The organism is Pseudomonas agarici (assembly GCF_001543125.1).
Classification (GTDB): Bacteria; Pseudomonadota; Gammaproteobacteria; order Pseudomonadales; family Pseudomonadaceae; genus Aquipseudomonas; species Aquipseudomonas agarici.
Genome location: NZ_CP014135.1, coordinates 4,651,788 through 4,767,130, shown reverse-complemented (window position 1 = coordinate 4,767,130; position 115,343 = coordinate 4,651,788). Strand labels below are relative to the sequence as shown.

Here is a 115,343-nt window from a genome sequence, read left to right as displayed (position 1 = left end):
ATCAGGTATGAAGTCAATCACATAGGGTACGGTGGTGCCGCAATCGAAGAACACCGTGTCGCCGCTCTTGATGAACGCGGCTGCGAGCTTGCCGATGCGACGTTTTTCTTCAACGTGCCGACTGCCTTGTTCAGTGACCTTGTAGTCGTGCCCGTCGGCAGGGTCGAACGCCAGGGTGATATGCCCGCCCAACAAATGGAATTTGTCCGGGTAGCGATTCAGGTCGCGGCGCAGGGTCATTTCAGAGACGTCGAGCAATGCGGCCATCTCGCGAAGATGAATCGCCTTTTGGTCCTGCAGGGCTTGCTGGATCAGTTTGATGCGTTCTGATTGTTTGCTTTCCACAGACGTTCCATCGACTAATTATGTTGTGATTTAAACATTTATTGATGTTATATTAACATATGTAGTGTGTGGTTTCTTAAGTGTCACCCCCCCAGGCTTCTTCATCAGGACCGAACCTCATGAGCTCGATCACACCCCAAGCACTTGCCCGGTTTATCGATCATACCTTGCTGGCGGCTGACGCCACGCGTCAACAGATCGCGGTGTTGTGCGCAGAGGCGCGGCACCATGGTTTTTATTCCGTGTGTGTGAACTCAGGCCAGGTACCCTATGCCGCGCAATTACTCGCCGGGCAGCGAGTCAAAGTCTGCGCGGTGGTCGGGTTTCCGCTGGGCGCCGGACTGAGCGAGAGTAAAGCCTTTGAAGCCCGACAAGCAATTGCGGCGGGTGCTGGCGAGATCGACATGGTGCTCAACATCGGCGCGCTGCGAGAGGGACTGTTCGATACGGTGCACGACGACATCGCAGCGGTGCAGCAGGCTTGCGGCCCGGTGCCGTTGAAAGTGATTCTCGAAACCTGCTTGTTGGACGATGCGCAAAAGACCCGCGCCAGTGAAATTTGTCGCGAGTTGGGCGTGGCTTTCGTGAAAACCTCGACCGGTTTCAGTCGCGGCGGCGCAACCCTGGAAGACATTGCCTTGATGCGCCGCGTCGTCGGGCCGCACATGGGGGTCAAGGCGTCGGGCGGGGTGCGTGACTACGTGACGGCAATGGCCATGATCGAGGCGGGTGCCACGCGCTTGGGCACCAGTTCGGGCGTGAGTATCGTCGGTGGCCAGGCTGCGGGCGCGTCGGATTACTGACCTGGCAAGAGGGCAGCTCGCCAGGGCAGCGGGGCTTACGTTGGTCGAGGCCATCATCGATCCTGCCAGGGTGACCCCGAGGTCAGTCTCTGGAAGGTGTATGCCAACGCCGCCGCGTTCAATCAGCTATCAGTACTTCGCGCATGGTCTGCATTTTCAGGTCACTTTCGCGATACTCGCTTTCCGGGTCCGAACCTTCGACCAGGCCGCATCCCGCAAACAGCGTAGCGCGACCGCCCTCCAGCAGGGCCGAACGCAGGGCCACGGCAAACTCTCCGTCGCCCCTGTCGTTTAGCCAGCCTACCGGGCCGGCGTACCAGCCACGGTCCAACTGCTCCGCGTGGCGGATATAGTCCAGCGCGGCCTGGCGTGGAAGACCGCCCACGGCTGGCGTTGGGTGCAGGCATTCGGCGACACTCAACAGATTGTTGTCTGCCCTGAGCAGGCCCGTCATTGGGGTCAACAGATGCTGGATATGTGCCAGCTTATGCAGGTGCGGTCGTGGGGCAACCTGCAGCTCGGTGCAATGGCGTTGCAGGCACTCGCTGAGGCTGGCGACCACCATGGCATGCTCGGCATTGTCTTTCTCGCTGGCCAGCAGTTGCGCGCCCAAGTGCTCGTCGCTGGCGGCGTCCTGGCCACGGGGTGCGCTGCCTGCCAGGGCCATGGTGTGCAGGTATTGGTCGCGCACGCTCAGCAGGCATTCCGGCGAGGCCCCGACAAAACAACTGCGGTCGCGGGCAAAGGCGAACAGATAGGCATGAGGCTGTTTATCCAGCAGACGTTGCATGACCACGTGCAAGGGTTCTGAGGCCGGGACCTTCTGCGAGCGCGCCAACACGACTTTTTTCAAGCTGCCGCGCTGAATCAGGTTGACGGCATTGCTCACATCCTGCTTCCACAAATGGGGCATCGACCGACGGACATGAGCGCCCTGATCGGCATTGGCCGTAGGCAACGAGCGCGCGCCAATAGCCGCCCACTCGCCGAACAAGGCCCGGGCCAGGCGTCGACAATCGGTGCGTGGTCCCACCAGCACATTGACCACCAGGCGGGTCTGGCCCTGACTTTCATGCCATTCGAAGCGGGGCAGGGTCAGGGCCGAGTCGGGAAAGTCACGCCATAAGCGCGTGCGCGGTTTGCCCTTGTCGAAAGCGAAGCCGCCGAACAGCGCCGGACGATGACGCCCATGCACCGTGGCTTGCGCAACCATGTGCTGCCAGCGCTGCCCCAGGGCCTGCCAGCTTTCGTCGTGATGGCCCTTGAACTCATGAGCCTGGCCCAGGCCGAGGCGAAATACGCCCTGAGCCTGGACGTGCCACAAACACGCCAACATGTGCCGGTGGTTGGCACTGAACAACGCCAGTTGATCGACCTTGGGTGACAGCGTGGAAAAGGAGGCCAGCACCTGTGTCTTTGTGATGTTGGTTTGCGCCCGGGCGGCACTCAGGCATTTGAGCAGGCCGGTGAACGAAGGCGTGCGCGTCATGGTTGTGCCTCTTGCAGGTGCAGGGTATGCCAATGATTGATTTGCAGGTTGATGAACCAGTGAATCAGGTCACCAAAGAATTCCTCGGTTTCATCCACCGGTAATCCAGCGTCGGCGGCCCAGAGCCTGCGCTCTTCAAGCATGGCGCTGACGCGTTCTGGAGCGGGAATGGCCTGCAGGTTCGCCTTGAAACGTGTGGCGGCCTGCACATAAGTCAGGCGTGCGGCCAACAGCTCGACCAACTGGCGGTCAAGGTGGTCGATACCCTGGCGTATGTCTTGGAGGTTTGCGCATTGCAGCGCGGGCTTGATGGCATTCATGGGAGGCTCCTGCGGTTACTGGGCCAGAACGGCCAGTTGCTGTTTGTCGATCTTGCCCACGGCCGTCAGCGGCCAGGCCATCAGCCATTCGAACTGGTCGGGCAATTTGTCGTCACCCAGTCCGCCCTGGCGCAATTGCTCACGTAACACCTGCGCGGTGGCGGCGGGTTCGCCGAGGATGAACGCGCAGATGCGCTCCCCCAGCAGACTGTCGGGCACCGCGACCACCACGCAGGCTTCGACCTGAGGCAGGGCGTTGAGATGTGACTCGATCAGCGCAGCGGAGATTTTTTCGCCGCCCCGCTGGATCTGTTCCTTGATTCGACCCTCGACCACCAGATTGCCCTCGGGCGTCCAGCGTGCCAGGTCGCCGCTGCGGTAGAAGCCATCGACGGTGAAGGCCAGGGCGTTATGCTCGGCGGCGCGGTAATAGCCGTTGATGGTGTAGGGGCCACGGGTCAGCAGCTCGCCGACCTGACCGGGGGCAACCTCGCACAGGTCGGTATCTACCAGGCGCACTTGGTCTTCCGGCGACAGCGGGCGGCCCTGGGTATTGAGCACTACCTCCAGCGAATCGTCAGGACGTGTGAAGCAGAGCAGCCCTTCCGCCATGCCGAACACTTGTTGCAGGCGGCAGCCCAGGACATCCACCAGTTGCCGGGCCAGTCCAGGGTCGAGTCGCGAACCGCCCACTTGCAGCAGCTTGAGGCTCGATAGGTCGCTGTCTTCCCATTCACGGCCCAGTGCCCACAGTTGTGCCAACGGCGGCACCAACGCCACGTGGGTGACCCGTTCGCGCGCGATCAGCGGCATTGCCACGTCGCAACCGGCGCTCTCGGCGAGCACCACGCAGGCCCCGGCGGCCAACGTGCCTAGGATACCGGGGCAGGCCAGGGTGAAGTTGTGGGCGATGGGCAGCACCGCCAGGTACACGCTGTCCCGGTCGATTTCACATAGCTGCGCCGAATGCGTGAAGTTGTAGGCATAGTCCGCATGGCTGCGCGGGATCAGTTTCGGCGTGCCGGTGGTGCCACCCGACAGCAACAGCAGAGCGGTGTCTTGCGCGGCTACCGTCGGCAGCGGTGGGCACGCTGCATCCAGGCTGGACAATGCGGTAAAAGGCCCGGGCTCGCCGTCGACGATTACTTGGCGCAACGAGGGCTGATGCTGGGCAATCTCGCCGGCCATGGAGCGAAAGTCAAAGTCGCGAATGCGCTCGGGAATCAAGTAAGCCACCGGCTCGGCCAGTCTGCACAACGCTTCGATGTCCTGCGCGCGCTGGCTGGGCATGGCCAGCACCGGCAGGGCGCCCAGGCGCATCACGGCAAACAGCGCGCTGACTAACCCGACGCTATTGGGCAATTGCAGCATGACCCGGTCGCCAGCCTGGATACCCAGTGCGGCCAGGCCGCCGGCCAGGCGCGAGACACGCTGGTCGAGTTGTGTGTAGCTGATGCGCGATTCGCCAGCCACTAGCGCGACGCGGCTGCCATGGGCCTGTGCCCATCGTTCAAGGCGCTGGGGCAGCGTCAGGGAGAGAAAGGGCAATAAGGGTGAAGTCGGCATGGTCGATTCCCGTCAATAATGGAAAGGGCTGATGCTGTGTTCGATAAAACTCAGGACACGGGCGGCAAACGCGCGCGGGCGCTGGGTGAGGTAGAAGTGATCGCCGGCGACCTCGTGCTGCTGATAGTCGCCGTCCAGCCAATGCGACCAAGCCGCCACTTCCGTGGCGTCGGCCTCGGGGTCATGGCTGCCGTTGAGTAGCAGGGTGGGCGTGCGCAGGCGTGGACGCTGTGGTTCCAGCGGACGGTGGTAGCTCTCGGTGGCCTGGAAATCGGCGCGCAGCAATGGCATGAACAGTTGCAGCAGGGCACGGTCATCCAGCAGCGCCTGGCTGCAACCGCCAATCGCCACGAGTTGCTCGATAAAACCCGAGTCATCCAGGTGGCTGAGCAGGCGCCGCCCGCTTTGGTGCGGGGCATGACAGGCCGACAGCACCAGGCCGGCAGGCGGTGTGCCTGCCTGCTCCAGCAACAGGCAGGTTTCGAACGCCACTTGGGCGCCCATGCTGTGCCCACAGAGGATGAGCGGGTTGCGTTGCGACGCGCCCTGGACTTGAGCGGCGGCGGCCAGGCTTCTGGCCAGCGGGTCGACCTGTCGCAGGCAGGGTTCGTGCATGCGCTGATCACGGCCCGGATAGACCACCAGGGAGAGGTCCAGGCCCAGTCCCTCAAGACCACGCCAACCATGAAAGGCGCCGCCGCTGGCCCCGGCGAACGGACACAACAATAAATGGCCGGCAGCACCGTCGCCGCTCAAGTAGGGACGCAACATGCTCATGCCGCCTGGCTCCCGACGCGTAGTTGTGCGGCATCGATCAGTTGCGGCGGGGTGGCCGGACGCAGCTCGGCTGGGCCGGCACAACGCAGTACGTCCTGCCACAGACGAGCGAGAGCCAATTGATAGTGGTCGCTGAGCCCGGCCTCGACCGGCTCGCCTGTCAAATGACCGCGCACGCGTTGCAACAAGTGGCCCACCCCCGCCGGGCCTTCGATTTCCTGAGCGCTGCGCCAGTTGGCCGCGGCCGGATGCAAGGGTAGGGCCGTTGGCCGCTCCAGGTAAGCCGCCGCGCTGGCGTAGGCGGTTTGCCGGTTATCGGCATGAGAGTCGCTGTGCAACGTCGGCGTCCAGTTGACCGGCCCGTAGCTGGCATCCAGCGACAGGTAGCCGCTGGGCCAAGCCAGGCTCATCTGGTGCATGACGAGGCTGTGCAAGTCGGGATCGTCGGGGTTCATCCAGTTTTGCAGGCGCAACAGCACACGGCAGTCCGGCAGGTCCAGGGCCAGGGTGTGGAAGTGAGTATCACGGTCTACCAGGCTGACCTTGGCCTGTGCCGTCAACTCGCAACCCAAGGCTTGCAGCATCAGGTCCAGGCTCGAATACAGCAGTTGGCGGCTTGTGGTCAGTTGTGCAAGGCTGGGTGACTGGCCCGTGAGCAATTGCCGAACCCGGCGAGCGGTGTCGATCCAGCAACGCCCGGCCTCGGTATGCGGATAGAAGCTGTTGACCCGATACTGGCGCCCGAGGGAGATCGCCAATTGTTGATGTCGAGCGATCTCGTCCGGGTGCACCGGATGTTCCTGAATCACATGTAGTCCACGCTGTAGCAGGTTTTCGGTCAGTTGAGCACCGGCTCCGCCCACTACGCCGGAACGCACCACCACGCAAGCGAGGTCGAGGTCGGCGGGCAGTTGCGCCAGGTCGGTGTACAGCGGGACGCCGAATGCATTGGCCAGGGCGCGGGCCCGTGGGCTGCCGTTGGCCAGCAGGCCGGCCAGTTGCAGTCCGGGTTGTGTCACCAGGAAACTGTTGAGGTACCACTCGCCGAACTTGGCCCCGACCACCAGGACTTTCAATGGATGGGTCATGCTTGAGGCTCCTTATGAGGTGCGGCCAGCCAGGCCGTGATGCGGGCAACCGTGTGTGGCAGGTGATCGGGGTCCAGCAGCAACTGCCAGTGATCGCCGGTGAGGGTTTCGCGTTGGGCTTGCGAGGCCCAGTCTTGCCAGTCGTGTTCGGCGGGCAACCAGTGCGCCGGGCGTGTGGCCGCGCTTAGCCACAGGCAAGGCAGCTCCAGGGCGTGGGGCCGGGTATGTTGGCCGAGCAGGCGCATCAAATGTTCGATGCGCTGCAACCACTGATGCGCTTCGGCGGGCGATGGCTGGTTTTTCAGCACGGTGGCTTGAGTCGCGAGGGTCATGAATACCTCCAGTTGCCGCGCCTCGCTCAATTGCTCGAGGTCGGCGGGAAGCTCGATCTTTTTCGCGCCCTGGGCCATCAGCCGCAACAGGCTGCTGCGGTTGTCGACACGGAAATCCTCGCGGCAGACGGGGTCCAGCAGCACCAGGCGCACCCGTTCGCCCCTGGCATGCAGTTGCCGGGCTGCCGCTTCGGCGACAAAGCTGCCGTAGGACCAACCCAGCAGCACATAAGGCCCAGCGGGTTGTTGCCGGACAATGGCCTCGGCATAACGCGTCGCCAGTTCATTGAGTGAGTGTGCCTGCAGCGCGTTGGCGGCGTGCAGCCCGAACACCTGGCAATCCAATGCCTGAGCCAGGGACAGGTACGCACCGATCTCACCGTCGGAGGCGTGAAAGGCAAACACCTTGAGGTCATGCCGTCCACGGGCCAGGGCCAGCGGGTTATCGTCGACTGCGCCGGAGCTTGCCTCAAGCGTGGCGCAGAAGTCCTCCAGACGCGGGTTGTCGAACAGGTTGCGCAGGCTGCTGGCGGTGTAACCCAGGCGGTTGAGGCGGGCAATCATGCGCGTGGCGATCAGGCTGTCACCGCCTGTGTGGAAGAAGTCGCTGCTGACGTGTACCGGTTGACCGAGCAGTTCCTGCCACAGTGCCGCGACTGCCTCAAACAAGGCGGGAGCGGCTTGTACGGGCTGGCGAGGCGTGGCCGGTACTGCCGTTGTCGCGGGCCTGGCATCGTCGCCGAATTCCACGCGATTGAGCGCTAGCGGCCAGGGCGCGGACCAGCTCCGCACCTGTTCGTGCAAGGCTGGCAGGTCCAGCGGCGCGGGGTTTTCGGCCTGCGCCACGATCAAGTGTTGACGCATGTTGTCATCGGCCCGTTGCGGCCAATTCATCCGCCAGGTGAAACCCGCTGCCTGCAGCGCTTCCCGCCAGCGCCGCAAGTCGAGCATGGCTTTGTCGTCGTCAGCGCGAGCATCCTCGAAATGGCTGAGGTTTTCGATAAAGCCGATGCTTGCCAGTTGCAGCGCACTGTCACGCTCGGTGGCTTCCACCAGCAGCAGATGACCAGCAGGGCGCAGCAGGCTATGCAGACGCTTGAGGCTGCGGGGCACATGCACCACGTCGTGCAGCACGTTGACCGCGACGATCAGGTCATAGCCTGTTGGCGGGTGCTGGTTGAAGTCCACCGGTTGATTGAGGTCCAGCAGCGAGCAGCGCAGCTGCGGCCAGTTGGCAAAACGCTCCCGTGCCTGTTCCAGGAACAGGCTGGAGATGTCGGTAAAGCGATACTCCCGTAGATGAGTTTCCAGGGCCGGCAGCAGGTGCGCGGTGCTGGCGCCGGTTCCCGCGCCGACTTCCAGCACCCGCAGGTCGTTACGTTTGCCGGCGAGTTTTTTGGCCGTGAGCGCCAGGCTGCGATTGAGGCATTGCAACACTGGATTGTCGCTGTAAAAGGCGTTCACCACTGCATCGTTGTCGCCGAACAACAGGCCTAGGGCCGAGCGTTCGCCGCGTAGCAGCTCACCGTGCAACTCGATGCATGTGTCGAGGTAGCCCGCCAGAGTCTGGCTCCACGGTGCATCCGGTAGCGGCAGCGCTGCTGCGTCGGGCAACGGCTGTAGCGTGACGTAGCTCGTCCCCTCCAAGGCAACCCAGCCCTGCTGACAGAGCATCGTCAGCCACTGACCCAGCAATCCGCTGAATTGCGGTCGGGCGGCCAGGCGTGTCATTACCTGAAGCAGATCGTGGCGCTGCCCGGTCTGGGTGAACAGGCCGTGCTTGCGCAAAGTGAAGACGATGCCTTGGCGAGCGCGCTGTTCCAGAGCGTGCCAAGTCAGTTCGACCTCCGTGCGTTGTGGGTCATTCAGATCGGGCAGGGCGTCGACCACCAGTGCCGAGCCACCGTCCACCGGTTGCGGCGCGTGTGCCACGACCTGGGCAATCAGCTTGCGCTGCTGGTGGTCCACACTCACGTTGGCGCTATACACCCCGGGTGTCTGGCGCAAATGGGTTTCGAGTGCCTGCAAATCGACCGGCTCGCTGTCCAATTGCACCGACCAGTCCATACGGGGCAGCGCGGGCGGTTGGTCAAAGCCGGCGGGGTCATCCGCCAGTTGTTGCAGCCACTGACTGTAAGTGTGGAACAGGCGGTCGATCAGGCCGTCGGCCAGGACCTCCTCCATGCAGTACCAACTGAACACCAGTTCACCGTCGATCTCCATGACCTGGTGGTCAAGCCACACCTGTGGCGTCTGGGTGAAGACATGCACTGGATCGCCGAGGGTGGCGGTCATCGCCTGATCGATGGCCTGGCCGTCCAGTGACATGCCGAGCAGGCTGGTGAACACCACCGGCATGGCCGGTTGACGACCTTGGCCCTGACGCCTGCCGAGTTCGCGCAGCACCTCCACGCCGTTGACGGCGGTGTGGGCCAGGCGCTGCCAGAGGCGTGACTGGGTGGTCTGCATCACCTCACGCAAGCTGGCACCCCGGCCGAGCTGGAAGTCCATCAATAACACCGAGGTGAAGTCACCAATCAACTGTTGCACCTGTGGATGCACCGGGCGACGGTTGAAGTAGGTCAGGTTGAGGCTGAAGTCCGGGCGGCGGCTGACGCTCTCCAGGGTCTGGGCGAACAGCGCCAGTAGCGCCGCCGAAGCGGTCAGGCCCAGTTGTTGGCAGTGGCCCTTCAGGCGGCTCCAGCGCGGGGCTTGGAGGCTCGCCTGCAAGGTGCGAAAGCGCGGCGGGCCGCCCGCGGTGCCGGTCGCCATGGGCAATTGCGGGGCTGCCGGCAGGCGCTCCAGCGTGTCCATCCAGAAACGCCAGGATTGGCGCCAGGCCAGGGTGTCACGCTGGGCTTGCTCGGCCATCACGTAATCGCGGAACGTCAGTTGCAAGGGCGCCAGGTCTTGGCCGGCATAGGCTTTTGCCAGGTCATCCATCATCACCTTGAAGCTCTGGACATCGAACAGCAGCAAGTCGAGGTTCATGTGCAAGCGGCAATGCTCGCTGTCCAACTCACTGAGGCTGACTTCGAACAGGGGCCAGCGGTCGGCGGGCAGCACGCGATAGGACATGTCTTCACGAATCGCCAGCAGACGCTGTTGTCGGGCATCCGGGCTTAGTGCCCGCAAGTCGTGGCGTGGCAAGCGATACCATGGCGTCTGTTCGAGGATGCGTTGCCGACCGTCGCTGTCGACCACCATGCGCAGCATGTCGTGGCGCCGGATCAGCGCGTTCCATGCCTGCTCGAAGCGACCTGGATCGAAGCTGGCGTAGGCTTTGTCCCATTCAAACAACACATGGCAGGCGACGCCGCCGTATTCGATCAGGTCGGTACGGCCCAGCCAGTAGGCATGCTGAATCGGCGTCAGCGCGAAGGGCTCGAAACGCGCCCGTCGATCGAGGACGATCGTCGCTGGGCTCGCTATCGGTGCTGCGCCGGGCGCCTGGGTTAACAGCAGCGTGGTCAGCCCGTCGATGCTCAGATCCCGGTAGGCCTGCTCGGCATCCAGGCGAACGCCCAACTGGCGCTGGATGTCGCTGCTCAGTTCGAGAAACAGCAGCGAATCCAGGCCCAATTGCATCAGGTCCTGATTCAGCGCCAGGCCAGTCTCGGCACTCAGGCGCAGTTGCCGACGAATCGAAGTCTCGAGCCAGTGCTGCAGCACCGGACGGTCGGTGTCGTGGTCGCCGCTGAGCACCGGTGCTGACGGAACCTCGCGTGTAGGCGGCGTTTTAACTGAATCTGTGTGCGCCGACTCGTGCGTTTCGCGGGGGAACAGGCGTCGATGCGGATCGATGCGCGCAGGGTCGACGCGCATGGCCAGGTACCCCGGCGTGCCGCGCATGATCGCCTGTTCCAGGTGCCATAGACCTTCGTGGGTACTCAGCGTGAGCATGCCGGCCTGGGCCAGTTTGGCGTGCATGCCGTGCTCGGCGGCACGCCCGACTTCGCCCCAGGCGCCCCACGCCAGGCTGAGGGTGCGCAGGGGTTGGTCGACAGTGGCTTCGGCCAGACCATCCAAGTAAGCGCTGGCCAGGGCATGGGCGCCTTGACCGGGTGCGCCGAGGCTGGCGGCCGCCGAGGAATACAGCAGTAGGTAGCGACCCTGTTCGGCCAACGCTTCTTGCAACTGCGCCGCCGCCTGGCATTTGACCTGTAACAGCGGGCTCAAACGTGCGGACGACAGATTGACCAGCGGGGTATCGTCCAGCAGGCCAGCGCAATGAATCGCACCGCTGAGGGGCCTTTTCGCTCGCAAGGCTTCCAAGCTCCGCGCCAGGGCTTGCGAATCGCTGACATCGCAGGCAAACCAGCGCACCTCGCCGCTATGGGTGTGTTGCAACTGTTCGATCCAGGCGGCGCTGTCGGCCGAACAGCGCGGGGCGAGCAGGGCTATGTGTCGGGCTCCCTGGGCCGCCAGCCAGGCCGCGCTCAGGCGTCCCAACCCGCCGAACCCGCCGGTGACCAGATGCCAGCCGCCGTCGCTGAAGCTGTTTGCCGGCAATGCCGGCGCACTGTGGGTTTGTGGCACCAGGGTTTGTACCCAAGCCTGGCCGTCGCGTACCGCAATCCAGCGTTCGCCGCTACCGGCGGCGGCCATGCCGAGCGACAGCGTGGCCTGGTCATCGCCATCCAGGTCCATCACCGCCAGCGGGCGTTGCGGCTGCTCTGCGTTCGCCACCCGCAACAAGCCCCAAAGGGCGCGTTGCTCGGGTACCACGGGCGGGTCGCCGGGCAGCGCCCAGGCGTTACGGGTCACTACCAGCAAGGGTCGATCGTCGGGATCGGCCAGGGCCCGGATGATTTCATCGGCCATGCTCGTCAGCGTGCCGGGGGCAAGTTTCAGCACGCGGGTGCCGTCGGGTGAGGGGGCTGCGGCTCGGCTGAGTTCCAGCGGTTGCCAGTGCCAGGTGTAGTGCGTGTGGGGACAGGCCTGGCAAGCGGGCGTCGGGCCGCTGCTGTGTAACGGGTGCCATTGGCCCTCGGGGCCGCGTTGACGGAGGATTACCTGGGCGTCGCCGAGGACTGCGCCTCGCCATTCGATGCCGATGCTGTCCAGTGCCTCGGGCAGTGCCAGCGGATGGCTGAACCGTGGCGCCCGACGCGGCTCGCCATGCCGCGCCGCGAGAGTTGCGCAGACGGCATCCAGGCGTTGCTGCCAGCGTTGAGGGTTGCCTGCGCAATCGGACCAGTTCGCCTGATACAGGTGCGGACCCAGTTGCCGGCCAAGGATCGGCTCGCCGCTGTCGTGCCCGATGGCTTGCAGGGGGGCCTGGAGCGCAGCGCCAGTGCGGGCCAGCAGGATATGTTCGCTGATCCGCGCGGTGGCGCTGCCATCGTCGGGCAGCCAGTGCAGACGTTCGAAACCGCTGGCCTGGCATTGTTGGCGCCACTGCTCGGTGGACAGGAACAGCTCGCCGCCACGCGCCTGTTCATCGTACAGAGGCAGTACCAGCGGTCCGAATACGAAGTCGAACAGGCGCATGGGGCGGGTGATTTCCCGCATCAGCAAAGCGCCGCCGGGCTTGAGCAGCGGACGTAGGTTGCGCAGCGTCTGGCCGACATGCTGGGTGGCGTGGATCACGTTGGCGGCGACGATCAGGTCATAGTGCCCGGCCTGGAAGCCCTGATCGGTGGCCGGCTTTTGCAAGTCGAACTGGCGGTATTCGACGAAGGGAAACTCGGCGAATTTTTCTTCGGCGCGGCGGCTGAAAATCGCCGAAATGTCAGTGAAGCAATAATTCACCTGGGCCACGTCCTTGAGCACGGGCAGCAGCCAGGCGGTGGTGCCGCCGGTACCGCCGCCGACTTCCAGGATGCGCAACGGGCGAGCCTCGGCCTGTTGATGTTCACGCACCAGTCCCGCGACCACACCGGCGGCTATCTGATTGAAATAGCGCCCAAAGCTGAACTGCTGGTACAACACCTCGACGCCGCTGGACGCGCTTTGCGGGAAGATCACCGCCACCGGTTCAACCGTGCCGTTCATCATCGCGCACAACTGCTCGCCCGCCCGCTCCACGGTGTCGGCGATCACGTCCAGGCCTTCGCAGCAGGCCCGCAGGGTGTGCAGCAATGCCGTGCGCTCGGCCACCGGTACCGCGCGGGCGCTGTGATAGAGGCCGTGGTGGTGACGGTAGTAGCCGTCCTCCACGCAGGCGTTGAGCAAGCGCACCAACAGTTGTCGATAGCGCGGTAACAGGCGCCCGCCGCGCAGGATGTCGAGGGCGGTGACGCCGCGGTCGATGCCATCGCCAACACACTGGCGCACCATTTGGTCCACATACAACCCATGCAGTTGGGTCACGCAGGTGTACAAGCGCTCCAGGCGCGGCAAGTCGAGGTTGGCACCTTCGCGGACCGCCACTTCGCGCCCGCCCTGCAGCAGCCGATCCTCTTGGCTCGGTGAGGCAGAGCAGGGTGTGTCGCACCAGTAGCGTTGTTGATCGAACGTATACAGAGGGGCCTGGATGCGTTGCCCGTGGCTGGGTAGCAACTCACGCCATGGCAGGGTGACACCGGCGGCGAACAGCCGCAGCAGGCTGTCTTGCAGCACCCCTGGCGCCGGTTTATGGCGACGGGCGCTGGCTACCCAGCGCACCTGTGTTTTGGAGAGATGGCTGGCGATAGCTGTCAACGAGGCATCGGCGCCCAACTCCAATCCCAGGCTGATGTCGCTGCGCAGTGCCTGTTCCAGGGCCTGGTGGAATCGTACCGGTTCGCGCAGGTGGCGGCGCCAATAGAGACCGCTGTCCAGCTCGGCGTGGGTCAGCGCTTGGCCGCTGAGAGTGGAGATCAGCGGGATGTTGCCTGGGCGTGCGCGCAAGGCCGAGCTGGCCTGTTGGAACTCATCGAGAATCGGATCAAGCAGCCGCGAATGCGCGGCGCCGGCGATATTCAGGCGGTGGCAACGAATCCGTAGCGTTTGCAGTACCAGGGCCAGCGCATCGATGCCCGAGCGCGTGCCACACGCCACCAGTTGCCGCTGACCGTTGTACACCGCGATTTCCACGCCATGCTGGTCGGCCAGGGGGGCCAGTTGCGCTGCATCGCAGAACACCGCGAGCATCGCGCCTTCTGCGGCGCACTGGTGCATCAGGCGGCCACGGCTGATGACCAGCGGCAGCACGTCTTCCAGGCGGTAAATACCGGCGATCACGGCGGCGGCATATTCTCCTACCGAGTGCCCGATCAACCAGTCCGGCGTCAGCCCGAGTGCGCGCCAATGGGCGGCCATGGCTACCGCGTGGGCGACAATGGCGGGTTGCGCGTAGTCCATGCGATCGATCAGGCCGGCGTGCTCGCCGAACATCACCGCTTTGAGCGGGAGCTGCAAATGCGCGGCGCACACGGCGAAGCTGCGGTCCAGGCTTTGGGTGAAGGCCTCGGATTGGCCATACAGGCTCTGACCCATGCCGGCCCACTGGCTGCCCTGGCCGCTGCAGAGCCACAATTGGCCGCCTGGGCCGGCCTGGCCGTCATACAGCAAGGCGTCATGGTTGCCCTGGGCAAATGCCTGCAACGCCTGCGCGGTTTCTTCATGCAGGGCTACCGCCAGGCGGTGGGGTAAGTCCAACTGGCGGGCGTGCAGCGCGGTATGCACGAGGTTGGCCGGCGCTTCGCTGTTGGCAAGTGCTTGTGCATAGTGTCCGGCCAGTTGCTGCAGCGAAGTGCGGCTGGCGGCACTGAGCAGCAACGCGTTGGCCTGCGCCTCGGCTGTTTCGGCACGCAAGGTATCAGGCAGGGCTTCGACGATCACGTGGCAGTTGGTGCCGCCAATGCCGAACGAGGACACACCGGCCCGGCGCGGGCCGTGTGGCCAGTCCTGCACCTGCACCGGTACATAAAACGGACTGTGTTCAAGTTTCAGCGCCGGGTTGGCCCGCTCAAAGTGCAAGCTGGGCGGAATACGCCCGTGGCTGACCGCCAACACCGTTTTGATCAGGCTGGCAATGCCGGCGGCAGTGTCCAAGTGGCCGAGATTGCCCTTGACCGAGCCCAGTGCGCAACCGGCAATATCGGCGCGGGTGGCGAACACCTCCCGCAGCGCCTGCACTTCAATGGGATCGCCCAACGGCGTCGCGGTACCGTGGGCTTCGAGCATGCCGATACTGGCGCAGTCGATATCCGCCAGCTGCAGGGCATCGCTGATCACCTCGCGCTGGCCGATGATCGACGGTGCGCTGTAACCGACCTTGTGCTGCCCGTCATTGTTGATCGCACTGGCACGCAGCACCGCCAACACCGGGTCACCGTCACGCAGGGCGTCTTCCAGGCGGCGCAGGGTCACCGCGCCGACGCCATTGCCGGCGAAGGTGCCTTGAGCGCCGGCATCGAACGGGCGGCAGCGACCGTCGGGAGAAAAAATCATGCCCGGCTGATACCGGTAGCCGGCCTGTTGCGGGAACGATACCGCCACCCCGCCGGCCACGGCCATGCCGCACTCACCACTGCGCAGGCTTTCGCAGGCCATATGCACCGCCACCAGGGAGCTGGAGCAGGCGGTCTGCACCGTGATGGCCGGGCCGCGCAGGTTGAGCTTGTAAGCGGCACGGGTGGCCAGGTAATCCTTGTCGTTACCCATCAGCGCTTGCAGGCCCCTGACCTGGGCCACCTCGGTGACGCGGATCTGCTCACGCGCCGGGTAGGTACTCATGCGGGCAGAGGCGAACACGCCGGTCTTGTGGGGCACCTCACGGGGCGCGAAGCCTGCGTGCTCCAGAGCGTGCCAGACGGTTTGCAGGAACAGCCGTTGTTGGGGGTCGATGGACTCGGCCTCCTGGCGCGAATAGCCGAACAGGGTGGCGTCGAACTGGTCGGCGGCGTCGATCACCGCCGCCACGTTGACGAAGTCCGGATGGTCGATCAATGCCGGTTCCAGGCCGGCGGCCAACAGTTCCTCACGGCTGAAACGGCGGTTGCACTCGCGGCCGGCCAGCAGGTTCTGCCAGTATTCGTTACTGTCGCGGGCGCCGGGAAAACGGCAGGCCAGGCCGATCACCGCGATGGGTTCGCTGGCGCCATAGAGCGCTTCAAGGCTGTGCATGCATGACCTCATGGGTAGATGGGGAAGACGGAGTCGCGGGCAGGTTGCGCTGCAGGCGCAGACGCAAACGCCAGGCGGGCCAGAGGCAGACACAGGCGATCAGCGCCAGGCCGCCGAGCAAGATGGGATAGCCCAGGCGATAGGCAACCTGTAGCGCCGCCATCGAAGCGAGCATCGCCACGGCGGCGTCCACCGATTGCAGCAGGGCATAGTCCGAGGCAGGCTGATGAGGACGAACCACGCCCATCAGCAGGTTGTAGAGCGTGACGAAACTGATCGCGGCGGCCACGTTGACCACAGCGAACAAGGCCAACCAGATAGGTAAGTCATACACCCGCGCGCCCAAGGCAGCGGCCACGGCGATCAGTGCGTGCAGGACCATGGCCGGTAGCAGGCAGCGCCAGGCGCCGAAGCGCTTGGCCATCCAGCCCCCGAGCACTACGCCGAGGGCACTGGCCAGGGTGTTGTACAGCGTGGAGGCCAGCCCCAGGTCAGCCAGGCTCAGTCCCTGGTCCAGCAGCAGCACGGTTTGCACCGCCATCAGGCCGCGCATGGCCAGGTAGTAAATCGCGGTGAGGCACAATGCCGGCCACAGCGCGGTAATACTGCCGTAATCCAGGCGCGGTTGTTCGACAGCAGCGGAGTTGGTTTGCTGAACCGGTAACCACGCCACTGGCAATAGCAACAACACCGACACCCAGGCCATGCCGATAAAGCCGGCTCGCCAGCCCCAGTGTTCGGCCAGGAACAGGAACACGAAGGAGCCGAAGACAATCCCCAGGTAACTGCCGCCGACCTGGGCGGTATTGGCGAACGGGCGACTTTCGGCGTCACAGGTGGTGATGGTGATGCCATCGGCGTAGATATCGTGGCTGGCGGACAGCAACGCCAGCAGCATCAGCCCTGCCAGGATCGGATAGATCGAATGCTCGGGGGCCAAGGCACTGAGCAGCAACAGCAGCGCGGCCATGCTCAGTTGCAAGATAACCAGGCTGCCCAGGTAGCGATTGCCGCGCAGGGCAATGCTGTGACGTTCGCACCAGGGCGCCCATAGGAACTTGCCGATCCATGGCAAAAATGTCAGCGACAACAAGCTCAGGCTGGCCAGATCCAGGCCCTGGTGGCGGAAATAACCCACCACCCCTTGCAGCATGAGAGCGGTGAGCATGCCTTGATGCAGGTAGTAGCACCAATAAGGCAGATAGCGCATCATCAAACACCTCCGATGCGACGCAAGCGTCGACTGTTGCGTTGTTCAAGCCGGCTTTGCCGATCCGTTAGTGGCCTGTTCACGGGCGCGGCGCCAGGGCGCAAGTGCACGGCCAGCGCGTGGGCGTTGGGGTAGCCGAACACATCGGTGACCAGCAGATGGGGGAATCCCGACTGCGTCAGGCGAATATGCAGTTGCACCAGCTTCAGCGAGCTGGCGCCCGCCTCGAAAAAGTTTTGCCGGCTATCGCCTAGCTTCAGTCCGACGACCTCGCTAAACGCCCGGCGGATCAGCTCCACGGTCTGCTCGCAGGCCTGGGCGGCAGGCGCGCATGGCGTAGGCTGCGGCGTGACGAGCCGCAGAGGCGCTGGCGCGCTGGCGTTAAGCGGCACCAGTTGCGCCAGGGGCATGGCCCAGGCGTGGGGCTGGTCGGCCAACTGGCGCAACAGCGCGACGTACTGGTCGAACATGCCGTGCAGGGTCTGTGGATCGAACAGTGCCTCGACGGCGTCCCAGTTCAGGCACAGGTCGCCTTCTGATTCGTAGACCTGATGGTCGAGCCAGATCTGCGGGGTCTGGGAAATCCCCCAGACCGGCTTGAGCCACGACGATTGCGCCATGAAGCGGCCATTGTCGAACCCCAGTGCGCTGGTAAACACCACCGGCATCTGAGCCGCGGCCAAGCCCTGGCGGCTGGCCAGTTCGCGCATGACACGAATAGCCGAGTGGTCACGGTGCGCCAAGTCACGCCACAGCCGTTGTTGCAGGCGTTGAGCGCTGTCCAGCCAGGTTCCAACGGGTTGCCAGGCCAGCAACAGCAACGAGGTGAAGTCGCCCAGCACCCGATCGATATGTGGGTGCAGGGGTTGGCGGTCGAACAGTGTCAGGTTGAGGGTGAGTTCGCGCTCGCGGCTCCAGGCGGACAACACTGCACAGAACGCGCTGAGCAACAGGCCGGACGGGGTTAACTGATGTTGGTGGGCGTTGGTTTGCAACGCTTCCCACTGGCGGGCGGGAAGGCGTTCGGCCAGCCGCACGAAACGAGGCACGCCGATGTCGGCAGGGTCCCGACGCAACGGCAGTTGGGGGGCTGGCGGTAGCGTGTCGAGGCGACGCTGCCAATAGGCCTGGGCGTTGGCGCTCGGTGGCTGGCTGGCGCGCAGGCACTGGTAGTCGCGAAAGCCAATGGCGATTTCTTCCAGCGCGCGCTCGGGCTGTTCATAGAGCAATTCCAGTTCCGCCAGGAGGATTTGCATGCTCATGCCGTCGAGCAGCAGGTTGTCGAGGCTGATGAACACCCGGCTGTGCTGGCTCGCATCTTCGGCAATCTGTACATCGAACAGTGGCCAACGCGCAGGGTCGAGTACTTGATGCGACAGGCGCTCGCGTAGCGCCAGGGTTTCGCTGGCGTCCAGTGCGCTGACCCGATGGCGATAGGGGCTAAACGCCGGCACCTTTTCCAGTACCTGCAGGCAACCGTCGCGGACTACCGCGCGCAGCATGTCGTGACGTTCGATCAAGCGCCGCCAGGCCGCTTCCAGGCGCGCTAGGTCGAGGTCTTCGACGTTAAACTCGACAAAGAAATGCGCGCCCACGCCACCCAACACAAAACCTGGACGACGACCTACCCAATATGCCTGCTGCACATCGCTGAGGGCGAACGGCTGGTAGCGGGCTGCCGGGTCGTGGTGCAACTCCAGGCCCGGCGCCTGGTCGTCGGCAACCAGGGTAGCGGCGAAGGCGCTCAGGGTGGGGAAATTGAACAGATCGTCGAGACGTGCGCGATAGCCTTGTTTGGCCAGCTCGCCGATCATGCGTGTGGCCAGCAGGCTGTCGCCGCCCAGTTGGAAAAACTGGCTGTGGCGGTGTATTGGCGAGGTTTGCAGCAACTGTTGCCAGAGGCTGGCGAGCCGTTGTTCGGTAGCGCCTTGGGCGGCCTGCTCTGCGTGGCTGAGCACAGCAGGTTTGGACAGGCGCGAGAGGGCTTGATGGTCCACCTTGCCATTGGCGGTGAGGGGCAGAGCGTCGAGGAAGTACAGACGCTGGGGCACCATGTAGCCGGGCAGTTGGTTGGCCAGGGCCTGGTCAAGCTTGGCAGGGTCGGGACGCTGGGGCTGTTCGGCTGCGCGTAGGACCAGGCGTTGCACATCGCCCAGCACACTGGCCTGGCACGGACGCAGACCGGCGTCGCTCAGCAGCTGCCGCCAATGCTCGAGGCTTCGCAGTTGTTGCGCGGCCTCCTGGCGTTCATCCAACAAATCGCTGCTGACCAACGCCAGAGCGCCGGCTTGCGCCAGTTCCAACACGCACACCGCCGCGCCCGGCGCGCACAACGCCAGCCAGTTTGACAGCGCGGCCTGGGGTTGCTGCAGACGATGCAGCGCATTGTTGATCAGCAACACATCGGCGCTATACAGCAAGGCCGAGTGATCGTCGTAGTGATCGCGCAGCGCTGTGCCATGGGCGAAGCCGGACAGGCGCTCGCGGGCCTTGAGCACCATGGCCAGGGAAGCATCGAGAGCGGTGTACTGCAGCTGCGAGGGATCCAACCGTTGCAGCCATTGCGCGCCGACCAAGGCACTGCGTGCGCCGACCTCGATCAGGCGCACGGGGCGTTGCAACTGTTGACTCAGGCAGGCGAGATGGCGGCCCAGTTGTTCCAGGGTTTCACGGTTGCCCGGGCTTTGCAGCAACAGGTGCTCCGGCGACCAGTAGGGGTGATCGAGCAAGGTGAGCGCATCACGCTGGCCGCAAAGGATGTCGCGCAAGCCGTCATGGTGTGCGCTCAGCGCCTCGCTCAGAGCATAGTGCTGCGTGTCGATTGGGGCCCTGTCGATTGTCGAGACCCGTTGCCATTGGCCCGCTTCGTTGCTGTGCAGGACACCTTGCGCACCCAGCCAGGCCAGCCAACGGCCCAATAGCGGGCGCCAATCGGCGGCACAACCGTAGTGCTGCATGAGCGTGTCGAGATCGGTGGGAGTGCTCAGCGTGACATGGTTGAGCGCCAGGTGTTGCAGCAGGAAATCCACCAACGGCGTGTTGTCCGCCGGGGCCGGACTGACGCCGTTCGATGCCAGCCAGTCGGGGTAATCGGCGGGCGTGCGCGGATCCATCGGTACCGGGCCGTAGAGGCTGGCACCCTGGGGCACCACGAACGCCACCAGGCTTTTTTCGCGCTCTCCCAGGGCCAGGCTGATAGCGCTCTTGACCCCCTCGATGCGATTGAGCGCGGCGTCGATCTCGCCCAACTCAATGCGGTAGCCGCCGATCTTGACCTGCTTGTCGCGTCTGCCCAGAAATTCCAGCGTGCCATCGGGCCAGTAACAGCCCAGATCGCCGGTGCGATACCAGCGTTGCGCCTGCACCTCGACAAACTGGCGGGCACTGCGTTCGCTGTCGTTGAAATAGCCCTTGGCTACGCCGGCACCGCCAATCCACAGTTCGCCCGCCACCCAGTCGGGGCAGTCGCGACCCAGCTCGTCCATGACCCGATAGCACTGGTTGGCCAGCGGCTGGCCATAGGGAATGGAGCGCCAATGGGGTTCGACCCGCGTCACCGTGTAGGTGTTGGACCAGATAGCCGCCTCCGTTGCCCCGCCCATGGCGATGAACTGCCCGTCGGCACGGTAGGCGTGATAACGGCCAGGCAAGTCGAGGCCGATCCAATCGCCGGACAGTATTACCACTCGCAGTGACGCCGGTGCCGGCAGCTCGAAGCCTTCGCTGTAGGTGAGCAGCATGTCGAACAGAGCGGGCACGCTGTTCCACAGGCTGATGCGATGGCGCACGATCAATTCGCACCACACCGATGGGTCGCGCCGTTGTGGTTCCTCGATCAGGACCACCGAAGCGCCTGCGCCGAGCACGCCGAAAATGTCATACACCGACAGGTCGAAGTGCAGCGCCGACAAAGCCAGCACCCGGTCCCGTGGCGTGACATGGTGGCGCCGGCTGATGTCCACGCAGGTGTTGAGCGCGCTCTGGTGGCTGATCACCACGCCCTTGGGCTCACCGGTGGAACCGGAGGTGTAGATGATGTACGCCGGTTGCTGGGGATCGACCGATACCGGTGAGAGCAGCGGATCGGCGAGTATCGCCTGTTGCCAGTCCAGACGCGGCTGCACCTCGGCTTCGACAGGTTCATCGGCGCTGGTGATGACGCATTTGACCTCGGCACCGCGGTAGATCCCCAGGCGTCGCGCCAGCGGCTGATCCGGTGGCACGGGTACGTAGATCGCGCCGGCCTGGAGGGTGCCCAGTACGGCAATGACTTGGCCGATGCCCTTGAGCAGGCTGACCGCAACGGTGTCACCGGGGCCGACGCCCAAGCCCTGCAATGCGCCCGCGAGGCGGTTGGCCTGGTCGGCGAGACGAGCGAAGCTCAATTGCCGTGGGCCCTGGATCAGCGCGATGGCGTCGGGTGAGCGTTGGGCCTGGGCGAATATGCCCTCATGGAGCAGGCCGCCTGGCTGCGGTTGTGCGGTGGCGTTGACCTGTCGGCGCACCTCGCGCTGGGCCAACGGCATCAGCTCTGGCAGCGGGCGCGCCCAGCACCGTGGATCGTCGACCAGTGCCAGTACCTGTTCCAGGTAAACCTCGAATAGGGTGTCAGTGAGGCCGGCGGGAAACAGTTGGGCGTTGCTGTCCCATTGCAGGATGATCTGATCGTGATGCTCGAACGCCAGGTGGTCGATCCACACCTGGGGCGTCTGGGAAATGCCCCAGGCCGGTTCACCCAGAGTGTCGGCGGTGGCCTCGCCATACAAGGGGCGCCCCAGGTTACTGGTGAACACGATCGGCGCGCCGTGGGGGTGGCGCTGGTGTTTTTTCAGTTCGCGCAACACGTGCACGCCGGACCAGGCGCTGTGTTCGTAGACCTCGGCGAAGCTGCGCTGATTGGCCAGGGCCAACTCCGCGAAGGTTGGCCCGCTGCAATGCACGGGCAACGGCAGGATATTGGTGAAGTCGGCAATCATCCCGGCCACCGCCGGATGCAGGGGCTGGCGATCAAACAGGGTGAGGTTGAGCAACAGCCGCTGTTGCCCGCTCCAGCGGCCAAGTACGGCGCTGAACAACGTGGCCAGGGCCATGGTCGGCGTCACCCCGTGTTGGCCGGCATGCTCTTTGAACCGTTGCCACTGGCGGGCATTCAGTTGCCCGCGTCGACGGCTGATGCGCACCTGTTCGATGCGTTCGGGCTCCTGGGCCAGGGGCAGTTGCGGAGCCAGGGGCAACGACTCCAGGCGCGCCAGCCACCAGGCTTGGGCCTGTTCGATACGGGGTTGCTCGTGACCCTGCAACTGGGCCAGGTAAGCGCAAAAGTCATAATCGCCGGGCGTCGGTGGTAGCGGTTGGCGAGCGATCAGGGCGATCAGTTCTTCAAACAGTTGGTTGAAGCTGGCCGCATCGGCCACCAGCAGGTCGATGTTGACCAGCAAGCGATGGCGGCCTTCAGGCAGCAGGCACAATTGGAAGTCGAAGGTTTCACCGTCTTCGACCCGCAGGCGACGGTGCCCCAGTTGCTCGCGCAGGTGCAGCAGGCATTGTTCGCGAGCGGTCTCTTCGTACCGGCGCAGGTCGTGAACCTTGAGGCCCGGCCAACTGGATTGCGCCTGCCATTGCTGGCTGCCGTTGGCCAAGAAGCGTGTCTTGAGCATGGGGTGGCGCTCGATCAGTTGCTCGATGGCCGGCTCCAGGGCCTGAGGCGTCAGGCCCTGGCCGTCGAACTCCTGATAGAGGTGGCAGCCCACGCCGCCCAAGGGCTGTTCACTGGAACGCCCGACAAAATAGGCGTGTTGTACCGCCGTCAGCGGAAAGGGCTGGCCGTCGCTCATGCGTGGCAGCGGTTGCGCCGCGAGAGGGGCTTGGGGCGCGGGCGCAGGCTCCTGCAACAGGGCGCACCAACCTTGCAGCGTCGATTGCTCGTAGAGTTGGCTCAGGGTCACGTTGCACCCTTGGCGGCGCAAACGGTTGAGCCAGGCCATCAGGTGCATCGAGTCCAGGCCCAGGCGCAACAGGTTGGCGTCGAGGGGAAGCTGTTCGACAGTCAGGCCCAGTTGTCGGGCCACGGCTTCGACCAATGCTGTCGGGGTGAGCTTCGTGGTGGCAGTGGGGTTTGCCGTCGAGGCTGTTCTGGTCGATGTGTACATGGTGAGACTCCATCCAGACAAGTACTCGTGCCGCGCCAGGGCGGCATGCGGGGTTCAGGTGTTCAAGTGCCAGTGGCGTGCCAGGCTTTGTTGCCGCCACAGGTGGCTATAGAGACCGCCCAGAGCCAGTAGCTCGGTGTGGCGTCCACGCTCGACAATGCGTCCACAGTCCATCACCAGGATCTGGTCGGCGTGCTGGATGCTGTGTAGACGGTGCGCGATTACCAGCACCGTGCGTTCCCGTACCAGTACATCGAGGCCCTGTTGGATAGCGGCTGCCGAGGACGGGTCGACGCTGGAGGTGGCTTCATCAAGGAGCAGGATCGGGCTGTTCTTGAGCAGGGCGCGGGCTATCGACAGGCGCTGGCGTTCGCCGCCGGACAGCCAGCCACCGCCTTCGCCGATGCGCGTGGCGTAGCCTTCGGGCAACGCCTGGATAAAATCGTGGGCTTGCGCCAGGCGCGCGGCCTCGATCACCTCGGCTTCGCTGGCGTCGAGGTTGCCCACCCGCAGGTTGTCCAGGACGCTGCCACAGAACAGTGTGACGTCCTGGAACACCATGGAAATATGTTCCTGCACCCGTGCGCTGCCGATCTCGCGCACGTCGATGCCGCCGATACGCAGTTGGCCGCTGTCGACCTCCCAGAGGCGCGCTACCAGGTGGGCCAGGGTGCTTTTACCGGCGCCGCTGGGACCGACCAGCGCAGTGAGCGATCCGGCGGGCAGGTGGCAAGACAGGCTGTCGAGCACGCGATTTTCGCGTGTCGGGTAACGGAAGCTGACATTTTGCAATTGAATGTCGAAAGCTTTAGGCCGACGCGGGATGGCCGGTTCAGGCAGGGGCGCCTGGCTCAACAACTGTGCGGTACGAGACAACGCCAAGTGGCCGAAACGCAGCAGCAGGGTGGCGAAACCCAGGTCAAGGGCTTGGCGATACAGCGGTAGGGCCAGTACGTAAAACAGCAACAGGTCCGCCAGCCCCTGGCGCCCCGGCTCGATCAGTAGGCAACCGAGCAATACCGTGAAGATATAACCGGCCTCGATCACCAGCCCGAACAGTGCAATCCAGGGCGCCGGCTTGAGTTCGATGGCGATCATTGTCCGATGCTGGGCGTCCAGCACTTTGTTCAAACGCTGCAGGGCGCTGCCAAAACGGCCAAAACTGCGAATCACCGCGATGCCCTGCAGGTAATCCTGCAGCGCGGCCTGGGTCCGGTTGTTGCTCGCCAGCATGCGCTCGGCGTGGCGCATGGCCTTGCGGATTGCAACCCACATTGCCAGCCCCGCGAGGGGCAGGGTCAGCAACACCCATGCGGCCAGCAGCGGTTGCAACCAGAACAGAAAAACCATCAGGCCAGCCAGTTGCGCCAGGGACAATGCAAACACCCCAAGAAAGTGCGACCAGAGGTTTTCCACCAGTTCCAAGTCACTGGTGACCTGTGCGCTGATTTCACCGCTGTTGGCCTGGCCGAACCAGCCCAACGGCAGGCGCTGCAAATGGTCGATCAGGCGCAGGCGGGCAGTGGCCATCATGGCGTAGGCACCGGTAAAGACCAGCGGAGTGCCGAGTGCGCCGACCACAATTCGTGCCGCCAGGCAGGCGATCATCGCCAGGGCCAACACCAGGATGCCGTGATAGTCGGCGCGACCGTGGAACAACTTGTCCAGCAACATATACAGCAACGGGTAGAGCGCCGCGCTCAGCAGTCCTTCGAGGGCGGTCAGGCGCAGGCCTTGGCTCAGGCGAACGTCACGTTCGCCAGCCAGACGCTCGCCGGCACGCATCAATGGACCGATCATGCGGGTACTCCCGAGACGTTGAGATGCCAGTGGCGAATGCGCGTGTGGTCCTGCCAGAGCTGTTGGTAAAGCGGGCAGGTGTCGAGCAGTTGCGCATGACGGCCAATACCGCGTACTTGCCCTTGATCGAGCACCACGATGCTGTCTGCCGCAGTCACGGTATGCAGGCGGTGGGCAATCATTAACACGGTGCGGCCCCGGCAGAGGTTGGCCAGGGCTTGCTGGATCAGGACTTCGCTATCGCTGTCGGCATAGGCGGTGGCTTCGTCGAGAATCAGCACCGGTGCGTCCTTGAGCAGGGCACGGGCAATTGACAGGCGTTGGCGTTCCCCCCCGGACAACTGCGCGCCACGCTCACCGATGGGTGTTAGGTAGCCTTGGGGCAAGCGTTGGATAAAATCATGGGCACACGCGGCGTGTGCGGCGGCGTGGACCGTGGCCAGGTTGGCTTCGGGGCGTGCCAGGCGCAGATTGTCGAGTACGCTGCCATCGAATAGATGGACGTGCTGAAAGACCGTCGCCACCTGTTCCAGCAAGGCGTCCAGCGGCCAGTCCCGCAGGTCGGTGCCGCCCAGTGTGAGATGGCCGCTATCGGCGTCGAACAAGCGGCAGACCAATTGGGCCACGGTGCTTTTGCCTGAGCCACTGGGGCCAACCAGCGCGGTCAACTGGCCGGATTGGGCGGTGAAGCTGACACCGTCCAGCGCCTGGCGCTCGCCATAGGCATGGCGAACATCTTGCACACACAGATGCAACGGCGCTTCGGGGACGTGCGCGGTGGGGCTGTTTTCCAAGGCAGGGCATTGCAACACCCGGTTGATGCGGGCCAGGGCGGCGTTGCGTTGGATCAATTCGCCCTGAATGTAGGTCAGGCGCAGCAGGGGCATCAATACGGCGGGAGCCAGCAATAAAAACAGCAGGAGGGTGTCCAGGCTGATCTGCCCCTTGAGCAGCAGCAGGGTACCCAAGGGCGCGACGACGATCAGGTTAGCGCTCAGCAGGCCGGAAAACACCACCCAGAACAGTGAGCTTTTACGTGCGAAGCCGGCTACCCAGGCAGCTGCCTCATGGATGTCGCGGCTCAGGGTGCCAAAGCGCAGACTGGTCAGGCCGAAGCTCTTGACCACCTGGATGCCCCGCAGGTACTCGCTGAAACTGCGGGAAATGCGCTGTTGCAGAAGGTGCCATTGCGCCATGCGTGCCGTGGCGCCTTTGATCATGAGTGTCTGCGCCAACAGGGCCAGCGGCAGCGGGGCGATACAGGCCAGCGCCAAGCGCCAGTCGATGGCCGCGAGCACGATCAACGTCAGTGGCGGGGTGACGAGCGCGGACACCGCATCGGGCAGCAAATGCGCAAAAAAGCTTTCCAGTGCACCCACGTCATCGTTAGCGATACGGCGCAGGTCGGTGCTGTTGTGCCGAGCGAAAAAGCTCAAGGGTACCTCGCCCAAATGTCGGGCGATGCGCCGGCGTAACTGACGCAGCAACTCGAACGCGGCCAAGTGGGCGCACACATGACTGGCACTTATCAACAGCCAGCGCAGCATTACCGCGCCCAGAGCCGCCAGGCCCCAGTGGAGGACAACCGTTGAGTCCGGCTGCGCCGCCAGCAGTTGTCGAGCGATCTGGTAGACGCACCACAACGGCACAATACCGAACAACGTAGAAACCACGGCGCTAGTGATTGCCAGGCCGAACAATCCGCGAGCGAGTGCCAGCAACTTCATGACTGTCAGCGGTTGCCCTGTTGGCACTCTGGCGGCTTTGGTTGGTTTCTTCATCCGGCACTCCGTTGGCTGGTGGCTTGCGTGACGGGCTCGGCACACATCGGTGGCGCAGAATAAAGCGGCGTGATAGCGATTAGGATCACAAAGGGTTTACGATGAGCACAATTAGGTTAATAGTTATTGTTCTCATTAATACTTGGATGTTTCCCCGCGCTACAGTTCTTCTCGTGGCGCGCAGATCCCTCCGACCATTGCCCGTATGATGCGCCCGGCAGCGGGTCTATCTGGAGAAACGTGGATGAATTCAGCAGTGCAACCTCAGCGACTGGTACCCGGTCTTTCCGGCGTTCCGGAGACCATGCTGATGACGGTATGGAACCGTGCCGCATTTGCCCAAGGGGCTGATCCATTGTTGGATGACCCGGTGTTGCTGCAACTGATCGAACGCATCGACTACGACTTTCAGGGCCGCTTCGGCAAGGCCCAGGCGGCCCATGGCATTCGATCGCGGTATGCCGATGACCGCGTGCGGGATTTCCTGTTGCGTTACCCCGACGGCACAGTGGTTGCCCTCGGCGAAGGCCTGGAAACCCAGCTGTGGCGTGTCGATAACGGTCGGGTGAAGTGGTATTCGGTGGATCTGCCTGAAGCGATCGAGACGCGTCGTGCGTTTCTCCCGGCCCATCCGCGCAATACGTTGTTGGCGTGTTCGGCTCTGGATCGGCAATGGCTGGAGGTGGTCAGCCAGCAGACGCGGGGGCCGGTGTTTGTCACCGCCGCCGGGCTGCTGATGTATTTTCAGGCAGCCCAGGTACTGGATTTGTTGCAACGATTGGTGCGACGTCTGGGGCAGGGCGAATTGTTTTTCGACTGTATTCCGCCCTGGTACTCGCGCAAGACCTTGAAGGGACTGGCCATGACGCCGCGCTACCAGGTTCCGCCGATGCCGTTTGGCATCGCCTTGGGCGAGCTCGAATCCTTCGTGCACCAAGTGCCGGGGCTACAGGTGGTGCAAGCCTTGACCTACGGCGAGCCCTGGCCTCGCTATATACGCGCCCTGGCATTACTGTCGCGCATTTGGCCGCTGCGCCAGCGTTTGGCCCCCGCGCTGGTGCATTGCCGTTTCACCCACCATGACTGAGGGACAACCCTATGTCGATTGTTACCACCTTGCGTCCCAGTGCCCCTACGCTGGAGCAGCATAATCAGTACATGCCGGGCATCGTCTGGAGCGAAGTTCACGACGGTGTACGCATTGGGCTGGTGGACGGTTTTCCTGCTCGGGATGTGTGTCGCCAGGTCAATGTGGATCGGCATTTATCTCTGGCGATGATGATCAAGGGCAACGGCCATTTCCTGATGGAAGGCGTGCCTGAGCTGTGTACCTACGATTCGGGTTATTGCTACCTCAGTTGTGCCTGTGAACCGTTCACCGGTATGGACTTTTTTCCGGCCTATCACGACCTGAAACTGGCGATTGTGCATTTCAGCCTGGAGTGGCTGGAGGTCTTCGCACCGTTGATGGCCAGTGGCAAGGGCAGCGGACACTGGTTCTCCCATCCTCAGCGCCAGGCTGGCGTGCTGCGCCTGCGCATGACCGCCGAGGAGCAACGGATTGCCGGGTGTTTTATGGCCGACGGCGTGCCGGACAACCCGCTGCAAGGTCTCAAGGCTCATGCTCGGACCATGGAGTTGCTCTGGGGACTGGCGCGCCGCCTGACGGCTGAAGGTATTGAACTTGAACCAGCGCCGTTGTCCCTCGATACGCCAGCGCCGCCGCGCATCAACCGGCGCGAGCGGCGCCTGTTGCTGGCGGCGCGTACCTACATTCAAGAGCATTGTCTGGAGCCGCTGACAGTCCCCGAAATCAGTCGCATGGTAGGCATTGGGCACGGTGTGCTCAAGCGCCAGTTCAACGAACTGTTCGGCACCAGCGTCTACAGCTACGTGCTTGATTGTCGGTTGGAGCAGGCCGGCAAACTATTGAGAAGTTCGGATTTGCCGATCAAGGAAGTGGCCTGGCGTTGCGGGTTTTCCCATAGTAGTCACCTCTCGCGCCTGTTTCGCCAGCGTCATGAGATGTCGCCCAAGGAATACCGCCAGGCATAAAAGAAAGGGCTGGTTGGCCCCTTCATGCAGGGCGGCTTCAGAAGGCGATTTTACTGCTGACACCCAGTTCACGCCCTTGACCTGGCTGACTGAACAGGTTACCGGTGGAGAGGTAGGAGTAAGTGCGGTAATCCTTGTTTCCCAGGTTGTTGCCATACAGCGCCAGTTCCACGTCGGGCGTGGGTAGCCAGGAAAGCCGTGCATCCACGAGGCTGTAACCCCCCTGGGCAACCTGGTTATCGACATCGAAGTCGTGTTTGCCGGTGTAGCTCAGGCCGACGCTCGGACGCAACTCGCCCAACTGATTGCCGAAGAAGAAACTGCGTTCGGCCGACACGCGCAAAGTGCGGTTGGGCGTGTAAGTCAAATGGTTACCCTGGCGCTCGGAGTCGAGCATGCGGTTGCGGTTGACGGTGCCGGCGAGACGAATCGAGGTGGCGTCGTCGACGCGCCAGTCCAGCGACATCTGTGCGCCTTCGCTGCGGGCTTTGCCAATGTTGGCCAGCGATTGCGTACCGGTGCCGGCGGCCCCGATAAACTGCTGCACGTCATCAATATCGATGCGATACACCGCGGCGTTGAGCCATACGCGTTTGTCCAGCAGGCTCGACTTGACGCCTATTTCGCTGCTCAGGGATTTTTCCGGTGAATAAGCCACGGCACCCGGGGTCATGGCGCCGATCCGATTGTAGCCGCCGGTCTTGAAACCCTGGGTGAGAGAAGCGTAGAGGCGTGTATCAGGCGTGGCCTGAAAGCCCAGGGCGATTTTCGGCGTGGTGCTGGTGAAGGTGTCGTGACCTTTATAGGTGAAGCCTGGGGTGTAGGTGGCGTTGGTTTGTACGTATCGGGTATCGGCCTTTTCCTCACTGTGACGAACGCCCAGGGTCAGGTCCCAACGCGGCGCGAGGTGCCAGGTGAATTCGCCGAACACGGCTTTCTCGGTGTTGTCGATACGACTGTCGGCGGCGCCGTACAGGCCGAACAACGGCGCGCTAGTGTCCGGTTCACGCTGGGAATGGCTGCGACTGTTCTGCCAGTAGAGACCGCCGACAGCATCCCAGGTGCGATCGGCCCCCTGAGTGGCGAGGCGTAGTTCCTGGCTGATGGTGCGCTGGGTTTCCGGCCAGAGGAAACCCAGGTCGCCGAACAGCCGCTCGTGGCGGTAGCTTTGCAGGGCCGTGATAGCGGTCAGCTTTAGCGCGTCGCTCAAGCTCCAGTCCATGGTGGCACTGCTGGTTTCTACCCGCCGTGTGTACTGCGACTCCAATAACGGGACGCTAGCCCGGCGTCTTTCATAGGTGGCATCGGCCAAGTATTGCTCGTTGTAGGAGGTCAGCCGATCACGGGCATAGGCCAGTTTCAGGTTGAAATCCGCGTTCGGGCGATAGGTCAGCGCCAGGTTGCCGCCGCCGTTGTCGCTGTCGCCGTGGTGAGGGCTGCGGGTCAGCTCGCCGTCGACGTCGTCGTGATAGAGCGCGCCCTGGAGAAACAGAGTGTCGTCCACCAGCGGCGTCGAGGCCGTCACGGCGACCTGGCGGTGCAAGTTGCTGATGCGGCTTTGGACCGTTGCGGTCGGGGTGTGGTCGGGTGGGCGTGTGATGATGTTCAGCGCGCCGGCTTGGGCATTGCGGCCATACAGCGTGCCCTGGGGGCCGTTGAGTAATTCGATGTGCTCGATGTTCAGCAGTTGCTGCTGGAACGTGCCCAGGTATTGCGGGACGCCATCGACATAGACACCCACCGGTGCATTGTAGGGATCGGACGAGGAGACACCGCGCAAACTCAGGCTGGGGAACAGCCCTGCGCCGGTATTGCGTACCAGCAACTCGGGAAACACTCGCTCCAGCTCACCGCTGTTGTAGACATTGGCCCGCTGCAAATCGGTCTCGGTGGCAACCGACAAGGCGAGATCGGTCTGGTCCTGCGCCTGTAGCCGTTTGTTGGCGGTCACTTGCAGCTCGGGCAAGGTCAAGGCGTTGTCCGCCAACGCGTAGCGGGTAAGGGCGAACAGGATCGCCAGGCTGGATAGAGCGCGCAGCATGAGAAGGCCTTGGGATAGATGAAGTGACGCTATCTTCTGGAGATGGCCCTTGCAGTGCGCGTGTGATCGGGGTCATTGTCCGCGTGATCGGAACTATAATTGATAAGTGTTATCATTTGTACTATGTTCCCAAAGAGCAGCTTCTCCATGAGCCTTAATCATTACTGCGCTGACTATGAACTGCCCAAAGTGTTGACCGAGGAAGTGGGGGACGAGCTCGACATCCGCCTGATCGAGTGGCAGGTGGATGAAGACCGCCACCTCGACTCCTCTTGCGAGGCTTCGTTGACGGTGTCCTATCACGCCAACTGTGCTGGCTGGCGGCAGTTTGCCGATACCCCGGCGTTGAGTTGGCGCAAGGACCATTGCTCGCTGTTTCATTCCACCCGTGGGGTCAAGGGCGTGGGCTTCGTGCCTGCCGGCACGCGTTGGCGCGGGGTCAATATCAGTTTCGCCGCCCACCGTCCGGGGCTACTCGAACTGGCTACACAGCTATTCGAATTCACCGGCAATTGGGAAAAGACCAGCACCTCGGATAACGCCGCACGCCTGGCCCAATTCCCGGCGCCCCAGGTGGTACGGCGCATCGGCCAGGAAATGCTCGGTTGCCGACTCCAAGGCGTAGCCCGGGACCTGCTCCTGCGGGGCAAGGCCTATGAAATGCTCGGCCAGCTCACCGCGCATATCCAGGATCTGGAGCACTTTAACGGCGTGAACAGAGGCGGGCGCGATCTGGCACGGGTCGAGCGGGCGCGCGCATTGCTTCAAGCACACCCCGAGCACGACTGGACCATCGAAAGCCTGGCTCAGCGCGTCGAACTCAACACTCGCAAACTCAAACAAGGCTTTCGCCAGCTCTACGACAGCGGCGTTTATGGCTGCCTGCAAAAAATGCGCATCGAACGCGCGGCGCAACTGTTGCGCGAACAAGGTCGCGTGAGCGACGTGGCGGCAGCGGTGGGTTATACCAATGCCAGCCATTTCGCCAAAGTGTTCCGTCGGTACTATGGGGTCAATCCGTTGCATTTCAGTACATCGAATGCTGAGTGTACCGACCTGCCACCGCGACTCACCGCCGGCTGAACCCTGGCGCACAGGGTTGTCCGCCCAGCCAATACTTCGCCCTCCGTTCCTGCGAGCTGTCGCTAGTGGCCTGTGTGGTGAGTTCTATGAGTCCATTTCGGCGCCATAAATCCCTGACTTGCGTTGCTGTTCCTCGCCATAGCCCGGCTATGACTCGTCACAGCGCCTTGGCCATGGACTTATGGCATCCGAGGCCTTTGGCGACGCCACCTCCAACGACCGAGTAGCGGCGGTACGCGGCATGGGCGTTGATTGCCGCTACCGAGATAACCGCCATAGCGGTGAGTCCCTAAACGACTACGAGGACCAGCCGATTATTCACTATTTCGAGTCTTGTTCGTTCGATAGCATCCCTTGCAGGCACCGTGTCATCGACCCAGGCGAGACTTCTGAATCATTCGCCCTCATGCTGCCCCGGCCCTGACTCATCCAAGCACAATAAATTCAAGAAATTGGGGTGAACAATGAATGACTCCAGAATGCGGGTGGGCCGCTTTCGCTGGCTGGTAGCGACTCTGTATTGCCTGGCATACATGGTGGCGGGGGCTGATCGAGCGAATATCGGCGTGGTCCTGCCCTTTATCAAACAAGAATATGTACTGAGCAATACCGACATCGGCGCCATGGCCAGTCTGTTTTATATCACCTACGCCGTTGTCCAGATCCCAGCCGGTTATTACTTCGGTAAAGTCGGCATTCGCACATTGCTCACCGGCTCGCTGATCCTGACATCGCTGGCGACGTTGTTGATCGGTTTCACCCAGAGCGTCCTGCAACTGAAGATGGCCCGAGCGCTGCTGGGCGCGGCCGAAGGTCCGATCGGTATCGGTATTATCGCCATCATCAATCGTTGGTTTCCGGAGCGGGAGAAAGGCTTTGCGACCGGCCTCTATATGTCCGCGATCAAGACAGCCCCGGCGTTCGTGCCACCGCTCTGCGCACTGTTGATCCAGCTATATGGCTGGCGCGAAGTGTTCTACCTCTTCGCCGTTCCGGGATTTTTCATTGCCGCGCTGTGGTACTGGCTGGTCAAGGACGAACCTTCGCAAAGCAAATACTGCTCGCAACGCGAGGTCGAATATATCCAGGAGACCGGCGCAATCCACAGACCTGATGCATCGAGGCCGCGCGATGATAAGGACAGGCGCTGGCTGGACCGCTTCATTCGTTCGCGCGATGTGCCGCTACTGGATAACAATCGCGATATCCTGCTGTCGTGGAACAACTGGGCGTGTACATTTGGCTACTTCCTGATGGTCGGTATCGCCTATTCGATCATGACGTGGGTGCCCACCTACCTGTTGAACGTCAAACACTATTCGATCATGAGCATGGGGTTTGTCGCCTCGGCGCCGTGGGTGGGCGCGATCATCGGTAATTTGCTCGGCGGTTGGCTGTCGGATCGGCTTTTCGACAAGCGGCGCAAACCGGTGATGTTGATGACGGCGGCATCGACGGTGGTGATGATGTACGCCTTGATTCACTCGCCAGCCGACCCCATGCTGCTGGCCTCACTGTTCATGTTGGCGGGTGTTTTGCTGAACCTCGGGTATTCGACTTTTCTGGTCTACCCGATGGGCCTGGCCTCTAAGGAGAAGGTGCCGTTTGCCGCCGCGGTGGTCAATACCGGCGGCTCGCTGGGGGGCGCGTTTGTACCCTTCGTTATCGGGGTCATCCTGGACAGCTACAACTGGGACTATGTGTTCGGCTTCCTCAGCATCTGCTCGCTGACCACATTGGCGCTGGTACTGACCATGATCGAGCCTCGGCGTTTTGCCACGGTTGTCAGGACTGTCGAGCATGCGAAGGCAGAGTTGATGTCACAGGGCGGTGGCCGTTTGCATTTAAAGCGCTGATATAAAATCTGCGCCGTCGAACGTCCGCCCCAACGTTGAAAGCCGGCTCGGAATGCTCATTTTCCGGCTTTCTGGTCAGCCTCAAGGGTCGAAGTCACGAGTGGATCGCGTGCCTTGGCAAACCACCACAGGGTGGCTGTCCCCAGAAGGGTCGTCAGTATGGCCAGAATCAGGATCACCTGCTGCGTGCCCAAAGGCGTCGCCAGCAACGCCACCAGCAAGCCGGCCAAAGGTTGCGAGAGGTTGTTGAGCAAGGTGATGACGCCCACGGTCTTGCCGAAGTCCCGAGGCGGAATCACCCGTTGGCGGATACTGCGCATGTAGACGTTGAACATCTTGTCGAAGCCGACAATCAGCAGAAAACCCACCACGTAGCCAATCAGGTTCGGGCTCAGGGCGCTAATCAAGGCCCCTGTGGCGATCATGGAGTAACCGACACCGCCCAAGAGCCGTGGAGGTAGGGCCACCCTGGCGAGACAGAACAGGATCACTATGGTTGTCACGGCGCTGGCTGCCTGTAGTCCCGCGTAGTCATCCTTGCTGGCGCCATACTGACCGAGCACCATGGCGGCAGAAGTGGCCAGGGTGACGCCAACGATCAGGTTGACGCCTACCGCCAGAGTAATGATCTTTTTCAACTCCGCCAGCTCGCGGATATGCCCGAAGGCGATTCGCAGAGGCTGCAGCCAGATATCTTGATGCTGCTCGAACACCTCCAGCGTAATACGGCTGAGGCGTTGCCATGCCAACATGCTCAGGTCGGCCAGCAGGAACAGCCCGGCAATCCACAGCACTACCCAGTGCCAGGCCCATACCTCCAGCATCAGTGCCGCCACCAGTGGCCCGAGGACCAGCCCGGTCTGGTCGGCGATCTGCGAGTAGGACAAGGTTTTGGTGTAGCTGTAGTGCTCAAAGATATGCGGCATCAGCACTTCGCGAGCCATGATGCCCTGGGTGGTCAGTACCCCGCACAGTGCCGATAGCACCACTACCCAAGCGATGCCACCAAAGACTCCGTGGAGCGTCATCGCCAGCACACAAAGCAGCGCCCGATAGACCTGGCTGATATGCAGGAGCCTAATCGGCGAGTATTTGTCGCACAGAGCACCACACAACGGAAATGCGAGAAATCGTGGCAGCGATTCGACGAAAAACGCCAGTCCAGCCCAAGACGCGCTGTTGGTGGTCTGAAACACCACCAGCGGCACAATGAACAACAGGATCTGATCCGCCAGCCTCGATAGAAACAGCGAGATAAAAAAAGCGAGGTAATCCTTACGCATGGAAATTCCCTGGGAATAAGCGATGTAGCATGGCGGTCGGGGACCGTCAGTAGGCCGACCCCGAAGTGTCATTGAGATTATGCCGCTCATCACCGCGCAGTGGCGGGTTGAAGACGCTGACTAGAATCAAGTCTTGTTCTTTGCCTCCGCGCAGGAAATGGCGATCATGCTGATCGAGCGCATACACGTCTCCGGGCCGGATCGGATAGACATTACCTTCCATATCTTCAACTTCGCCTTCCCCCGCGATGCAATAGCACGCTTCCAGATGATTTCGATAATGCAGCAGAGACTCCGTGCCCGCGCGGACAACGGTGTGACACAATGTAAAGCCCATAGCGTCTCGCTCAGTGAGCAGGCGATGGCTAGTGCCGGCACCCCACTCGACGAAGTAAGGGGTTTTCTCGACATCGGATTTATTGCGAATGAACATGTGAACCTCCCTGGAAAAGTTGATTGGAAAACAAATTAGTTCTGTGGGACGCCGGCACTGACTGGGCATAGGATGGCATCGCCCCAGGCCTGCATCGTTTCGCTCCAAGCAAGGTCTCGGTGTGCGGCAATAGCTTGGATATCACGCCAGTGGCGTTGGAGCGGATTGGCGGCAACCAAGGTCGAGGCACCGAGCCGTTCTACCAGACGCCGTACCGCCTGCACGCACTGGTACCCCAGATAGGCGCGGTCGCGCTTTAGCTGCAATAATTGTCGCGCATCTAGCGCACGGTCATTGACACCAGCTTCATGTAGCTGGGTAATTAGCGAGTCATACAGCAGCTTGGCGCTGTATAGCTGCGCAGCCGAGTGGGCCGCCTGTTCTGCGAGCCGAGGATCGCTTACCGATAACGAGCCGTTGAGCATAGCTACAAACGCGGCGAGGGCGCCTTCGGCACACCCTAGGAGCGGGCCGATGATCGAGGTAGTGAGATAAGGCAAAAGAGGCAATCGGTCGATGTAATCGGACGCTGATGCAGGCGGTTGCTGAGCAAAAACCTCGTGCAACGCGAACACACAATCGTGAGGTACCAACAACCGGCGGGTCAGCACATCGTGTGAGCCTGTTGCCGCCATGCCGCAGCTATCCCAACTATCGAGTCTCTCGACTTCATGGGCGGCGACCAGCACTAAAAAACGTGGAGTATAAGCAGCATCCGGGTGGTTAGGGCAGGGTGCATTGAGCATCAACCAAGTAGAGTCCTCAATGCCTGAACTAAAGCGCCACCGTCCGTTAACTCGTATGCCTGCGGACTCAAAGGACAGCAGGCTATCGACGCTGGTGGAGGCAGAGGCGAAGAGCTGCCGGGGGCCATCAATGTACAGTTGGTCTATGCAGGCGGAGGGGAGCCGCCGAATGATAGAGCCGTGGCCGCCCACCAGAGCCAGCATCCAGCCTGTAGAGGCGCATGCCTTCGCGGCAATACGCGCGCTTTCCACAAGCGTAGGCCAGTGCCCGGTGCGCGTGACCGGCGCACGTGGCGATAGCAGGTCCAGCCATCCTCCGGCAAACAATTCATCGAGTGTGCTGCTGCTCAGGCGGCGGCTTATCTCGGCTGCGGCGGCCCGCTCGTACCAACCGGGTAGGTGCTGAAGTGCCCGCAAACACAATGAGGGCAACGCCCCGTTGTGGAACGCTTGCTCGGTAAGATCAGACATTGCTTTGCTCCCCAGCCCTACTGTGCATGGGCGTCATGGAGCCAATGTGCGAGGCCTCGAAGCAGAAATTTGCCGGCTGCACTACTGGCCCTAATATATCTAGAAACCGCTCGATTTGTTCTGGGTCGTCCGAGGCCACGAGTTCACAGAAGTTGCTGCTGCTCCACAAGAGGTGGATGCATTTGAACCGGGTCGACAGAGCGCCCACTAGTTCTTCCAGTGTGACCTGACCGTTTTGCATTTGCTTGAGCATCTGCTGGCGCTTCCAGCGGATTTCTTCCTCGCTGAAGTAACGGGTTTTGAACTCCTCGTCCTTGATCCGCTCCCGACGCAGATATTCCTCCGCATCGGGGTGATTGAGTTTCTCTAGGAAAAACACTAGTCCGCTAGGCTTGAGAAATTGCTTGATATGGGAGATTTGGCCGTTGCGGTCACGGGTATAGAATTGGAATGCGGCCATCTCATAAATGAAGTCGAATCCCTCGCTAAAACGATCATATTCGGGTGTCTGCAACAGGGCCGGTGTGACCTTGAATACCGACTGTGGATAGAACCGCGACAGTGCCGGGTCGGCATGCTGGTCGAAGGCTACCTGATTGACCTGGTTCGGCGACGAAGTAAAGCTGCGGATCAGGCCGTGCGAATGGCCAGCAAGAGCGCGACCGTTACTACCATCAAAGGCGTCCACTTCGAACAGGCTGTAGGTTTGACCTGTTTCTCTGGTATTGATCTGAGCCAAGCGGGTCAGAGCTACCCCGACTCTGGATAGTTCTTCGAGGATGTAGGGCACGCTGGCCAAGAAGTGAGAGAACAACGGCCCCGCTCCTTCGATTAGGCGGTTGTGATAGTCGAGGACGCACGGGTCGTGGATCTCGGACCGCAGGTGACTGTCAAGGGGTTGCCTGGGCACTTGGCTGGTACCTGTCGCCAGGCTGTGGAAGTGTTTGGCGAGTTTCAGCATTGCGCTTTGTTGCAGATTCCGGTCGAGGGTGGTGTCATCCATTGGTTGGAGGGAAGTCTTCATCACATAGCCCCTACTAGTCAGATAAGTCCTTTGGTGGTGAACTTGCCCGAATCGGTTTTTGGCAAGGCATCGAGGAATACGCACTGAGCCGGGACCATGTGCCAGTCCAAATGCGCTTTGCAGTAATCGAGCAGCGACTGCTCACTGGTCTGTCCATGATCGACATCGAGCACGATGCATGCTCTGGGCACGTGCCCGGCCACCTCGTCAGCGACCGGCACCACCAGCACCTCGGCAACTGCCGGATGCGAGGCCAGACATTGCTCAATTTCCCGTGGATTGACGTTCCAGATATTGCGTGCGAACACGTCGTCCTTGCGGGCTACATAGTAGAGATAACCCTCTGCGTCCTGTTTGAATAGATCGCCGGTGCGATACAGCCGAGAATGACCGAAGGCATCATGAATAAAGGCGCAGGCATTCGCTTCGGGCATGTTCCAGTACCCGAGCATTAGGTATTCGCTAGTCACCAGCAACTCACCAACTTGCCCAGGTTGGTCGATGCCGTGGCCTTGTTCGTCTATCAAGTACAGACTGACACCGGGCAAAGGCTTGCCTACTGACGTCGGGCGCCGGTCAATTTCCTCGGGGGGCAGGTAGCTCACACGCTTGCATTCAGTGAGCCCATAGTTGGAAAAAATTTGCACCTTGGGCAGGGCTTCGCGAATCCGCTGGATATGGCGGCTGTGAAGGGCCTGCCCGCTGCTAGAGATATAACGCAATCTAGGCACTCGCGCCTGCCAATGCCGGCCCAGATTGGCCAGCAGGAAGAACACCGGGGGAAATACGTGCATTGCCGTAACTGCCTCGCGCTCTACGACCGCGAGTACGTCCTCGGCGCTGCCGGCGGGCTGGCTCTCAATGACACTGGTGGCCCCAGCGTACAGCGGCATCATAACGTTGTAGACGCCGTAGTCGGATGCTAGTGTCGAATAGCTGAAGATACGATCGTCGGGGTCGATTTCCAGGTACGCAGTGACCCGGCTGCAGGCCGCCAACATGATGCGGTGATTGACTAGCACACCTTTCGGATTAAAGGTCGACCCCGAAGTATAGAAGATCGATGTGGGGCGTTCAGGCTCATCGGTTATAGAAGGGGCTATCACACCTGTTTTATCTCGGTGCGCGGTGATGGCATCGGCAAGCTGAATGACCCGAGGTACCGCCATCTGGATTGGGACGGTGAGTAAAACAAGTTCTAGACCCACTTCATCAATCAGTCCTGGCAGGTCATCAGTGCAATCTGTGACTAGCACCCTGGCACCAGAATGCTTGAGTTGATGAATCAGCTTGGTGCGACTTAGAGTGTGATGAGTGGCTGCGGTGATCACTCCGGCTTGCAACAGGCCCAGATAACCGGCGATCAGGTCAATGGAGATGGGTGCGTACAGACCCACACGGTCGCCTGAAACGATACCGAGCATTGGCAGCACCGAGGCTATGTCATCTGCCCGCAGTTGCAGGTCCCGATATGATGTCGCTTGCCCGTCCAGAACAATAGCCGGTTTGGTGGGGTATCTATTGGCGTTATTTGCGATGATTTGGTGAAAAAGTTGCATAGCTCAGTATCCTTTCAAGTCAAACCTCTCGAAGCTATTTACGTTTTCGTGCGCACACAGAGACGTAAGTACCTTGCCATGTGTAAGGGTCAATCGGCAAGATTTTTGAGTTGATCAGTGGCCAGCTTTGCTTATCAAAGAAATGGTTGAAGATAAGTATATCGAAATCTCCCAGCCAAGCATCGAAGAAGCCTTCGCTGTCTTGGATAGACAACCCAGCCTCCTTACTCGAGATGAAATGCTCTCCGGTCGCTTGAAAAAGAATCAGGTTCAATGGCCAAGCGATGAAAATATAACCGCCTGATTTTACCGCGCTGATAATTTTTTGAATTACACTTTGAAGTTAATATTTAGTAAAAAATGGAGAATTTCAGAACATACAAGCACGTCGTAATCATTGCGGATCGGTTCATAAGTCAGGATGCCGGTCTGCTGGAGGTTCAGATGCTTTGACCAAGGGTTGAGTTTGCGACTCTGTACCATACATGTCAATCATGTCCCACCGCTTAGGCTATAGCCCTTACGCATCAGGGCAGTGAGGTTGAGAGTGTCGCCACCAAGCTCGAGGGCATCGCCGGAGTCATCGGGAAGATTAGATAGAAACTGCTTGAACTCACCTCGTAGCTTGCCGTTATCACAAAAGCTGTATTCGCCACTATACCATTTTTTCAGAACGATGCTATCAACTACTTTCATGATTGTTCTCTGCCAAAGATATATATCAATGCACAACAGATCATTCAGCGCAAAGAGCGCGATCTATGGAAGCTAGGTATGGTTTTGCGGATCTAGAGGAGCTGGAGAAAATAGCCGGCGGCACTTTATACAGAAAAACATGATAGAGCTCTATTTCATTATTGGTATGGTATCCGCGTCAAATTATGATTGAAAACGGATTGGTATCAGAGCGAAATACTTTCATTGAATCTATTTGCTTGTCAAGGAGAATTGCAGTATCTGATCAGGTGATTTTGTTACCGCTGAGTTACATTTTTCATCATTGGATTATGTGAATAATTGATTGCGGTATAGGTATCCGTTCAGATTTGGCCGCTGTTTCGGCGCTACCCGCTTGTATCTCAGGTTCGAAAAATTTGATCACCGTTGGCACGACTGAGGCTATTATTGCGGGCAAGAGCGATGACAGCGAAAAGTACATATTCAGATTGAGCAGCAAAGTGCCAAGATCGTGATCCAGAGAAAGTGTAATTCGATGAACGGCAATGGAGATCGAGATAAAGGCCCTTTATCGAAATCGACATTTGATCGAGAACGCTTTCGCCGGTTGAAGCACTACTAGGCAGAGTGGCCTCTCGATTCGACAGGCTTAAGAGAAACGATGAAAGCGTGGTCGTCATGGCATGGGCTTTCCCTTGGCCGCCCACATGAAACGACAACAACCCAAGCAAATTCTGATTTGATAAAAAAGCCCGCCCCGATGCAACCAAGGCGGGCTTTGCCACGAGCGTCGATTATTGCGGATAACCGGGATTGCTCTCCCGCAGCTTGTGGCGTGCCGTATCCAGAAGGTGCCGATACACCCCTTGGCGGGGTTCGCCGTGGTCGGCGAACCCCTGGCGGATCAACAAGCTCAGTTGACGGTTGGCCTCCCGCAGTCTTTCTCGCCAAGGCAGCTCTGGCGCGCCAGGCAGGGGAATGAGCGTGTCCAGGACCGCCAACTCCTCAAGCTCATGTCGATCACCGTTGTGCATTTGCCCAATGGCAATGGCCATGGCTCTGGCAATCATCAATCCGGCATGACGTTGATCCGCCGCCAGTGTCGGCAGTAGCTCATCGCGTAGCAGCGCTTGGGCAGTGATGAGCAATTGTTCGCCATCGGGTGCGTCACGCATCAGTCGACCTCCGTCATGCGCAAGATTTCATATTCGAGTTCTGCAACGATATGGCCGGTGAGAGCCAGTAACAACGACGACTCTTCGCCCGAGAGGTGCCGTTCGGCCTGCTGGATGGCGATGATGGCCCAGTTGAGGTGCGCCATCACTTCCCAGTAGTACACCTGCTCCGTGGGCACCGGTTTCCCGGAGACACTGGCATAGCCGTTATAGAAGTCGGCGCGCTCGCCGATTCCTCCCGCTTCCAGGGCCGTTGCGCCGAAACGCCAGCATTTGGCGCAGAACCAGCCTAGATCCTCCAGTGGATCGCTCCAGCCGGCGAACTCCCAGTCGAGAATCGCCGTGAGGCCATGCTCGTCGACCATGTAGTTTCCGGTACGAAAATCCCGATGCGCCAGCACCCGTTCTGTGCAGTCCGGGGCGTGCCTTTCGAGCCAGCGCAGCCCCCACTCCAGCGCCGGATGAGGAGTGTGATGCCGGTCCAGAAACATTCGGCAGCGGTTCACGGCATACAAGGCGGGCGACTCCTCGTACCTCGGCAGAAACGCGAGATCCTGGCGCGGCGGGCGAATCGTGTGAATAGTCGCCAGCTCGGCGCCGAGACGAAAGGTCAGCGCCTGGCGATCACCGCCAAGACCGAGGTTTTTTACCACTACATGCCCGGCGGCCAGGCCGGCGACCTTGCGCATGACGATGAACGGTCGACCAATGACGCCGACATCGGTACACAGCCAGAGCGGCTCGGGCACCGTGACACCGGCTTCGAACGCTGCCTTGAGTAGCTGGAATTCCTGCGCCCGGCCATGACTGACAGAGACGCCGGACGGTGAGTCCGCGCGAATGACCAGCGCGAGAACACCCGCATAGGGGCCGCCCGTCACGTCGGCAATCACCCGCCAGTTTTCCTGGATGGCGCCACCGGACAACAGCGAATGCTCGCGAAATTGCACGTGGACTGCCCGTGCCTGTGTCGCGACATAGGTTTGCAGGGCGATGCGCATCGTGTCGTTCATGCGCTGTATTGCCGAAAAATACGCTTGGCCAGGCTCCAGCGATGGACTTCGGAGGGGCCGTCATAGATGCGAAAGGCACGCAGGTCGGCAAAGATTCGCGCGACCACGGTTTCCCCCGTGACGCCTTGCCCGCCGAGCACTTGCACGCTGCGATCGACCACACGCCAGGCGGCTTCGGAGGCCAGGACCTTGGTCATGCTCGATTCGGTCAGGCCAAGCCGGCCCTGGTCCAGCACCCAGGCGGTATGCCAGATCGCCAGACGGCAGGAGTGCATGTCCATTTCATTGTCCGCCAGCATGAAACCGACACCTTCATGCTGGCCGAGCGGCTTGCCGAATGCCATGCGTCGGGCGGCGTAGCCACAGGCTATTTCATGGCAGCGACGAGCGGCACCGAGCCAGCGCATGCAGTGGGTCAGGCGCGCTGGCGAAAGCCGCACCTGAGCGTATTTGAAACCTTCCCCCAATTCCCCGAGCACCGCGCTCGCCGACACGCTCACGTTATCGAATGCCACCACGCAGTGCCCTCCCGGAAAGCAACTGTCCAGTGAGTCCATTGAGCGCTCGATACGGATGCCAGGGGTTTTCATGTCCACCAGGAACATCGTGGCGCGACCGTCTTCGAGCTTGGCCATGACGATGCCCAGGCTGGCGCCGTCCGCGCCGGTGATAAACCATTTGCGGCCATTGATGATGAAGTCTTCGCCGCTCTGGATCGCCAGGGTCTGTAGCATGCTGGGGTCGGAGCCGGCGCCGGGGTCCGGCTCGGTCATGCAGAAGCACGAACGGATATCACCCGCTGCCAGTGGGCGCAGCCAACGCTCTTTTTGTGCTGGAGTGGCGATGGCCTCAAGCAGATGCATATTGCCTTCGTCGGGCGCCGCGATGTTCAACGCCACCGGGCCTAAGGGTGAATACCCGGCTTCTTCGAAAAAAATGGCTTTGGCCCGGTGGTCCAGGCCGAGCCCGCCATAGGCGCGTGCGATATGTGCGGTGAGCAGGCCTTCGGCTTTGGCCAGGCCGATCAAATGTTGGCGCAACTCGTCGCTGGGGCCGTGGGGGCCGCAGCGCGCATCGCGCTCCAGCGGGATAATTCGTTGCTCGATGAAGCGGCGTACCCGAGCTTGCAAGGTCTGTAGTTCAGGCGATATCGAGAATTCCATCTATGAAGCCCTCAGCGTCGAGTCGATTGCAGGTGCCACACCCGGATGCGGCATGTCGGCCAACAACACCGAAGCGGTTTTCGATTCGGTGATGAACAACTGCTTATTTGCCGGTCCGCCAAATGTGATGTTAGTCGTGATGTTTCCCGCGCAGGATCTGATGCGCGCGATGCACTCGCCGTTGGGGGCGAACATGAATACATAGCCCAGGGAGGCGTGGGCGACCAGTAGGTTGCCCTCGGCGTCGATGGCCAGGCCATCAGGTCCGGCGACGCCGAACAGGCTGCAAAAACGCCCGACTTTCGCGACGCTTCCGTCGGCCATTAATGGCAGGCGCCAGACCGAGTTGTCGCGGGTCATGGCGACATACAGGACTTTTTCCTGCGGGTCGAGCACCAGTCCATTCGGGCTGATGCCCGTGGCGCACAGGCAGTCCAGTTTGCCTGTCCTTGAGAGTCTGAAGACACGGCCAGTGGGATCATGCAGGCCGGTTTGTCCCTGATCGGTGAAATAAATGTCGCCATTGGCGGCCAGGGTCAAGTCGTTGATCCCTTTAAACGACTCGCTGTTGTGGCGTGACAGGAAGGGGCGTGTTTGACCGCTCACCGGGTCCAGTTCGATCAAGCCATTTCGATAGTCGGCGATCAGCAGACGACCATCGGCCAGGACTTTGAGCCCATTGGGCTCGCCATCGTATTCGGCCACCAGCGTCCATTGCCTGGCGTTGTTTATCCGGAAGATGCGCCCGAAGGGAATATCGACAACGTACAGATTGCCTTGGCTATCGAAACAGGGGCCTTCGATGAAACTGTCGACCCGTTGCGCGCCTTTATTGGCCAGCGACCAGGCCGAGTCAACGTCGACCCGGCGAAACTCCGCTGGCATGGCACTGAACAAGCGGGTTTCCAGCAGAACCGGTGGATGATCCAGATACATCATGGGCAGCGTCCTCTTATGGCAATGTCAGGCACCCACATCAAGCACCCGACCACGGGTTTCTGGCAGCAGGAATGCCGTGATAAAGAACAAGCTGTAAGCCAGCACCGCAAAGAGTGCGATGGAGTCGGCCAGGCCAATTCTTGCCGACAAGTAACCCACCAGTGCTGGAAACAGGGCGCCGATGCCACGCCCGAAGTTGTAGGTGAAGCCTTGGCCGGAGCCACGCAGGCGCGTCGGAAACAGCTCGGTCAAAAAAGCGCCAACCCCAGACAGATAACCGCTGGAGAAGAAACCCAGAGGGAAGCCGAGCAACAACATGGCGCTATTGGAAATCTTGACCTTGGTATAAACCAGCACCAGCACAATGGCTGCCACCGAAAACACCAGGAACAACTTGCGCCGGCCAATACGGTCGGCCAACCAGGCCCCGACCAGGTATCCCACGAAGCTGCCGGCGATGAGCAGGGCCAGATAGCCACTCGATCCCACTACGGTCAGCTCCCGCTCCTTGCGCAAGAAGGTCGGAACCCAGGTGGTGATCGCGTAATACCCGCCTTGCAAGCCGGTCGACATCAACGATGCCAGCAAGGTGGTGCGCAGGATGCCGGGCTGGAAAATTTCCAATATCGAGGGGCGTTTGGCTCCAGTCTCGATCTGCTTGCGGCGGACTTCGGCGGCCTGCACGGGCTCGTCGACATAACGGCGCAGGAAGAACACCAGCACGGCGGGCAGCGCGCCGACGACATACATGGTGCGCCAGGCGATTTCCTGATCCATGAGACTGAACAGCACCGCTTGGGCCAGTACCGCGAAGCCCCAGCCAATGGCCCAGGCAGACTGCATACAGCCGACCGCGCGTCCCCGGTATTGCGCGCCGATGGCTTCTCCCATCAACACCGCCCCGGCGGCCCATTCCCCGCCGAAGCCTAAGCCGAGCAGCGCCCGGCAGATCGTCAGTTGGGTGAAGCTTTGCGCGAAAGCCGACAGCAGGCTGAAGGTGGCGAACCAGATAATCGTGTATTGCAGGGTTTTGACGCGGCCGATGCGATCAGACAGAAAACCCGCCAGCCAGCCACCGATGGCGGAAAACAATAGCGTGGCGGTCACGGCGAAACCGGCGGCGCCCATGTCGACGTTCCAAAGCGCCATGATCGAGCCAATGACCAGCGGGTAAATCATGAAATCCAGCCCGTCCAGTCCCCACCCCGCGCTGCACGCCCAGAATGTTCGTTTGGCCATGGGGTTCATGCTGCGATAAAACGCACCGATGCTGCCGTCGTCATGTTCGGTGGATGAACAGTCAACAATGTCTTTTATTTTTGTAGTCATTGCGTTTCCTCTAGGGGCGGGCCGTTAGGTAGCAGTCACTCTCTAATCCTTTTTTCTGATCGATGGATGAGCCATTGGCAGTCGCGGATGCGGTTGCCAACCGGCTGGCACGCACAGGCATCACAAGCTGCTGATGAGATGACCACCATCGACGGCCAGGGTCGCGCCGGTGATATGCCGGCCAGCATCACTGGCCAGCAACAACAGTGGGCCGTCCAAGTCCTGTGGGTGGCCGAACCGACGCGAAGGGATGCGGTCGCGCAAACGTAGGCCGGCTTCGCTTTGCAGAAACGCCTGGTTCAGGTCGGTGGCGATATAGCCGGGCAGGAGGGCGTTGACCCGAATACCGTAGCGCGCCAGCTCCAGGGCGGTGGTTTTGCTGGCCTGGATCAGACCGGCTTTGGAAACCGCGTAAGGCCCGACATGACTCGCCACACGTTCGCCGAGGATCGAGGCGACGTTGATGATGCTGCCGGGACGGGCGCTGTCCACCAGGCGCCGGGCACATTCCTGCGCCACTCTCCAGGTGCCGCGCAGATTAGTGTTCAGCACATGATCCCAATCGGCCTCGCTTTGCTCCAGGAATGCCTTGCTGACGGTGACCCCCGCGGTGTTGACCAGAATGTCCACCGGTGGGCCATGCTGCTCAATCTCGTCGAATGCCGCCTTGATGGTCGCCGAGTCAGTCACATCGAGTTCCACTGCTTGGATCATTCTGCCCATGGCGCGGATCTGGTCGACCAACCCGGCCAAGCGATCACGGCGACGTGCCGCCACGACGATGTCGGCGCCAGCCGATGCCAGCGTAACGGCGAACCGCTGGCCCAAGCCACCGGAGGCGCCGGTAACCAAGGCGCGATGACCATCGAGCCGGAACAGTGCCAGGTTGGCGTCACTCATCATTAACCTCTCCTTGATCATTACGATGGCTATCGAGCTGTGCGTTTAGCGGCCCACGAAAACAGGTGTGCGTTTTTCCAGAAAGGCGTTGACGGCTTCGTCATGGTCGGCGGAGTGATGCGCCAGCGCTTGGTACGCACTGGCCAACTCCAGCGAGTTGGCCAGGCTGACGTGCTGGCTTTCACGCAGCAGGCGTTTGGTCAACCGTAAGGTTTGCGGCGCCAGGCAGGTGATGCGTTGGGCGAATTCGAGGACTTCGGTCATTAACCTTTCGTGGGCCGTCACCTTGGTGACCAGGCCAATAGCCTTGGCTTCGTGAGCGTCGATGGTTTCGCAGGTCAGCATCAATTCCAGGGCTTTGGCCGGCCCGATGGTGCGTGACAACAACCAGGCCCCGCCGTCCGCCGGAACGATACCGAGCTTGGCGAAAGAGCTGGCGAATTTGGCGTTCTCGGAGGCGATCCGGATATCGCACATGCACGCCAGGTCCATGCCGGCACCGATGGCGTGGCCATTCACCGCAGCGATGGTCGGCACTTCCAGGTTATAGAGCGCCAGCGGGATCTGTTGAATACCGTTGCGATAGGCGTTGCGGATCTGCAGCGGCGATCCGGCGGAAAAGCTTTTCTTGTCCCGCATGTGCTTGACGTTGCCGCCGGCGGAAAACGCCGTGCCCGCACCGGTCAGAATCACCAGGCGCACACTGGCGTCGCGGGTGATCTTGTTGCAGACATCGACGAATTCGAGCATCTGCACTTCTTCGGACAAGGCATTGCGCTCATCCGCACGGTTCATCGTCAGCGTGACGATGCCATCGACTTGTTCGTAGATCAGAAAATCATTCATGTTGTGCTCGCACCCTGGCTCTGGCGTCGTGGTTGGGATGGTTGCCGGGTCAGCCCTGCAATAGCTCTAGCGTGCCTTCTGTCACCGCCGGCCAAAGCGTGCTGGCGCTGGTATTGGCGCAGATCGCCTGGCCCAGTCGTTGTGACCACCATCCATGGCTGCCGAACTCACTGCGCCAAGACCAGAGGCGGCGAGTGGCAAACTGCAACGAATGTTCGTAGGTAAAACCGATGGCGCCATGCACGGCATGGGCGATAGCCGCGGCCTTGCCCGCAGCCTCGCTGGTACGGGCCTTGGCGGCGGCAATCGCCATCTGCTCCTGGGGGCTGCCCATGGTTTGGAAGGCATAAGCGGCGGCGGTAAAACAGGCCGCCGACTCGCAGCCCAATACGGCAATCTGCTGTTGAATCGCCTGGAACTTCGAGAGGGGCTTACCGAACTGCACCCGCTCGCTGGCGTACAGCAGGCAGTGTTCCAACAGCCTCTCAATGGCCCCCGAGATTTGCGCGCTGCGCAACATTGCCCCATAAAAGCGCAGGGGATTGGGTGGCAGCGATGGCGGCAAGGGGGCAATCAGCAATGCCGCCGTTGCCGCGAGCTTCAGGTGATCGCGTGCTTCGCCAGCGATGTTCCGATCGTTCTGCATGTCGGCGTCGGACGGCGAGAACAAGGCGATCCGTGCACCGTCACGGGTTGCCACTTCAGCCACGCAGAACGTTACGGCGTTGCCCCATGGAAGGTGTCCGAGCTCTCCCGACAAGCGCCAGACACCATCGACGCTTGTCGCCTCGATTGGCCCATGGACGAGGGGATCGGCAATCGTGATCGGACCGTCCGGTATGTCGAGCCCGGCTTGATCGAGTATCCACGCCACAAGCAGGGTTTCCGGCAGTGGCAAGGGGAGCGTGTATTTGCCCGCCGCCGCGACCAGGGGAAAGACCTCGGACCATGAACAGCCCGAGCCCCCCTTGGCTTCGCTGACCAGTGCCCCGGGAAAGCCGTTATGGGTGATTTCGTCCCACAAAGCACTGCACCAGATGCCGCGCTCCGCGTCCTGTAACAGGTGCGGCGTCACATAGTCGCCCAATAGGCGAGTGATGCTGTCTTCAAGAATATCGCGCACGTCGATTACCTCAGGCCGAGACCGCGAGCGATGATGCCTCGCAGAATTTCGCGGGTTCCGCCGCGCAGGGAGAATGAAGGCGCGACCTGGGTGATATAGGACAGTACGCGCGCGTAATCGTGGGAGGCCAAGCTCGGTTGCAGGTCGATCAAGGCATGGGCGATCTCCGGAAGGCTCTGTTCGAGTTCGGTCCCCAGGTCCTTGACGTAGGCGGCTTCGATCGCCGGGTTGTGCTTCTGTTCGAGCTGCCCGGCAATCGCCAGGGACATCTGTCTCAATACGATGATGTGCGCGACGATGCGCCCAATGGCGGTCTGCACTTGCGCGTCTGGGGCCGAACCCACGCAACGAAGCATTTCCTGCAACAAGGCGATAGTACTCAGGTAGCGCTCCGGGCCACTACGCTCGAAAGCCAGTTCCGACATGACCTGCGCCCAACCGTTACCTTCGGTGCCGATCAGGTTTTCATGGGGCACTGACACCTCTTGGAACACCACTTCGTTGAAATGCGATTCGCCCGCCAGGTCACGGATGGGGCTGACCGTGACACCCTCGGCGTGCAGATCGATGATGATTTGGGACAGGCCCTGCTGTTTCTCTGATCCCGGTGTGGTTCGCACGAGCGCGATCATGTAGTGGCAGTGATGGGCGTTGGTCGTCCACAGTTTCGTGCCGTTGATCAGCCAGCCGGTATCGGTGCGCAACCCACGGGTGCGGGTGGCGGCCAGATCCGATCCTGAGTCGGGCTCGCTCATGCCGATGCAAAAAAACGATTCGCCTCGACAGATGGCAGGCAGAAAGCGCTCCTTCTGTGCTTCGGTTCCGACATTCAGAATCAACGGACCGCTCTGCCGGTCGGCGGTCCAGTGAGCGAGTACCGGAGCGCCTACCGCCAGTAACTCCTCGACGAGCACATAACGTGAAAACGCACTGGCTTCACTGCCGCCATAACGGCGCGGCCAGGTCATGCCGATCCAGCCACGCTCGGCAAGCTTGCGGGTGAAAGCCGCATCGAATCCCATCCAGGAATAGGCACGGTCGACGTTGGAATAATCGCGTAAGTGTTCGTCCAGAAACGCCCTGATTTGCGGGCGTAACGCCTCGGCGTCGGGCGGCAGGGGGCACGGTTGAAAGGCTTTGCTCAGCATGAAAATGATTTCCCGTGATGGAATCGGACGGCAACGCTTATACGATTGCGCTCTCGCGTAACGTGGCGATGCGCTCTTCGCTCATGCCCAAGAGGTCGCGTAGCAACTCGACGGTGTGCTGGCCCAACAACGGCGGTGGGAGCTGGTACTCAATAGGGTGCTCGACGAAATGGATCGGGTTGGCGACGAGCGGAACCTTGCCCGCCAGGGGATGATCCATCTCGATTTTCATATGCCGATGCCTGACCTGTGGGTGGTCGAACGTCTGGTCAAGTCGGTTGATGGGACCACACGGCACTCCGATGGGGCTCAGCAGGTCCATCCAGGCATCTGTGCCGCGCTGCGTGAACAGTGCGACCATTTCGGGAATCAGCTCCTCGCGATGGCAGACCCGTGCGGCGTTGGTGAGGAAGCGTTGATCTTTCGCCAGCCAGGGCACCCCAGCGGCCTCACAGAATTTGCTGAACTGGTAATCATTGCCGACCGCGAGAATAAGATGGCCATCAGCGGTAGGAAATGCCTGGTAAGGCACGACATTGGGATGAGAATTGCCATAGCGTTTGGGGACGGTTTGTGCAATCAGAAAGTTCTGCGCCTGATTCGACAACATGGATACCTGACAATCGAGCAACGCCACGTCAATGTGTTCGCCGCCGCCACTGCGGTCACGCCGGGTCAGGGCGGCCATGATCGCGACGGTCGCGTACATTCCGGTCATCAGGTCCGCCACCGGTACCGCGACCTTCATCGGTTCGCCGCCGTTGAGTCCTTCAGGGCTGCCCGTGAGGCTCATAAGCCCGCCGGTGCCTTGAATCATGAAGTCATAACCGGCTTGCGATTTGAATGGGCCGTTCTGGCCAAAACCGGTTATCGAGCAATACACCAATTGCGGGTTGATGACCTTCAGCGTGTCATAGTCAAGGCCATATCGGCTCAAATCGCCGGTCTTGAAGTTCTCGATAAGCACATCCGATTGGCGAACCAACTCGACAATGATGCTGCGGCCATCTTCCGTGGCGATATCGACGGTGAGGGATTTCTTGCCACGATTGGCGCAAAGAAAATAGGCCGTTTCGCTTGTTTCGCCGCCCTCGGCGTTCTTGAGGAAAGGTGGCCCCCAGGCACGCGTATCGTCACCGTGCCCTGGACGTTCTATCTTGATGACCTCGGCGCCCAGATCGGCCAGATTCTGGCTGGCCCACGGCCCCGCGAGAATCCTGGACATGTCGAGTACACGCAGATGAGACAAGGGTCCAGCCATGACATAGCCTCCAGAGACGGTGTTGCCGTCGTTGTTATGGAGGGGAGTTTGGAGAGACCCTTACTGTGTGAAAAACGATATTTATTCATCGGCTCATAGGCGAAAAAGGAATGTCAGCCTCATCCGCCGAATCGGTATATCAAGCGCCCCACAGCGTATTGGGGCGAGAGAAATTGATTTCCTGTTCAAGTAGATCTCTCGCTACCTGGATCAGTCTGCGGTTGTCATCGCGGCGCCAGATCAGGCTGTATTTGAGCACGGGCAGGGGAGGGTCGCTGCGCAAGGCCACCAACAGGTCCTTGTTGATCAAGGGCTGCACGTAATGCGTGGGCAAAAAGCTCACGCCGATGCCCGCCACGGTAAGACCGGTAATGGCGGTCAGGCTGTTACAGGGAATGGTCTGGCCAATCTTGATATTGTACGCCGCCAGCCAGCTCTCGAACGCGAAGGAAAGGCCCGACTCCGAGGTGGAGGAAATCACCGGATGTTCCTGCAAATGCTTTGCGTTGAGAATGGTTCCGGCGGCGAGTCGCGAGGGTGAGGACATCCAGGAGAAACTCACCTCAGCCACGCTTTTCGAGGCAATGGCATGGTTAGCGGACGTTCCCGCAATGACCGCAAGATCCAGCTCTCCGCGCTCGACCAGTCTTTCCAGCAGGCGACTCAAACCCACTATGGGACCAATCGTCAGCGTGGGATATTCCTCGCCTAAGCGCTGGACGAAACTGGGAAACCAGGTGGTGGCCGAGAACTCGCTGAGGCCAAAGCGGCATAGCCCCGTTGGAATGATGTCTTGGGTCAGGCTTGAACGTACCTCTTCTTCCAGCTCGATCATGCGTCTGGCCTTCTCCAGCAGCAGCGAACCGACGCCGGTAAGTACGGCCCGTTTGCCGGACCGGTCGAACAACTGTTGACCTATATCCGTTTCCAGCTCGGCAATGCGCTTGGAAAGGGATGACTGAGTGACATGCAATCGATCCGCGGCGATAGCGAAGGTCCCCAGTTTCGCGGCCCAATAAAAAGCTTTCAGTTGATTCAGTGTCATTATTATTTTCCGTTCTGAATGCGGCTGATCTGCACACGGGACTCGCCCAACAAGATGGACACCGGCTCCCCTGTCAAATCGATGCGGCTGCCGGCACGCGAATGTCCTGGGTGAACGATAGTTCAGGGTGGCGTCGATGCTGCTCGTTGTCGGGCACGAAGGCAATGGTCGGTCCGCAGACCCTTCGTTCAGATGCAGCCGCTTTGATGCCTGGCTGGAAAGTGCGAAAGCGAAACGATGGTTCTATTCTGCGAAAGTTGGGCTGATCGGGCACTTGGAGGTCGGCGCTCGCCCGTCGGCTGCTCCCAGCGATAGGGCGGTGTGTTCAGGTTCGATACGAAAAAGACGCCGTGGAAACGCTGCGGAAAATAATATAAGGGTAGTATTAATTGTTACTTTGAAAGACAAATCCTGCTGAGCATACTCGCGGGCCAACGTTCCACAGACGGAACTTGGTTCGGATATCAGCGAGGATGTCATGCTTCAGCCCACCCAATATTTTCCACCTACCCTCGGCTGGTCCCTTATTGTTGGACTGGGAGTTTTCCTGACGCTGATCGCCATCACTGTCCGGCTAAAACTAGTGCGAAATACCAAGGACTACATCATCGCCAACCGCAAGGTAGGGCTAGGTTTTAGTGTCGGTGCAGTGATTGCGGTGTGGACATGGTCGATGGCCATCGTGATGTCAGCCGCATCGGCTTATACCTGGGGGCTCTCCGGGTTGCTGTGGTTCACCCTTCCCAACGGTGTGGCGATTATCCTGCTGGCGCCGCTGGCCTTGCGCCTGCGCAAAGTGGTGCCCAATGGCTACACCATTCCGGATTACATTCGCAGCCGGTTGTCGTCCCGCTTCGCCGCAGCCATCGCCACGGTCATCATGTTGCTGGCGCTGCTGTTTTCGATCCTGATCAACCTGAAGGGTACGGTACTGGTTACCAGCGCCGTGTTCGACCTTAAACCCGCCGTGGTGCTCGCCGTGGTGTTGGTGATCGTGACGGTCTACTCCTACCTCGGTGGGCTGTGGACCTCGACCATCACCGGCACCATCAACACGTTGCTGATCCTGGTACCGTTAGCGGTCATCGTGCTGTTCGCCCTGGCGAAGATCGGTGGCCCGGAATGGGTCTTCGATTCGCTGGCCAAAAAAAATCCCGAGTACCTGAGCATCTTCAGTTACGACGCCGCCGCTGCCTTCGGTCTTACCCTGGCGCTGGGATTGCTGGGCGCATCGGTCTCGGACCAGAGTTTCTGGCAGAAAGCCTGGGCGGTAAAACCCCGACATCTGTCGCGTACTTTCATCTGGGGGGGAGCGCTGTTTTATCCGATCCCGATCATTGCCGGCATACTCGGCCTGATCGGCCTGGGCTATGGAGTCAACCTGGCAGACATCGGCGGCGACTCCGCCTCCATCGGGCCATACATCATTTCTCATATCGGCTTACCGGTGGTGATCGTCGCGCTGTATGTATTCGTGGTGCTTAACTGCAGCTACTCAAGCATTGACGGAGCCTTTTCGGCGATTTCCTCCCTGGTATCGGTCAATGTACTCATGCCGCTGTTTCCACGGCTAGGCGGCAAGGCGCTGTTTACCCTGACCAAATTGAGCATTGTGCTGTTCGGCATCGTCGCCGGTGCCATCGTCATGTCCGGCTGGGACTTCGTCAGCCTGGTGTTGCTCGCCCAGTCGCTCAACGCCTCGATTCTGGTGCCGCTGCTGCTGGCAATCACCTGGCGGCGCACCACAGCCTCGGGCTTCAGTTGGGGGATCATTCTGGCCGTGGTCATCGGCATGAGCGTGCGTTACTTCTACGGTGAGCTGGCAGGCATCCTGATCATTACCGGTGTCAGCGCCATCGTACCGATCACCCTCGGATTACTCAGCAATCGTCACTTCGATTTCCAGGCATATGCACGGCAACTGGAAGCCCATAACCACGTAGATCTGCGCATCAGCAGTGCCTCTTAAACCTTACGGAGTCCATCCGCATGCTCTTTGCCATCGTTGCCACGTTGCTCGCCGTACTGATCTCGGTGGTGTATCTGTATTGCGTCTATGACGGTATTAAGCGCGCCTCCCGGGAGATCCATGCCGTCGCCGATGAGTCCTACGACTGGGCCTCCTATACGCGCATCAACTTCAAGGTGCTCAACAGTATTATCGGTTCGGTCTTGCTGATCTACCTGCTGTCTGTCGCACCGTTGTTCTGGTACTTGGTGCCGTTCGCCGGGCTTGGTGCCGCAGTGGGCGTGATCAGCGCCTTCATCATCGAGCAACGCTCGGAGGATCTGGACCAACAGGCTGCTGATTGGCTGGCTGTACGACAACGATGAGCCTCTCGATTTCGGCCACCAGGTCATTCCTCCGATAGCTCAGCACGAGCGTCAATCAATCCAATAGGGTTTAACAATGTCCAATGCAAAACGTAAAGCTCACTTGTTGGGATTTATCCAGCATGGGATGAATAGCCATGCCATGGGAATGTGGCGGCATGACCAAGACAAGGTCAACTGGGATTGGCGCACGCCGCCGTATTGGGAACACATGGCCCGCACCATGGAGCGCGGTTTTTTTACCGGGGTGTTCATTGCCGACGAACTGGCGCCGTACAACAACTACCAGGGCAGCTCGGATGCCACGGTAAAATATGCGGTGCAATTTCCCACCCATGAACCCTCCACGCTGGTGCCGATCATGGCGCGCGCGACACGCCACCTGGGTATCGGCGTGACGCTTTCCACTGCGTTCGAACATCCCTATTCGCTGGTCCGGCGGCTGTCCAGCCTGGATCACTTGTCTGGCGGGCGAGTGGCGTGGAACGTCGTCAGTTCGTATTCAAAAAGTGAATGGGACGCCTATGGCGCAGACATGAGCCAGCGTGAAGACCGCTACGAAAAAATGCAGGAATACCTGGAGCTTTGCTACAAGTATTGGGACGCCTGGGAGCCTGGGGCGATCATCGCCGACAAGGCCAGCGGGGTGTACGCCGACCCTGCGAAAATCCGGCAGGTGTCTCACCAGGGACGTTATTTCCGTTCCAATGCGCGACCCTTTGTCAGTCCTTCGCCGCAAGGTCGGCCAGTGTTGTGGCAGGCCGGCTCTTCGGATCGCGGGCGTGATTTTGCCGCCGAACATGCCGAGGCGATCTTCGCGGTGCATCCGAGTGTCCAGCGCATGCGCCAGTACCACGATGATATCCGCGAACGCGAAGGCAAGTTCGCCCGCGCGGCCGGTAGCGTCAAGTTGATTTACGGGCTGCAAACGGTGGTTGGCAGGAGCCGCAGCGAAGCCCAGGAAAAGTATGAGCAACTCAAAGCCAATATTCCCCTGGAGGGTGCGTTGGCCTGGATATCCGGACACTTCGGGCCGGACTTCAGCAAATACTCCCTGGATGACATCGTGCAAGACATTGCCATTCCCGGTATCCAGGGTTTGTTCGAATCGATCATCTATGCCAAGGGCGGCGCGCCGGTCACTGTGCGTGAGGCGGCGCTGATCTATGCCATGGGCATGGGTATGCCCGTTGCGGTCGGCACCGCCGCCGACATTGCCGATCAAATCGAGCATTACATGGACGACGGCGGCGCCGACGGTTTCATGCTTGCCGCCACCTATACGCCGGGATGCTTCGAGGAGTTTGCCGACCTGGTAAGCCCTGAGCTGCAGCGCCGTGGCAGGTTGCGTGATCGTTACCGCAGCACCACGCTCAGGGGCAATCTACAGGACGACTGAGACAACACGGGGCGCACCAGGTCTTGGCGATCAGTGCGCTTTAAACCATCCAGCCAATTTACCGGTAAAAAAGCGCTGTCGCCGAAGGACGATGTGCGGCGCTGTGGAACTTCTTGAGGCGCTGGTCGTCCAGTCGTCATGCCCGTGCAAAACACGGGCACTGATCGACTACCCCAGCGCAGGTCTTTTTCCTGAAAAATCGCTGCCGTAAATTAGTTAAGGCACTAAAGCGTGCGCGCTGGCTTGGCGATCTGATGCACAATACGCCCCGGACCGTTTTACTCAGGATTATCAATGTCGATATCAACCCACTCGCGTGTCGTGGTGCTGGCACTGGTGCTGGCGGCCGCCGCGGGCTGCTCCTCGCCGAAGACCGCCGTTTATGAACACGAAAACTTCGACGACTCCGGAACCTTCTCGCGCAACTATCCGGTGACCGATACGGCGTCTTGCGAGGCGGCCCGCCGTGCCTTGCTCAGTCAGGGCTATATCATCACCAGCAGCGATCCGAAGCTGATTGCCGGCAACAAAAGCTTCCAGCAGACCGGCGATACCCACCTGCAGATCAGCTTCAGTGTCGTGTGTGCGGCCGACGGCGGCGTCGATCATCACTCGACGATGTTCGCCAATGCCTTGCAGGACCGTTATGCGCTGAAGAAGGTCAACAACTCCGCGAGCCTCGGGGTGGGTGTGTTGGGTTCGGTGTCGATGCCGATCGGCTCGACCGATGATTCGATGGTCAAGGTAGCGAGTGAAACAGTGTCCTCGGCCAAGTTCTATGACCGCTTCTTTACCTTGGTGGAGTTGTTTCTGCCGCCTGAAGTGAAGAAGGAAAAACACACCGACGAAAAACCCAAGGCTGACCTTGGCGTGCCCGAAGTCGCTCCGGCGGCGATCAAACCCGAGGCCTCTGTGCCGCCACCGGCGGAGTCGGCCAAAGCTGCCGAGCCGAGCCATGTTGAGCCGACGCCGGTCGCTCCCGCTCTTAGCGCTCCGGCTATTGCTGAACCGGTGAAACTGTTGCCGCAAGCGCCTGCGACGACTCCGGACGAATCGGCAACGGTGGAAAAACCGGCGGAGCCGACCCCTGCCAGCACCGAGCCGGCCACGCCGGCTCAATAAAGCGCTCCGCGCAGCCTGCCTGACTTGTGGGGGGAGTGTGGCCCCATCAGGCTCGCCCGAATCGGCTTCTCCACCCTGCAGCAATCGAGCAATTGATTGTCTACGCGATCATATTTCGTGTGAATAAAAAATGACTGGAAAAAAACCTGACTCATCTGTTAGTTTTTCTACGCGGGAGAACGTCTGGTGACAGGGCGTTTCATTTTTCTTTAACACGGGCAACGTATGCTGGCCCTGCAGGTCAGTTACACAGGCGCTTTTTATCCACGAGTAAAAGGAGTTTCACAATGGACGATTATCAGGAAGAATTGCTGGAGTTCCACGCTTTCGAGCTGGATCCCGTCGAACCGGCTGATGACGCTACCGAGCTGTAAACGGTGGCGTTTTTTTTGCTCAAGCGGAATGTCGTTGACTGCGGCGAAATTCGCCCGGAGTCTGACCGTTCCAGCGTTTGAAGGCTCGTTGAAAGGCTTCGGCTGAAGCAAAACCGAGCAGGTAGGCGATTTCGCCAAACGCCAGCTCGGTATCCCGAATATAGGTCATCGCCAGATCGCGGCGAGTGTCGTTGAGAATCGCGCGAAATTGCGTGCCTTCCTCGGCAAGCTTGCGACGCAAGGTCCAGGTCGGCAGTTTCAGGTGTGCCGCCACTTCTTCCAGGTCCGGCTCCCGGCCACCGTTGAGCAAAGGCCCCAGCAACTGAGTGATGCGTTCACGCAGGCTGCGAGTGCGGGTCAGTTGTTCCAGTTCCCGTTCACACAGTTGCAGCAGGTGATGCCAGGTACTCGGGCAGTGTTGCGGGTTGTGTAAACCGAGACTGGCGTGATCCAGGCGCAATTGATTGGTCTCGGCGCCGAAATGCACCGGGCTGTCGCCGAGCAGCCGATAGTCGGCGGCGTAATCCGGCTCGCTGAACTCGATATCGATCCGTATGCACCGCAGGGATTGCTCGGCGACGCTCGATAATTGCTTGAGCCAGCCGGCAATGATCGAATCGACCACGAAACGGTTGTAGGCGTTGTACGGGCTGATGGAATAGAAACGCAGCCAGGCGCCGCCAGCGTCTTCATGGAAGCTCGATTGGCCGCGGTAGTTGGAGGCGTAGAGTGCTTCGAAGCGAGTCAGGACTCTTGCGGCTTCGCGCACGGTCGGGGCCTGAGCGGCGGTGATGCCGGCCAGTCCGGCGTGGCTCAGGCGGCTGAGCCGGCCCATGTGCAAGCCGAGCGCCGGATTGCCAGTGAGCTGGATCGCCGCCTGGCCCAGGCGCATATAACGTGCAATCGACAAGCGTGCCCCAGGTTGAGCCAAGCGCGCCGGATCCAGCTCGTACTGGTCCAGCAGTTCCTGGGGATCTTCGCCCAGTTCGCGCACCGCGTCGGCCAGGCTGTGGACGAAGCTGACAGAGAGGTCGCCGAGGCGCATCGGTGACGGCTTCATGGCAACCACAGGTTCAACAGGCGGGCACCACGCCCGCTGGCGTTGTCCTGGGTGAAGGTTTGTCCGTTGTAGCTGATGAAGCTCTGCCCCGAGCTATGCTGGTCCCAGAGCTGGCCGCGCAGGAACACACTGATCCCGGCGATGGACTGGCTGTTCGGCGCACGACCGATCAGGGTCAGGCGGTGCCAGGCATCGCCTTCGCTGAGCTCGCCGGGGCGTAGGCTGACTGCTGACGGCGTGACCGCACTTTTGAAGCCACGCCAGGGGCTATCCCAACTGCCCTTGCCAGCGACAAAGGCCGGTACGGCGATCAGCTTCACCCCCAGGGCGTCGAGTTGGCGGTAGGCGCTCGGATACCAGCTATCGCTGCCGATCAGGATGCCCAGGCGGCCGGCTGGGGTATCGACGACATTCAGCGGCTGGTCGGAGGCGCCTAGCACATAGCCACGTTGCTCGAAGGTCGGGTACAACTGGCGTTGCGGCTGGCCCAGGGGGCGACCGTCGGCACCGAAGGTCAGGCTGGCGTTGTACAGCGAGCCACGACCGACTTTAAGCATGCCCTGTTCGATGCTCGGTGTCGGCAGCAGGATCGAGCCCGCCACCAGAGTGATGCCGAACTCTTTCGCCAAGCCGCCGAAGACCGCCTGGTAGTCGCTGGCCATGGTCCGCGCTTTCATACGCAGCCGGGCGTCGTCCAGACGGCTGCGGCCCTTGGCCTTGAAGACCGCGCCGGTGAATTTCAGCGGATTGCTGACCATCAGCCAGTTCATCGCCTCCTGTCGGTTGATAGCTTGGTAGAGGTCGTCCTTTTCACCGCGCAGCACCAGCCAGGTGCCGACATGTTCGGGCAGCACCACCACTGTTCTGGCACTGAGCAGACCCTGGTTGCGCGCTTGTTGCAGGTAGGCCGCCAGCTTGCGGTGCAGGCGTGGCAGGCTCTGGTAGTCGCTGGGGAAGAGCTCCGGTTGGATGCCGAGCAGGTTGCCATGCTCGCCGGGAACCCCCAGGTTCACCGCGAGTTTGATTCGCAGGTCCGACAGGTAGTGACCGGTCGTGCGCTGCTGGGTCCAGACGCCGTAGAGCGTAAGCGCGGCGATCAGGGCGATGAGAAAGCTGGCGACAAGAAATTTGCGCATGAACCAACGGCCATTGACTAACAGGACTAACCACACAGGCCACTAGGGTAGGGCGCATAACCGGGCTTGCCAAGAGGCACTGCGCATTTGGATCAATAAGTTGTCAGTTTCAGCCATTGAGTCGGTGGTGGCGGCTCTTTACCGTGCCAGTCATATACCTGTCCTGGAGTGACCATGACCGCCATCTCGTATCCGCATCTGCTGGCTCCGCTCGACCTGGGCTTCACGACGCTGCGCAACCGTACCCTGATGGGCTCGATGCATACCGGGCTGGAGGAACAGCCCGGCGGTTTCGAGCGCATGGCGGCCTATTTCGCCGAGCGTGCCCGGGGCGGTGTTGGCCTGATGGTGACCGGCGGCATTGCGCCGAACGACGAAGGCGGGGTGTACTCCGGTGCCGCCAGGTTGACCACTCGCGAGGAAGCGGACCGGCACCGTATCGTGACCCGTGCGGTACAGGCGGCGGGCGGTAAAATCTGCATGCAGATCCTCCATGCCGGGCGTTATGCCTACAGCCCGAAACAAGTGGCGCCCAGTGCGATCCAGGCACCGATCAACCCGTTCAAGCCCAGGGCGCTGGACGAGGAGGGGATCGAGAAACAGATCGCCGATTTTGTCACCTGCTCGACCCTGGCCCAGTACGCGGAGTACGACGGCGTCGAGATCATGGGGTCGGAAGGCTACTTCATCAACCAGTTCCTCGTGGCCCACACCAACCAGCGTACCGACCGCTGGGGCGGCAGCTACGAGAACCGCATGCGCCTGCCGGTGGAAATCGTGCGGCGGGTGCGTGAGGCGGTCGGGCCGAATTTCATCATCATCTTCCGTCTGTCGATGCTCGACCTGGTGGAAGGCGGCAGCACCTGGGAAGAGGTGGTGCAGTTGGCCAAGGCTATCGAACGGGCCGGTGCGACCCTCATCAATACCGGGATTGGCTGGCACGAAGCGCGGATCCCGACCATCGCCACCAAGGTCCCGCGTGCGGCTTTCAGCAAGGTCACGGCCAAGTTGCGTGGCGCGGTGTCGATCCCGCTGATTACCACCAACCGTATCAATACCCCGCAAGTCGCCGAGCAGATCCTTGCCGAGGGTGACGCCGACATGGTGTCCATGGCGCGCCCGTTCCTCGCCGATCCAGATTTCGTCAACAAGGCCGCCGAAGGTCGCGCGGATGAAATCAATACCTGCATCGGCTGCAACCAGGCCTGCCTGGACCACACCTTCGGCGGCAAGCTGACCTCCTGCCTGGTCAATCCACGGGCTTGCCATGAGACCGAGCTCAACTACCTGCCGGTCACGCAGATCAAGAGGATTGCCGTGGTCGGTGCGGGACCGGCGGGCCTGGCGGCGGCGACCGTGGCCGCCGAGCGCGGGCACCGGGTCACCCTGTTCGATTCGGCCAGTGAGATCGGTGGCCAGTTCAATGTAGCCAAGCGGGTGCCGGGTAAGGCGGAGTTCTTTGAAACCCTGCGCTACTTCAAGCGCAAACTGCAGACCAGCCATGTCGAACTGCGTCTCGATACCCGCGTGGATGTCGCACAATTGCTGGCCGGGAGTTACGACGAGATCATTCTCGCTACCGGCATCGCGCCACGGCTGCCGGCGATTCGCGGGATCGACAATGCCAAGGTACTGAGCTATCTGGACGTGCTTCTGGAGCGCAAGCCGGTCGGAGCCAGGGTCGCGGTGATCGGTGCCGGTGGGATCGGTTTCGACGTGTCGGAGTTTCTCGTACACTCGGGTGTTGCCACCCGCCAGGATCGCCAGGCGTTCTGGCGCGAGTGGGGGATCGATACCCGGCTCGAGGCACGCGGCGGCGTCGCGGGGATCAAGCCTGAGCCCACTGCACCGGCGCGCCAGGTGTTCCTGTTGCAGCGCAAGGCCTCCAAGGTCGGTGATGGTTTGGGCAAGACCACCGGCTGGATTCACCGTCTCGGCTTGAAGAACAAAGGTGTGCAGATGCTCAACAGCGTCGAATACCTGAAGATCGACGATGAAGGCCTGCATATCCGTATCGGCGAGGGCGAGCCGCGGTTGTTGCCAGTGGACAACGTGATCGTCTGTGCCGGCCAGGAGCCTTTGCGCGAATTGCAGGACGGCTTGGTGGCTGCCGGGCAGAACGTGCACCTGATCGGTGGCGCGGATGTCGCGGCGGAGCTGGATGCCAAGCGTGCAATCAATCAGGGTTCGCGATTGGCCGCCGAGCTGTAACGGTGAAATCTGCCACTTTTCTGCCAGGCATGCGGCGGTGGTTGATGTTACGGCGGCTGCGCAACCGAGCATGGGCAGGCCAACCCGCCACGGAATGGGTCACTCAGCTGATAGACTGGCGGTTCCTCCTTGATGGAACCTGCGCTGATGCTGGCCTCATTCGACTGGCGTCCCCACGCTTCCCTTGAACGGCTCCATTTCGACTGGTTGGCCCAAGCCGGTGTCGAAGTGGCGGTGCTGCGCCTGGATCAGATCGACCCGCTGATCAGCGGCAATAAAGGGTTCAAGCTCAGCCATTATCTGGCGGCTGCCCATCAGACGGGCGCCAATGGGCTGATCAGTCTGGGCGGCGCCCACTCCAACCACCTTCACGCCCTGGCCGCCGCCGGCAAGCGTTTGGGCTTTTCCACGGTCGGCCTGCTGCGCGGTCATCCCGTCGACACCCCAACTGTCAGCGATCTCTCCACCTTCGGCATGGAACTGCATTGGCTCGGTTACGAGGGCTATCGTCAGCGCCACGCGCCGGGTTTTTGGGCTCCGTGGCAGGCGCGTTATCCGGGTTTTCATGCAGTGCCCGAGGGCGGCGGCGGACTGGCGGGCGCACAGGGTTGTGCGGTGTTGCCCGACATGGTCGGCGAGCAACTGGCAGCGATCGGCTGGACCGATTATCACGGCTGGTGGCTGGCGGCGGGAACCGGCACCACCGCCGCCGGATTAGTGCTGGCCGAAGCCGGCCAGCGATGGGTGCATGCAGCCTTGGCGGTGCCGGACGATCATGGCGTAGCGCCGTTGATCGCCGGGATTCTCGCAGAGGCGGGCGCCACGAACGACGGGTATGAGCTGATCGACGCCTGCCGAGGCGGCTTCGCCAAGGTCGATCCGGTACTGTTGGCGTTTATCGCCGAAAGCGAACGGCAAAGCGGCGTGCCGCTGGAGCCGCTGTATACCGGCAAGGCCCTGCTGGCCCTTCAGGGGCGGGTGCAGGCCGGGCGCTTCGAACCGGGCACACGCCTGGTGTTTGTCCATACCGGCGGCTTGCAGGGTCGTCGAGGCTTTTCCCGGTAGCTCGGCCGAGGAGAGTGATTGCTTGTATATATGGAATTTCGTATATTCGATTTCCCATCGATTAAAGCACTTTGCCATGTCCCCTGCGATCTCTCCCGTGGAGCTCTTCAAATGCCTGGCCGACGACACCCGCAGCCGGATTGCGCTGCTGGTGCTGCGCGAGGGCGAGTTGTGCGTCTGCGAGCTGATGGCTGCTCTCGAACTGAGCCAACCGAAGATTTCTCGTCACCTGGCGCAATTACGCAGTGGCGGTCTGCTGACCGACCGGCGTCAGGGGCAGTGGGTGTTTTATCGCCTGCACCCGCAATTACCGCCCTGGGTCAGCGCCCTGTTGCAGGGCACGCTCGCGGCTAATGAAACCTGGCTGACGGCGGATATCCAACGTTTGCAAGGCATGCTCGAGCGCCCGGCACGTTGCTGCTGATGACCTTCCAAAACCGTCCCGTTGAGCAAAAAGGGCATTACCCATGTTGATTGCCGTGCTGATTTTCCTGCTGACCATCACCCTGGTGATCTGGCAACCGAAGGGCCTGGGGGTGGGTTGGAGCGCGATGGTGGGGGCAGTTCTGGCCTTGATCAGCGGTGTGGTCCAGCTCAGCGATATCCCGCTGGTGTGGCAGATCATCTGGAATGCCACCGGCACCTTTATCGCGCTGATCATCATCAGCCTGCTGCTCGACGAAGCCGGTTTCTTTGCCTGGGCCGCGCTGCATGTGGCGCGCTGGGGGCGGGGGAGCGGGTGCAAGCTGTTCGCTGCCTTCGTGTTGCTGGGAGCACAGATTTCGGCGCTGTTCGCCAACGATGGCGCGGCGCTGATCCTGACGCCCATCGTGATTGCCATGCTGCTGGCGCTACGTTTTTCCAAGGCGGCGACCCTGGCTTTTGTCATGGCCGCCGGCTTTATCGCCGATACCGCAAGCCTGCCGCTGGTGGTTTCGAACCTGGTGAATATCGTCTCGGCGGACTATTTCGGCATTGGCTTCAACAGCTACGCGGCGATCATGGTGCCGGTGAACCTGGTCAGCGTGGCGGCGACCCTGGGCATCCTGCTGTGGTTTTTTCGTCGTGATATTCCGGCGCAATACGACCTCGGTCAACTGGACACACCGGCCAGCGCGATCCATGACAAGGCGACCTTTATCGCCGGCTGGTGGGTGCTGGGTATTCTCTTGATCGGGTGTTTCGCCCTTGAGCCACTGGGTATTCCCATCAGTGCCATTTCGGCGGTGTGTGCCGCTCTGCTGCTGGGCATCGCCGCCCGTGGTCATCGCATTTCCACGCGCAAGGTGCTGCGTGAGGCACCCTGGCAGATCGTGATTTTTTCCCTGGGCATGTACCTGGTGGTCTATGGCCTGCGCAACGCCGGGCTGACTACCTGGCTGGCCGGTTGGCTGGACGGGTTCGCCAGGTATGGCGTTTGGGGCGCGGCCATGGGGACCGGGCTGTTGACGGCGTTTTTGTCGTCGATCATGAACAACCTGCCGACGGTGCTGATTGGCGCCTTGTCCATCGATGCCAGCCACGCCAGCGGAGTGGTCAAGGACGCGATGATCTATGCCAACGTCATTGGTAGCGACCTGGGACCGAAGATCACGCCGATCGGCAGCCTGGCGACGCTACTCTGGCTGCATGTGCTGGAGCGCAAGGGGATTCGCATCGGTTGGGGGTATTACTTCAAGGTCGGCATCGTCCTGACCCTGCCGGTGCTGCTGGTGACCCTGGCGGCGTTGGCGCTGCGTCTGTCCGTGGGCTGACCGCGACCGGGTCGATGGTTCCCGGTACATTCGGCCAGAGGTCGGCCACCAGGAACAGCCGTTCGGCTTCCTCCCAGTCGCCTTCGCGGTTTTTTGTCAGGCGCACCAGCAGTTGTGCCGGAGCCTGGGGATCGAGCTGATTCCACCAGTCATCCAGTCGTTGTTCTGTCCAGGCCTGGTCCTCGGTGTAATGCGCCGGAGCCAACCAGGCATGACGGGGCAGGGGCTGCCAGCGCCCTGGTGGGCTCTGGAGGCGAAAGTTCGCCCAGTCGCGCTGGTGCAACCAGCGTCCGTGCAGATGCAGCGGGTGTGCGCCACGCGGTGGCCGCGAGGTGCCGGGCCAGGGATAGAGCAGGTAGCCACCGAGCCACAATTGCGCGCTGAAGGCCTGGATGCCCAGTGCCGCCAGCACTTCGCGACTTTGCGCACGGGCGGAAATCGGCAACTGGTGTTGGCTCATGTGGGCCAGCTTGATATCCAGCCGATCATGGCAGCCGGGGCCGAGCCAGCGTGCGGGATCTTCCCCCGAGCCCTGCTGCGGTCCCAGGTAGAGCTTGATCGCCAGTTCCAGATGATGCACGCCGTCACGGTCGCGCAGCAGCATATCGAGTTCGCCCAAGGTATGACCGTCGCGACGGATCGGCACGTTGGCGCCGATCAGTTCGATTCCCGGTGCCTGGCGCACCGCGAATTGCCAGAGCCGTTCGTAGTACAACCCGAGCCGACGCGTGGCTGCCAGGGCCAGCCAGTGCTGCAAGGCGCTGCTGTCGCGATCCAGTTGCCGCAGCCAGTGTTCCAGTTGTTGCGGCGCCTCGACCCAGTCGCTGCCGGCCAGTGGATGGCGCTGCGGCCACGGCGTATCGAGCAGCATCGGCGGCGCGAGAATGACCCAGGCCAAATCGCGCACTTGGGGGTGACGCAACTGTCTGGGAAGGTTGAGCAAGCCAGGGAACAGGATCATTCTGCGAGCATAGCGGGTTGGTTCGTGGCTGAAAGGATTTTGTCTCGGGCCGGGTTTCGCCCATAATCGTTCCTTTGCCTGCCGCAGAACCTTTTCAGGAGCCCCATGGAGCAATTTCGCAATATCGGCATCATTGGCCGCCTGGGCAGTTCGCAGGTGCTGGATACCGTTCGCCGCCTCAAGCGCTTTCTACTTGAGCGGCACATGCATGTGATCCTCGAAGACACCATCGCCGAAGTCCTGCCGGGCCATGGCCTGCAGACCTCGTCACGCAAGATGCTGGGTGAAGTCTGCGACATGGTCATCGTCGTCGGCGGCGACGGTAGCCTGCTGGGCGCCGCCCGTGCGCTGGCGCGGCACAATGTGCCGGTGCTGGGGATCAACCGCGGCAATCTGGGCTTTCTCACCGATATCCGTCCGGACGACCTGGAAGTCGAAGTGGCCAAGGTCCTCGATGGGCACTACCTGGTGGAAAATCGCTTCCTGTTGCAAGCCGAAGTACGCCGCCATGCGGAAGCCATTGGCCAGGGTGACGCACTGAACGACGTAGTGCTGCACCCCGGTAAGTCGACCCGAATGATCGAATTCGAGCTGTACATCGACGGCCAGTTCGTCTGCAGCCAGAAGGCCGACGGCCTGATCGTCGCCACCCCCACCGGCTCCACCGCCTATGCGCTGTCCGCCGGCGGCCCGATCATGCATCCCAAGCTCGATGCCATTGTGATTGTGCCGATGTACCCCCATACCTTGTCCAGCCGCCCCATTGTGGTGGATGGCAACAGCGAGTTGAAAATCGTCGTGTCCAAGGATATGCAGATCTACCCACAAGTCTCCTGCGACGGGCAGAACCATTTCACCTGTGCGCCGGGCGATACGGTGACCGTCAGCAAGAAATCGCAGAAACTGCGGTTGATTCATCCGTTGGGCCACAACTACTACGAAGTCTGTCGGACCAAGCTCGGCTGGGGCAGCCGGTTGGGTGGTGGAGGCGACTGATGCTCGATCCCGCGCGTGGCTACGATCTGATCGGTGATGTACACGGTTGCGCTCATACCCTTGAACATCTGCTGGACATGCTCGGCTACCACAAGCTCGATGGCCTCTGGCGCCATCCGTCGCGCATGGCGGTATTCCTCGGCGATATCATCGACCGTGGTCCGCGTATTCGCGAGGCGTTGCATATTGTCCACGACATGGTCGAGGCCGGACAGGCGCTGTGCATCATGGGCAACCATGAATTCAACGCGTTGGGTTGGATGACGCCCACGCCACCGGGCAGCGCCAAGCAGTTCGTGCGTGAACACACGCCACGCCACGCCCGCCTGCTGCAGGAAACCCTGACCCAGTTCGAACAACATCCGGGTGACTGGCAGGATTTCCTGCGCTGGTTCTACGAACTGCCGCTATTCCTCGATGCCGGGCGTTTCCGGGTGGTACATGCCTGTTGGGATGGCGGCTTGATCGAATCGTTGCGTCGGCGATATCCGGATGGGCGTATCGACGAACATTTCCTCCAGGCCTCGGCGGTGCAGGGCAGTTTTGCCAGTACGGTGTTCAACCGCCTGCTACACGGTACCGATATGCGCCTGCCGGACGGACTGACCCTGACCGGTGGCGATGGTCTGAGCCGAGCCTTCTTTCGCACCAAGTTCTGGGAAGACGACCCACAGACCTATGGCGATATCGTGTTCCAGCCCGATGCCCTGCCCGAGCGGGTGGCGAGCAAGCCGTTGTCTTCCACCGAAAAGAACGCCTTGCTGCGCTACGGCCTGGATGAGCCGATGCTGTTTGTCGGTCACTATTGGCGCAGTGGCAAACCGGCGCCGATTCGCCCCAACCTGGCCTGCCTGGATTACAGCGCAGTACTCTACGGCAAGCTGGCGGCCTACCGGCTGGACCAGGAGGCCTGTCTGGACCCGAACAAATTCGTCTGGGTCGACGTTGAACGCCCTGAGGTCCTGAAATGAGTGTGTCCGCCGTCCTGCGCCTGCCGTTGACCACCGACCTGAGCGGTTTTATCCGGTTGCTGCAACGTCTGCAGGTCCCCCATCGGATCAACGAAGAAGGCGGTGAGCAAGTGCTGTGGGTGCCGGAGTCGATCAGCACCGATGTATTGTCGCTGTATCGGCGCTTTCCCGAGGGTGATCCGCACAATCAACTGGAAGTGCCAGCAGATGCGCCGCCCATCAAGCCTCCGAGCTTTATCCAGCAGGTGCGCCAGAGCCCGATGAGCGCGTCGATCATGCTATTGAGCCTGGTCGTTGCCGCGCTCACCTTGCTCGGCGACCACTTGCAGACCCTGCACTGGTTCACCTTCCTCGATTTCCAGGTGCGAGGTGACTACATCCAATTCACGCCCCTGGCCGACGGCCTGGCGGCGGGGCAGTGGTGGCGGCTGGTGACACCGATGCTGATCCACTTCGGCTTCCTGCATATCGCCATGAACGGCATGTGGTACTGGGAACTGGGCAAGCGCATCGAACTGCGTCAGGGCGGTATCAATCTGCTGGGGCTGACGTTGCTGTTCAGCCTGGTGTCGAACTTCACGCAATATTACGTCAGCGGCCCGACCCTGTTTGGCGGCCTGTCCGGCGTGCTCTATGGCCTGCTCGGCCATTGCTGGATCTATCAGGTGCTGTCGCCGAACCCGATCTATCGCCTGCCGCGTGGCGTGCTGGCGATGATGCTGATTTGGTTGTTGGTGTGCCTCTCCGGGTTGATTTCGCTGATCGGCTTCGGCGAAATCGCCAATGGTGCCCATGTCGGCGGACTGCTCATCGGATGTTTCACCGGTTTGTTGGGCGGGCTGTGGTCCCGACGTAAACTGGCCGCCTGATTCGAATGTCTTGAAAAAATTGGAGACTTTAATGTCCTCTTTCAGCGAAATGATTGAAAACATCACCCCCGATATCTACGAGAGCCTGAAGCTGGCGGTGGAAATCGGCAAGTGGTCCGATGGCCGCAAGTTGACCGCCGAACAGCGCGAGCTATCGTTGCAGGCGATGATCGCCTGGGAAACCCAGAACCTGCCCGAAGAGCAGCGCACTGGCTACATGGGCCCGCAGGAGTGTGCCTCGAAGTCGGCACCGGTGCCCAATATCCTATTCAAGTCGGATGCCATCCATTGATCGAGATTGGCCGTGGTGCAGTCAGCAAGATGGCGGTCCGTCTGGACGAGGCGACCGTGCAATACAGCTTTCGCCTGGGTGACAGCGAGGTGGCGGTCAATCCGTTGATCGGCCAGAAGCTGCGCCTGGAGTTTCTCGGCGCCATCCATTGCATTCACTGCGGGCGCAAGACCAAAACCAGCTTCAGCCAGGGCTATTGCTACCCGTGTATGACCAAGCTGGCACAATGCGACACCTGCATCATGAGCCCGGAGCGCTGCCACTACGACGCCGGGACCTGTCGCGATCCGGCCTGGGGCGAGCGGTTCTGCATGACTGACCATGTGGTCTATCTGGCCAATTCCTCGGGAATCAAGGTCGGCATCACCCGTGCTACCCAGTTGCCGACCCGCTGGCTCGACCAGGGCGCGAGCCAGGCCTTGCCGATCGTGCGCGTGGCGACCCGCCAGCAGTCCGGTTTCGTCGAAGACCTGTTCCGCAGCCAGGTGGCCGACAAGACCAATTGGCGCGCCTTGCTCAAGGGCGATGCGCCGGAGGTGGATCTCAAGCAGGTACGCGAGCAGTTGTTCGAATCCTGCGCCGAGGGCCTGCTTGCCTTACAGGCGCGTTTTGGCTTGCAGGCGATCCAGCCGGTCCGGGATCTCGAGCCGTTGCAAATCCGTTACCCCATCGAGTCCTACCCGACCAAGATCGTCAGCTTCAATCTGGACAAGAACCCGATTGCCGAGGGCACGCTGATGGGGATCAAGGGCCAATACTTGATCTTCGACACCGGCGTGATCAATATCCGTAAATACACGGCCTACCAGCTCGCCGTGCATCAGTAGAAGGACACCCGCATGCGCACCGAACAACCGCAGATGATCTATCTGAAGGACTATCAGGCCCCCGAGTACCTGATCGACGAGACGCACCTGACCTTCGAGTTGTTCGAGGACCACACGCTGGTCCATGCGCAACTGCTGATGCGCCGTAACCCTGCGCGCAGTGAAGAGAAGGGCGCCGGTCTGCCGCCGTTGGTACTCGACGGCCAGCAGCTGGAGTTGCTGTCGGTCAGCCTGGCGGATCGCGAGCTGAGCGCCGCCGATTATCAGTTGAGCGAAAGCCACCTGACCCTGCAGCCAACCGGTGCCAGCTTCACCGTCGACACCAGCGTGCGGATCTACCCCGAAAGCAATACCGCCCTGGAAGGCCTGTACAAGTCTGGCGGGATGTTCTGTACCCAGTGCGAGGCCGAAGGATTTCGCAAGATCACCTACTACCTCGACCGTCCTGATGTGATGAGCAAGTTCACCACCACGGTGATCGCCGAGCAGCATCGCTACCCGGTGCTGCTGTCCAACGGCAACCCGCTCGACAACGGCCCGCAGGAAGACGGGCGGCACTGGGCGACCTGGCAAGACCCGTTCATGAAGCCGGCCTACCTGTTCGCCCTGGTGGCCGGTGACCTGTGGTGCGTCGAAGACAGCTTCACCACCATGAGCGGGCGCGACGTGGCGTTGCGTATCTATGTCGAACCGGAAAACATCGACAAGTGCCAGCACGCCATGAACAGCCTGAAGAAGTCCATGCGTTGGGATGAGCAGACCTATGGCCGCGAGTATGACCTGGACATCTTCATGATTGTCGCGGTCAATGATTTCAACATGGGGGCGATGGAGAACAAGGGCCTCAACATCTTTAACTCCAGCGCCGTGCTGGCCCGCGCCGAAACCGCCACCGACGCCGCACACCAGCGGGTCGAGGCTATCGTCGCCCACGAATACTTTCATAACTGGTCGGGCAACCGCGTGACCTGCCGGGACTGGTTCCAGCTGTCGCTCAAGGAAGGTTTCACGGTGTTCCGCGACGCCGGGTTCTCGGCGGACATGAACTCGCGCACCGTCAAGCGCATCCAGGATGTGGCCTACCTGCGTACCCACCAGTTTGCCGAAGACGCCGGGCCCATGGCCCACGCAGTGCGTCCAGACAGCTTTATCGAGATCTCTAACTTCTACACCCTGACCGTCTATGAGAAGGGTGCGGAAGTGGTCGGCATGATTCATACGCTGCTCGGTGCCGATGGTTTTCGCAAAGGCAGTGACCTGTACTTCGAACGCCATGACGGCCAGGCTGTGACCTGCGACGACTTCGTCAAGGCCATGGAGGACGCCAACGGCATCGACCTGACCCAATTCAAGCGTTGGTACAGCCAGGCCGGCACCCCACGCCTGGCCGTCAGCGAAAGCTACGATGCGGCGGCGAAAACCTATAGCCTGACCTTCCGCCAGAGCTGCCCGCAAACCCCGGACGAGCAGGAAAAGCTGCCGTTCGTGATTCCGGTGGAGCTTGGCCTGCTGGATGCTCACGGTGCTGAAATCGCCCTGCAACTGGCGGGCGAATCAGCTCCCGGCGCGACCCGTCGCGTGCTCTCGGTGACCGAGGTCGAACAGACCTTCAGCTTTATCGACATCGCCGCCAAGCCGTTGCCGTCGCTGCTGCGCGGCTTCTCGGCGCCGGTGAAGCTGAGCTTCCCGTACAACCGTGATCAATTGATGTTCCTGATGCAACACGATACCGACGGCTTCAACCGTTGGGACGCCGGCCAGCAGTTGTCGGTGCAAGTGTTGCAGGAACTGATCGGCCAGCATCAGAAAGGCCAGGCCCTGGTGCTCGACTCGCGTCTGGTCGAAGCCTTGCGCAGCGTACTGGCCAACGACCGGCTGGATCAGGCCATGGTTGCCGAGATGCTCTCGTTGCCGAGCGAGGCATACCTCACTGAAATCAGTGAGGTGGCAGATGTCGATGCCATCCACGGTGCCCGTGAGTTTGCCCGCCGGCAACTCGCCGAGCAGTTGTTCGACGACCTGTGGCAGCGTTATCAGGCCAATCGCGAACGGTCGAAGAAGACCGTCTATATCGCCGAGAACGAACATTTTGCCCGGCGTGCGCTGCAGAATATCGCCTTGTCCTACCTGATGCTCAGCGGCAAACCGCAGGTGCTGGCCGCGACCCTGGAGCAGTTCGAGGCTGCCGACAACATGACCGAGCGCCTGACCGCGCTGGCGGTGTTGGTGAATTCGCCGTTCGAGGCACAAAAGGCCCTGGCGCTGGCGAGCTTCGCCGAACACTTCAAGGACAATCCGCTGGTCATGGACCAGTGGTTCAGCGTCCAGGCCGCCAGTGTTCTGCCCGGTGGCTTGCAACGGGTCAAGGCGTTGATGGAGCATCCGGCATTTACCCTGAAGAACCCGAACAAGGTGCGGGCGCTGATCGGTGCGTTTGCCGGGCAGAACCTGATCAACTTCCATGCGGCGGAGGGTTGCGGCTATCGCTTCCTGGCTGATCTGGTGATCCAGCTCAACGCCCTCAACCCGCAGATCGCCTCGCGCCTACTGGCGCCACTGACCCGCTGGCGCAAGTACGACAAGGCCCGCCAGGCACTGATGAAGGCCGAGCTGGAGCGCATCCGCAACTCAGGCGAGCTGTCGGCGGATGTCTACGAGGTTGTCAGCAAAAGCCTGGCGTAGGCCCGATAGGATAGTTTCAACCCTAGATTACCGGTTTCAGACGCACCGACAATAATGAAAACGCCTTCGAAGGCGCCCTGAAAGTCTGGATGACCGAAGGGGTTGTACGAAAACTCGCCGAGCGACGATCAGGCAGGTTTGTACAGATCACAACAATAATAATAAGAGGAAGGTCTATGAAGGATTATTGCCGTCCGCCGGTAGGGTGTCGTGTGGTGTTGTTGGCCTCGGTGTTGTCTCTGCCAGAGCTGGCAGCACTGTGCGCACCGGCCCGCGCCGCCGAGGCAGACGCTGGCGACAAGGTCTATGCCATCGAATCATCCCAGGCCGTGAAGAGCTTGCTGCTTGATGTAGGGCATGCCGGTGCCCGCCTGGTCGCCGTAGGGGATCGTGGGCACATCCTCTATTCCGATGACCAGGGCGCTAGTTGGACCCAGGCCAAAGTGCCGACCCGGCAAATGCTCACGGCGGTCTATTTTGTCGACGACCCGCATGGCTGGGCTGTTGGCCATGATGCGCAAATCCTCGCCAGCAGCGATGGCGGCGCCACCTGGAGCAAACAGTTCGAAGACCTCAAGCGCGAAGCGCCATTGCTGGACATCTGGTTCAAGGACCTCAGCACTGGCTTGGCCGTGGGTGCCTACGGTGCCTTGCTGGAAACCACAGACGGTGGTCGACACTGGGAAGATGTCAGTGATCGCCTCGACAACGAAGACCAATACCATCTCAATGCCATTGCCGCGATCAAGGATTCCGGGCTTTTTGTCGTGGGCGAGCAGGGCAGCATGTTTCGCTCGGCCGACTGGGGCCAAACCTGGGAGCGCCTCGACGGTCCCTATCAGGGCTCGCTCTTCGGCGTAATCGCCACCGCCCAGCCGGCAAGCCTTCTGGTCTACGGTTTGCGCGGCAATCTCTACCGCTCCGGCGATTTCGGTTCGAGTTGGCAACTGGTCGAGCTGAAGGCTGGCGGTGGCGCGCTGGAGTTCGGTTTGTCCGGCGGCTCGGTGCAGGACGACGGCTCACTGGTGATTGTCGGTAACGGCGGCAGCCTGATTCGCAGCACCGATGACGGCATGACATTCAGCGTTTTCAATCGTCCCGACCGTATTTCCCTATCGGCGGTCACTGCAGCCGGCAACGGCAACCTGATCCTGGTCGGCCAGGGAGGCGCCCATCTCACCTCGGCGACGGGTGGCGAGCAGGCTCGGTAGACCGGGCAAAATAACCAGGAGGTTAGGGGCATATGAGCAGCCATCATCAGGACAAGGCGACCTTTCTTGAACGCCTGATTTTCAATCACCGCCCGGCAGTGATCGTAATCTGCCTGTTGGTCAGTGCGTTGTTGTTCTGGCAGGCCACACTGATCCGTCCTTCGACCAGCTTCGAGAAAATGATTCCGCTCCATCATCCTTTCATTGAAAAGATGATGGAGCACCGCAACGACCTCGCCAACCTCGGCAACACGGTGCGAATCTCAGTGCAAGCCAAGGAGGGCGATATCTTCACCCAACCATACATGGAGACCCTGAGGCAGGTTAACGACGAGGTGTTCTACCTTGTCGGCGTCGACCGCTCCGGTCTCAAGTCGCTGTGGAGTCCCAGCGTGCGCTGGACCGAAGTGACGGAGGAGGGCTTTGCCGGCGGCGAGGTGATTCCACAGAGCTACAACGGTTCGACCGCCAGCCTCGAACAACTGCGCAACAACGTGCTCAAGTCCGGCCAGGTTGGGCGTTTGGTGGCCAACGACTTCAAGTCGAGCATCGTCGATATCCCGTTGCTGGAGTCTTACCCGGACCCGCGTGATCAGGGCAAGTTGCTGGCCCTCGATTACCAGAAGTTCTCCCATCAGCTTGAAGAGAAGATCCGCGACAAGTTCGAAGCGCAGAACCCCAATGTGCAGATCCATATCGTCGGTTTCGCCAAGAAGGTCGGCGACCTGATCGATGGCTTGAGCATGGTGCTGCTGTTCTTCGGCGTGGCTTTTGTCATTACTCTGGTGCTGTTGTACGGGTTCACCTGGTGTCTGCGCAGCACCATCGCGGTGTTGATCACCACGCTGGTGGCGGTGGTTTGGCAACTCGGGCTGATGCACGCTGCGGGTTTCGGCCTGGATCCCTATTCGATGCTGGTGCCGTTTCTGATTTTCGCCATCGGCATTTCCCACGGCGTGCAGAAAATCAACGGCATCGCGCTGCAGTCCGGTGACGCCGACAACCCCTTGACGGCGGCGCGGCGGACCTTTCGGCAATTGTTCCTGCCGGGGATGATCGCGATCCTGGCCGACGCCGTGGGTTTTATCACCCTGTTGATCATCGATATTGGGGTGATCCGCGAACTGGCCATCGGCGCCTCCATCGGCGTGGCGGTGATCGTGTTCACCAACCTGATCCTGCTGCCCGTGGCGATCTCCTATGTCGGCATCAGCAACAAGGCCGTCGAGCGCAGCAGGAAGGACGCCACCCGCGAGCATCCGTTCTGGCGCCTGTTGGCGAATTTTGCCAGCCCGAAGGTCGCCCCGGTGTCCATCGTCCTGGCCTTGCTGGCCTTTGGCGGCGGCCTCTGGTACAGCCAGAACCTGAAGGTCGGCGATCTTGACCAGGGCGCGCCGGAGCTGCGTCCCGATTCGCGCTACAACAAGGACAACCGCTTTATCATCAACAACTACTCCACCAGCTCCGACGTGCTGGTGGTCATGGTCAAGACCGCGGTCGAAGGCTGTTCGCGTTATGCCGCCATGGCGCCGATCGACGAACTGATGTGGAAGATGCAGAACACCGAGGGCGTGCAGTCGGCGATCTCTCTGGTGAGCGTGTCCAAGCAGGTGATCAAGAGCATGAACGAGGGCAACCTGAAATGGGAAACCCTGTCGCGCAACCCCGATGTACTGAACAACTCCATCGCCCGGGCCGAGGGCTTGTACAACAACGACTGCTCCCTGGCGCCGGTGCTGGTGTTCCTCAACGACCACAAGGCCGCGACCCTGGACCGTGCGGTGCATGCGGTGCAGGACTTTGCCAGGGATAACAATCAGGATGGCCTGGAGTTTCTTCTCGCCGCCGGTAATGCCGGGATCGAGGCCGCGACCAACGAAGTGATCAAGGAGTCGGAGTTGACCATCCTGATCCTGGTGTATCTCTGTGTCGCAAGCATGTGCATGATCACTTTTCGTTCCTGGGCGGCGACCCTGTGCATCGTCCTGCCGTTGGTACTGACCTCGGTGCTCGGCAACGCCCTGATGGCTTTGATGGGCATTGGCGTGAAAGTCGCGACCTTGCCGGTGGTGGCGCTGGGCGTGGGGATCGGCGTGGATTACGGGATTTATATCCACAGTCGCCTAGAAAGTTTCCTGCGCGCTGGACTGCCCTTGCAGGAAGCCTATTACCAGACCCTGAAATCCACCGGCAAGGCGGTGCTGTTCACTGGTCTGTGCCTGGCAATCGGCGTCTGCACTTGGATCTTCTCGGCCATCAAGTTCCAGGCCGACATGGGCCTGATGCTGACCTTCATGTTGCTGTGGAACATGTTCGGCGCGCTGTGGCTGCTGCCGGCCCTGGCGCGGTTTCTGATCAAACCGGAGAAATTGGCGGGCAAGCTGGGCGGCTCGTTATTTTCCCATTGAGCGATCAGGCACTGATGCTTTGTGGTGAGTGGGCAAGCTCCATCACTGCAACGAATGGCTTTGCCTATTGTCGATATCGCCTATCATGAGTCCCTTCCCAAATACGATAGAACGCTATGACCGTCGCCACCGACACCCTGCTCAATGCTCTCAAAACCTGTGACATGCTCGAAGTCGACGGCCTGCACGCCTTCAACTTCACTCTCGACAACCACCGTCTGCTGATCGAATGCATGGATGGCCGCGCCGAGAAGCGCTGGAGCTTCACCCAGGCCCAGCTCAACGCCGCGAGCTTCGATGAAGCGCTGCAAAGCTGGACGGTCAGCGACGATTCCAGTGAGTATCGGCTGGTCTGCATGAGCGCATTCAGCGTCAAGGAAGAAAAGGACCCAGAAGATGATGATACGTAAGTGTTGGCCGTTGTTGATGGCTGACGGCATCGGTGCCATGCCGATCCTGTCGGCAGTCGCCGACACCGAGCAGTTGCTCGTGGGTTCCTACACCCAGGGCAAGAGCGAAGGCATCTACCGCCTGCAGTTCGACAGTCGCACCGGCCAGCTCGACCCCAAGCCGCTGCAGGTGGTCAAGACCGACAACCCGTCCTGGCTGACCCTGTCCGGCGATCAGCGTCGGTTGTACGTGGTCAATGAAAACGGTCCGGGCCAGAACGATCCGGTTGGCCGCGTCAGCAGCTATTCCATCGATCCCAAGAGCCATCGGCTCAAGCGGATCAACCAGGTCCCGAGCCTGGGTAACGAGCCGACTCATGCCAGCCTCAGTGGCGATCAGCGTTATCTGTTTGTCGCCAACTATTCGGTGCTGGAAGATCCGGGCGGCAGCCTCGCGGTGTTGCCGGTGGATGGCAGGGGTAAGCTGTCGCCGCCGATCCAGCTCAGTAGCCACCCGGCCAGCCTGGTCAATCTGGAACGTCAGGCCTCGGCCCATGTGCATTCGGTGGTGTCCTCGCCGGATGGGCGTTTCGTTTTCGCCAGCGACTTGGGCGCGGACAAGATCTTTGTCTACCACTATGACCCCAAGGCCAACCCGCAAATGCCGTTGACACCGGCCAAGCCGGCCTTCGTTCAATTGCCGCCGGGCAGCGGACCGCGCCACCTGCTGTTCAGCGCCGATGGCATGCACGCATGGCTGACCACGGAAATGAGCGCACAGATCACTGTGTTCGATTACCGGGACGGCAAGCTGACCCAGAAACAGCGGGTCGAGCTGGCGGACCAGCAGCCGCTTGCGGACAAAGCCGCCGCCGCCCTGCATGCCTCCAAGGATGGTAAGTTCCTCTATGTCAGCAACCGCGGCAGCGCCAACCAGTTGCTGGTGTTCGCCATCGACCCGGCCAGCGGTGAGTTGAAGGCGTTGCAACGGCGTTCAGTAGAAGGCGATCATCCACGGGAATTCACCCTGGACCCGAGCGGCAGGTTCCTGCTGGTGGCCAATCAGAAGAGCAACGAGATCGTAGTAATCGAGCGGGATACCCACACCGGCTTGCTCGGCAAGACCGTGCAGAGCCTGCCGTTCGATGCCCCGAGCTACCTCGGTTTCCTGCTGCGACAATAGACCGCGGCCCCCGTGCTATCGGGGGACTTGCACTTCTATTAATGACGCTGATATCGGCTACTGATGCAATGAATTTCAACGTGGTCACCCACGGATGTACTTTTGACTCACGGCCTGAAAGGGCAAGCAAGCCAACTGACATTTGAGGATTTACCCCGATGAACTTCAACCTTTTTTCCATCATCGCCGCTTCTGCGATCTCGGCTACCGTGGCTCTGCCAGCCAGTGCCAACGTCGAAATCACCGACAAAAAAGCCCACACCCAGAGCTACACCCCCAAATACCTGCAACAGAGTGCCAACTTCTACGCCGCCCTGGACCATAAAGCCCAGCACTGAGCGCTTAACCACACTATAACGCCGGATCGAATGCACCTCTTCGTTTGGATGGTTTGAGAACTATCTGGTCAAAAGAGTGAATTCGCTCCGGCGTTGCCGTGTGCGTCATGGTATTTGCAGTTATCGATTGAATTTCTATCGTCATGTCATATGGCCATGTGTTTAAATCTGACGCTTGTTTATTGACTTGCACCCCACACAGGGATCAATACCATGGTTATGCGTCTGGCCGTCGTGCTGCTGTTTCTCTATTCCACGCCTGTCCTGTCCGCCGCCGTCTGCGACACCAGCGATAGCCTTCGCGGACCTTCGCCTGAGTTGCCGGGAAACTGATCGTCGCACAGCGATTAGATTAATAGTGTTGATAGCGACTATTTAAATAGTTAACTATTTATTCTAGCGGTTATGATCGACTCTACAGGCCTGCCATTTGCCTGTGGAGAACACCATGGCCAGCTCTCTTTTGACTTCCGCCAGACACGGCGCCTACATCGCTATCAGCTTGTATGTGGCGATGGTATTGCTCGTCAGCCTGTCCTCCTTGACCGACGCTTCAAGTGATATGTCGCTGCAGATGGCGGCACCGGTCCTTCAAACCGAACATAAGGTTCAGTCTGTCGGAGCGTTTGAGCACGGCGCTGAATCCGGGGTGTAAAACCCGGTGTGACGCTGGCTGCCGCCATGTGAGCGGACCTGCGCGTGGGGCTTCATTTCACTTGCAAAGTGCTCAGCCCGTTGCCCTGGCGCCGTACCTGGATCTGTACCGGGATTCGTTCATGCATTTCCTGCACGTGGGAAATCACCGCAACCTTGCGTCCCTGGGCCTGCAGGCCGTCGAGCGCCTCCATCGCCAGTTGCAGGGACTCCGGGTCGAGGCTGCCGAAGCCTTCATCGATAAACAGCGACTCGATCTTCAGTGTGCTCGATGCCATGGACGCGAGCCCTAGCGCCAGCGCCAGCGACACGAGGAAGGTCTCGCCACCGGACAACGAATGCACCGAGCGCAGTTCGTCGCCCATTTCGATGTCCATCACCAGCAGCCCGAGCAGGCTGCCACCGCGCTTGAGGCGATAACGACGTACCAATTGCCGCAACTGTGCGTTGGCGTGATGGACCAGCAAGTCAAGGTTATAGGCCTGGGCCAGCTTGCGGAAACGGTCGCCGGTGGCCGAGCCGATCAGGGCATCCAGGCGCGCCCAACGCTGGTACTCGCCATCGGCGGCGGCGATTTGCCCGGCCAGGGCCTGATTGACGTTCTGTCGGCGCTGGTCCTCGCTCTGTTCGGCCCGCAGCTCGGCACATAGTTGTTCCGTCGTGCTGAACTGTGTCTGCAACTCGGCGAGTGCGCTGACTAGTTGTGCGGCGTCGAGGTTGCTGTTGTGTTGCGCCTGATGTTCAAGCAGGCGCTGGTCACGTTCCTGCAACACCACTTTGGCTTGTTCGATGGCTTTTTCATGGTGCTGCAAGCGCTGGCGCAGTTCGTCGACCTGGCTGTCATCAAGGCCGAGTAGGCTTTCGAGACCGCCATCGTCCAGCTCGGGATGACCGGCACGCCAGTCATCAATCTTGCCGGCCAGCTCATGGGCCTCATGCTCCAGCGCCTCCAGGCGCTGCTGTTGCGCCTTGCACTCGGCGGCGATTTGTACAAGCTGCGTGCGCAGTTCCTGCAACGCCTGGGTGGTAGTGGTTTCGGCCATGCGGGCCTGGTCTACGGTTTGTTCCAGTTGCTGCTGCCAATGCTCGGCGCTGGTGTGCTCGCCGAGCAGTTGGCCAAGTTGCTGCTGGCTGGCCTGTTGTTGCTCGGCCAGGACCTTGAACTGCTGACGGGCGCTTTCCAGTTGCTGTTCGCGACTCTGCTGGCGGTCCTGTTCCTTCTCCAGGGTCTGCTGGCGTTGTTGTTGCTCGGCGAGCTCGTCGCTCTGTTGCTCAAGCTGTTGCAGGCGCTCGGCGATCTGCCGGTCAAGCTGGATAAAGGTCGCTGCCGGTTCGTTGCGCAGAGCTTCCAGTGTGGACGCCGGTAGCAGCGCGCTGAAGGCCTGCAACTCTTCGTCCAGGCGCTGGCGGTCGCTGCTCAGTTCCCGCTGTTGGTTGCTCAACCGTTGGGCGGCCTGCTGATGCGCGGTTTCAGTCTGGCGCAGTTGCTGTGTCAGGCGCGCGGCATCCTGTTGCAGGGTGAGCAGGGCGTTCTGGCGCTGTTCGTCCTGGCTCAGGCTCTGGTTCAACTGGCTAGCCTGCCGGGCGAGCCAGGCATCGCGCTGGTCGGCTGCCAGGTCAAGCAGTTGCGTCGCCAGCGGATGGGCTTCGAGGCTCGGTGCCAGGGCCTGCTGCTGCTCCGTCAGTTGTTCCTGTTGTTGCCGCAGTTCTTTTTGCTGGGCGATCAGCCCACCGACTTCGGCACGCAGTTCGCCGAGTTGTTCCTTGAGCCGGTCCACCAAGGCCTGGGCATGGGCCTGTTCGCTCTCATCATGACGACCGAGGCTCTGCAGCAGGGCTTCGGGCTGATAATAAGGATGCTCATGACTGCCACAGACCGGGCATGGCTGGTCCTTTTGCAACTGCGCACGCAGCTCTTCGACACTGGCACTGCGCGCCAGGCGCTGGCGCTCCAGCAGTTCGCGGGTGACGTTGAAGGTCTGTTCAGCCACCGTTAGCTCGGCCTTGGTCTTGACCCCCTCCTGGGTCAGGCGCTCGCGTTCCTGCTGGGCCTGGAGCAGGCGTTGTTGTAGCTCGGCGCTGCGCTTGTCCAGTTCCTGCTGGCCGGACCAGAGCCGAGTCAGGTCTTCGATGGCGCGCAGTTGCTTGCGGTTGTCCTGTAGCAGGCCGCCGAGGATGCCGATCTGCTCGACCACGGCATCTGGTTCGGCGGCGGCTTCCTGATAGAGCACTTGCAGTTGTTGTTTCTGTTCGCTCAGCGTTTGTGCGGCCTGGTCGGCAGTGTGTGCCAGGCTCGCCAGTTCCGCCTGGCCCTGGTTGAGCCGGTTACCGATCAGCATCAACTGTTGCAGGCGGTCGCGGTAGGCATTCCAGGCGTCACTCAAGGGCGCCAGATGGACACTTTGCGCAAGTTCAGCGGCGACCCGCTGCAGGCGCCCGGCGACCTGTCGTTGCTGATCGAGCAGAGCCTGAATCGTCTTCTGGCCCTCAATGCAAGCCTGTTCGGCTACGTCTTGTGCTTGCGCGCCAAGCAGAGCGTCCCTGGCCAGGCGAGTGAGACTGCTCTGCTCTTCAAAGGCCTGGCGCAGCAAGGGAACACTGCTGTTGTGCTGTTGTTGTGCGGCTATCAAGGCTGATTGGGCCGCCGCAAGGCTGTGCTCCAGTTGGCCCTGGCGTTCGCTCAACGCGCTGTGCTGTTGGGTGTGGTGGGCGATTTGCTCCGCCAGGGGCGTCAGCAGGTTATCGACTTCGCGCTGGCGAGCGAACTGATGCCGTTGCGGGGCGAGCTGTTCCAGGCGCGTCAGTTTCAGGCGTTCGTCGGCCAGCCCTTGCCACTCTTGCTGGACGCTTTCCAGCCGCTCGGCGGCGGCCCGTTGTACGTCCTGTAATTGGTGCAAGTCCTTGAGCCAGGCTTGTTGCTGCTCAAGCTGGCGCAGTTGTGCCTTCTGCAGCTCGAGCCGCTGCTGTGCAGCGTTGAAGCGCTCGTCGAGTTCGGCGCGCGCCTCAATAGGCAGGGGGGTGACGCCGCTGGCCTGGTCCTGCAACTGCTTGCAGGTCTCGCGGGCTTGCTTGGTCTTGTCGAAGGCGCGGCGGCCGAGGCGGGTATACAGCGCTGTGTCGGTGAGTTTTTCCAGCAGTTCGCTGCGTTCGTTGTCGTCGGCCTTGAGAAAGGCGCTGAATTCGCTCTGGGCCAGCAGCACAGCGCGGGTGAACTGCTCGAAATTGAGCCCCAGGCAAGCTTCGAGTTGGGCTTTGTATTCGCCTTTCTGGCTGGCCAGCAACTGGTCGCTGTCGAGGTCGCGCAGGCTCTGGCGACTGGCCTGTAGTTTGCCATTGGCTTTGTCCCGAGCCCGATTGGCCTCCCAGCGAGCACGATAGCGGCGGCCATCGATACCGACAAAATCCACCTCGGCAAAGCCGGCGCCGGTGCCGCGACGCAACAGGGTGCGCGGGTCGCCGGTAGCGATTTCACCGTCGGCGTCGGGCACCTTGGCGTCCCGCGAGGCGTTGTTCAGGCGCGGCACGGCACCGAACAGCGCCAGGCAGAGGGCATCGAGCAGAGTGCTCTTGCCGGCGCCGGTTGGCCCGGTAATGGCAAACAGACCGGCGCTGACCAGCGGCTGCGCGGTAAAGTCCAGCTCGAAGGGGCCTGCCAGGGAGGCGAGGTTCTTCAGGCGAATGGCGAGGATCTTCATGGCTGTTCGCCCTCCCACTGAACTTCCCGCAGGAGTTCGGCAAAGTCGTTGAGGGTCTGCTCGTCGACTGCATTGCCATAGCTGTCCTGCCAGGCACGGCAGAACAACTGCCGGGGGCTGAGTTGGTCGAGGTCGATCAACCGCTCAGGGTCATCGTCGCGGTCGCTCCTGCCGCCTGCGTATTCGGCGGCGATGCGCACCAGGCGCACAGCCTTGCCCTGCAGAGCGGTTTCCACCCGCTGACGCAGGTCCGGTTGTGGCTCGTCGAGGCACAACCGCACTTCCAGCCAGGGTTGGCGTTGCAGGTCGGCCAGCAGGTCGACGTTCGGCAATTCGGCGAGCTTTTCCAGCATCTCGGCGAACGGTAGCGGACCCAGGCGTTGCAGGTTCACGGCGCGCGGGATCAACCGCGGTTCGACACTGACCAGGGTTTCGCCGTCGAGGACGATATCAAGGATCTGGTGTTGATAGCCGATTTCCGAGAATGACAACGGGATCGGCGAGCCGCTATAACGAATGCGCTCTTCGCCGTTGACCTTCTGCGGCTTGTGCAGGTGGCCCAGGGCAACATAGCTGACACTGGCATCGAACAGGCTGGCGGGCAGGGCTTCGGCAGTACCGATGATCAGGCTGCGTTCGGAATCTTGCGAGACCGAGCCGCCGGCCATGTGCGCATGGCTGATGGCGATCAGTGCCTGTCCCGGTTGGCGTTTGGCATTAGCCGCCTCGATCAGCCAGCGATGGACCTGAGCGATGCCACGCAGGTAGTCGTCGCCCAGTTGCATGCCGGTGACTTCGGCCGGGCGCAGGAAGGGCAGTGCCAGGCCCCAGGCGGCGATGTTGCCACGGGCGTCGGGCAGCGGGATCAGCAGGCGTTCGCTGTCGAGCCGACCGTCGTCGAGCCACAGCACCCGGCCCAGGGCATGGGTACGCAGGCGCCGCATCAACGGTGCGGGCAGCTCGATTCGCGAGCCGGAGTCGTGGTTGCCGGCGATCATCACGATGGTCAGCAGCGGCTGCTGTTCGTGGGCTCCGACGATAAAGTCGTAGAGGCGTTCCTGGGCTTTGACCGGCGGGTTGACGGTGTCGAAGATATCACCGGCGATCAGCAGCACATCCGGCTGTTGGCTGGCGAGCTGGGCGAGCAGCCAGGTCAGGAAGCAGGCGTGTTCGAAATCCCGCTCCTGGCCATGAAGGTTCTGACCCAGGTGCCAGTCGGAGGTATGAAACAGGCGCAAGGCAAACTCCGCGAAGACGGTGGCGACCGCTCAAGACAAGGTGGCGGTGCGCAAGACCAGTAAGTTTACGGGTAAATGCAGGTGTTGAGGGATCAGTGCGCAGCTACTTGGGATAGAGCGGCGGCAAGCCACTGTCGCCCACCGGATCCTGCGCCCGCTCGGCCGCCGGGATGGCGCGGATCACCCGCCACAACTCTTCGCCCTGCCAGTGTAGGCCGGTTTCGCTGTACAGTGCACCGTTCAAGCCGTCCAGAGCATCGGACAGCGGCACGAAACGCGCGGCCATTTCGGCCAGGGTTTCCGGTTGCTGGCGAGCCCAGGCGTCCAGCGCCTGGCGCGTGACCTGGGGGTCGTTGGCCAGGCAGCTACGTTTGAGATCATCGAGCAGGGTGCGTGGGCTCGGACCGGTCTGTGTGGCACGGTGCACGGCCGGCTGCCGGCGCGCCCGCCACCAGAGGCCGAAACCGAACAGGGTGGTGCAGGCCAGTAACAGGGTGCTGAGTTTCCAGATCCATAGGTTCGTCGCGTCAGCGGCGACGTTTCCCGGTACTCCGCTGACCGGGGTGTCCGGCGCCAGGCTTGGGTTGTTCGCTACCTGCAGGGTCCGTGCCGGCAGGCTGCTGCGTTCCATATGATCTTCGTAGGTATTCCACCAGATCACGGCCACTGCCGGTAGCTCGAAGCTGCCACTGTGGGTTGGCACCAGCGCCTCGCGCTCTTCACGGCTGCCGATCAGCCCGCGTTCACTGTTCTGATTGTCCAATTGCGGCTGGTCCGGGTAGCGGCGCAGACCACTGAGGCTGGTCGTCGGCAGCGGTGGCAACTGGGCACTGGACAGGCCTTCGGCCTTGACGGTGAGGCTGCGGGTCAGTGAGTCTCCGACCTGGCTGTGCTCGGGCTCCGGGCTCCAGCTTTCGCTCAGGCTTAGGCTGCGGGCTGGCAGCCAGGGAGTATCGGCGGGCCAAGTGGAGGGCTGTGGCTTGACGTCGAGAGTCATCTCGGCCGAGCTGACATGAATCAGCTTGCCGGGCTTGGGCACCGCCGGCACCTGGTCCTGGCCGATATCCACCAGCGTCGCGCTGAACACCTGTGCCGGAATCGTCAGCTTGCCACTGTGTTGCGGATAGATCGCGTAGCGCAGCTCGATCACCCCATGGCGCACACCATTGATCAGCTTTTCATAGGTGCGTGATTCGCCCAATAGCTCGATGCGTCCATCGCTCACCTGCAAGGGGCTCAGGCTGCTGTCGTCATACAGCGACACTGAATGGTAGATCCGTAGGGTCAGTACCGCCTGGGCCTGGACGTAGACACTGTCCTGGTCGAGGTTGGCCTCGATGAACACCGGCGCCAGACTGTTGGCCGCGTCTTGTTCCTCGCTCTGCAGCACTTGCAGGGTGATGGGCTGGCTCTTCAGCTCGCCCAATTGCAATGACGGAATGAGCACGCTGCCGTTCTGCTTCGGGGTCAGGGTAATGATCCAGCGCGTCGTCGCCTGTTTGTCACCGCCCAGGGATCTCAACTGGTTGACCTGGCGCGTACCGCGCACTTCGAACTGGCTGGCCAGCGGCTCCAGGTCTGGCTTGCCGAATTGGGTGACATCGGCGGACTCCAGGGTCAGCTCCACCGACTCGCCGGAGTTCAGGCGCATGCGGTCGACGCTGGCGATCAACCCATCGGCGTGGGCTGGCAGGACCCCGCACAGCAGCCACAGCCAGAGAACGGAAAAGCGAGTGGTCATCGGGTCTTGTCCTGATGGAGCTGTTGTTCGTACCAGAATTTGCGTCGCAGCAGCTCGCCCGGATCATCGGGGATCTGCCGCAGCCATTGTTCGAGGGCCTGGCGCCGCTCGCCATCGAGGGTCTGCGAGGCGTTGCGCGGCGGTGGCCGGGTAGTGTGCTCGTCGCCCAGTTCGCTACCCGGTACGTCATTCTCACTCGTCGCCGCAACGGTGGTCTCGGGCGGTCCCGTATCGGAGGGCGAGTTGTCCTCCCGCGGCATCGCGGTGCTGTTTGTCTGCTGGTCAGAGGGGACGCTGCCGGGCTGGGCTTGGTGGTCAACGACAGGCGACTCACTACCGGTTCGTGCGGTGTCGGCGAGTTTGTCCGGCTCAACCGGCGGCTGGGTGCGTTTTTCCTCAAGTATCTGCTCGACCAGGGCCTTGTTTCTCAAGGCCGGGCGCAAGTCGGGCTGACGCTCCAGCGCCTGCTCATAGGCGTCCAGGGCGGCCTCCAGCTCGCCGCTGCGGGCCAGTGCATTGCCGCGATTGTAATGGGCATTGGCATCGTTGCCCTCGGCAAACCTGCGGGCGGCGGCGACATAGTCGCCGGCCTCGTAGAGGGCCAGGCCCTGCCACTGCGGATCCTCGAAGTGCTTGGCCGCCTCCAGTGGACGCTGCTGTTCCAGCAGCTTGAGGCCTTGCTGGTCCGGTCGCAGCCACAGGTCGTTGAACTCGAAGGCCTGACTCGGCTGTGGGAACAGAAACCACAACGGCAGACAGAACAACCAGCCGCGCCGCCCGGCACAGGCGGCCAACAGCAGCAGGGGCAGTAGCAGCCAGTAACCCTGGTCGACCCAACTGTCGAGTTGCACGACCTGGCCGTCGTCATGCAAATGCCGTGGGCCGTCGAGCAGGCCCAGGCCGCGCAGGTCGCTCTCGTCCAGGCGCGCCTGGCGATAACGGCCACCCACTTCGCCGACAAAGGCCCTGAGACGGCGACCGTCGAGGCGCGAGACCTGTATCGCGCCCTGGGCATTCTTGAGCAAACCGCCGTTGTCCTGGACGACCGGCGCACCATCACGGGTGCCGATGCCAAGGATCAATAGACTGTGACGCCGCCCGTCCAGTGCCCGGCGAATACCTTCACGCTCCTGTTCGCTGAGAGAGGAGCCGATCAGCAAGAGGCGACCCTGGCCCTGGGCGCCACGTTCGAGCAAGGTCAGTGCCTTGGCCACGGCGAGGTCGGCCCGGTGTCCCTGCTGGGGCATGATGGAGGGCTTGAGGGTGTCCAGCAGGTTGCGGCTGGTACTCATGTCATCGGACAGCGGCACCAGGGTGTGGGCGCTGCCGGCATAGACGATGATCGCCGTCTGTGCGTCGCTGCGCGCCCGTAGCAGGTCCAACAGCTTGCGGCGGGCCTGCTCCAGGCGATTGGGCAGGACATCGGTGGCGAGCATGTCCGGGGTCAGTTCCAGTAGCACCACCAGCGGGTCCGAGGGTTTCTGGGTCGATTGTTCGACACGCTGCCAACTGGGGCCTAGTAGCGCTAACAGGGCCAGTGTCCAGCCCAGTCCGAGGGCGATCCACGGTAGTTTGCTGTCGCGCCCGCTGCCACCGCCGAGCAACACGCGGTGAAAGGCGGATGGCAGGATCATCTGCCAGCGCCCGGCACGTTTTTGGCGATGCCAGAGTTGCCACAGCAACCGACCGAGCAGGGGCAAGAGTAACAGCCACCAGGGGCGGAACCAGTGCGGCCAGAGGTTGGACCAGAGTTCGGCGATCATCGACGCCTCCGCAAGCGCAGGCGATTGAGACGCTGGCGCCAGTGCGGATGTTGGGTTAAGAAGTGGCGGCTGGCCAGCCAGCGTTGGAGCATCTTGTCCGGCCAATGCTCGCGGATCACCAACAGCAGGCTCAATACCAACGCGATGGCCAGCGGCCAATGGTAAAGGGCGTGAACGGGACGGGCTTGGGTCGGTTGCTGGGCCACGGGTTCGAGTGTGTCGAGGGTGCGGCGGATCAGTTGCAGTTCATTGCCGTCGCGGGCTCGGAAATACTGGCCGCCGGTGATCTGGGCGATTTCTTTGAGGCTCGCTTCGTCCAGATCCATGCTCGGATTGAGCCCGAGCATGGACAGGCTGGCGCTCTGCTGCGGATCGGCTCCGATACCAATCGGGTAGATTTTCACCTGTTCTTCGGCCGCCAGGCGCGCGGCGGTGATCGGGTCGATCTCACCGCCATTGTTGGCACCGTCGGTGACCAGGATCAGCACCCGGCTCTGTGCCGGGCGCTGGCGCAGGCGCTTGAGGGCCAGGCCGATGGCATCGCCGATGGCGGTGTTTTTCCCGGCGATGCCGATCTTCGCTTCGTCCAGCCAGATCCGCACGGTGCGCCGGTCGAAGGTCAGCGGCGCCTGGACATAGGCCTTGCTACCGAACAGGATCAGCCCGACGCGGTCGCCTTGGCGGCCTTCGAGGAAGTCGCCGAGTAGGTGCTGGACCAGGTTCAAGCGGCTGACTTCTTCGTCCTGCCAGTGCATGTCGGGAAACTCCATGGAGCCGGAGACATCCACTGCTACCAGCAGATCGCGGCCGCTGGCGGCGATCGGCAACGGCTCGCCAAGCCACTGCGGGCGGGCAGCGGCCATCAACAGCAGCAGCCAGAGCAACAGGAAGGGGAGCTGTTGGCGCCAGCCCGGCAGGTTGATCCGGGCGCGGCGACGGGCGAGGATTTCGAGATCGGCGAGAAAGCTGACCTTCAGTGCCGCTTCGCCACTGTCGGCCACCGGCAGCACCAGGCGCAGCAACCAGGGCAGCGGCAACAGCGCGAAAATCCATGGCCAGGCGAACTCAAACATGCTTGCGAATCCAGGTGTCGATGGACTGACTCAACCCGGCGATGGCCTTGTCGTCGAGTTTGCATTCGGGCTTGTAGGCCCCCTCCACCAGCACCATCCAGCGGGTCAGCCCGGCAGCCGGGCAGCGGTTGTCGAGGAATGCCAGCCATTGACGGCCATTGAGGGTATGGCTCTGGCTATAAGGGTAATCGTTGCGACACAAGCGCTTGAGCAGCGCGTTGAGTTGCTGCAGCCAGGCACCGGCTGGCGCGCCGTCATAGGGCTTGGGCAGGCGTGCGAGTTCGTCCAGCGCAGCCAGTCGCAGCGGATCCAGCGGCTGTTCGGCGAGCGCCAGTGGGCGTTTGCCCACCAGCCAGCGGCGCAGATACCCGAGGCCGACGCCCAGCAGTGGGAGCAACAGCGCCAGTAGCCACCAGCCCGGTGCCGGCGGCCAGAAACCCTGGACCGGCGGACTGATCAATGGTTGCAACGAGTCCAGCCCGCTCATGGCTGTTTCCCCGGACGTTGCGGATTGAGGTAGTCGCGCAACTGCTCGACCATTTCGCTCTGAGTGCTCAAGGGCATCAGCAACACCCGCAATTTCTGCGCCAGCAGTTCCCAGCGGGCAACCCGCGCTTCACCCTGGTCGCGATAAGCCCGACGCAGCTCCGGGTTCAGGGTATCGAGTTCCAATTGCGCGCCACGTTCGGAAAAACGCAGCAGGCCGGCGGCGGGCAGGGCGTGGTCGAGTGGATCGGACACCGGTAGCAGCAACAGGTCGCAATGGCGCGATAGCAGGCTCAACTGCTGTTCGGCGGCATTGCTCAGCGCTCGTTCGTCGCAGATGACAATCACCAGGCTGCCCGGACGCAGTACTTCGCGCGCACGAATCAACGCCAGGCCCAGCGCATCGCGATCTGCTGCGGTTTCGGTGTGCAGCGATTGGTTGACCCGCACCAGCCGATTGAGCAACTGCAGCAGGCTCTGTTTGCTGCGTCGGGGCTTGATCTCGTAGTGCTCGTTATCACCATAAACCAGCCCGCCGACCCGGTCGTTGTGGCCCAGCGCGGCCCAACCGATCAGGCTTGCCGCCTGGGCGGCGAGCACCGACTTGAACGTCTGCCCCGAACCGAAGAACAACTGTCGGCTTTGCTCCACGAGAATGAAAATCGGCCGCTCCCGTTCTTCGTGGAACAGTTTCGTATGGGGTTCCTGGGTCCGCGCGGTGACTCGCCAGTCGATAGTCCGCACATCGTCACCGGCCTGGTAGACCCGCACCTGGTCAAAGTCCACCCCGCGTCCACGCAGTTTCGAATGATGCAGGCCGATCAACGGGCTGCGCTGGCTTGGCGTTGAGAATAGCTGCACTTCGCGCACGCGATGGCGCATCTCGATCAACTCGGCGAGTGTGGTGCGGATGCCGGGTTCGGCGGGCAGGGGGGGAATCATGGTCAGGCGACGGCGACGACATCGAGAATCCGCTGCACGACCCGGTCCTGGTCAATCCCCGCTGCTTCGGCCTCAAACGACAGGATGATGCGGTGACGCAGCACATCGAACAGTACTGCTTGAATATCCTCCGGGCTGACGAAGTCGCGGCCAGCCAGCCAGGCATGGGCGCGGGCACAACGGTCAAGAGCGATCGAACCGCGCGGACTGGCGCCGTAGGCGATCCATTCGGTCATTTCCGGGTCGAACTTGGCCGGGGTGCGGGTCGCCATGACCAATTGCACCAGATACTCCTCCACGGCATCGGCCATGTACAAGCCGAGGATCTCCTTGCGTGCGGCGAAGATCGCCTGCTGGCTGACCCGACGCTCGGGCTTGGTTTCGCCGTTCAGCGCTTCGCCGCGAGCTTGTTGCAGGATTCGCCGTTCGACAGCGGCATCCGGGAAGCCGATCTTGACGTGCATCAGGAAACGGTCGAGCTGGGCTTCGGGCAATGGATAGGTGCCTTCCTGCTCGATCGGGTTTTGGGTCGCCATCACCAGGAACAGCGGTGACAGCTCGTAAGTGCTGCGTCCGACACTGACCTGGCGCTCGGCCATGGCCTCAAGCAAGGCCGACTGGACCTTGGCCGGAGCCCGGTTGATTTCGTCCGCCAGTACCAGGTTATGGAAGATCGGGCCTTGCTGGAACACGAAGCTGCCGGTTTCCGGGCGATAGATCTCGGTGCCGGTAATATCGGCAGGCAGCAAATCAGGGGTGAACTGGATGCGATGGAACTGCGCTTCGATGCCTTCGGCCAACTCTTTGATGGCCTTGGTCTTGGCCAGGCCGGGGGCGCCTTCGACCAGCATGTGGCCGTCGGCCAGCAACGCGATCAGCAGGCGCTCGATCAGTTTTTCCTGGCCGAGAATCTGCGCTGAGAGAAAGGTTCGCAGCGCCAGCAGCGCTTCACGATGTTCCATCGATGAGTGTTCCTGGAGAGGGTGGCCGACGGCATTCGAATAATATCGCGGCTGAGGGCGTTACTTTAATCCATCGCGGCGGTGCCGACTAACGGCCAGGGGAGATTTTATGGATTTTGAGGAAAAGTCCTACATTATTATTGAGGCACCTATCTTGTACATGACCCCGTCCTGTCGCTTTGGGCGGGGCCAGACTGCGTGGTTCTCAGGTTTACCTGGCCAGCGCGCAGCCATAGTCCTGGATCTCGCCGGCAGAGCCCAGGTTGAAATCAACCAGGCTCAGGCGGTTTGCCAGCAACAGCAGGTCTCCCCCAGGGGCTACCACCAGGGCCAGGCCATAGCGGGCAATGCTGTCATCTTGCCGACGTACATAGTCACCCAATACCTTGAACGGGTTTTCCCGGACCAGATCCTGGCCGTCAAGGCGTTTCGCCAGGTATGCATGCCCGTTCAGTTTGACGCCCAGAGGCTGCCAGTCCCGCGTGACCTGTGGGGCATGTTCGTCCAATAACGCGCGCGTCTCTGGACGCAGACAGGCCAGGTGGATATGCAACTGGCCCTGGGAGCGGCCATAACGGGAGTTGACAGCCAGCGACAGCAATTGGTCGTTGATCGGCTGGCCTGCTTCGGCGGCCAGGCGCCCACGTTGCTGCCAGGCATTGGCAAAAAAAGCGTAGGCATTGTCTTCGAGCAGCCGCGGGCTTTCGATACCTGTGATCCGCTCTGTCGGAATGATCAGATGGTGCAAAGGCCCCTGGCGATCCTTGAACAGGACATAGTGCTGTTCGAGGTCTACCACCAGGCAAGGTGCGGAGTTTTTCATGTCTCGTTGATCAGGCACACATTGCTGGCTGACAATCCGCCACAGCGCATCACCGTTGCCGTGCCCCCAGATCAGCCAGGACACCGCCACCAATACCGCCGCAGCCACCCCCGGCGCTGAGATTTTAAGCCACTTGCTCATTCGGGATTCCTGATCAGAAATAAAAACTGCAGCACTCTAAACCAGCAATCCTCTATTTTTTATGTCGATTCTGATCCTGAATGTTTCAGGCTACTAACCCAATTCGCTGATATAGGTACCGGTACCGTCGAGGATGTTTTTCAGCGTCTGCTCGACTTCCGCCAGGTCCGAAGCAGGGGTCTTGTGACGGATCTCAAGGTGATCATCGCCGTTCAACGCATCGGCATCGCCGGGTGCGATTTCGATCAGCAGACGTGTGGCGCTCAGCGTGATCTTGACGCCATCGAGGGTGGAGGGCTCGCCATCGAGGGTGATCTCCAGTTCATCCTCGTCGGGATAGCGGGTCATCAGAAACATTTCCCCCGTGTCACTGTGGCAACAAAGCATGGCCATATCGTCTTCTTCATCGTCGCAAGGGTTGGCGATGAGATGGGCGGTATTGAGTTGCATGGAGAGGTGTCCTATCTGGGCAGAGAGATAGCGTATTTTGCCTGCATTCGGATTTTTTTTCAGGATCCGCCGCGTCGCGGTCAACCCTTCAAACCGAGTGCTGAAAAAATAACGAAACTCTGACACTGACGACTTGAAGTGGTCCCAAGGAGGCGACTCACTGGAACGTCAGGTTGATCGCTAAGTAGGCGCCAGTTTATCTAAGGTAAATCTATATTGAGGACGCCACTCAGCGTGATCTCATATGTTTCGTGCCATCCACGCAGGTTTATCTGTTCTCGCTTTAAGTGGGATTACTCGTACATACCTGTCATTTTTGACAGTAGACGCCGTCAACTGAAATCCTGATAATCGTCTCCAAGCCGAGTTCCAGTGTTGTCCGGTTCAAGATTTTTCATAAAAATCTTTGCGGAGGAGCGCGGTATTGAAAATCCTGAAGTATGTCTGCCGGTGTTTTCTGGTCAGACAGATTAACTTCTTTGTATGCCAAAACCATTCCAGCTGGAGTCTGCCGCTACCCGGTAGCAGCCCCGGCGAGGCGTTCCCAAAGACAGTCCGGCATGACGCCAGTGGCTGGTTCGTGGAGCGCCTCAGGTTACTCGTTGGTTCGAATAATCTCCTGTTATCCGGTTGTGCTCCTGCAATCCCGGCGGGCCAGCACACCTGGCTTGATCAGGACGATACCTGCAACCAGAACAAAAGAATAAATACCGTCTTGGTATGGTTGCAAACCTTTCATGCTGCTCATGGGCAGGGTTGCGGCTGGGCAGGGTTGCGCGGTGAATTGGCGGGTGTGTCGGGCAAGCTGTCGTGTCTCGATAATTCTGTAGGAATGTTGGATGTATTTTATCGGAAGGTTCTTATCTTTTTAACGGAATTGAGGAGTGTTGTTTTTTTTCAATTCAGAGGATATTGCCGGTTTTACAGTGCGGGTAATTCAAGTTTGTGCGCTCATGCCATTTTGAGATTATCGGTGCAGAAAAAATATCGGGATCTGGAATGAAAATGACTGTCGGAACTCCGGGGATTAAAGAATGGGACTGATTTCCGTGATTCTTTCTGGAGGAGTGGGGAGCCGCCTATGGCCGTTATCACGAGAAGATCATCCCAAACCTTTCATGTTTCTGCCCGACGGGCAAAATCTGATTCAGAAGGCATTTCTGCGTGCCTCTGAAGTACAAGGGGTTGTTGAAATCCTGACGGTGATGAATCAGGAGTTACTTTTCAAGGCACAAGCTGAATATCGGGCTATCGATCAGCAAGGGCATAGGCAGGGTTTTATTCTCGAACCCTTCGGTCGTAATACGGCGGCAGCGGTGGCAATTGCGGCTTTGCAACTGCAGGCTATCTACGGCTCCGATGCGCAAATGCTGGTATTGGCGGCCGACCACTTGATCCAGGATGACGCGGCGTTTACTCGCGCGGTCAGCGATGCGAAGGCATTGGCTGATAAGGGCTGGCTGGTGACTTTTGGTATGACTCCGACGCATCCCGAGGTGGGTTTTGGTTATATCGAGACAACTGGAGAGGATCTCGGGGGTGGTTTTGCGGTAAAACATTTTGTCGAGAAACCCGACCTGCAAACGGCACGGGACTATGTCTCAACGGGTTGCTGGTACTGGAACTCCGGCATGTTCTGTTTTCGCATAGGCAGTCTATTGGATGAGTTGCAACTGCACGCGCCAGATGTGCTTGGCGCAGCTGTCGAGACACTCGCCCGCTCTCGAACCACGACGGCTTCCGGTCATCGCTGCCTGACACTGGATGCCGAGACATTTGCAACGGTTCCCGAGGTCTCGATCGATTGTGCCCTGATGCAGCGTTCCAGCAGGGTGGCGACCGTTGTCTGTGATATTGGTTGGAGCGACATTGGTTCATGGAATGCCGTGAGTCATCTGACGCCCGCCGATGTTCAAGGTAATCGCTTCGCCGGTGAGGTGGTCACTCATTCGGCTCGCAATAACTATGTCTACAGTGAGGACCGTCTGATGGCGCTGGTGGGCGTCGAGGACCTGCTGGTCGTTGAAACGCCCGATGCGATTTTGGTCGCTCACAAGGATCATGCGCAGGAGGTGAAGCATATTGTCGGGCATCTCAAATCCAGTGGCCATACCTCACATCTGTTGCATCGCACCGTTCACCGGCCCTGGGGCACCTATACGGTGCTTGAGCAAGGTGAACGTTTCAAGATCAAGCGAATAGTGGTGAGGCCCAAAGCCTCGTTATCCCTGCAAATGCACCATCATCGTTGTGAGCACTGGATCGTGGTCAGTGGTACGGCGCTGGTTGTCAATGATCAACAGGAGATGGTGCTCAACCCCAATGAGTCCACGCTCATTTTGGCGGGCCGCAAGCACAGGCTGGGCAATCCAGGAGTGGTGGATCTGGTGTTGATTGAAGTCCAGAGCGGAGATTATCTCGGTGAGGATGACATTGTTCGTTTTGAAGACACTTATGGTCGTGTCGAAGTGGCTGGTCGCTAGGTTTTAGTCAGTGGGTCACTGAGTTCTGTAGTAGTGATCTTGTTCGGGTTTCCCCGACGACAGGAGAGTTTCGTCTGTTGGAAGCGTGGGTGCTTTCCGGATGTTCTCTGTCAGCTAATTGATTTTTTAAGCGGTGAAGATATGGATGCCAAAAAAGTAGCATTGATTACCGGTATTACTGGGCAGGACGGAGCCTATCTGGCCGAGTTTTTGCTCAAGAAAGGATATTCCGTGCATGGCATAAGACGCCGTAGTTCGCAATTCAATACGGCACGTATCGATCATTTGTATCATGACCCGCATGCGCAAGGTTATGACTTGACCTTGCATCACGGTGACTTGACGGACTCCAGCAGTCTTATTCGTATCGTCAGTGATGTGCAGCCGGATGAGATCTACAATCTCGGTGCTCAAAGTCATGTCGCGGTTTCTTTTGAGGAGCCTGAATACACGGCGAACTCCGATGGGCTCGGCGCACTGCGTCTTCTTGAAGCCATTCGTATTGCCGGTTTGGAGAAAAAATCACGATTTTACCAGGCTTCTACATCCGAACTATATGGGCTCGTACAAGAAGTTCCGCAACGAGAAACGACGCCGTTTTACCCTCGTTCACCTTATGCGGTTGCGAAGCTTTACGCCTACTGGATGACCGTCAATTATCGGGAAGCCTATGGCATCTATGCGTGTAACGGCATCTTGTTCAATCACGAATCGCCCCTGCGCGGTGAAACTTTTGTAACGCGCAAGATCACTCGCGCACTGGCCCGTATAAAACTTGGGCTGCAGGAGTGTTTGTATCTGGGCAATATGAACGCGCTACGTGACTGGGGGCACGCGCGTGACTATGTTGAAATGCAATGGATCATGTTGCAACAGGCTGTGCCGCGCGATTACGTGATTGCCACGGGAGAGCAACACTCGGTTCGCGAGTTCGTGGAGCTGGCCGCCAGGGTCATTGATATCGACATCAATTGGGAAGGGAGCGGCGTTGACGAGAAAGGTTATGACGCGCAGACCGGAAAGTGCATTGTCTGCGTTGATTCCCGTTATTTTCGTCCGACGGAAGTTGAAACGCTGTTGGGCGACCCTGGAAAAGCCAGAGAACAGTTGGGTTGGACGCCAAAAATTCCCTTTACGCACTTGGTCGAAGAGATGATGCGCGAAGATATGCGCGAAGCTAGCAGGGATCAGTTGGCCAAGACCCATGGTTATAAGTATTTCAATGGTCAAGAATAGCGGAGGTTTGGATGATTCCGGTCTATCAGCCTTATTTAGGCGCTCGTGAGAAGGAATATGTTAACCAATGTCTTGAGTCGACATGGATTTCCTCACGGGGCGAATTCATTTCGCGCTTCGAGCGCGAGTTTGCCAGCTATATTGGTTCGGAGCATGCAACGACGGTCAGTAACGGCACCGTCGCGCTTCATCTGGCAATGGCTGCGTTGAGGATCGGGGTGGGTGATGAAGTCATTGCTCCGACTCTGACCTACATAGCATCAATCAATACGATCATGCAAACAGGCGCCCGTGTGGTGTTCGCAGACTCGTCCGAACCCAGCTGGAATATCAATGTTGCCGATATCAGGGCGCGTATCAACGCAAGAACAAAAGCCGTGATGGTGGTTCATCTATATGGTCAAGCTTGTGACATGGATGAAATCGTCGCGCTGTGCAGGGAGCACAATCTATTGCTGATCGAGGACTGCGCCGAAGCATTTGGTTCTCTTTATAAAGGTCGTCACGTCGGCACGTTCGGTGATGTAGCGACTTTCAGTTTCTTCGGCAACAAGACCATCACCACGGGGGAAGGCGGAATGGTCGTTTGCCAGAAAGAGGATGTTCACGAGAGAGCCTGCCACCTGAAAAATCAGGGAGTTTCGAAGACTCGCGAGTATTGGCACGACGAAGTGGCGTACAACTACCGCATGACCAATATCTGTGCGGCCATAGGGCTTGCGCAGTTGGAACAGGCAGACACCATCATTGCCCGCAAACGTCAGATTGCACATTGGTACCGTGAGGCATTGGAAGGTTTACCCCTGACGTTTCACGCTGAATTAGCCGGTACGCGCCATTCCTACTGGATGTGCTCCATTCTTTTGCGGGAGTCCTGTCTGTGTCAGGGGCTTCGGGATTGGCTAAAGGCATGTGGCATAGATACGCGGCCACTGTTTCCACCCGCGCACACCATGCCTCATTGTCAAACCGACGAGATATTTGAAGTGGCACAGAGCCTGAGTTCTCGCGGTCTCAATTTACCCAGTTATCCAACCTTACGTCAGGATCAGGTGCTGCAGGTGAGCGAGGAAATTCGCAGCTACTTGGAGCGGTCTGCTTGATGAGTACTTATTTTGCTCGTATCTGGGACGCCCGCTATTTTTGGGTACACCTTGCACTTGCCGATTTGAGAGCCAGGTGGCGGCGATCATTTTTAGGGGTGGCCTGGTCGGTCATTCAGCCGCTGGGGATGACCTTGTTACTGGCCCTTGTATTCAGTAAGTTGTTCAATACCAATATTGTCAGTTATGCACCGTATATCTTGTCAGGAATTATCGTTTGGGAGTTTATCTCTGCTAACACCGTGGCCGGCTCGCTTTCTTTTGTGCAGGCGGATGCCTATATAAAACAATGTAATCATCCGTTGGCCATCTATACCTTGCGTACCGTGATTGGTAGCGTCATTGTATTGATGCTGGCGAGTTTGTCTCTCTATGGTTGGGCAGCGGTCGTACTGCCGCAAAATATAGGCTGGTGCTGGCTGGCAAGCTTGACCTTATACCCCATTCTCTGCCTGATCGCCTGGCCGGTGGCGACACTGTTGTCCTATATCAGTAGCCGTTTTCGAGACATTCCCCATGCCCTCGGGTTGGTGATGCAATCGCTGTGGTTCATCTCGCCGGTTTATTTCGAGGAGAAAATGTTCAGGCGCGGTGGGCTTGACGCATTGGTTGACTATAACCCGGTCTATCACATCCTTCAGTTGATTAGAGCTCCTTTGTTAAACGGAGAGTGGCCAACAATGGATAACTATCTCTTCAGTGTGGGCACAGCGTGCTTGTTTGCACTGATTGCACTACTCGTTGGCCGACGGGTCGAGCGTAAGGTGATTTTTTATCTATGAAAAAGAACAGGATTTCCCTGCAGAACGTCAACCTTCACTATGCCTCTGTGGCGTACAAGGAGCGCTCGTTGAAAACGCTCATGACTGGGCTTTTCAGCAAAAAAAACAGCAGGGCAAACGTGCTGGATATCCACGCGTTGAAAAATATCAGCGTCGATATCGTGCAGGGTGAGCGGGTGGGGTTGCTGGGGCACAACGGTGCTGGCAAGAGTACCTTTCTGAAAACAGTGGCCGGGCTGTATCCGGTTTCCAGCGGCACAGTGAGTGTTGAGGGGGCAATCCGTTCTCTCTTTGACCTGAGCCTGGGGTTTGAGCCCGATGCCAGTGGTCGGGAAAACATTCTTTATCGTGGTTTATTGTTGGGTTTGACGCCTGGCTTCATGCGTGAAAAAGAAGCAGAGATCGTTGCTTTTGCCGATTTGGGCGAGTTCATCGATTATCCGATCAGGACTTATTCGGCAGGTATGCAGGTCAGGTTGGCATTCGCCATATCGACCATGGTCGGTGGCGATATCCTGCTGTTGGATGAAGTCATCGGCGCGGGTGATGCTAGTTTTATGGCGAGGGCCAGGCAACGCATTGCCGGTCTTATCGAGCAGTCGGAAATCCTGGTCCTTGCTTCGCATGATTTCAGTGCCCTGCGTTCAATCTGCAGCCGTGGCCTGGTCTTCCATCACGGGCGGCTGGTTTATGACGGGCCTTGTGAGCAAGCCATCACGGAGTACCAGATCATCAACGGTGTGAGGCAATCATGAAGACATTGCGTGTCCTCTGGTTGCTCAATCACACCACCTTGCGAAAGTTTGAGATTGAACAGCTTCGTGCCTGTGGGGTGTCTGAGATATTTCTGCCCAAAAGCTTTGCCTATGATGAAGGGAACCTCTCCGCCAGTATCGACTTCAGCCAGGATGCAACTTTATCGTTGTCGGCCGAGTCGTTGGCAGTGCTTAACGCGCAAGACTGGTATTCGTCGCCCAGCGACGAGGCATGGGATATCGTCAATCGCCATTTCGATATCGCGATCATCGGTTTTTTCCCCAAGCAAATCGAATCGACCGTCTACAGATTCCACGGCTCGGTCATTCTCCGGGTATTCGGGCTTAGCGCGGGATACTCTTATTCCCAACTTTTATACGAAGAGGTCGGGGAGGCGGTCGTCAGAAAGATCAAGTCCATGGGAGCTCGTTTCTGGTTCGGCGTGGGCTATGAGCATTTAAGCGATAACGAGTGTCACTTCCTGGCCGATCGTACCTGTTTCTTACCCATGGGATTGAAAGATATCGACAGGGTCGGAGGGTGGCAGGGCATGTTGAACAAAATATTATTTGTATGCCCACGAATTGGCTCATCTCCTTATTTTGAAAATATCTATCGAACATTTGTGCGCGATTTTGCCGGGTTTGACTATAGCGTGGGTGGGGCACAGCCCATCGCCGTAAGCGATGTCCGGGTGCTCGGTTTCGTTTCGAGCGAACAGCATGAATACAACATGAAGCAGCATAAATTGATGTTTTATCATTCGACGGAGCCTAATCATATTCACTATCACCCCTTCGAAGCGGTAAAACAGGGTATGCCGCTGTTGTTCATGGCCGGTGGCATGCTGGATAAAATGGGTGGGTTGGTACTTCCTGGTCGTTGCAAATCCATTGCAGAGGCTAGAACGAAGGCCAGGCGCCTGCTCGCCAACGACGAGAAATTGATAAAAAGTATTTGCGAGAGCCAAGTCTGCCTGCTGGATCGGATGAGTGCCGGATATTGTAAACAATTCTGGAGTGCTGGTTTCGCAAAGGTCATTGCCGCACGCGCGGTAGCACTCAGTGAATCCTTGTCTCGCCCCAGAAAGCGCAAGCGCATTGGGGTGATCCTTCCCATTGAATATCGTGGGGGCAGTCTAAGGGGAGCCATTCTACTTGCCAGAGCCCTCAGTGTCGGGAGCCGTCAGGCCGGTGAAGATGCCGATATCGTTTTTCTTCATCTTGACAGTCCTGAAGTCTATTCGCCTGAACTGTTCGATGATGTGCCGACGGATATCTCTGTGCGTCCCTTCCGATGGATGGTTTTGAGTCGCGATGCTGCGCGTCGAGCCATGCGCTATGCCGGCCATGAGGGCTGGGAGCCCGATAGTGAACGTTATCTTGCGGTGGATGATGGTATTCACTCGCTTGAGGACTGTGACCTGTGGTTGGTTGTTTCTGACCGGCTGTCCGCGCCCCTGTTGCCGATCAAACCGGCCATTTTAATGGTCTATGACTACTTGCAGCGGTATGTGCGTATCTTGCCCGATGGTGCTGATCAGCCTTACCTGGATGCTGCCCGGCGTGCCACGAAAGTTCTGGTGACCACTCGGTTTACCCACAACGATGTACTTCAATATGCCGGTGTTGCGCCTGACAAGGTGTTCAAACTACCCATGTTGGCGCCGGACCTTTACCCAGACACACCCATCTTTCCGAGAGATCCACAAGCCCCTGCGTATTTTTTGTGGACAAGCAATCTGGCCATGCACAAGAACCATGAGAATGCCCTCAAGGCATTGAAGATCTACTACGAAGAGATGCAGGGGGAGTTGGTGTGCTTTCTGGTCGGAGTGGAAACGGAGAAGTTGTTGAAAGGTGATTTGCGACGCCCACGGCGCCTAGCGGAACTTGTTAAGAAGAGTGTTCCGCTAAGTAAACAGTTGACGATTCGGGGTGAATTGCCAGATCGAGACTACCGGCAACTGTTGGCTAATGCGGCTTTTCTTTGGCATGCGGGGGCAATTGACAACGGTACTTTCAGTGTTGTCGAAGCAGCCAGCCTGGGGGTGCCGGCGCTTAGCAGCGATTATCCGGCCATGCGCGAAATTGATCAGCAGTTTTCACTGGGGGTGAGCTGGATGGATGCGTTCGAGCCCCGGCAAATGGCGGCCGGTCTCAAAGAGATGGAGCGCTCCTATCGGGCGCTTCGAACTTGTCTGCCTGATCGTAGCAAGATGCTGGAACAGGGCCTGGAGGCGTTGGCAGGAGATTACTGGCGGGTGGTTAGAACATGTCTATAAGAACGTTCGGCATTTATCTGGCTTACGCGCCGGGCGTCAATCTCAAGCATGAGGGATTGGGTCGGCATCTGGCTGCATTTCTCAAAGGCGCAGCCGAGCGTGAGGACGTCCGCTTTGTGTTGATTTGCCCAAACTGGTCGAAAGACGATCTTGAGTCTCTCTTTATCAGCGAGGGTGTACGCCAGGATCGATTCGAAGTGGTTTCTCCTGAGCGGGTTCCCTTGATTATTTATCTGTACGAGGCCTATCTCGCGAGGAGAGGCCGGCGTAGAACGCTAGGTCTTAAAACCTGGTTGTTGGATAAATTCAGGGCATTGAAATCACGTGGCCTCCAGCATGTCGAGAATCGCTTGGTGAGTACGTTTTCATACCGGGGGTTATTTTTAATCGGCATTGAGGTTCTGATTGTCCTTCTGCTGCTGCTGTTGTTAAGCCCTTTGGCGGTTCTGTGGGGAATAGGCCTTGGTATCACGGCGGGTGCGCGACGTCTCAAAAGAGTTCTTGGGGCCATTGGCTCAACGTCAACCGCTTCACGCTGGTATTCCATGGTGAATCGGCCCAAGGGCGATGCGTTTGTATTGCGGCTGTATAAGCGGCTTGAGTGGGCCGAAGCCGAGAGAATGCAGCATCTCATCGAGCGTATGGATGAGGTCAGGGCCTGGTATTGCCCGACGGCCTTTTGGCCTGCGTTCAATAACATCGCCACTCCGCGTCTTATGTGTGTACCCGATGTCGTGCTGGCTGATTTTTCCGTTGGATTTTCAAACGTCGGTGAAAATAGATTTCTACAGGTGTTTGAACAAATCGGATCCTCCATTCGATCAGCCACGAATCTTGTCTGTTATAGCGAAACGGTGAAGTGGGCGACACTGGTTGATCGCTATGCCATAGCGCCCTCGGCCATTACCGTGATCCGCCATGCGCCAAATGACTTGAGCTCCTTGGTCACGGTGCACGGGTTTTCAGATGGTGAATTGGCGTCACGGAACTACTGTGAGAAGTTGTTAATAAGGGCGTTCAAGAAGTCATCAAATTTTTCATATGCTGCGGGTTTTGCCAATGCTCAGGTAAAATTTATATTTTATGCAAGTCAATTTCGTCCAAATAAAAATGTCCTGACGCTGTTGACTGCATACGAGTACCTATTAAGACGACGGTTTATTACGCATAAGCTGCTATTGACTGGCAATATCGATGGGTATCCGCAGATACGTGAGTTTATCAAGGAGCATTTCCTGGAAAATGACGTCATTTGCCTGCATGGCCTGAGCATTCAAGAGCTGGCAGCTTGTTACAAACTGGCTGACCTGGCCGTCAATCCGAGCCTCAGCGAGGGCGGCTGCCCCTTTACCCTGACTGAGGCGCTGTCAGTTTCCACGCCTGTCGTGATGGCAAGAACGGCGGTGAGCGAGGAAATCATTCAAGACCCACAGATATACAAGGTCACTCTTTTCGACCCTTATGACTGGCGAGACATGGCGAGATGTATTGAATGGGGGCTTACCCACCGGGAGCAATTATTAGAAATACAGAAAAAATTTTACGAAGTGTTGTCACGACGCACATGGGCCGATGTCGCCAATGAGCATATCGAAATCCTGGATCGGATATCTGGTGGTCCGTGTGGCTAGTTCTGTTAGTTAGTTTCGGCGCCATAAGCCTCTAGGTCAGCCGGTGTCGGAATTTCAGCTAATCAACTAATTGTGCAGGTCACTGGTTCTAAAGATAAGTAAGGGAGACGGTAATGGAAAACTATCTTGGATTGTTGATACTCGGTTTTGGCGGGCATGCACGTAGTGTTGCCGATGTGGCTATCGCCGGGGGGATAGGCCAGCTCTGTTTTATTGATGAGTATGCTCGGCCCAATGAGTGCTTTGCAGGTTTTGAAGTTTTGACCGATTGGCCCGGTGAATTACCTGACGGCTGGGCTGTCATGCCGGCAAGTGGGGATAACAGTAAAAGACAGGCGTTGTGCCAGTGGAGTATCGAGCGTGGCTGGCCGCTGGCGACCCTGGTCGCGCCGACGGCTACTATCGGGTTTGGCGCGGTATTGGGAGCGGGGTGTTTTGTTGCCCAACATGCGCATGTCGGACCGAGGTCTCATCTGGGACAGGGATGTATCGTCAATACGGGTGCGGTTATTGACCACGAGGTGGCAGTGGGGGAGTACTCCCATGTCTCTATTGGCGCATGCGTTGCGGGTCGTGGCCAGGTAGGGCGCCGGTGTTTCCTGGGCGCGGGGTCGACGGTGATCGATGGTTTGAATATTGCCAATGGCGTGACCTTGGGGGCCGGGGCCTGCGCCACGAAGTCTCTTGAAGTTGCAGGTGTATACGTCGGGGTACCGGCCCGCCTGATAAGTAGGAAATAAAGAACATGAAAATTCTTCATTTCTTCAAGACCTATTACCCCGTGAGTCTCGGCGGCGGTATCGAGCAATTTATTTTCCAGCTCTCCGAAGGCGGATTTGCACACGGGGTGAATGCCGAAACCTTATATTTGAGCCCACAGGGCCCCGCGCGTTGTTTAGCAGTCGGTCGACATTACTCTCATGCTTCACGACTCGACTTGCAGGTTGCCTCCACCGGTTTTTCGCTTTCGGCTTTTAAGGATTTCTCCGAATTGGCCCGTGAAGCCGACATTGTCCATTATCATTTTCCATGGCCTTTCGCCGATGTGGTGCATTTCGCTACCTGTCTGCGCAAGCCGACCGTTGTCAGTTACCATTCGGATATCGTCAGGCAGAAATTTCTGTTGGGTCTATATAGGCCGTTGATGCACAGGTTCCTGGGCAGCGTGGATCGTATCGTCGTCAGTTCACCCAACTACCTTGAAAGCAGTCCGGTGCTGGCCAGATATCGGGACAAGTTGTCAGTTATTCCTATCGGACTTGATAAAGACACCTATCCCCAGGTTCCCCCCGAAAAGCTGGCGTTCTGGCGGTCGGTCATGGGGGAACGCTTTTTTCTGTTTGTCGGGAGGCTCTGTTATTACAAAGGGCTCGATTATTTGCTGGAGGCGGCGGCAAAGATTACTTACCCCATCGCCATCGTCGGGGTTGGCAACCTGGAGGCCAGCCTGAAAGCCAAGGCCGAGCGTTTGGGGCTGACTCATGTGCATTTTCTGGGTGGGCTTGCGGATGTCGATAAAGCCGCGTTGTTGCAACTGTGCTACAGCATGGTTTTCCCTTCCCATTTACGCTCGGAAGCGTTCGGGATCGCCCTGCTGGAGGCGGCGATGTTCGGTAAGGCAATGATTTCCTGCGAGATCGGTACGGGCACTAGTTATATCAATATCGCTGGTGAGACAGGCCTTGTTGTACCGCCGGCAGATCCCGCGGCACTGGCCTGTGCCATGACCCGTCTCTGGGGCAATGCGCCAAGAACTCAAGAGATGGGCGCTCGGGCGCAGTTGCGCTTCGAGCAGTTGTTCACCGCCAAGGAAATGGTTCGCGGATATGTCGGTGTCTATCAAAAAGTCCTCTCCAACGGGCGGATGTCCGCATTGCGCGCGCATCGCGCCTGATTTCTCCTCTGCTGCCTGTCAATGTCCGAATATGTCGCAGCGTCGCAAGCACAAGCGTTCGCCCACTCGTTAAGCTTCGCAACGGATAATTCTTCCCTGGCCGCGGTCTGTAAAATCGGCGGCGGCCGCCGAAGAGGCTAGTCTTCGAACGTGAATGTGACCCCTGGGTCGCGACCAGCTTCATCAACCTGTCACTCTGCGCTGCCCCGATATACCCTACGGAGTGATACAGGCCCTTTTTTTCGGGGAAAACGCGCGACGCTTCTCTCTTAACAAGCCCTAGCGGAGTACCACAGATGGCGTTCTTCACCGCAGCCAGCAAAGCCGACTTCCAGCAGCAACTGCAAGCGGCACTGGCCCAGCACATCAGCGAACAGGCACTGGCCCAAGTGGCGTTGTTTTCTGAACAGTTCTTCGGCATCATTTCCCTGGACGAGTTGACCCAGCGTCGACTTTCCGATCTTGCCGGCTGTACCTTGTCGGCCTGGCGCCTGTTGGAGCGCTTCGATCACGCCCAGCCACAAGTCAGGGTCTACAACCCCGATTACGAACGCCATGGCTGGCAGTCGACCCACACCGCCGTCGAAGTCCTGCACCACGACCTGCCATTTCTGGTGGATTCGGTGCGTACAGAACTCAATCGCCGCGGCTACAGCATCCATACCCTGCAAACCACCGTGCTCAGTGTTCGCCGTGGCGGCAAGGGCGAATTACTGGAAATCCTGCCAAAAGGCACCCAGGGCGAGGGGGTTTTCCACGAATCGCTGATGTACCTGGAGATCGACCGCTGCGCCAATGCCGCTGAGCTGAGCGTGCTGTCAAAGGAACTGGAACAGGTTCTGGCGGAAGTCCGGGTCGCGGTCGCTGACTTCGAGCCGATGAAGGCCAAGGTCCAGCAGTTGATCGACGGTATCGAGAACAGTCAGTTCGCTATTGCCGCCGATGAAAAGAGCGAGATCAAGAGTTTCCTGGAATGGCTGGTGGGCAACCATTTCACCTTCCTCGGCTACGAAGAATTCGTGGTCCGTGACGGCCAGAACGGTGGTCACATCGAGTATGACCAGAGCTCCTTTCTCGGCCTGACCAAACTACTGCGCGCCGGCCTCACCGCCGACGATCTGCACATCGAAGACTATGCCGTGAATTACCTGGCCGAACCGACTCCGCTGTCGTTCGCCAAGGCTGCGCACCCGAGTCGCGTTCATCGTCCGGCCTATCCGGATTTCGTTTCCGTGCGAGTGATCGATGGCGCCGGCAAGGTGCTCAAGGAATGCCGTTTCATGGGCCTCTACACCTCCTCGGTGTACGGCGAGAGCGTGCGGGTGATTCCGTACATCCGCCGCAAGGTCGAGGAAATCGAGCGCCGCTCCGGCTTCCATTCCAAGGCCCACTTGGGTAAGGAACTGGCTCAGGTGCTCGAAGTGCTGCCGCGCGATGACCTGTTCCAGACCCCGGTGGATGAGTTGTTCTGCACCGTGATGTCCATCGTGCAGATTCAGGAACGCAACAAGATCCGGGTTTTCCTGCGCAAGGACCCGTATGGCCGTTTCTGCTACTGCCTGGCCTATGTGCCACGTGATGTCTATTCCACCGAAGTGCGCCAAAAGATCCAGCAAGTGCTGATGGATCGCCTGAAAGCCACTGACTGCGAGTTCTGGACCTTCTTCTCCGAGTCCGTGCTGGCCCGTGTGCAACTGATTTTGCGGGTCGATCCGAAGAATCGCCTGGACATCGATCCGATCCTGCTGGAAAAAGAAGTGGTCCAGGCCTGCCGCAGCTGGCAGGACGACTACGCCAGCCTGGTGGTCGAGAGCTTCGGCGAAGCCCACGGCACCAGCGTGTTGTCGGACTTCCCGAAAGGCTTTCCCGCCGGTTACCGCGAGCGTTTCGCCGCGCACTCCGCCGTGGTCGACATGCAGCACCTGCTGAGCCTGACCGAGGCCAATCCGCTGGTGATGAGTTTCTACCAGCCACTGGGGCAGGTTTCCGGCCAGCGGGAGCTGCATTGCAAGCTCTACCATGCCGATACTCCGTTGGCACTGTCCGACGTCCTGCCCATTCTGGAAAACCTCGGTTTGCGTGTACTGGGCGAGTTCCCGTATCGCTTGCGCCACAGCAACGGTCGCGAGTTCTGGATCCATGACTTCGCCTTTACCGCCGCCGAAGGCCTGGACCTGGATATCCAGCAACTGAACGACACCCTGCAGGATGCTTTCGTCCACATCGTTCGTGGCGATGCCGAGAACGATGCGTTCAACCGCCTGGTACTTACCGCAGGTCTGCCATGGCGCGACGTGGCGCTGCTGCGTGCCTACGCCCGTTACCTGAAGCAGATTCGTCTGGGTTTCGATTTGGGTTACATCGCCAGCACCCTGAACAACCACACCGATATCGCCCGCGAGCTGACGCGCCTGTTCAAAACCCGCTTCTACCTGGCCCGCAAGCTGAGCGCCGATGACCTCGACGACAAGCAACTGCGCCTCGAACAGGCAATCCTGACGGCCCTGGACGATGTCCAGGTGCTGAACGAAGACCGCATCCTGCGTCGTTACCTTGACCTGATCAAGGCGACCCTGCGGACCAACTTCTATCAGGCCGATGCCAATGGCCAGAACAAATCGTACTTCAGCTTCAAGTTCAACCCACACGCGATTCCCGAGTTGCCCAAGCCGGTGCCGAAGTTTGAAATCTTCGTCTATTCGCCACGGGTCGAAGGTGTACACCTGCGCTTCGGTAACGTCGCTCGTGGTGGCCTGCGCTGGTCGGACCGCGAGGAGGACTTCCGTACCGAAGTCCTGGGCCTGGTAAAAGCCCAGCAAGTGAAGAACTCGGTCATCGTGCCGGTGGGCGCCAAAGGCGGCTTCCTGCCGCGTCGCCTGCCCCTGGGCGGCAGCCGTGACGAGATCGCGGCCGAAGGGATCGCCTGCTACCGCATCTTCATCTGCGGCCTGTTGGACATCACCGACAATCTCAAGGACGGCGCCCTGGTGCCGCCTGCCAACGTCGTGCGCCATGACGACGATGATCCGTACCTGGTGGTGGCGGCGGACAAGGGCACCGCAACCTTCTCCGATATCGCCAACGGCATTGCCATCGACTACGGTTTCTGGCTCGGCGACGCCTTCGCTTCCGGCGGCTCGGCCGGTTATGACCACAAGAAGATGGGTATCACCGCCAAGGGCGCGTGGGTGGGCGTACAGCGTCACTTCCGCGAGCGCGGTATCAATGTCCAGGAAGACAGTGTCACTGTGGTCGGTGTCGGCGACATGGCCGGCGACGTGTTCGGCAACGGCCTGTTGATGTCCGACAAGCTCAAGTTGGTCGCGGCCTTCAACCACCTGCACATCTTCATCGACCCGAATCCAGATCCGGCAACCAGCTTCGCCGAGCGCCAGCGCCTGTTCGATCTGCCGCGTTCGGCCTGGTCCGACTACGACACCCGTATCATGTCCGAAGGCGGCGGTATCTTCTCGCGTAGCGCGAAGAGCATTGCGATCTCCGCGCAGATGAAAGAGCGCTTCGACATCAGCGCGGATAAACTGACCCCAACCGAACTGTTGAATGCGTTACTCAAGGCACCGGTGGACCTGTTGTGGAATGGCGGTATTGGCACCTACGTCAAAGCCAGCAGCGAAAGCCATGCCGATGTCGGCGACAAGGCCAATGACGCACTGCGCGTGAACGGTAACGAATTGCGTTGCAAGGTGGTGGGCGAGGGCGGCAACCTGGGCATGACCCAGCTCGGTCGCGTCGAGTTCGGCCTCAATGGCGGCGGCTCCAACACCGACTTCATCGACAACGCCGGTGGCGTGGACTGTTCCGACCACGAAGTGAATATCAAGATCCTGCTCAACGAAGTGGTGCAGGCTGGCGATATGACCGAGAAGCAGCGCAACCAGTTGCTCGGCAGCATGACCAATGAAGTCGGCAGCCTGGTGCTCGGCAATAACTACAAGCAGACCCAGGCCCTGTCCCTGGCCGCCCGTCGTGCCTACGAGCGGATCGCCGAATACAAGCGCCTGATGAGCGATCTGGAAGCTCGTGGCAAGCTGGACCGTGCCATCGAGTTTCTGCCCTCGGAAGAGCAACTGGCCGAGCGTATTGCCGCCAGCCAGGGGCTGACCCGTGCCGAGTTGTCGGTGTTGATCTCCTACAGCAAGATCGACCTCAAGGCGGCGTTGCTCGACTCCAAGGTACCGGACGACGAGTACCTGACCCGCGACATGGAAACTGCGTTCCCGCCGACGCTGGTGAGCAAGTTCGCCGACGCGATGCGTCGCCACCGCCTCAAGCGTGAAATCGTCAGCACCCAGATCGCCAACGACCTGGTCAACCACATGGGCATCACCTTCGTGCAGCGTCTGAAGGAGTCCACCGGCATGAGCCCGGCAAATGTCGCCGGCGCCTATGTCATCGTGCGTGACATCTTCCACCTTCCGCACTGGTTCCGTCAGATCGAGGCGTTGGACTACAAAGTGTCGGCCGAGACCCAGCTGGAGTTGATGGATGAATTGATGCGCCTGGGTCGTCGCGCCACGCGCTGGTTCCTACGCAGCCGTCGCAACGAACAAGATGCTGCCCGTGACGTGGCGCACTTCGGGCCGCACCTGGCAGCCTTGGGCCTCAAACTCGACGAACTGCTGGAAGGGCCGACCCGGGAAGTCTGGCAGATCCGCTACCAGGCCTATGTCCAGGCCGGTGTACCGGAACTGCTGGCGCGTATGGTGGCCGGCACCACGCACCTGTACACCCTGTTGCCGATCATCGAGGCCGCCGATGTCACCGGTCACGACGCCGCCGAAGTGGCCAAGGCCTACTTCGCGGTGGGCAGTGCCCTGGATCTGACTTGGTATTCCCAGCAGATCAGCGACCTGCGTGTCGGCAACAACTGGCAGGCCCAGGCTCGCGAAGCGTTCCGCGACGATGTCGATTGGCAGCAGCGGGCGATCACCATCTCGGTGCTGAAGCTGGCCGATGCGCCTGAGGACATGGAAGCCCGGGTGGCCCTGTGGCTGGAGCAGAACGCGAGCATGGCTGATCGTTGGCGTGCCATGCTGGTGGAAATCCGTGCCGCCAGCGGCACCGACTACGCCATGTACGCGGTCGCCAACCGTGAGTTGATGGACCTGGCATTGAGCGGTTCACCAACGCTTTGATCGCCTGAAGCAGTCACCGAAAACCCCGACGCGTGAGCGTCGGGGTTTTTTGTTGGAGTTTTTATAAAGGCGGCTGCGATCAGCCAAAGACTCGTTCACCGATTGAACTGTTAGAGGGCGTTAATAGATATATTATCAGTGGGTAATATAGATAAAAAAATAGGCTAAGCGATTGGTTATTTGAACTTTTTATCGAGTGATTGAAGATTAGTATAAGGGGGTGGGATTATTTAAGGTATTTCGGATATGGTTGTTTATGCTCTTGAAACATCGGATGTCGCTGCACCCCTTGGAAGGGAGGAGTATCATACGCTGGTGGCAAGTCGACTGCCGGATTGGTTGAAGGCCGCGCCCTTCGCTTCCCGTAGCGCCTATGTGGCCAACATGCGTCGCCATCAGGCGAATAAAACCCGTCTGGCCGATTATCTACAGGGTTTGCGAAACCCCGAGGCTTTTGCCGCGCCACTGTTGCAGCAAGCCCTGGACGATGAGTTCGGGACAGGGTTGGATGTGCATCAGGACCAGCTCAGGCACGTTCATATACTGGCGGCAGAAACACTCTCCACGCCCTATCAGCAAAAGCTTACACAACAGTCGCTATTACAAGCTGCCTTACAGAACTTCGAGGAAAGCGAAACCACTTATTTTGGTTTCGATCGAGGCTCGCAGATACTTCGCAAGAGTCCGGCTGTCTTGAAGAAAGCGTTTACGCCCCAGCTATTTGCCAAGTTATGCCGAGATTTGGATCTGGGCGGGAAATATAAAGAGCATATTGAGTCTTTTCTGTTGCGTAAGAGCGCCTCCGGGCAACGCGACGATGAATTTCGTCGATTGTGCGTGGCCAAGGAAATCTCCGAGCTGGCGCTGCAGGCCGATATCGCGGTGATGAAAGGGCATATCGACGGCTCGGCCTATCGGATGCTCAAGCAGTGGGTCGGCGGCGACTCCAGCCCTCTCTGGAGCCAGCATGCCGTACAGTTTCATGAGATAAAGATGCTCGATGTGCGTATTCCCGACAGCGGTTATCGGGGGGCTTTGCTCAAGGGCGCATTGCTGATCCGTTTTGACGTCGCCAACGTCCGTGAGCCTTGCCCTTGTGTGGTATACCTGTCCGGCGATACCGAACAGGCGCTCAAGCAATATTCAAGCCTGGCGGCGTTCGAGGACGACCTCAGAGGCAGGCTGGGTGATCAGGGTTATCAACACGGCTTTCGGCGCTACCTCCATCTGCGAACTCAGCCGGTGTTTTTCACCACCCTGAACGAACGCCTGAATCGCTGGAATCCCGAGGTACGTCGGCGTGTGCCCGATGAGCAGGCGCGCTTGCAGCTCCAGCTCGCCCCGATAACGGGAGATCCCTTTTTCGAGCTCTATGTGCAGCACACCGACAAACTGCTTGATGATGCCCGGATATTGGCGGTGTCGACGAATGCGGAGGACAAGAAGACCCGTAGCGCTCGTTGGCATTCCTTTCTGGATTGGGGTGTCAGCTTGCTGTTTTTTGTACCGGGCCTTGGTGAAACGATGTTAGCGGTGGTGGCTGCCCAGTTGTTGGTCCAGCTCTACGACGGGATCGAGGATTGGCAACACGACGAAAAGAAGCAGGCGGTACTGACCTTTCTTAGCGTGGTATTGAATCTGGAGCTTGGAGCCTTCCTCCAGGTTCTGGCCCGTGACGCCGAAGCGGCTGTTTTTGTTGACACACTCAAGCAGGTCAAACTGTCGGACGAAGGAACCCGGTTATGGAAAGCCGACCTGGCGCCCTATCGACATACACCGGTCTTGCCCGAAGGGCTCGAGCCCGACGGCTCAGGACTACGCGTGCACAACTCCAGTAGCTACCTGGCACTGGACGGGAACTACTACCAGCTTCGGCCCACTCGCGTCAGCCATGAGTATCGTGCCGAGCATCCCAACCGGCCAACCTATTCGCCACTGTTCAGTCATAACGGCTCAGGCGCCTGGACGCATGAGCTGGAAGAGCCGTTGCAGTGGGACGCGTTCAAGCTGTTCCAACGCCTGGGACCGGATCTGGCGGATTTTTCCCCGGAGCAGGCGGATCGAATCATGACCATCAGCGGCGTGGAGGCCGATCAGTTGCGCCCGGTCTACCTGGACCAGATGAGCCGGCCCGCGCTGCTGAGCGATACGGTTGAGCGCTTCAGGGTCGATGAAGATATCCAACGATTTATCCAGACCGGTACCACCAATGGTGGCATTGTCGATTGGCGTATGCAGGAACAACTGCTCGAGACCTTGTGGCCACCCACCAAGGTATTGCGATTCGTCAATGGGGAAGGGCAGGTGTTGAAGGAATACGGCCCGGCAAATAAGGCGCTGTTGCCCGTGGTGACCGTCACCGAAGCGCAGATACACGAGGCCGAACTGCTGAACGTGGTGTTGCGCGGACTTGACCAGAACGAGGTCGATACGTTGCTCGGTCGTCAGGCAGGCGAGGCACGGTTGACCCCTGCCGAGCAACTGACGGCTCTGAACAAGCGACTTGCCACCGAGGCGCAGAACCAACGCAGTGCATTGTTCGAGGCCTATTACGAGTTTCGTAGCCGCTCCCGAAATGCCTTTGTCGCCTTGTTCAAACGCGATTTCCCCAGCTTGCCGACGGCGATCGCCGATGAATTGGCCCATGCGGCCGAGGGGTATGAGATCGAGGTGCTGAAAAGCGGGAAGGTGCCGTTGCGGCTGGCGGAAGAAAGTCGCTGGTATCTGCAGCAGGTGCGTATCGCTCGGGCCTATGAAGGTTTTTTTATCGAGTCATCGGTCAGCCTGGATGCCGATCGGTTGTTCTTGCATTCACTGGAAAACCTGCCGGGCTGGTCGAAAACCTTGCGTATCGAGCTGTACGAGCCTGCCGAGTTGGCACCGAGCGGGCGACGCCTGGTCGACAGCCTGGGCCAACGCTCCTCCGAGGCTCCTCTGGAGTTGGTACGTCAGTCGAGGGGCTATGAGATCGAGGGACAAAAGCTGCCCGGTAACCTCCAGATGAAGTTATTGCATGCACTGCCGGAAAATCAGCTCAAGGCTCTGGGGTTCTCGCGCACAACTCGCCCGGAATTGCTCAAGCAGGCGGTAGTGAGCCACCTGATGCTACCGCGCGCGCGCGCTCGCTCGTTGCTCGGCATGCAACCCATCAAGCCTGGATTCAGGTCGCCCTTGCGCTTGAGCGATGGGCGGATCGGCTACCCGCTCGGTGGGCAGCAGAGTGCGCAAGCGGTATCGCCGAGTCAGTTGCAACTGTTGGTCGACAAGCTTTATCCCGGTAAGGACCTGGAGGTTGTTCGCCTGTTCCTGTCGGCTGAGGGGCAAGATGACAAAGCGTTCCTGAAAGCACTCAATAAGCAGTATGGCGAATACCATCGGTTGAAACTGACGCTGGAGCACTGGCGCATTGACAATGAGTATGAGCATGGCGGTGGGGGTGTGGGAGGGTGGCTGGTCAATAAGGCGTCCAAGTCACGGGTAGTGGATCGTATTAAAAGGTGCTGGCGTCGAGAGTCGCGTCCTCTGCTTGATGACAGTGGCCAGCCGGTGGGGCATGAGTTGGATCTTTCGGGGGAGCGCCTGCTGAAGTTGCCCGAACTGAAAGAGGGTAGTTTCGATCATGTAATTTCATTGAAGCTGACCTTGGTCGGACTTCGGGAACGGGAGGATCTCGATGCCTTTCTCAAAGGCTTTCCAGGGCTACGTGAGTTGCGCATCACGGGCGGGCGGCTGACACGGTTGCCATCAAGCATTAGCGGGATGAGCGAACTGCTCAAGTTGCAGCTCAATGACAATCGGATTGTCTGGACCCAGGTGCTGGGGCAGCGATTGCGTGGTCTGAGGCGCCTCAGGCAATTGAATCTGGACGGCAACCCGCTGGGAGTGTTCAGTGTCGCGGGAATGCCCAGGCTGCAGGCGCTGCAACTGCAGCGCACCGGATTGTCCATCTGGCCGGGTGGGGTGCTGGAGTTGCTCGATCTGGCGCTGCTGGACCTACAGGGCAATCGATTGACCTCCATCCCCTGGAGCTTCTACAGCCTGAGCAGTCGCAGGATGAGAACGGTGCTGCTTTACGGCAATCCGTTCGATGTGGCGACGCGATATGCGATTTCCCAGTTTATTGATCGACCCTCTATACGTTTCACCCTGCCGGAGGACGCGGGCATCATCGAGCAAGAAGTGCCGAGGTTGACGCCTGTCGTGGAAAACTGGCTGGACAGCAGTTTCACGGTGGCAGAGCAGGAGCGCAAAAGAGCGCAGTGGGACCTGATTGCCCATGAGCCAGAGAGCGAAACTTTTTTGGATGCGATTGCCGCGCTACGTTACTCGGCCGACTATCGCGGCGAATACCGAAGTCAGTTGATGCGGCGTGTCTGGCGAATGATCGAGGCGGCGACTGCCGACACCCAATTGCGTCAGGCCTTGTTCGATTGGACGAGCGACCTGGAAACCTGCACCGACGGTTTTACCGAGGTGTTCAGCCGGTTGGGCGGCGAAGTGCTGCTCTATGAGGCGCGGCAACTTGAGGGCGATGTCAGGGAGGCAGCGTACCTGAAGTTGGCTCTGGGGCGCTCGCGCTTGGCGCGGCTGAATGATATCTGCAAAGTCGAAACCGCCCACCAGGATATTCTCAGGGCCTCCCGCATTGAGGATGTCAGGGCGCAGGCAATCGCTGCGGCGCGCGCGCGCGATCGGAGTGAGACCGACATTGAGGAGGCCGGGCGTGTAGCGGCCGAGATCGCCGATGCGCGTTGGCCGCATGTCGATGAAGTCGAGATCTACCTGGCTTACCGCGTCGATCTCGCCGAGCGCCTGGCACTACCCTGGCAACCGCTGTCGATGCTGTATCGGGGGGCCAGCAATGTCACTCAGGATATGACCCAGGAAGCGGGCGACCAAATCCTGGCGGTCGAGAGTGTACCTGGCAAACAGGTCGAGCTACTGCTGGAGCAACCGCTCTGGAAAGATTACCTGAAAACCCTGCCCGAGACGGAAGGCTATGAACTCGTGGCACAGGAGCAGTTGCAAATCCTCGAAGAGCTGCGCGAGGCCCTGGAGCAATTGGCACGGCAGCCGCAAGCCTCACCACGGGATATCGCCAATTGGACCGAGACGGTGCGGCAGGGAGCCAGTACCTTGGGGATCGCCGAGGCGGCTATTCCCATAGGCCAGAACATGAGCGATACCGTCTATGAGCAGGCGCTCGAAGTGATCGATCGTGAGCGCAAAGCCGAGGAGGTGCGGATCACCCAACGAGCGCTGGACAGGGCACAGGCACCCGACAGCTCGGACCTGTGACCTGCAGCCTTGAAAACAGCCTTCGCGATGCCGGATGGGCGGGCTGCTGTGTCGCGCTGTTCAGATACCGATATTGCCCAGGGTCTGCACGATATTGCGCAAGGTGCCGGCAATGGCGGGGTGTTCGAGTTCGAAGCGCTCGACCGCCAGGTTGACGCCGTCGGCCAGACTGCTGTCCTGGGTTGCGGTTTCCAGTTCCAACTGCAATTCGATCTGTCGCATCAGCTCCCGCAGATTGGCGCGCTCGGCTCTGGACAGCGGTGGATTCTGTTTAAGTTGCTCGCGCAAGGTATTGAGTTGTTTTTGCAGTTCGCGGGCAGGCATGGTGGTTTCCTTCTCTAGATAGTCTCTGGCATAGACCTTCATGCAATGATAAAGGTCTATGCCTACCTTTTAGAGTAATCCACACTGGCGATCCGCGCCCGATCGAGCAGCCTGCACCGTCAGTTCGTTGCTCAGGGCTTCTCGCCCTTGAGCCGGCGCAGAGCAATATCGTCCAGGCAGCTCGCCAGTTCCCCCAAGTGATCGATCACCGAGTGCGCGCCGAGGCTGAACAGCTCCACGGTGGCCTTGGCGCGCTTTTTTTCCTGCTCTTTTTTTGACAGCGCCTGCCATTCCCTGGATGACAGGCCGCACAAGGGGCCGCAGGAGGCCAGACCGATGGTCCACAGGCCTGCATTCAAGCCCGCTTGCAGCAGGCGAGGTTCGCCGCTGATCAACACACAACCCTCCAGTTGTTCCACGCCGAGCGCCATCAGCGCATGCCAGCAGGCATTGGGTGCCGGCCACTGTGCGCAGTGGGCGGGGGTGAGAGAGGGTTTGATCCAACCGGGTAGGGGAGCGGCGAGCGGTAGGCTCAGTGTGTGGGGCAATTCATCCAGCCAGGCGCACGGCACACCGCGTTGTTGTAGTCCTTGGAGAATGTCCAGTGCGCCCGGCGTGGTGTGGTGGTGTTCGTCCGAATCCAGATGTCGGCGAGCGCGGGCACCGAAATCCACCAGGCAACCGGACAAGCCGAAAAGCAGGGCGGTGGGCGCGGGTAGAGGTGCGACGGCGAGTAATGGCATGGCAACGTCCCTGATGATGACTGCGTAGAATAAGGCGCCGCCATGACAATTGGATGACCAGGCGTCCTTGGTCTAACCTGTAATTCTTTGTAGGACTTGTCCGGGTCACACTGCCTAAATCCAAGTATTCGCTTTATACTGCGCCTTATTAATCAGGGCATAGCGCCTCGTATCCCGTCTCATCCAAGGAGTTCCTCTCTATGTGCTGGATCGATCGT

Annotated in this window: 82 protein-coding genes and 1 pseudogene (2 of these 83 cut by a window edge); 39 read left to right on the top strand and 44 right to left on the bottom strand. The window is 60.1% G+C overall.

The genetic code is table 11. From position 1 onward, the window contains the following. Positions 1 to 345: the start of a DNA-binding transcriptional repressor DeoR gene (deoR, locus tag AWM79_RS20845; protein WP_017133642.1), read on the bottom strand. Its footprint begins 420 nt before the window's first position; the window shows 345 of its 765 coding nt (coding positions 1-345); the start codon lies at positions 343 to 345; the stop codon falls past the left edge of the window. A gap of 119 nt (positions 346 to 464) precedes the next feature. On the opposite strand from deoR, the gene deoC reads away from it, so the two are divergent. Beyond that, a complete protein-coding gene (deoC, locus tag AWM79_RS20840; protein ID WP_060783694.1) occupies positions 465 to 1,148 on the top strand; it encodes a deoxyribose-phosphate aldolase in 684 nt (227 codons plus the stop codon). 118 nt (positions 1,149 to 1,266) lie between these two features. Here deoC and AWM79_RS20835 read toward each other — a convergent pair whose 3' ends face one another. From AWM79_RS20835 to AWM79_RS20790, 10 genes are read right to left on the bottom strand one after another with little or no spacing between them, the layout of a single operon-like run. After that, a complete protein-coding gene (locus tag AWM79_RS20835; protein WP_060783693.1) occupies positions 1,267 to 2,637 on the bottom strand; it encodes an isochorismate synthase in 1,371 nt (456 codons plus the stop codon). Next, positions 2,634 to 2,957, bottom strand: coding sequence for an isochorismate lyase (locus AWM79_RS20830; protein WP_017133639.1), 324 nt, complete (start codon positions 2,955 to 2,957; stop codon positions 2,634 to 2,636). The genes AWM79_RS20835 and AWM79_RS20830 overlap by 4 nt, the downstream gene beginning before the upstream one ends. 15 nt (positions 2,958 to 2,972) lie before the next feature. Continuing rightward, on the bottom strand, positions 2,973 to 4,523 hold the full coding sequence (locus AWM79_RS20825; RefSeq protein ID WP_060783692.1) for a (2,3-dihydroxybenzoyl)adenylate synthase: 1,551 nt from the start codon (positions 4,521 to 4,523) through the stop codon (positions 2,973 to 2,975). 12 nt (positions 4,524 to 4,535) lie between these two features. Further along, the gene (locus AWM79_RS20820; RefSeq protein WP_060783691.1) at positions 4,536 to 5,300 is read right to left on the bottom strand and encodes a thioesterase II family protein; all 765 of its coding nucleotides are present in this window, start codon (positions 5,298 to 5,300) and stop codon (positions 4,536 to 4,538) included. Then, positions 5,297 to 6,388: a thiazolinyl imide reductase gene (locus AWM79_RS20815; protein ID WP_017133636.1), complete on the bottom strand. Its 1,092-nt coding sequence runs from the start codon at positions 6,386 to 6,388 to the stop codon at positions 5,297 to 5,299. Before AWM79_RS20815 ends, AWM79_RS20820 begins: the two co-directional genes overlap by 4 nt. Beyond that, positions 6,385 to 15,774: a type I polyketide synthase gene (locus AWM79_RS20810; RefSeq protein ID WP_060783690.1), complete on the bottom strand. Its 9,390-nt coding sequence runs from the start codon at positions 15,772 to 15,774 to the stop codon at positions 6,385 to 6,387. Before AWM79_RS20810 ends, AWM79_RS20815 begins: the two co-directional genes overlap by 4 nt. Beyond that, positions 15,761 to 16,987: an MFS transporter gene (locus AWM79_RS20805; protein ID WP_060783689.1), complete on the bottom strand. Its 1,227-nt coding sequence runs from the start codon at positions 16,985 to 16,987 to the stop codon at positions 15,761 to 15,763. Before AWM79_RS20805 ends, AWM79_RS20810 begins: the two co-directional genes overlap by 14 nt. Further along, complete coding sequence (locus AWM79_RS20800; protein ID WP_060783688.1) at positions 16,987 to 23,133, bottom strand: non-ribosomal peptide synthetase; 6,147 nt, start codon at positions 23,131 to 23,133, stop codon at positions 16,987 to 16,989. Before AWM79_RS20800 ends, AWM79_RS20805 begins: the two co-directional genes overlap by 1 nt. Before the next feature lie 54 nt (positions 23,134 to 23,187). Continuing rightward, a complete protein-coding gene (locus AWM79_RS20795; RefSeq protein WP_060783687.1) occupies positions 23,188 to 24,933 on the bottom strand; it encodes an ABC transporter ATP-binding protein in 1,746 nt (581 codons plus the stop codon). Further along, positions 24,930 to 26,714, bottom strand: coding sequence for an ABC transporter ATP-binding protein (locus AWM79_RS20790; protein WP_060783686.1), 1,785 nt, complete (start codon positions 26,712 to 26,714; stop codon positions 24,930 to 24,932). The genes AWM79_RS20795 and AWM79_RS20790 overlap by 4 nt, the downstream gene beginning before the upstream one ends. A gap of 244 nt (positions 26,715 to 26,958) precedes the next feature. Between AWM79_RS20790 and AWM79_RS20785 the strand changes: the two genes are divergently transcribed. Then, positions 26,959 to 27,801: a class I SAM-dependent methyltransferase gene (locus tag AWM79_RS20785; RefSeq protein ID WP_060783685.1), complete on the top strand. Its 843-nt coding sequence runs from the start codon at positions 26,959 to 26,961 to the stop codon at positions 27,799 to 27,801. An 11-nt stretch (positions 27,802 to 27,812) separates the two neighbouring features. Beyond that, positions 27,813 to 28,769: a helix-turn-helix transcriptional regulator gene (locus AWM79_RS20780; RefSeq protein WP_082712654.1), complete on the top strand. Its 957-nt coding sequence runs from the start codon at positions 27,813 to 27,815 to the stop codon at positions 28,767 to 28,769. Between the two features lie 37 nt (positions 28,770 to 28,806). Here AWM79_RS20780 and AWM79_RS20775 read toward each other — a convergent pair whose 3' ends face one another. After that, complete coding sequence (locus AWM79_RS20775) at positions 28,807 to 30,810, bottom strand: TonB-dependent receptor (protein ID WP_060783683.1); 2,004 nt, start codon at positions 30,808 to 30,810, stop codon at positions 28,807 to 28,809. A 147-nt stretch (positions 30,811 to 30,957) separates the two neighbouring features. On the opposite strand from AWM79_RS20775, the gene AWM79_RS20770 reads away from it, so the two are divergent. After that, positions 30,958 to 31,893, top strand: coding sequence for a helix-turn-helix transcriptional regulator (locus tag AWM79_RS20770; RefSeq protein WP_017133626.1), 936 nt, complete (start codon positions 30,958 to 30,960; stop codon positions 31,891 to 31,893). Positions 31,894 to 32,357: 464 nt separating this feature from the next. After that, positions 32,358 to 33,749 carry an MFS transporter gene (locus tag AWM79_RS20765; RefSeq protein ID WP_060783682.1) on the top strand — a complete coding sequence of 464 codons (1,392 nt, stop codon included), beginning with the start codon at positions 32,358 to 32,360 and terminating at the stop codon, positions 33,747 to 33,749. Positions 33,750 to 33,805: 56 nt separating this feature from the next. Here AWM79_RS20765 and AWM79_RS20760 read toward each other — a convergent pair whose 3' ends face one another. The 6 genes from AWM79_RS20760 to AWM79_RS25765 form a co-directional block, all read right to left on the bottom strand. Continuing rightward, on the bottom strand, positions 33,806 to 35,032 hold the full coding sequence (locus AWM79_RS20760; RefSeq protein WP_060783681.1) for an MFS transporter: 1,227 nt from the start codon (positions 35,030 to 35,032) through the stop codon (positions 33,806 to 33,808). Positions 35,033 to 35,078: 46 nt separating this feature from the next. Beyond that, on the bottom strand, positions 35,079 to 35,465 hold the full coding sequence (locus AWM79_RS24600) for an ectoine synthase (protein WP_082712652.1): 387 nt from the start codon (positions 35,463 to 35,465) through the stop codon (positions 35,079 to 35,081). Positions 35,466 to 35,500: 35 nt separating this feature from the next. Next, positions 35,501 to 36,682, bottom strand: coding sequence for an acyl-CoA dehydrogenase family protein (locus AWM79_RS20750; protein WP_060783680.1), 1,182 nt, complete (start codon positions 36,680 to 36,682; stop codon positions 35,501 to 35,503). Further along, positions 36,675 to 37,706: a hypothetical protein gene (locus tag AWM79_RS20745; RefSeq protein ID WP_060783679.1), complete on the bottom strand. Its 1,032-nt coding sequence runs from the start codon at positions 37,704 to 37,706 to the stop codon at positions 36,675 to 36,677. The genes AWM79_RS20750 and AWM79_RS20745 overlap by 8 nt, the downstream gene beginning before the upstream one ends. 17 nt (positions 37,707 to 37,723) lie before the next feature. Then, a complete protein-coding gene (locus tag AWM79_RS20740; protein WP_082712651.1) occupies positions 37,724 to 39,265 on the bottom strand; it encodes a class I adenylate-forming enzyme family protein in 1,542 nt (513 codons plus the stop codon). 492 nt (positions 39,266 to 39,757) lie between these two features. Beyond that, positions 39,758 to 39,961, bottom strand: coding sequence for a hypothetical protein (locus tag AWM79_RS25765; protein ID WP_244159584.1), 204 nt, complete (start codon positions 39,959 to 39,961; stop codon positions 39,758 to 39,760). A gap of 419 nt (positions 39,962 to 40,380) precedes the next feature. Here AWM79_RS25765 and AWM79_RS24595 point away from each other — a divergent pair. Continuing rightward, positions 40,381 to 40,654 (top strand): annotated as a pseudogene (locus AWM79_RS24595) (IS5/IS1182 family transposase); the annotation flags it as partial. A gap of 83 nt (positions 40,655 to 40,737) precedes the next feature. On the opposite strand, the gene AWM79_RS20730 reads toward AWM79_RS24595, so the two are convergent. The 11 genes from AWM79_RS20730 to AWM79_RS20680 all read right to left on the bottom strand — a co-directional run bounded on the left by AWM79_RS20730 (position 40,738) and on the right by AWM79_RS20680 (position 51,885). Beyond that, positions 40,738 to 41,118 carry a DUF6285 domain-containing protein gene (locus AWM79_RS20730; RefSeq protein WP_060783678.1) on the bottom strand — a complete coding sequence of 127 codons (381 nt, stop codon included), beginning with the start codon at positions 41,116 to 41,118 and terminating at the stop codon, positions 40,738 to 40,740. Beyond that, entirely contained in the window at positions 41,118 to 42,131 is a 1,014-nt protein-coding gene (locus AWM79_RS20725; RefSeq protein WP_060783677.1) for a phosphotransferase family protein, read from the bottom strand. Before AWM79_RS20725 ends, AWM79_RS20730 begins: the two co-directional genes overlap by 1 nt. Further along, on the bottom strand, positions 42,128 to 43,294 hold the full coding sequence (locus AWM79_RS20720; RefSeq protein WP_060783676.1) for an acyl-CoA dehydrogenase family protein: 1,167 nt from the start codon (positions 43,292 to 43,294) through the stop codon (positions 42,128 to 42,130). Before AWM79_RS20720 ends, AWM79_RS20725 begins: the two co-directional genes overlap by 4 nt. After that, positions 43,295 to 44,233, bottom strand: a complete 939-nt coding sequence (locus AWM79_RS20715) for an SMP-30/gluconolactonase/LRE family protein (protein ID WP_208599916.1) — start codon at positions 44,231 to 44,233, stop codon at positions 43,295 to 43,297. A gap of 24 nt (positions 44,234 to 44,257) precedes the next feature. Next, positions 44,258 to 45,562 carry an MFS transporter gene (locus AWM79_RS20710; protein ID WP_060783675.1) on the bottom strand — a complete coding sequence of 435 codons (1,305 nt, stop codon included), beginning with the start codon at positions 45,560 to 45,562 and terminating at the stop codon, positions 44,258 to 44,260. A 120-nt stretch (positions 45,563 to 45,682) separates the two neighbouring features. Continuing rightward, positions 45,683 to 46,465 (bottom strand): SDR family NAD(P)-dependent oxidoreductase, encoded by a 783-nt coding sequence (locus AWM79_RS20705; protein WP_208599915.1) that lies wholly within the window; start codon positions 46,463 to 46,465, stop codon positions 45,683 to 45,685. Between the two features lie 42 nt (positions 46,466 to 46,507). Then, the gene (locus tag AWM79_RS20700) at positions 46,508 to 47,308 is read right to left on the bottom strand and encodes a crotonase/enoyl-CoA hydratase family protein (protein ID WP_060783674.1); all 801 of its coding nucleotides are present in this window, start codon (positions 47,306 to 47,308) and stop codon (positions 46,508 to 46,510) included. Positions 47,309 to 47,357: 49 nt separating this feature from the next. Next, entirely contained in the window at positions 47,358 to 48,431 is a 1,074-nt protein-coding gene (locus AWM79_RS20695; protein ID WP_060783673.1) for an acyl-CoA dehydrogenase family protein, read from the bottom strand. 5 nt (positions 48,432 to 48,436) lie between these two features. After that, entirely contained in the window at positions 48,437 to 49,579 is a 1,143-nt protein-coding gene (locus AWM79_RS20690; RefSeq protein ID WP_017133610.1) for an acyl-CoA dehydrogenase family protein, read from the bottom strand. A 37-nt stretch (positions 49,580 to 49,616) separates the two neighbouring features. Beyond that, positions 49,617 to 50,840, bottom strand: coding sequence for a CaiB/BaiF CoA transferase family protein (locus AWM79_RS20685; RefSeq protein ID WP_060783672.1), 1,224 nt, complete (start codon positions 50,838 to 50,840; stop codon positions 49,617 to 49,619). 139 nt (positions 50,841 to 50,979) lie between these two features. Continuing rightward, on the bottom strand, positions 50,980 to 51,885 hold the full coding sequence (locus tag AWM79_RS20680; RefSeq protein ID WP_060783671.1) for a LysR family transcriptional regulator: 906 nt from the start codon (positions 51,883 to 51,885) through the stop codon (positions 50,980 to 50,982). A 478-nt stretch (positions 51,886 to 52,363) separates the two neighbouring features. On the opposite strand from AWM79_RS20680, the gene AWM79_RS20675 reads away from it, so the two are divergent. From AWM79_RS20675 to AWM79_RS20660, 4 genes are all read left to right on the top strand, one after another. Beyond that, on the top strand, positions 52,364 to 53,854 hold the full coding sequence (locus AWM79_RS20675) for a sodium:solute symporter family transporter (RefSeq protein WP_051000687.1): 1,491 nt from the start codon (positions 52,364 to 52,366) through the stop codon (positions 53,852 to 53,854). A gap of 20 nt (positions 53,855 to 53,874) precedes the next feature. Further along, positions 53,875 to 54,219 (top strand): hypothetical protein, encoded by a 345-nt coding sequence (locus AWM79_RS20670; protein WP_060783670.1) that lies wholly within the window; start codon positions 53,875 to 53,877, stop codon positions 54,217 to 54,219. A gap of 76 nt (positions 54,220 to 54,295) precedes the next feature. Then, the gene (locus tag AWM79_RS20665; RefSeq protein WP_060783669.1) at positions 54,296 to 55,618 is read left to right on the top strand and encodes an NtaA/DmoA family FMN-dependent monooxygenase; all 1,323 of its coding nucleotides are present in this window, start codon (positions 54,296 to 54,298) and stop codon (positions 55,616 to 55,618) included. 294 nt (positions 55,619 to 55,912) lie between these two features. Then, positions 55,913 to 56,740: a DUF2242 domain-containing protein gene (locus AWM79_RS20660; protein ID WP_017133604.1), complete on the top strand. Its 828-nt coding sequence runs from the start codon at positions 55,913 to 55,915 to the stop codon at positions 56,738 to 56,740. Positions 56,741 to 57,133: 393 nt separating this feature from the next. On the opposite strand, the gene AWM79_RS20655 is transcribed toward AWM79_RS20660, so the two are convergent. After that, positions 57,134 to 58,174 carry an AraC family transcriptional regulator gene (locus AWM79_RS20655; protein WP_026013362.1) on the bottom strand — a complete coding sequence of 347 codons (1,041 nt, stop codon included), beginning with the start codon at positions 58,172 to 58,174 and terminating at the stop codon, positions 57,134 to 57,136. Further along, on the bottom strand, positions 58,171 to 59,310 hold the full coding sequence (locus AWM79_RS20650) for a carbon-nitrogen hydrolase family protein (protein ID WP_017133601.1): 1,140 nt from the start codon (positions 59,308 to 59,310) through the stop codon (positions 58,171 to 58,173). Before AWM79_RS20650 ends, AWM79_RS20655 begins: the two co-directional genes overlap by 4 nt. A 174-nt stretch (positions 59,311 to 59,484) precedes the next feature. Here AWM79_RS20650 and AWM79_RS20645 point away from each other — a divergent pair, with 174 nt between their 5' ends. The 4 genes from AWM79_RS20645 to AWM79_RS20630 all read left to right on the top strand — a co-directional run bounded on the left by AWM79_RS20645 (position 59,485) and on the right by AWM79_RS20630 (position 64,340). Then, positions 59,485 to 61,521: an NADPH-dependent 2,4-dienoyl-CoA reductase gene (locus AWM79_RS20645; protein WP_060783668.1), complete on the top strand. Its 2,037-nt coding sequence runs from the start codon at positions 59,485 to 59,487 to the stop codon at positions 61,519 to 61,521. A gap of 147 nt (positions 61,522 to 61,668) precedes the next feature. Continuing rightward, positions 61,669 to 62,586, top strand: coding sequence for a 1-aminocyclopropane-1-carboxylate deaminase/D-cysteine desulfhydrase (locus tag AWM79_RS20640; protein WP_017133600.1), 918 nt, complete (start codon positions 61,669 to 61,671; stop codon positions 62,584 to 62,586). A gap of 76 nt (positions 62,587 to 62,662) precedes the next feature. Next, on the top strand, positions 62,663 to 63,010 hold the full coding sequence (locus AWM79_RS20635) for a metalloregulator ArsR/SmtB family transcription factor (protein ID WP_017133599.1): 348 nt from the start codon (positions 62,663 to 62,665) through the stop codon (positions 63,008 to 63,010). 43 nt (positions 63,011 to 63,053) lie between these two features. Beyond that, positions 63,054 to 64,340, top strand: coding sequence for an arsenic transporter (locus AWM79_RS20630; protein WP_060783667.1), 1,287 nt, complete (start codon positions 63,054 to 63,056; stop codon positions 64,338 to 64,340). Here AWM79_RS20630 and AWM79_RS20625 read toward each other — a convergent pair. Then, positions 64,261 to 65,415, bottom strand: coding sequence for a DUF1853 family protein (locus AWM79_RS20625; protein ID WP_425262045.1), 1,155 nt, complete (start codon positions 65,413 to 65,415; stop codon positions 64,261 to 64,263). The genes AWM79_RS20630 and AWM79_RS20625 overlap by 80 nt on opposite strands. On the opposite strand from AWM79_RS20625, the gene AWM79_RS20620 reads away from it, so the two are divergent. From AWM79_RS20620 to AWM79_RS20565, 12 genes are all read left to right on the top strand, one after another. After that, on the top strand, positions 65,407 to 66,297 hold the full coding sequence (locus AWM79_RS20620; RefSeq protein WP_017133596.1) for an NAD(+) kinase: 891 nt from the start codon (positions 65,407 to 65,409) through the stop codon (positions 66,295 to 66,297). The two genes, AWM79_RS20625 and AWM79_RS20620, sit on opposite strands and share 9 nt — an antisense overlap. Beyond that, entirely contained in the window at positions 66,297 to 67,268 is a 972-nt protein-coding gene (locus tag AWM79_RS20615) for a metallophosphoesterase (protein ID WP_017133595.1), read from the top strand. Before AWM79_RS20620 ends, AWM79_RS20615 begins: the two co-directional genes overlap by 1 nt. After that, a complete protein-coding gene (locus AWM79_RS20610) occupies positions 67,265 to 68,137 on the top strand; it encodes a rhomboid family intramembrane serine protease (RefSeq protein WP_017133594.1) in 873 nt (290 codons plus the stop codon). Before AWM79_RS20615 ends, AWM79_RS20610 begins: the two co-directional genes overlap by 4 nt. 31 nt (positions 68,138 to 68,168) lie before the next feature. Then, complete coding sequence (locus AWM79_RS20605) at positions 68,169 to 68,429, top strand: YeaC family protein (protein ID WP_017133593.1); 261 nt, start codon at positions 68,169 to 68,171, stop codon at positions 68,427 to 68,429. After that, complete coding sequence (locus tag AWM79_RS20600; RefSeq protein ID WP_017133592.1) at positions 68,426 to 69,256, top strand: DUF2797 domain-containing protein; 831 nt, start codon at positions 68,426 to 68,428, stop codon at positions 69,254 to 69,256. Before AWM79_RS20605 ends, AWM79_RS20600 begins: the two co-directional genes overlap by 4 nt. A gap of 12 nt (positions 69,257 to 69,268) precedes the next feature. Continuing rightward, complete coding sequence (gene pepN, locus AWM79_RS20595; protein ID WP_060783666.1) at positions 69,269 to 71,938, top strand: aminopeptidase N; 2,670 nt, start codon at positions 69,269 to 69,271, stop codon at positions 71,936 to 71,938. A 176-nt stretch (positions 71,939 to 72,114) separates the two neighbouring features. Then, positions 72,115 to 73,149, top strand: a complete 1,035-nt coding sequence (locus AWM79_RS20590) for a WD40/YVTN/BNR-like repeat-containing protein (RefSeq protein WP_060783665.1) — start codon at positions 72,115 to 72,117, stop codon at positions 73,147 to 73,149. A 32-nt stretch (positions 73,150 to 73,181) separates the two neighbouring features. After that, positions 73,182 to 75,557, top strand: a complete 2,376-nt coding sequence (locus AWM79_RS20585) for an efflux RND transporter permease subunit (RefSeq protein ID WP_060783664.1) — start codon at positions 73,182 to 73,184, stop codon at positions 75,555 to 75,557. Positions 75,558 to 75,673: 116 nt separating this feature from the next. Then, positions 75,674 to 75,967, top strand: a complete 294-nt coding sequence (locus AWM79_RS20580; RefSeq protein ID WP_017133587.1) for a DUF5629 family protein — start codon at positions 75,674 to 75,676, stop codon at positions 75,965 to 75,967. Then, positions 75,954 to 77,129, top strand: a complete 1,176-nt coding sequence (locus tag AWM79_RS20575; RefSeq protein ID WP_017133586.1) for a lactonase family protein — start codon at positions 75,954 to 75,956, stop codon at positions 77,127 to 77,129. Before AWM79_RS20580 ends, AWM79_RS20575 begins: the two co-directional genes overlap by 14 nt. Positions 77,130 to 77,287: 158 nt before the next feature. Next, positions 77,288 to 77,467, top strand: coding sequence for a hypothetical protein (locus AWM79_RS20570; protein ID WP_017133585.1), 180 nt, complete (start codon positions 77,288 to 77,290; stop codon positions 77,465 to 77,467). Between the two features lie 448 nt (positions 77,468 to 77,915). After that, complete coding sequence (locus tag AWM79_RS20565) at positions 77,916 to 78,122, top strand: hypothetical protein (protein WP_017133584.1); 207 nt, start codon at positions 77,916 to 77,918, stop codon at positions 78,120 to 78,122. A 52-nt stretch (positions 78,123 to 78,174) separates the two neighbouring features. On the opposite strand, the gene AWM79_RS20560 is transcribed toward AWM79_RS20565, so the two are convergent. The 10 genes from AWM79_RS20560 to AWM79_RS20515 form a co-directional block, all read right to left on the bottom strand. Continuing rightward, positions 78,175 to 81,816 carry an AAA family ATPase gene (locus AWM79_RS20560; protein WP_060783663.1) on the bottom strand — a complete coding sequence of 1,214 codons (3,642 nt, stop codon included), beginning with the start codon at positions 81,814 to 81,816 and terminating at the stop codon, positions 78,175 to 78,177. Continuing rightward, complete coding sequence (locus tag AWM79_RS20555; RefSeq protein WP_060783662.1) at positions 81,813 to 83,054, bottom strand: exonuclease SbcCD subunit D C-terminal domain-containing protein; 1,242 nt, start codon at positions 83,052 to 83,054, stop codon at positions 81,813 to 81,815. Before AWM79_RS20555 ends, AWM79_RS20560 begins: the two co-directional genes overlap by 4 nt. Positions 83,055 to 83,157: 103 nt before the next feature. After that, on the bottom strand, positions 83,158 to 84,795 hold the full coding sequence (locus AWM79_RS20550; protein WP_060783661.1) for a BatD family protein: 1,638 nt from the start codon (positions 84,793 to 84,795) through the stop codon (positions 83,158 to 83,160). Further along, positions 84,792 to 86,558, bottom strand: coding sequence for a VWA domain-containing protein (locus AWM79_RS20545; RefSeq protein WP_060783660.1), 1,767 nt, complete (start codon positions 86,556 to 86,558; stop codon positions 84,792 to 84,794). The genes AWM79_RS20550 and AWM79_RS20545 overlap by 4 nt, the downstream gene beginning before the upstream one ends. Then, the gene (locus AWM79_RS20540; protein ID WP_060783659.1) at positions 86,555 to 87,631 is read right to left on the bottom strand and encodes a vWA domain-containing protein; all 1,077 of its coding nucleotides are present in this window, start codon (positions 87,629 to 87,631) and stop codon (positions 86,555 to 86,557) included. Before AWM79_RS20540 ends, AWM79_RS20545 begins: the two co-directional genes overlap by 4 nt. Continuing rightward, entirely contained in the window at positions 87,624 to 88,118 is a 495-nt protein-coding gene (locus tag AWM79_RS20535) for a DUF4381 domain-containing protein (RefSeq protein WP_017133577.1), read from the bottom strand. Before AWM79_RS20535 ends, AWM79_RS20540 begins: the two co-directional genes overlap by 8 nt. Beyond that, positions 88,115 to 89,059, bottom strand: a complete 945-nt coding sequence (locus AWM79_RS20530; RefSeq protein ID WP_017133576.1) for a DUF58 domain-containing protein — start codon at positions 89,057 to 89,059, stop codon at positions 88,115 to 88,117. The genes AWM79_RS20535 and AWM79_RS20530 overlap by 4 nt, the downstream gene beginning before the upstream one ends. A 2-nt stretch (positions 89,060 to 89,061) precedes the next feature. After that, positions 89,062 to 90,021, bottom strand: a complete 960-nt coding sequence (locus tag AWM79_RS20525) for an AAA family ATPase (RefSeq protein WP_060783658.1) — start codon at positions 90,019 to 90,021, stop codon at positions 89,062 to 89,064. A 211-nt stretch (positions 90,022 to 90,232) separates the two neighbouring features. After that, the gene (locus tag AWM79_RS20520) at positions 90,233 to 90,985 is read right to left on the bottom strand and encodes a CDP-diacylglycerol diphosphatase (RefSeq protein WP_060783657.1); all 753 of its coding nucleotides are present in this window, start codon (positions 90,983 to 90,985) and stop codon (positions 90,233 to 90,235) included. 93 nt (positions 90,986 to 91,078) lie between these two features. Further along, on the bottom strand, positions 91,079 to 91,435 hold the full coding sequence (locus tag AWM79_RS20515; RefSeq protein ID WP_017133574.1) for a hypothetical protein: 357 nt from the start codon (positions 91,433 to 91,435) through the stop codon (positions 91,079 to 91,081). Positions 91,436 to 91,859: 424 nt separating this feature from the next. On the opposite strand from AWM79_RS20515, the gene AWM79_RS25130 reads away from it, so the two are divergent. From AWM79_RS25130 to AWM79_RS20460, 12 genes are all read left to right on the top strand, one after another. Next, positions 91,860 to 92,438 carry a hypothetical protein gene (locus AWM79_RS25130; protein ID WP_156430134.1) on the top strand — a complete coding sequence of 193 codons (579 nt, stop codon included), beginning with the start codon at positions 91,860 to 91,862 and terminating at the stop codon, positions 92,436 to 92,438. Positions 92,439 to 92,469: 31 nt separating this feature from the next. Beyond that, positions 92,470 to 93,918, top strand: a complete 1,449-nt coding sequence (locus AWM79_RS20510) for a mannose-1-phosphate guanylyltransferase/mannose-6-phosphate isomerase (protein ID WP_026013360.1) — start codon at positions 92,470 to 92,472, stop codon at positions 93,916 to 93,918. A 141-nt stretch (positions 93,919 to 94,059) separates the two neighbouring features. After that, positions 94,060 to 95,154 carry a GDP-mannose 4,6-dehydratase gene (gene gmd / locus AWM79_RS20505; RefSeq protein ID WP_017133572.1) on the top strand — a complete coding sequence of 365 codons (1,095 nt, stop codon included), beginning with the start codon at positions 94,060 to 94,062 and terminating at the stop codon, positions 95,152 to 95,154. A gap of 11 nt (positions 95,155 to 95,165) precedes the next feature. After that, the gene (locus AWM79_RS20500) at positions 95,166 to 96,257 is read left to right on the top strand and encodes a DegT/DnrJ/EryC1/StrS family aminotransferase (RefSeq protein ID WP_060783656.1); all 1,092 of its coding nucleotides are present in this window, start codon (positions 95,166 to 95,168) and stop codon (positions 96,255 to 96,257) included. Next, positions 96,257 to 97,039, top strand: coding sequence for an ABC transporter permease (locus AWM79_RS20495; protein ID WP_017133570.1), 783 nt, complete (start codon positions 96,257 to 96,259; stop codon positions 97,037 to 97,039). The genes AWM79_RS20500 and AWM79_RS20495 overlap by 1 nt, the downstream gene beginning before the upstream one ends. Further along, a complete protein-coding gene (locus AWM79_RS20490) occupies positions 97,036 to 97,794 on the top strand; it encodes an ABC transporter ATP-binding protein (RefSeq protein ID WP_017133569.1) in 759 nt (252 codons plus the stop codon). The genes AWM79_RS20495 and AWM79_RS20490 overlap by 4 nt, the downstream gene beginning before the upstream one ends. Further along, positions 97,791 to 100,079, top strand: coding sequence for a glycosyltransferase (locus tag AWM79_RS20485; RefSeq protein ID WP_060783655.1), 2,289 nt, complete (start codon positions 97,791 to 97,793; stop codon positions 100,077 to 100,079). Before AWM79_RS20490 ends, AWM79_RS20485 begins: the two co-directional genes overlap by 4 nt. Continuing rightward, entirely contained in the window at positions 100,070 to 101,710 is a 1,641-nt protein-coding gene (locus tag AWM79_RS20480) for a glycosyltransferase (protein WP_244159583.1), read from the top strand. Before AWM79_RS20485 ends, AWM79_RS20480 begins: the two co-directional genes overlap by 10 nt. 113 nt (positions 101,711 to 101,823) lie before the next feature. Beyond that, on the top strand, positions 101,824 to 102,450 hold the full coding sequence (locus tag AWM79_RS20475) for a NeuD/PglB/VioB family sugar acetyltransferase (RefSeq protein WP_017133566.1): 627 nt from the start codon (positions 101,824 to 101,826) through the stop codon (positions 102,448 to 102,450). 5 nt (positions 102,451 to 102,455) lie between these two features. Next, positions 102,456 to 103,604, top strand: coding sequence for a glycosyltransferase family 4 protein (locus AWM79_RS20470; protein ID WP_017133565.1), 1,149 nt, complete (start codon positions 102,456 to 102,458; stop codon positions 103,602 to 103,604). Positions 103,605 to 103,900: 296 nt separating this feature from the next. Next, the gene (locus AWM79_RS20465; RefSeq protein WP_060783654.1) at positions 103,901 to 108,760 is read left to right on the top strand and encodes an NAD-glutamate dehydrogenase; all 4,860 of its coding nucleotides are present in this window, start codon (positions 103,901 to 103,903) and stop codon (positions 108,758 to 108,760) included. 315 nt (positions 108,761 to 109,075) lie between these two features. Further along, positions 109,076 to 114,058 carry a dermonecrotic toxin domain-containing protein gene (locus AWM79_RS20460; protein ID WP_060783653.1) on the top strand — a complete coding sequence of 1,661 codons (4,983 nt, stop codon included), beginning with the start codon at positions 109,076 to 109,078 and terminating at the stop codon, positions 114,056 to 114,058. A 60-nt stretch (positions 114,059 to 114,118) separates the two neighbouring features. Here AWM79_RS20460 and AWM79_RS20455 read toward each other — a convergent pair whose 3' ends face one another. Both AWM79_RS20455 and pcrP read right to left on the bottom strand, forming a co-directional pair. Next, positions 114,119 to 114,382, bottom strand: coding sequence for a DUF4404 family protein (locus tag AWM79_RS20455; RefSeq protein WP_017133562.1), 264 nt, complete (start codon positions 114,380 to 114,382; stop codon positions 114,119 to 114,121). Between the two features lie 131 nt (positions 114,383 to 114,513). Then, positions 114,514 to 115,125, bottom strand: coding sequence for an HAD superfamily inactivated hydrolase PcrP (pcrP, locus tag AWM79_RS20450; RefSeq protein WP_060783652.1), 612 nt, complete (start codon positions 115,123 to 115,125; stop codon positions 114,514 to 114,516). Positions 115,126 to 115,325: 200 nt separating this feature from the next. Between pcrP and AWM79_RS20445 the strand changes: the two genes are divergently transcribed. Beyond that, on the top strand, positions 115,326 to 115,343 hold the 5' end (the start) of the coding sequence (locus tag AWM79_RS20445; RefSeq protein WP_060783651.1) for an MlaA family lipoprotein. Its footprint extends 669 nt past the window's final position; only the first 18 of its 687 coding nucleotides appear in the window; its start codon is at positions 115,326 to 115,328; the stop codon falls past the right edge of the window.

What these genes read in the sequence shown, in the direction of transcription:
- AWM79_RS20635 (WP_017133599.1), top strand. Translation starts at nt 62,663, where the DNA reads ATGTCCCCTGCGATCTCTCCCGTGGAGCTCTTCAAATGCCTGGCCGAC.
- AWM79_RS20655 (WP_026013362.1), bottom strand. Translation starts at nt 58,174, where the DNA reads ATGAAGCCGTCACCGATGCGCCTCGGCGACCTCTCTGTCAGCTTCGTC.
- AWM79_RS20645 (WP_060783668.1), top strand. Translation starts at nt 59,485, where the DNA reads ATGACCGCCATCTCGTATCCGCATCTGCTGGCTCCGCTCGACCTGGGC.
- AWM79_RS20490 (WP_017133569.1), top strand. Translation starts at nt 97,036, where the DNA reads ATGAAAAAGAACAGGATTTCCCTGCAGAACGTCAACCTTCACTATGCC.
- AWM79_RS20665 (WP_060783669.1), top strand. Translation starts at nt 54,296, where the DNA reads ATGTCCAATGCAAAACGTAAAGCTCACTTGTTGGGATTTATCCAGCAT.
- AWM79_RS20650 (WP_017133601.1), bottom strand. Translation starts at nt 59,310, where the DNA reads ATGCGCAAATTTCTTGTCGCCAGCTTTCTCATCGCCCTGATCGCCGCG.
- AWM79_RS20820 (WP_060783691.1), bottom strand. Translation starts at nt 5,300, where the DNA reads ATGAGCATGTTGCGTCCCTACTTGAGCGGCGACGGTGCTGCCGGCCAT.
- AWM79_RS20455 (WP_017133562.1), bottom strand. Translation starts at nt 114,382, where the DNA reads ATGCCTGCCCGCGAACTGCAAAAACAACTCAATACCTTGCGCGAGCAA.
- AWM79_RS20515 (WP_017133574.1), bottom strand. Translation starts at nt 91,435, where the DNA reads ATGCAACTCAATACCGCCCATCTCATCGCCAACCCTTGCGACGATGAA.
- AWM79_RS20815 (WP_017133636.1), bottom strand. Translation starts at nt 6,388, where the DNA reads ATGACCCATCCATTGAAAGTCCTGGTGGTCGGGGCCAAGTTCGGCGAG.
- AWM79_RS20770 (WP_017133626.1), top strand. Translation starts at nt 30,958, where the DNA reads ATGAGCCTTAATCATTACTGCGCTGACTATGAACTGCCCAAAGTGTTG.
- AWM79_RS20700 (WP_060783674.1), bottom strand. Translation starts at nt 47,308, where the DNA reads ATGAATGATTTTCTGATCTACGAACAAGTCGATGGCATCGTCACGCTG.
- AWM79_RS20675 (WP_051000687.1), top strand. Translation starts at nt 52,364, where the DNA reads ATGCTTCAGCCCACCCAATATTTTCCACCTACCCTCGGCTGGTCCCTT.
- AWM79_RS20740 (WP_082712651.1), bottom strand. Translation starts at nt 39,265, where the DNA reads ATGCAACTTTTTCACCAAATCATCGCAAATAACGCCAATAGATACCCC.
- AWM79_RS20500 (WP_060783656.1), top strand. Translation starts at nt 95,166, where the DNA reads ATGATTCCGGTCTATCAGCCTTATTTAGGCGCTCGTGAGAAGGAATAT.
- AWM79_RS20710 (WP_060783675.1), bottom strand. Translation starts at nt 45,562, where the DNA reads ATGACTACAAAAATAAAAGACATTGTTGACTGTTCATCCACCGAACAT.
- AWM79_RS20560 (WP_060783663.1), bottom strand. Translation starts at nt 81,816, where the DNA reads ATGAAGATCCTCGCCATTCGCCTGAAGAACCTCGCCTCCCTGGCAGGC.
- AWM79_RS20470 (WP_017133565.1), top strand. Translation starts at nt 102,456, where the DNA reads ATGAAAATTCTTCATTTCTTCAAGACCTATTACCCCGTGAGTCTCGGC.
- gmd (WP_017133572.1), top strand. Translation starts at nt 94,060, where the DNA reads ATGGATGCCAAAAAAGTAGCATTGATTACCGGTATTACTGGGCAGGAC.
- AWM79_RS20570 (WP_017133585.1), top strand. Translation starts at nt 77,288, where the DNA reads ATGAACTTCAACCTTTTTTCCATCATCGCCGCTTCTGCGATCTCGGCT.
- AWM79_RS20535 (WP_017133577.1), bottom strand. Translation starts at nt 88,118, where the DNA reads ATGAGCGGGCTGGACTCGTTGCAACCATTGATCAGTCCGCCGGTCCAG.
- AWM79_RS20810 (WP_060783690.1), bottom strand. Translation starts at nt 15,774, where the DNA reads ATGCACAGCCTTGAAGCGCTCTATGGCGCCAGCGAACCCATCGCGGTG.
- AWM79_RS20750 (WP_060783680.1), bottom strand. Translation starts at nt 36,682, where the DNA reads ATGTCTGATCTTACCGAGCAAGCGTTCCACAACGGGGCGTTGCCCTCA.
- AWM79_RS20830 (WP_017133639.1), bottom strand. Translation starts at nt 2,957, where the DNA reads ATGAATGCCATCAAGCCCGCGCTGCAATGCGCAAACCTCCAAGACATA.
- AWM79_RS20705 (WP_208599915.1), bottom strand. Translation starts at nt 46,465, where the DNA reads ATGATGAGTGACGCCAACCTGGCACTGTTCCGGCTCGATGGTCATCGC.
- AWM79_RS24600 (WP_082712652.1), bottom strand. Translation starts at nt 35,465, where the DNA reads ATGTTCATTCGCAATAAATCCGATGTCGAGAAAACCCCTTACTTCGTC.
- AWM79_RS20670 (WP_060783670.1), top strand. Translation starts at nt 53,875, where the DNA reads ATGCTCTTTGCCATCGTTGCCACGTTGCTCGCCGTACTGATCTCGGTG.
- AWM79_RS20610 (WP_017133594.1), top strand. Translation starts at nt 67,265, where the DNA reads ATGAGTGTGTCCGCCGTCCTGCGCCTGCCGTTGACCACCGACCTGAGC.
- AWM79_RS20615 (WP_017133595.1), top strand. Translation starts at nt 66,297, where the DNA reads ATGCTCGATCCCGCGCGTGGCTACGATCTGATCGGTGATGTACACGGT.
- AWM79_RS20660 (WP_017133604.1), top strand. Translation starts at nt 55,913, where the DNA reads ATGTCGATATCAACCCACTCGCGTGTCGTGGTGCTGGCACTGGTGCTG.
- AWM79_RS20805 (WP_060783689.1), bottom strand. Translation starts at nt 16,987, where the DNA reads ATGATGCGCTATCTGCCTTATTGGTGCTACTACCTGCATCAAGGCATG.
- AWM79_RS20745 (WP_060783679.1), bottom strand. Translation starts at nt 37,706, where the DNA reads ATGAAGACTTCCCTCCAACCAATGGATGACACCACCCTCGACCGGAAT.
- pepN (WP_060783666.1), top strand. Translation starts at nt 69,269, where the DNA reads ATGCGCACCGAACAACCGCAGATGATCTATCTGAAGGACTATCAGGCC.
- AWM79_RS20480 (WP_244159583.1), top strand. Translation starts at nt 100,070, where the DNA reads ATGTCTATAAGAACGTTCGGCATTTATCTGGCTTACGCGCCGGGCGTC.
- AWM79_RS20825 (WP_060783692.1), bottom strand. Translation starts at nt 4,523, where the DNA reads ATGCCGACTTCACCCTTATTGCCCTTTCTCTCCCTGACGCTGCCCCAG.
- AWM79_RS20540 (WP_060783659.1), bottom strand. Translation starts at nt 87,631, where the DNA reads ATGTTTGAGTTCGCCTGGCCATGGATTTTCGCGCTGTTGCCGCTGCCC.
- AWM79_RS20575 (WP_017133586.1), top strand. Translation starts at nt 75,954, where the DNA reads ATGATGATACGTAAGTGTTGGCCGTTGTTGATGGCTGACGGCATCGGT.
- AWM79_RS20640 (WP_017133600.1), top strand. Translation starts at nt 61,669, where the DNA reads ATGCTGGCCTCATTCGACTGGCGTCCCCACGCTTCCCTTGAACGGCTC.
- AWM79_RS20800 (WP_060783688.1), bottom strand. Translation starts at nt 23,133, where the DNA reads ATGTACACATCGACCAGAACAGCCTCGACGGCAAACCCCACTGCCACC.
- AWM79_RS20475 (WP_017133566.1), top strand. Translation starts at nt 101,824, where the DNA reads ATGGAAAACTATCTTGGATTGTTGATACTCGGTTTTGGCGGGCATGCA.
- AWM79_RS20510 (WP_026013360.1), top strand. Translation starts at nt 92,470, where the DNA reads ATGGGACTGATTTCCGTGATTCTTTCTGGAGGAGTGGGGAGCCGCCTA.
- AWM79_RS20720 (WP_060783676.1), bottom strand. Translation starts at nt 43,294, where the DNA reads ATGGAATTCTCGATATCGCCTGAACTACAGACCTTGCAAGCTCGGGTA.
- AWM79_RS20730 (WP_060783678.1), bottom strand. Translation starts at nt 41,118, where the DNA reads ATGCGTGACGCACCCGATGGCGAACAATTGCTCATCACTGCCCAAGCG.
- AWM79_RS20775 (WP_060783683.1), bottom strand. Translation starts at nt 30,810, where the DNA reads ATGCTGCGCGCTCTATCCAGCCTGGCGATCCTGTTCGCCCTTACCCGC.
- AWM79_RS20495 (WP_017133570.1), top strand. Translation starts at nt 96,257, where the DNA reads ATGAGTACTTATTTTGCTCGTATCTGGGACGCCCGCTATTTTTGGGTA.
- AWM79_RS20680 (WP_060783671.1), bottom strand. Translation starts at nt 51,885, where the DNA reads ATGACACTGAATCAACTGAAAGCTTTTTATTGGGCCGCGAAACTGGGG.
- AWM79_RS20790 (WP_060783686.1), bottom strand. Translation starts at nt 26,714, where the DNA reads ATGAAGAAACCAACCAAAGCCGCCAGAGTGCCAACAGGGCAACCGCTG.
- AWM79_RS20715 (WP_208599916.1), bottom strand. Translation starts at nt 44,233, where the DNA reads ATGATGTATCTGGATCATCCACCGGTTCTGCTGGAAACCCGCTTGTTC.
- AWM79_RS20530 (WP_017133576.1), bottom strand. Translation starts at nt 89,059, where the DNA reads ATGATTCCCCCCCTGCCCGCCGAACCCGGCATCCGCACCACACTCGCC.
- AWM79_RS20780 (WP_082712654.1), top strand. Translation starts at nt 27,813, where the DNA reads ATGTCGATTGTTACCACCTTGCGTCCCAGTGCCCCTACGCTGGAGCAG.
- AWM79_RS20690 (WP_017133610.1), bottom strand. Translation starts at nt 49,579, where the DNA reads ATGCTGAGCAAAGCCTTTCAACCGTGCCCCCTGCCGCCCGACGCCGAG.
- pcrP (WP_060783652.1), bottom strand. Translation starts at nt 115,125, where the DNA reads ATGCCATTACTCGCCGTCGCACCTCTACCCGCGCCCACCGCCCTGCTT.
- AWM79_RS20545 (WP_060783660.1), bottom strand. Translation starts at nt 86,558, where the DNA reads ATGATCGCCGAACTCTGGTCCAACCTCTGGCCGCACTGGTTCCGCCCC.
- AWM79_RS25765 (WP_244159584.1), bottom strand. Translation starts at nt 39,961, where the DNA reads ATGAAAGTAGTTGATAGCATCGTTCTGAAAAAATGGTATAGTGGCGAA.
- AWM79_RS20485 (WP_060783655.1), top strand. Translation starts at nt 97,791, where the DNA reads ATGAAGACATTGCGTGTCCTCTGGTTGCTCAATCACACCACCTTGCGA.
- AWM79_RS20630 (WP_060783667.1), top strand. Translation starts at nt 63,054, where the DNA reads ATGTTGATTGCCGTGCTGATTTTCCTGCTGACCATCACCCTGGTGATC.
- AWM79_RS20620 (WP_017133596.1), top strand. Translation starts at nt 65,407, where the DNA reads ATGGAGCAATTTCGCAATATCGGCATCATTGGCCGCCTGGGCAGTTCG.
- AWM79_RS20725 (WP_060783677.1), bottom strand. Translation starts at nt 42,131, where the DNA reads ATGAACGACACGATGCGCATCGCCCTGCAAACCTATGTCGCGACACAG.
- AWM79_RS20605 (WP_017133593.1), top strand. Translation starts at nt 68,169, where the DNA reads ATGTCCTCTTTCAGCGAAATGATTGAAAACATCACCCCCGATATCTAC.
- AWM79_RS20765 (WP_060783682.1), top strand. Translation starts at nt 32,358, where the DNA reads ATGAATGACTCCAGAATGCGGGTGGGCCGCTTTCGCTGGCTGGTAGCG.
- AWM79_RS20835 (WP_060783693.1), bottom strand. Translation starts at nt 2,637, where the DNA reads ATGACGCGCACGCCTTCGTTCACCGGCCTGCTCAAATGCCTGAGTGCC.
- deoC (WP_060783694.1), top strand. Translation starts at nt 465, where the DNA reads ATGAGCTCGATCACACCCCAAGCACTTGCCCGGTTTATCGATCATACC.
- AWM79_RS20585 (WP_060783664.1), top strand. Translation starts at nt 73,182, where the DNA reads ATGAGCAGCCATCATCAGGACAAGGCGACCTTTCTTGAACGCCTGATT.
- AWM79_RS20565 (WP_017133584.1), top strand. Translation starts at nt 77,916, where the DNA reads ATGGCCAGCTCTCTTTTGACTTCCGCCAGACACGGCGCCTACATCGCT.
- AWM79_RS20795 (WP_060783687.1), bottom strand. Translation starts at nt 24,933, where the DNA reads ATGATCGGTCCATTGATGCGTGCCGGCGAGCGTCTGGCTGGCGAACGT.
- AWM79_RS20580 (WP_017133587.1), top strand. Translation starts at nt 75,674, where the DNA reads ATGACCGTCGCCACCGACACCCTGCTCAATGCTCTCAAAACCTGTGAC.
- AWM79_RS20685 (WP_060783672.1), bottom strand. Translation starts at nt 50,840, where the DNA reads ATGGCTGGACCCTTGTCTCATCTGCGTGTACTCGACATGTCCAGGATT.
- AWM79_RS20760 (WP_060783681.1), bottom strand. Translation starts at nt 35,032, where the DNA reads ATGCGTAAGGATTACCTCGCTTTTTTTATCTCGCTGTTTCTATCGAGG.
- AWM79_RS20465 (WP_060783654.1), top strand. Translation starts at nt 103,901, where the DNA reads ATGGCGTTCTTCACCGCAGCCAGCAAAGCCGACTTCCAGCAGCAACTG.
- AWM79_RS20520 (WP_060783657.1), bottom strand. Translation starts at nt 90,985, where the DNA reads ATGAGCAAGTGGCTTAAAATCTCAGCGCCGGGGGTGGCTGCGGCGGTA.
- AWM79_RS20785 (WP_060783685.1), top strand. Translation starts at nt 26,959, where the DNA reads ATGAATTCAGCAGTGCAACCTCAGCGACTGGTACCCGGTCTTTCCGGC.
- AWM79_RS20550 (WP_060783661.1), bottom strand. Translation starts at nt 84,795, where the DNA reads ATGACCACTCGCTTTTCCGTTCTCTGGCTGTGGCTGCTGTGCGGGGTC.
- AWM79_RS20525 (WP_060783658.1), bottom strand. Translation starts at nt 90,021, where the DNA reads ATGGAACATCGTGAAGCGCTGCTGGCGCTGCGAACCTTTCTCTCAGCG.
- AWM79_RS20590 (WP_060783665.1), top strand. Translation starts at nt 72,115, where the DNA reads ATGAAGGATTATTGCCGTCCGCCGGTAGGGTGTCGTGTGGTGTTGTTG.